The sequence below is a fragment of the Gelidimonas diazotrophica genome, from assembly GCF_055694025.1.
Map to the genome: position 1 here is coordinate 3,109,430 of NZ_CM146349.1, position 111,666 is coordinate 3,221,095.

The 111,666-nt window shown below is 56.9% G+C and carries 115 protein-coding genes (1 of these 115 running past the window's edge); 59 read left to right on the top strand and 56 right to left on the bottom strand.

Annotation, left to right across the window (positions count from 1 at the left end; translation table 11 throughout):
* Positions 1 to 45: 45 nt before the first annotated feature.
* Together KGFNPO_RS14400 and KGFNPO_RS14405 are read right to left on the bottom strand one after the other, a co-directional pair.
* Positions 46 to 531, bottom strand: coding sequence for a GNAT family N-acetyltransferase (locus tag KGFNPO_RS14400; protein ID WP_472634495.1), 486 nt, complete (start codon positions 529 to 531; stop codon positions 46 to 48).
* 70 nt (positions 532 to 601) lie between these two features.
* Entirely contained in the window at positions 602 to 913 is a 312-nt protein-coding gene (locus KGFNPO_RS14405; RefSeq protein WP_472631921.1) for a GNAT family N-acetyltransferase, read from the bottom strand.
* Here KGFNPO_RS14405 and KGFNPO_RS14410 point away from each other — a divergent pair.
* The 8 genes from KGFNPO_RS14410 (at position 843) to KGFNPO_RS14445 (ending at position 8,770) form a co-directional block, all read left to right on the top strand.
* Positions 843 to 1,373, top strand: coding sequence for a hypothetical protein (locus tag KGFNPO_RS14410; RefSeq protein ID WP_472634551.1), 531 nt, complete (start codon positions 843 to 845; stop codon positions 1,371 to 1,373). The genes KGFNPO_RS14405 and KGFNPO_RS14410 overlap by 71 nt on opposite strands.
* A gap of 42 nt (positions 1,374 to 1,415) precedes the next feature.
* A complete protein-coding gene (locus tag KGFNPO_RS14415; protein ID WP_472631922.1) occupies positions 1,416 to 1,910 on the top strand; it encodes a Csu type fimbrial protein in 495 nt (164 codons plus the stop codon).
* Positions 1,911 to 1,921: 11 nt separating this feature from the next.
* A complete protein-coding gene (locus KGFNPO_RS14420) occupies positions 1,922 to 2,647 on the top strand; it encodes a fimbrial biogenesis chaperone (protein WP_472631923.1) in 726 nt (241 codons plus the stop codon).
* Positions 2,622 to 5,099 (top strand): fimbria/pilus outer membrane usher protein, encoded by a 2,478-nt coding sequence (locus tag KGFNPO_RS14425; RefSeq protein WP_472631924.1) that lies wholly within the window; start codon positions 2,622 to 2,624, stop codon positions 5,097 to 5,099. The genes KGFNPO_RS14420 and KGFNPO_RS14425 overlap by 26 nt, the downstream gene beginning before the upstream one ends.
* Complete coding sequence (locus tag KGFNPO_RS14430; protein WP_472631925.1) at positions 5,096 to 5,599, top strand: Csu type fimbrial protein; 504 nt, start codon at positions 5,096 to 5,098, stop codon at positions 5,597 to 5,599. Before KGFNPO_RS14425 ends, KGFNPO_RS14430 begins: the two co-directional genes overlap by 4 nt.
* Positions 5,600 to 6,255: 656 nt before the next feature.
* The gene (locus KGFNPO_RS14435; protein WP_472631926.1) at positions 6,256 to 7,011 is read left to right on the top strand and encodes a phosphatase PAP2 family protein; all 756 of its coding nucleotides are present in this window, start codon (positions 6,256 to 6,258) and stop codon (positions 7,009 to 7,011) included.
* Positions 7,004 to 7,927: a diacylglycerol/lipid kinase family protein gene (locus KGFNPO_RS14440; protein ID WP_472631927.1), complete on the top strand. Its 924-nt coding sequence runs from the start codon at positions 7,004 to 7,006 to the stop codon at positions 7,925 to 7,927. The genes KGFNPO_RS14435 and KGFNPO_RS14440 overlap by 8 nt, the downstream gene beginning before the upstream one ends.
* A 6-nt stretch (positions 7,928 to 7,933) precedes the next feature.
* Entirely contained in the window at positions 7,934 to 8,770 is an 837-nt protein-coding gene (locus KGFNPO_RS14445) for a metallophosphoesterase family protein (protein WP_472631928.1), read from the top strand.
* 37 nt (positions 8,771 to 8,807) lie between these two features.
* On the opposite strand, the gene KGFNPO_RS14450 is transcribed toward KGFNPO_RS14445, so the two are convergent.
* The 5 genes from KGFNPO_RS14450 to KGFNPO_RS14470 all read right to left on the bottom strand — a co-directional run bounded on the left by KGFNPO_RS14450 (position 8,808) and on the right by KGFNPO_RS14470 (position 11,369).
* Positions 8,808 to 9,215 (bottom strand): VOC family protein, encoded by a 408-nt coding sequence (locus KGFNPO_RS14450; protein ID WP_472631929.1) that lies wholly within the window; start codon positions 9,213 to 9,215, stop codon positions 8,808 to 8,810.
* Between the two features lie 59 nt (positions 9,216 to 9,274).
* Positions 9,275 to 9,775, bottom strand: coding sequence for a VOC family protein (locus KGFNPO_RS14455; RefSeq protein ID WP_472631930.1), 501 nt, complete (start codon positions 9,773 to 9,775; stop codon positions 9,275 to 9,277).
* Between the two features lie 68 nt (positions 9,776 to 9,843).
* Complete coding sequence (locus KGFNPO_RS14460; protein ID WP_472631931.1) at positions 9,844 to 10,329, bottom strand: YybH family protein; 486 nt, start codon at positions 10,327 to 10,329, stop codon at positions 9,844 to 9,846.
* 10 nt (positions 10,330 to 10,339) lie between these two features.
* Positions 10,340 to 10,717, bottom strand: coding sequence for a VOC family protein (locus KGFNPO_RS14465; RefSeq protein ID WP_472631932.1), 378 nt, complete (start codon positions 10,715 to 10,717; stop codon positions 10,340 to 10,342).
* Between the two features lie 292 nt (positions 10,718 to 11,009).
* Positions 11,010 to 11,369 (bottom strand): DUF1428 domain-containing protein, encoded by a 360-nt coding sequence (locus KGFNPO_RS14470; RefSeq protein WP_472631933.1) that lies wholly within the window; start codon positions 11,367 to 11,369, stop codon positions 11,010 to 11,012.
* 63 nt (positions 11,370 to 11,432) lie between these two features.
* Between KGFNPO_RS14470 and KGFNPO_RS14475 the strand changes: the two genes are divergently transcribed.
* The 5 genes from KGFNPO_RS14475 to KGFNPO_RS14495 all read left to right on the top strand — a co-directional run bounded on the left by KGFNPO_RS14475 (position 11,433) and on the right by KGFNPO_RS14495 (position 15,232).
* A complete protein-coding gene (locus tag KGFNPO_RS14475) occupies positions 11,433 to 11,618 on the top strand; it encodes a hypothetical protein (protein ID WP_472631934.1) in 186 nt (61 codons plus the stop codon).
* 156 nt (positions 11,619 to 11,774) lie between these two features.
* Positions 11,775 to 12,362 (top strand): peptidoglycan L,D-endopeptidase MepK, encoded by a 588-nt coding sequence (gene mepK, locus KGFNPO_RS14480; protein ID WP_472631935.1) that lies wholly within the window; start codon positions 11,775 to 11,777, stop codon positions 12,360 to 12,362.
* A 201-nt stretch (positions 12,363 to 12,563) separates the two neighbouring features.
* Entirely contained in the window at positions 12,564 to 14,162 is a 1,599-nt protein-coding gene (locus KGFNPO_RS14485) for a L,D-transpeptidase family protein (RefSeq protein WP_472631936.1), read from the top strand.
* A 314-nt stretch (positions 14,163 to 14,476) separates the two neighbouring features.
* Positions 14,477 to 14,821: a hypothetical protein gene (locus KGFNPO_RS14490; protein WP_472631937.1), complete on the top strand. Its 345-nt coding sequence runs from the start codon at positions 14,477 to 14,479 to the stop codon at positions 14,819 to 14,821.
* 3 nt (positions 14,822 to 14,824) lie between these two features.
* The gene (locus KGFNPO_RS14495) at positions 14,825 to 15,232 is read left to right on the top strand and encodes a hypothetical protein (protein WP_472631938.1); all 408 of its coding nucleotides are present in this window, start codon (positions 14,825 to 14,827) and stop codon (positions 15,230 to 15,232) included.
* Between the two features lie 197 nt (positions 15,233 to 15,429).
* Here the strand turns inward: KGFNPO_RS14495 and KGFNPO_RS14500 are convergent, their stop codons facing one another.
* The 3 genes from KGFNPO_RS14500 to KGFNPO_RS14510 all read right to left on the bottom strand — a co-directional run bounded on the left by KGFNPO_RS14500 (position 15,430) and on the right by KGFNPO_RS14510 (position 17,016).
* On the bottom strand, positions 15,430 to 16,020 hold the full coding sequence (locus KGFNPO_RS14500) for a hypothetical protein (RefSeq protein ID WP_472631939.1): 591 nt from the start codon (positions 16,018 to 16,020) through the stop codon (positions 15,430 to 15,432).
* A 167-nt stretch (positions 16,021 to 16,187) separates the two neighbouring features.
* Positions 16,188 to 16,493, bottom strand: a complete 306-nt coding sequence (locus KGFNPO_RS14505; protein ID WP_472631940.1) for a panthothenate synthetase — start codon at positions 16,491 to 16,493, stop codon at positions 16,188 to 16,190.
* 115 nt (positions 16,494 to 16,608) lie between these two features.
* On the bottom strand, positions 16,609 to 17,016 hold the full coding sequence (locus tag KGFNPO_RS14510; protein ID WP_472631941.1) for a hypothetical protein: 408 nt from the start codon (positions 17,014 to 17,016) through the stop codon (positions 16,609 to 16,611).
* A gap of 783 nt (positions 17,017 to 17,799) precedes the next feature.
* Between KGFNPO_RS14510 and KGFNPO_RS14515 the strand changes: the two genes are divergently transcribed.
* Positions 17,800 to 18,510 (top strand): hypothetical protein, encoded by a 711-nt coding sequence (locus KGFNPO_RS14515; RefSeq protein WP_472631942.1) that lies wholly within the window; start codon positions 17,800 to 17,802, stop codon positions 18,508 to 18,510.
* 507 nt (positions 18,511 to 19,017) lie between these two features.
* On the opposite strand, the gene KGFNPO_RS14520 is transcribed toward KGFNPO_RS14515, so the two are convergent.
* From KGFNPO_RS14520 to KGFNPO_RS14530, 3 genes are all read right to left on the bottom strand, one after another.
* Positions 19,018 to 19,308, bottom strand: coding sequence for a hypothetical protein (locus KGFNPO_RS14520; protein WP_472631943.1), 291 nt, complete (start codon positions 19,306 to 19,308; stop codon positions 19,018 to 19,020).
* Between the two features lie 59 nt (positions 19,309 to 19,367).
* A complete protein-coding gene (locus tag KGFNPO_RS14525) occupies positions 19,368 to 19,682 on the bottom strand; it encodes a DUF3303 domain-containing protein (protein WP_472631944.1) in 315 nt (104 codons plus the stop codon).
* A 240-nt stretch (positions 19,683 to 19,922) separates the two neighbouring features.
* Positions 19,923 to 20,291: a glutaredoxin domain-containing protein gene (locus tag KGFNPO_RS14530; protein WP_472631945.1), complete on the bottom strand. Its 369-nt coding sequence runs from the start codon at positions 20,289 to 20,291 to the stop codon at positions 19,923 to 19,925.
* A 208-nt stretch (positions 20,292 to 20,499) separates the two neighbouring features.
* Between KGFNPO_RS14530 and KGFNPO_RS14535 the strand changes: the two genes are divergently transcribed.
* From KGFNPO_RS14535 to KGFNPO_RS14550, 4 genes are all read left to right on the top strand, one after another.
* Complete coding sequence (locus KGFNPO_RS14535) at positions 20,500 to 21,039, top strand: hypothetical protein (protein WP_472631946.1); 540 nt, start codon at positions 20,500 to 20,502, stop codon at positions 21,037 to 21,039.
* 119 nt (positions 21,040 to 21,158) lie between these two features.
* A complete protein-coding gene (locus tag KGFNPO_RS14540; RefSeq protein WP_472631947.1) occupies positions 21,159 to 21,968 on the top strand; it encodes a UDP-2,3-diacylglucosamine diphosphatase in 810 nt (269 codons plus the stop codon).
* A 3-nt stretch (positions 21,969 to 21,971) separates the two neighbouring features.
* Positions 21,972 to 22,340: a diacylglycerol kinase gene (locus tag KGFNPO_RS14545; RefSeq protein ID WP_472631948.1), complete on the top strand. Its 369-nt coding sequence runs from the start codon at positions 21,972 to 21,974 to the stop codon at positions 22,338 to 22,340.
* 72 nt (positions 22,341 to 22,412) lie between these two features.
* Positions 22,413 to 23,645 (top strand): glycosyltransferase, encoded by a 1,233-nt coding sequence (locus KGFNPO_RS14550; protein ID WP_472631949.1) that lies wholly within the window; start codon positions 22,413 to 22,415, stop codon positions 23,643 to 23,645.
* Between the two features lie 44 nt (positions 23,646 to 23,689).
* Here the strand turns inward: KGFNPO_RS14550 and astB are convergent, their stop codons facing one another.
* The 7 genes from astB to KGFNPO_RS14585 form a co-directional block, all read right to left on the bottom strand.
* Positions 23,690 to 25,030: an N-succinylarginine dihydrolase gene (astB, locus tag KGFNPO_RS14555; protein ID WP_472631950.1), complete on the bottom strand. Its 1,341-nt coding sequence runs from the start codon at positions 25,028 to 25,030 to the stop codon at positions 23,690 to 23,692.
* Positions 25,031 to 25,065: 35 nt separating this feature from the next.
* Entirely contained in the window at positions 25,066 to 26,532 is a 1,467-nt protein-coding gene (astD, locus tag KGFNPO_RS14560; protein ID WP_472631951.1) for a succinylglutamate-semialdehyde dehydrogenase, read from the bottom strand.
* On the bottom strand, positions 26,529 to 27,590 hold the full coding sequence (astA, locus tag KGFNPO_RS14565; protein WP_472631952.1) for an arginine N-succinyltransferase: 1,062 nt from the start codon (positions 27,588 to 27,590) through the stop codon (positions 26,529 to 26,531). Before astA ends, astD begins: the two co-directional genes overlap by 4 nt.
* Positions 27,591 to 27,598: 8 nt before the next feature.
* Positions 27,599 to 28,645: an arginine N-succinyltransferase gene (locus tag KGFNPO_RS14570; protein ID WP_472631953.1), complete on the bottom strand. Its 1,047-nt coding sequence runs from the start codon at positions 28,643 to 28,645 to the stop codon at positions 27,599 to 27,601.
* A 43-nt stretch (positions 28,646 to 28,688) separates the two neighbouring features.
* Positions 28,689 to 29,966: an acetylornithine/succinyldiaminopimelate transaminase gene (locus tag KGFNPO_RS14575; RefSeq protein ID WP_472634496.1), complete on the bottom strand. Its 1,278-nt coding sequence runs from the start codon at positions 29,964 to 29,966 to the stop codon at positions 28,689 to 28,691.
* A gap of 170 nt (positions 29,967 to 30,136) precedes the next feature.
* Positions 30,137 to 30,400, bottom strand: a complete 264-nt coding sequence (locus KGFNPO_RS14580; RefSeq protein ID WP_472631954.1) for a hypothetical protein — start codon at positions 30,398 to 30,400, stop codon at positions 30,137 to 30,139.
* Positions 30,401 to 30,421: 21 nt separating this feature from the next.
* A complete protein-coding gene (locus KGFNPO_RS14585) occupies positions 30,422 to 31,408 on the bottom strand; it encodes a GlxA family transcriptional regulator (RefSeq protein ID WP_472631955.1) in 987 nt (328 codons plus the stop codon).
* A gap of 90 nt (positions 31,409 to 31,498) precedes the next feature.
* On the opposite strand from KGFNPO_RS14585, the gene KGFNPO_RS14590 reads away from it, so the two are divergent.
* The 3 genes from KGFNPO_RS14590 to KGFNPO_RS14600 all read left to right on the top strand — a co-directional run bounded on the left by KGFNPO_RS14590 (position 31,499) and on the right by KGFNPO_RS14600 (position 34,148).
* Positions 31,499 to 32,314 carry an MlaE family ABC transporter permease gene (locus KGFNPO_RS14590; RefSeq protein ID WP_472631956.1) on the top strand — a complete coding sequence of 272 codons (816 nt, stop codon included), beginning with the start codon at positions 31,499 to 31,501 and terminating at the stop codon, positions 32,312 to 32,314.
* A 203-nt stretch (positions 32,315 to 32,517) separates the two neighbouring features.
* Positions 32,518 to 33,492: an MlaD family protein gene (locus KGFNPO_RS14595; protein ID WP_472631957.1), complete on the top strand. Its 975-nt coding sequence runs from the start codon at positions 32,518 to 32,520 to the stop codon at positions 33,490 to 33,492.
* Positions 33,489 to 34,148 carry a hypothetical protein gene (locus KGFNPO_RS14600; RefSeq protein WP_472631958.1) on the top strand — a complete coding sequence of 220 codons (660 nt, stop codon included), beginning with the start codon at positions 33,489 to 33,491 and terminating at the stop codon, positions 34,146 to 34,148. The genes KGFNPO_RS14595 and KGFNPO_RS14600 overlap by 4 nt, the downstream gene beginning before the upstream one ends.
* Before the next feature lie 27 nt (positions 34,149 to 34,175).
* Here KGFNPO_RS14600 and KGFNPO_RS14605 read toward each other — a convergent pair whose 3' ends face one another.
* Positions 34,176 to 35,084 (bottom strand): DMT family transporter, encoded by a 909-nt coding sequence (locus KGFNPO_RS14605; protein ID WP_472631959.1) that lies wholly within the window; start codon positions 35,082 to 35,084, stop codon positions 34,176 to 34,178.
* Between the two features lie 334 nt (positions 35,085 to 35,418).
* Between KGFNPO_RS14605 and KGFNPO_RS14610 the strand changes: the two genes are divergently transcribed.
* Both KGFNPO_RS14610 and KGFNPO_RS14615 read left to right on the top strand, forming a co-directional pair.
* Positions 35,419 to 35,874 carry a MarR family winged helix-turn-helix transcriptional regulator gene (locus KGFNPO_RS14610; RefSeq protein ID WP_472631960.1) on the top strand — a complete coding sequence of 152 codons (456 nt, stop codon included), beginning with the start codon at positions 35,419 to 35,421 and terminating at the stop codon, positions 35,872 to 35,874.
* 218 nt (positions 35,875 to 36,092) lie between these two features.
* Positions 36,093 to 37,514, top strand: coding sequence for a sensor domain-containing protein (locus tag KGFNPO_RS14615; RefSeq protein ID WP_472631961.1), 1,422 nt, complete (start codon positions 36,093 to 36,095; stop codon positions 37,512 to 37,514).
* 104 nt (positions 37,515 to 37,618) lie between these two features.
* On the opposite strand, the gene secF is transcribed toward KGFNPO_RS14615, so the two are convergent.
* The 3 genes from secF to yajC form a co-directional block, all read right to left on the bottom strand.
* Positions 37,619 to 38,557, bottom strand: coding sequence for a protein translocase subunit SecF (secF, locus tag KGFNPO_RS14620; RefSeq protein ID WP_472634497.1), 939 nt, complete (start codon positions 38,555 to 38,557; stop codon positions 37,619 to 37,621).
* A 93-nt stretch (positions 38,558 to 38,650) separates the two neighbouring features.
* Positions 38,651 to 40,510: a protein translocase subunit SecD gene (gene secD / locus KGFNPO_RS14625; RefSeq protein ID WP_472631962.1), complete on the bottom strand. Its 1,860-nt coding sequence runs from the start codon at positions 40,508 to 40,510 to the stop codon at positions 38,651 to 38,653.
* A gap of 99 nt (positions 40,511 to 40,609) precedes the next feature.
* Positions 40,610 to 40,987, bottom strand: a complete 378-nt coding sequence (gene yajC, locus KGFNPO_RS14630) for a preprotein translocase subunit YajC (protein WP_472631963.1) — start codon at positions 40,985 to 40,987, stop codon at positions 40,610 to 40,612.
* Positions 40,988 to 41,345: 358 nt separating this feature from the next.
* On the opposite strand from yajC, the gene KGFNPO_RS14635 reads away from it, so the two are divergent.
* Positions 41,346 to 41,606: a hypothetical protein gene (locus KGFNPO_RS14635; protein WP_472631964.1), complete on the top strand. Its 261-nt coding sequence runs from the start codon at positions 41,346 to 41,348 to the stop codon at positions 41,604 to 41,606.
* 101 nt (positions 41,607 to 41,707) lie between these two features.
* Here KGFNPO_RS14635 and tgt read toward each other — a convergent pair whose 3' ends face one another.
* Entirely contained in the window at positions 41,708 to 42,847 is a 1,140-nt protein-coding gene (tgt, locus tag KGFNPO_RS14640; RefSeq protein WP_472631965.1) for a tRNA guanosine(34) transglycosylase Tgt, read from the bottom strand.
* A complete protein-coding gene (queA, locus tag KGFNPO_RS14645) occupies positions 42,840 to 43,874 on the bottom strand; it encodes a tRNA preQ1(34) S-adenosylmethionine ribosyltransferase-isomerase QueA (protein WP_472631966.1) in 1,035 nt (344 codons plus the stop codon). Before queA ends, tgt begins: the two co-directional genes overlap by 8 nt.
* 167 nt (positions 43,875 to 44,041) lie before the next feature.
* On the opposite strand from queA, the gene recG reads away from it, so the two are divergent.
* The 3 genes from recG to KGFNPO_RS14660 all read left to right on the top strand — a co-directional run bounded on the left by recG (position 44,042) and on the right by KGFNPO_RS14660 (position 46,881).
* Complete coding sequence (gene recG, locus KGFNPO_RS14650; RefSeq protein ID WP_472631967.1) at positions 44,042 to 46,171, top strand: ATP-dependent DNA helicase RecG; 2,130 nt, start codon at positions 44,042 to 44,044, stop codon at positions 46,169 to 46,171.
* A 128-nt stretch (positions 46,172 to 46,299) separates the two neighbouring features.
* On the top strand, positions 46,300 to 46,671 hold the full coding sequence (locus tag KGFNPO_RS14655; protein ID WP_472631968.1) for a transposase: 372 nt from the start codon (positions 46,300 to 46,302) through the stop codon (positions 46,669 to 46,671).
* 15 nt (positions 46,672 to 46,686) lie between these two features.
* On the top strand, positions 46,687 to 46,881 hold the full coding sequence (locus tag KGFNPO_RS14660) for a transposase (protein ID WP_472634498.1): 195 nt from the start codon (positions 46,687 to 46,689) through the stop codon (positions 46,879 to 46,881).
* A 361-nt stretch (positions 46,882 to 47,242) separates the two neighbouring features.
* Here the strand turns inward: KGFNPO_RS14660 and KGFNPO_RS14665 are convergent, their stop codons facing one another.
* Positions 47,243 to 47,650 carry a hypothetical protein gene (locus KGFNPO_RS14665; RefSeq protein WP_472631969.1) on the bottom strand — a complete coding sequence of 136 codons (408 nt, stop codon included), beginning with the start codon at positions 47,648 to 47,650 and terminating at the stop codon, positions 47,243 to 47,245.
* A 235-nt stretch (positions 47,651 to 47,885) separates the two neighbouring features.
* On the opposite strand from KGFNPO_RS14665, the gene KGFNPO_RS14670 reads away from it, so the two are divergent.
* A complete protein-coding gene (locus KGFNPO_RS14670) occupies positions 47,886 to 48,101 on the top strand; it encodes a hypothetical protein (protein ID WP_472631970.1) in 216 nt (71 codons plus the stop codon).
* A gap of 46 nt (positions 48,102 to 48,147) precedes the next feature.
* On the opposite strand, the gene ehuA is transcribed toward KGFNPO_RS14670, so the two are convergent.
* The 10 genes from ehuA to KGFNPO_RS14720 form a co-directional block, all read right to left on the bottom strand.
* A complete protein-coding gene (gene ehuA / locus KGFNPO_RS14675) occupies positions 48,148 to 48,924 on the bottom strand; it encodes an ectoine/hydroxyectoine ABC transporter ATP-binding protein EhuA (RefSeq protein WP_472631971.1) in 777 nt (258 codons plus the stop codon).
* A 23-nt stretch (positions 48,925 to 48,947) separates the two neighbouring features.
* Complete coding sequence (gene ehuD / locus KGFNPO_RS14680; RefSeq protein WP_472631972.1) at positions 48,948 to 49,613, bottom strand: ectoine/hydroxyectoine ABC transporter permease subunit EhuD; 666 nt, start codon at positions 49,611 to 49,613, stop codon at positions 48,948 to 48,950.
* Positions 49,610 to 50,278, bottom strand: a complete 669-nt coding sequence (gene ehuC / locus KGFNPO_RS14685) for an ectoine/hydroxyectoine ABC transporter permease subunit EhuC (protein ID WP_472631973.1) — start codon at positions 50,276 to 50,278, stop codon at positions 49,610 to 49,612. Before ehuC ends, ehuD begins: the two co-directional genes overlap by 4 nt.
* Positions 50,279 to 50,280: 2 nt before the next feature.
* Positions 50,281 to 51,129: an ectoine/hydroxyectoine ABC transporter substrate-binding protein EhuB gene (gene ehuB / locus KGFNPO_RS14690; RefSeq protein WP_472631974.1), complete on the bottom strand. Its 849-nt coding sequence runs from the start codon at positions 51,127 to 51,129 to the stop codon at positions 50,281 to 50,283.
* A 160-nt stretch (positions 51,130 to 51,289) separates the two neighbouring features.
* Positions 51,290 to 52,219 (bottom strand): ectoine hydroxylase, encoded by a 930-nt coding sequence (gene thpD, locus KGFNPO_RS14695; protein ID WP_472631975.1) that lies wholly within the window; start codon positions 52,217 to 52,219, stop codon positions 51,290 to 51,292.
* Positions 52,220 to 52,234: 15 nt separating this feature from the next.
* A complete protein-coding gene (locus KGFNPO_RS14700) occupies positions 52,235 to 52,636 on the bottom strand; it encodes an ectoine synthase (protein WP_472631976.1) in 402 nt (133 codons plus the stop codon).
* Complete coding sequence (gene ectB / locus KGFNPO_RS14705; protein ID WP_472631977.1) at positions 52,633 to 53,925, bottom strand: diaminobutyrate--2-oxoglutarate transaminase; 1,293 nt, start codon at positions 53,923 to 53,925, stop codon at positions 52,633 to 52,635. The genes KGFNPO_RS14700 and ectB overlap by 4 nt, the downstream gene beginning before the upstream one ends.
* Before the next feature lie 53 nt (positions 53,926 to 53,978).
* Entirely contained in the window at positions 53,979 to 54,500 is a 522-nt protein-coding gene (gene ectA / locus KGFNPO_RS14710) for a diaminobutyrate acetyltransferase (RefSeq protein WP_472631978.1), read from the bottom strand.
* A 95-nt stretch (positions 54,501 to 54,595) separates the two neighbouring features.
* On the bottom strand, positions 54,596 to 55,126 hold the full coding sequence (locus tag KGFNPO_RS14715) for a MarR family winged helix-turn-helix transcriptional regulator (RefSeq protein WP_472631979.1): 531 nt from the start codon (positions 55,124 to 55,126) through the stop codon (positions 54,596 to 54,598).
* A 168-nt stretch (positions 55,127 to 55,294) separates the two neighbouring features.
* Entirely contained in the window at positions 55,295 to 55,912 is a 618-nt protein-coding gene (locus tag KGFNPO_RS14720; RefSeq protein ID WP_472631980.1) for a LysE/ArgO family amino acid transporter, read from the bottom strand.
* Positions 55,913 to 56,045: 133 nt separating this feature from the next.
* Here KGFNPO_RS14720 and KGFNPO_RS14725 point away from each other — a divergent pair, with 133 nt between their 5' ends.
* Positions 56,046 to 56,933: a LysR family transcriptional regulator ArgP gene (locus tag KGFNPO_RS14725; RefSeq protein WP_472631981.1), complete on the top strand. Its 888-nt coding sequence runs from the start codon at positions 56,046 to 56,048 to the stop codon at positions 56,931 to 56,933.
* A 47-nt stretch (positions 56,934 to 56,980) separates the two neighbouring features.
* Here the strand turns inward: KGFNPO_RS14725 and KGFNPO_RS14730 are convergent, their stop codons facing one another.
* The 3 genes from KGFNPO_RS14730 to KGFNPO_RS14740 form a co-directional block, all read right to left on the bottom strand.
* Positions 56,981 to 57,832: a PA4780 family RIO1-like protein kinase gene (locus KGFNPO_RS14730; RefSeq protein WP_472631982.1), complete on the bottom strand. Its 852-nt coding sequence runs from the start codon at positions 57,830 to 57,832 to the stop codon at positions 56,981 to 56,983.
* 535 nt (positions 57,833 to 58,367) lie between these two features.
* Complete coding sequence (locus KGFNPO_RS14735) at positions 58,368 to 60,731, bottom strand: penicillin-binding protein 1A (RefSeq protein WP_472634499.1); 2,364 nt, start codon at positions 60,729 to 60,731, stop codon at positions 58,368 to 58,370.
* A 215-nt stretch (positions 60,732 to 60,946) separates the two neighbouring features.
* Positions 60,947 to 61,420, bottom strand: a complete 474-nt coding sequence (locus KGFNPO_RS14740) for a C40 family peptidase (RefSeq protein WP_472631983.1) — start codon at positions 61,418 to 61,420, stop codon at positions 60,947 to 60,949.
* A 285-nt stretch (positions 61,421 to 61,705) separates the two neighbouring features.
* Here KGFNPO_RS14740 and KGFNPO_RS14745 point away from each other — a divergent pair, with 285 nt between their 5' ends.
* Together KGFNPO_RS14745 and KGFNPO_RS14750 are read left to right on the top strand one after the other, a co-directional pair.
* Positions 61,706 to 62,107, top strand: a complete 402-nt coding sequence (locus KGFNPO_RS14745) for a hypothetical protein (RefSeq protein ID WP_472631984.1) — start codon at positions 61,706 to 61,708, stop codon at positions 62,105 to 62,107.
* An 8-nt stretch (positions 62,108 to 62,115) separates the two neighbouring features.
* Complete coding sequence (locus tag KGFNPO_RS14750; RefSeq protein ID WP_472631985.1) at positions 62,116 to 62,352, top strand: DUF6139 family protein; 237 nt, start codon at positions 62,116 to 62,118, stop codon at positions 62,350 to 62,352.
* Positions 62,353 to 62,682: 330 nt separating this feature from the next.
* Here KGFNPO_RS14750 and KGFNPO_RS14755 read toward each other — a convergent pair whose 3' ends face one another.
* Together KGFNPO_RS14755 and KGFNPO_RS14760 are read right to left on the bottom strand one after the other, a co-directional pair.
* On the bottom strand, positions 62,683 to 63,912 hold the full coding sequence (locus tag KGFNPO_RS14755; protein WP_472631986.1) for a type II secretion system F family protein: 1,230 nt from the start codon (positions 63,910 to 63,912) through the stop codon (positions 62,683 to 62,685).
* A 2-nt stretch (positions 63,913 to 63,914) separates the two neighbouring features.
* Positions 63,915 to 65,618, bottom strand: coding sequence for a GspE/PulE family protein (locus KGFNPO_RS14760; protein WP_472631987.1), 1,704 nt, complete (start codon positions 65,616 to 65,618; stop codon positions 63,915 to 63,917).
* Between the two features lie 401 nt (positions 65,619 to 66,019).
* On the opposite strand from KGFNPO_RS14760, the gene KGFNPO_RS14765 reads away from it, so the two are divergent.
* The 18 genes from KGFNPO_RS14765 to KGFNPO_RS14850 all read left to right on the top strand — a co-directional run bounded on the left by KGFNPO_RS14765 (position 66,020) and on the right by KGFNPO_RS14850 (position 83,470).
* Entirely contained in the window at positions 66,020 to 66,487 is a 468-nt protein-coding gene (locus KGFNPO_RS14765) for a prepilin-type N-terminal cleavage/methylation domain-containing protein (RefSeq protein WP_472631989.1), read from the top strand.
* 128 nt (positions 66,488 to 66,615) lie between these two features.
* The gene (locus tag KGFNPO_RS14770; protein ID WP_472631990.1) at positions 66,616 to 67,077 is read left to right on the top strand and encodes a type II secretion system protein; all 462 of its coding nucleotides are present in this window, start codon (positions 66,616 to 66,618) and stop codon (positions 67,075 to 67,077) included.
* Between the two features lie 100 nt (positions 67,078 to 67,177).
* Positions 67,178 to 67,666, top strand: a complete 489-nt coding sequence (locus KGFNPO_RS14775; protein ID WP_472631991.1) for a pilus assembly FimT family protein — start codon at positions 67,178 to 67,180, stop codon at positions 67,664 to 67,666.
* Positions 67,656 to 68,291 (top strand): type IV pilus modification PilV family protein, encoded by a 636-nt coding sequence (locus KGFNPO_RS14780; protein ID WP_472631992.1) that lies wholly within the window; start codon positions 67,656 to 67,658, stop codon positions 68,289 to 68,291. Before KGFNPO_RS14775 ends, KGFNPO_RS14780 begins: the two co-directional genes overlap by 11 nt.
* Positions 68,292 to 68,295: 4 nt before the next feature.
* Positions 68,296 to 69,138, top strand: a complete 843-nt coding sequence (locus KGFNPO_RS14785; protein ID WP_472631993.1) for a prepilin-type N-terminal cleavage/methylation domain-containing protein — start codon at positions 68,296 to 68,298, stop codon at positions 69,136 to 69,138.
* A complete protein-coding gene (locus KGFNPO_RS14790; protein WP_472631994.1) occupies positions 69,128 to 69,601 on the top strand; it encodes a hypothetical protein in 474 nt (157 codons plus the stop codon). Before KGFNPO_RS14785 ends, KGFNPO_RS14790 begins: the two co-directional genes overlap by 11 nt.
* A 261-nt stretch (positions 69,602 to 69,862) precedes the next feature.
* Positions 69,863 to 72,535, top strand: coding sequence for a DUF6701 domain-containing protein (locus KGFNPO_RS14795; RefSeq protein WP_472631996.1), 2,673 nt, complete (start codon positions 69,863 to 69,865; stop codon positions 72,533 to 72,535).
* Between the two features lie 88 nt (positions 72,536 to 72,623).
* Positions 72,624 to 73,574 (top strand): type IV pilus biogenesis protein PilM, encoded by a 951-nt coding sequence (pilM, locus tag KGFNPO_RS14800; protein ID WP_472631997.1) that lies wholly within the window; start codon positions 72,624 to 72,626, stop codon positions 73,572 to 73,574.
* The gene (locus tag KGFNPO_RS14805) at positions 73,571 to 74,254 is read left to right on the top strand and encodes a PilN domain-containing protein (RefSeq protein ID WP_472631998.1); all 684 of its coding nucleotides are present in this window, start codon (positions 73,571 to 73,573) and stop codon (positions 74,252 to 74,254) included. Before pilM ends, KGFNPO_RS14805 begins: the two co-directional genes overlap by 4 nt.
* Positions 74,251 to 74,967 (top strand): MSHA biogenesis protein MshJ, encoded by a 717-nt coding sequence (locus tag KGFNPO_RS14810; RefSeq protein ID WP_472631999.1) that lies wholly within the window; start codon positions 74,251 to 74,253, stop codon positions 74,965 to 74,967. The genes KGFNPO_RS14805 and KGFNPO_RS14810 overlap by 4 nt, the downstream gene beginning before the upstream one ends.
* Positions 74,952 to 75,320, top strand: coding sequence for an MSHA biogenesis protein MshK (locus KGFNPO_RS14815; RefSeq protein WP_472632000.1), 369 nt, complete (start codon positions 74,952 to 74,954; stop codon positions 75,318 to 75,320). Before KGFNPO_RS14810 ends, KGFNPO_RS14815 begins: the two co-directional genes overlap by 16 nt.
* 29 nt (positions 75,321 to 75,349) lie before the next feature.
* A complete protein-coding gene (locus KGFNPO_RS14820; protein WP_472632001.1) occupies positions 75,350 to 77,080 on the top strand; it encodes a secretin N-terminal domain-containing protein in 1,731 nt (576 codons plus the stop codon).
* Between the two features lie 2 nt (positions 77,081 to 77,082).
* Positions 77,083 to 77,976: an ExeA family protein gene (locus tag KGFNPO_RS14825; protein ID WP_472632002.1), complete on the top strand. Its 894-nt coding sequence runs from the start codon at positions 77,083 to 77,085 to the stop codon at positions 77,974 to 77,976.
* Complete coding sequence (locus KGFNPO_RS14830; RefSeq protein ID WP_472632003.1) at positions 77,973 to 79,115, top strand: tetratricopeptide repeat protein; 1,143 nt, start codon at positions 77,973 to 77,975, stop codon at positions 79,113 to 79,115. The genes KGFNPO_RS14825 and KGFNPO_RS14830 overlap by 4 nt, the downstream gene beginning before the upstream one ends.
* 227 nt (positions 79,116 to 79,342) lie before the next feature.
* Positions 79,343 to 80,329, top strand: a complete 987-nt coding sequence (locus KGFNPO_RS14835; protein WP_472632004.1) for an HlyD family secretion protein — start codon at positions 79,343 to 79,345, stop codon at positions 80,327 to 80,329.
* Positions 80,326 to 81,312 (top strand): ABC transporter ATP-binding protein, encoded by a 987-nt coding sequence (locus KGFNPO_RS14840; RefSeq protein WP_472632005.1) that lies wholly within the window; start codon positions 80,326 to 80,328, stop codon positions 81,310 to 81,312. The genes KGFNPO_RS14835 and KGFNPO_RS14840 overlap by 4 nt, the downstream gene beginning before the upstream one ends.
* Positions 81,309 to 82,433, top strand: a complete 1,125-nt coding sequence (locus KGFNPO_RS14845) for an ABC transporter permease (RefSeq protein WP_472632006.1) — start codon at positions 81,309 to 81,311, stop codon at positions 82,431 to 82,433. The genes KGFNPO_RS14840 and KGFNPO_RS14845 overlap by 4 nt, the downstream gene beginning before the upstream one ends.
* Before the next feature lie 83 nt (positions 82,434 to 82,516).
* A complete protein-coding gene (locus KGFNPO_RS14850) occupies positions 82,517 to 83,470 on the top strand; it encodes a DUF5996 family protein (protein WP_472632007.1) in 954 nt (317 codons plus the stop codon).
* A gap of 47 nt (positions 83,471 to 83,517) precedes the next feature.
* Here the strand turns inward: KGFNPO_RS14850 and KGFNPO_RS14855 are convergent, their stop codons facing one another.
* Positions 83,518 to 86,085 (bottom strand): cation-translocating P-type ATPase, encoded by a 2,568-nt coding sequence (locus KGFNPO_RS14855; RefSeq protein WP_472632008.1) that lies wholly within the window; start codon positions 86,083 to 86,085, stop codon positions 83,518 to 83,520.
* Between the two features lie 424 nt (positions 86,086 to 86,509).
* Positions 86,510 to 87,046, bottom strand: a complete 537-nt coding sequence (locus tag KGFNPO_RS14860; RefSeq protein WP_472632009.1) for a DUF4337 domain-containing protein — start codon at positions 87,044 to 87,046, stop codon at positions 86,510 to 86,512.
* Positions 87,047 to 87,456: 410 nt separating this feature from the next.
* On the opposite strand from KGFNPO_RS14860, the gene KGFNPO_RS14865 reads away from it, so the two are divergent.
* The 5 genes from KGFNPO_RS14865 (at position 87,457) to KGFNPO_RS14885 (ending at position 90,508) form a co-directional block, all read left to right on the top strand.
* Positions 87,457 to 88,407 carry a hydrogen peroxide-inducible genes activator gene (locus KGFNPO_RS14865; protein ID WP_472632010.1) on the top strand — a complete coding sequence of 317 codons (951 nt, stop codon included), beginning with the start codon at positions 87,457 to 87,459 and terminating at the stop codon, positions 88,405 to 88,407.
* A gap of 58 nt (positions 88,408 to 88,465) precedes the next feature.
* The gene (gene ubiA / locus KGFNPO_RS14870) at positions 88,466 to 89,332 is read left to right on the top strand and encodes a 4-hydroxybenzoate octaprenyltransferase (RefSeq protein ID WP_472632011.1); all 867 of its coding nucleotides are present in this window, start codon (positions 88,466 to 88,468) and stop codon (positions 89,330 to 89,332) included.
* 151 nt (positions 89,333 to 89,483) lie between these two features.
* Positions 89,484 to 89,801, top strand: coding sequence for an ElaB/YgaM/YqjD family protein (locus tag KGFNPO_RS14875; RefSeq protein ID WP_472632012.1), 318 nt, complete (start codon positions 89,484 to 89,486; stop codon positions 89,799 to 89,801).
* The gene (locus KGFNPO_RS14880; RefSeq protein WP_472632013.1) at positions 89,802 to 90,185 is read left to right on the top strand and encodes a phage holin family protein; all 384 of its coding nucleotides are present in this window, start codon (positions 89,802 to 89,804) and stop codon (positions 90,183 to 90,185) included. It abuts the gene before it with no gap.
* The gene (locus tag KGFNPO_RS14885; protein WP_472632014.1) at positions 90,185 to 90,508 is read left to right on the top strand and encodes a YqjK family protein; all 324 of its coding nucleotides are present in this window, start codon (positions 90,185 to 90,187) and stop codon (positions 90,506 to 90,508) included. Before KGFNPO_RS14880 ends, KGFNPO_RS14885 begins: the two co-directional genes overlap by 1 nt.
* Positions 90,509 to 90,656: 148 nt before the next feature.
* On the opposite strand, the gene proC is transcribed toward KGFNPO_RS14885, so the two are convergent.
* A complete protein-coding gene (proC, locus tag KGFNPO_RS14890) occupies positions 90,657 to 91,469 on the bottom strand; it encodes a pyrroline-5-carboxylate reductase (protein WP_472632015.1) in 813 nt (270 codons plus the stop codon).
* 1 nt (position 91,470) lies between these two features.
* A complete protein-coding gene (locus KGFNPO_RS14895; RefSeq protein WP_472632016.1) occupies positions 91,471 to 92,196 on the bottom strand; it encodes a YggS family pyridoxal phosphate-dependent enzyme in 726 nt (241 codons plus the stop codon).
* 122 nt (positions 92,197 to 92,318) lie between these two features.
* Here KGFNPO_RS14895 and KGFNPO_RS14900 point away from each other — a divergent pair, with 122 nt between their 5' ends.
* Together KGFNPO_RS14900 and KGFNPO_RS14905 are read left to right on the top strand one after the other, a co-directional pair.
* Entirely contained in the window at positions 92,319 to 93,362 is a 1,044-nt protein-coding gene (locus KGFNPO_RS14900; RefSeq protein ID WP_472632017.1) for a type IV pilus twitching motility protein PilT, read from the top strand.
* 217 nt (positions 93,363 to 93,579) lie between these two features.
* The gene (locus tag KGFNPO_RS14905; protein WP_472632018.1) at positions 93,580 to 94,716 is read left to right on the top strand and encodes a PilT/PilU family type 4a pilus ATPase; all 1,137 of its coding nucleotides are present in this window, start codon (positions 93,580 to 93,582) and stop codon (positions 94,714 to 94,716) included.
* 93 nt (positions 94,717 to 94,809) lie between these two features.
* On the opposite strand, the gene KGFNPO_RS14910 is transcribed toward KGFNPO_RS14905, so the two are convergent.
* From KGFNPO_RS14910 to KGFNPO_RS14940, 7 genes are all read right to left on the bottom strand, one after another.
* On the bottom strand, positions 94,810 to 95,535 hold the full coding sequence (locus tag KGFNPO_RS14910) for an LrgB family protein (RefSeq protein WP_472632019.1): 726 nt from the start codon (positions 95,533 to 95,535) through the stop codon (positions 94,810 to 94,812).
* Entirely contained in the window at positions 95,532 to 95,864 is a 333-nt protein-coding gene (locus KGFNPO_RS14915; protein WP_472632020.1) for a CidA/LrgA family protein, read from the bottom strand. Before KGFNPO_RS14915 ends, KGFNPO_RS14910 begins: the two co-directional genes overlap by 4 nt.
* A 135-nt stretch (positions 95,865 to 95,999) precedes the next feature.
* A complete protein-coding gene (glcF, locus tag KGFNPO_RS14920; protein ID WP_472632021.1) occupies positions 96,000 to 97,226 on the bottom strand; it encodes a glycolate oxidase subunit GlcF in 1,227 nt (408 codons plus the stop codon).
* A 17-nt stretch (positions 97,227 to 97,243) separates the two neighbouring features.
* On the bottom strand, positions 97,244 to 98,341 hold the full coding sequence (gene glcE, locus KGFNPO_RS14925; protein WP_472632022.1) for a glycolate oxidase subunit GlcE: 1,098 nt from the start codon (positions 98,339 to 98,341) through the stop codon (positions 97,244 to 97,246).
* Positions 98,342 to 98,486: 145 nt separating this feature from the next.
* Positions 98,487 to 99,974, bottom strand: a complete 1,488-nt coding sequence (locus KGFNPO_RS14930; RefSeq protein WP_472632023.1) for an FAD-linked oxidase C-terminal domain-containing protein — start codon at positions 99,972 to 99,974, stop codon at positions 98,487 to 98,489.
* A gap of 356 nt (positions 99,975 to 100,330) precedes the next feature.
* Positions 100,331 to 101,233 carry a LysR substrate-binding domain-containing protein gene (locus KGFNPO_RS14935; RefSeq protein ID WP_472632024.1) on the bottom strand — a complete coding sequence of 301 codons (903 nt, stop codon included), beginning with the start codon at positions 101,231 to 101,233 and terminating at the stop codon, positions 100,331 to 100,333.
* On the bottom strand, positions 101,215 to 102,648 hold the full coding sequence (locus KGFNPO_RS14940) for an FAD-binding oxidoreductase (protein WP_472632025.1): 1,434 nt from the start codon (positions 102,646 to 102,648) through the stop codon (positions 101,215 to 101,217). The genes KGFNPO_RS14935 and KGFNPO_RS14940 overlap by 19 nt, the downstream gene beginning before the upstream one ends.
* Before the next feature lie 133 nt (positions 102,649 to 102,781).
* On the opposite strand from KGFNPO_RS14940, the gene KGFNPO_RS14945 reads away from it, so the two are divergent.
* A complete protein-coding gene (locus KGFNPO_RS14945; protein WP_472632026.1) occupies positions 102,782 to 103,339 on the top strand; it encodes a cob(I)yrinic acid a,c-diamide adenosyltransferase in 558 nt (185 codons plus the stop codon).
* 242 nt (positions 103,340 to 103,581) lie between these two features.
* Here KGFNPO_RS14945 and bla read toward each other — a convergent pair whose 3' ends face one another.
* On the bottom strand, positions 103,582 to 104,475 hold the full coding sequence (gene bla / locus KGFNPO_RS14950) for a class A beta-lactamase (protein WP_472634500.1): 894 nt from the start codon (positions 104,473 to 104,475) through the stop codon (positions 103,582 to 103,584).
* 552 nt (positions 104,476 to 105,027) lie between these two features.
* Positions 105,028 to 106,677: a sensor domain-containing diguanylate cyclase gene (locus tag KGFNPO_RS14955; RefSeq protein WP_472632027.1), complete on the bottom strand. Its 1,650-nt coding sequence runs from the start codon at positions 106,675 to 106,677 to the stop codon at positions 105,028 to 105,030.
* A gap of 509 nt (positions 106,678 to 107,186) precedes the next feature.
* Here KGFNPO_RS14955 and KGFNPO_RS14960 point away from each other — a divergent pair.
* Entirely contained in the window at positions 107,187 to 108,110 is a 924-nt protein-coding gene (locus tag KGFNPO_RS14960) for a hypothetical protein (RefSeq protein ID WP_472632028.1), read from the top strand.
* Between the two features lie 224 nt (positions 108,111 to 108,334).
* Complete coding sequence (locus KGFNPO_RS14965) at positions 108,335 to 110,749, top strand: catalase (protein WP_472632029.1); 2,415 nt, start codon at positions 108,335 to 108,337, stop codon at positions 110,747 to 110,749.
* A 296-nt stretch (positions 110,750 to 111,045) separates the two neighbouring features.
* Here KGFNPO_RS14965 and folE2 read toward each other — a convergent pair whose 3' ends face one another.
* A protein-coding gene (gene folE2 / locus KGFNPO_RS14970; RefSeq protein WP_472632030.1) for a GTP cyclohydrolase FolE2 crosses the window boundary here: on the bottom strand, positions 111,046 to 111,666 show its 3' portion. 195 nt of this gene lie beyond the right edge of the window; the window shows 621 of its 816 coding nt (coding positions 196-816); its start codon lies off the right edge, out of view — the gene reads right to left on this strand; it ends in the stop codon at positions 111,046 to 111,048.

The following is a 111,666-nucleotide window of genomic DNA, read 5'->3' on the forward strand; positions in this document are numbered from 1 at the left end:
AGCTGGACTTCGACACAGAATACACAATTGGTTTTTAAGTAATGTCTAGCAATCCAGCTTCTTTTGCCAGAACATGGCTTTCCCCATCTTGGGATCTAATTCATAGTTAGCGAAGCCGGAAGCTCTGTAGGCTGCTTGTGCGGGATGGTTTCCTTCGAGCACTTCCATTGTCAGTTTGCAACAACCGAGTTTGAGAGCGATGGCTTCGACTTGTTGAAGCATGCGCTTACATACGCCATGTTCTCGATGTTTCTGCGTGACAATAACGTCGTGAATATTCAGCAAGGGTTTGCAAGAAAATGTCGAAAACCCTTCAAAACACACAACCAGTCCGGCCGGTGCTCCATCCACAAAAGCAAGAATCACATGTGCTGTTTCTCTTCTGTGAAGCTCCGCCGCCAGGCTGGTTTTTACATGATTTGAAAGCGCATGGCCACCACCCATCGGGTCAAGAGAGTAATCGCTCATTAACGCAATGAGTGCGTCCGCGTGTTGCGGTAACGCGAGATTTGCTTCAACAACTTCAACCATGCTGGCATACCTTTTCTTTGTAAGCATAACGTTTAAGGTGAGGGACGAAGCGTCCCTCTCAAGCGCAATATTAGATTGCATTATGCGGCAACCGCATGTGAAGAAGCGCAACCAGATTTCCGTTCTTATCTTGCCGTTCCTCGACGACGTAAGACTGAAATCCCAGTTTCGGATAAAGCAGCAGGCCGGCAACGTTTTGATTGAAACATGACACTGTTATTTCTGCGGCCAGATGTCTTGACATGGCAAGGCCAATCATCTGTTCGATAAGATAGCGCCCCACACCACGCCCACGAACTACCGATGAAACGATGACGTTTCCGATAGAACAACAATTCAGCTTTGCTCTGCGGAAAACCGCAGATGACTGGAATATCGGCATTTTCAACGGGGCGATGCGTCAGTGGCATGTTCTCAAGCAATCCAACATAGGGGTAAGCGGCTGGCCGCCTGAAACAAGAACTCGCGGCGCTTACCGGCCCGTCTACTCGACCGCCATGTTAGCTCTCATAGCCAGTGTGAAATCTGCGGTCATTTTAATTTCTGAGGCTACATCCGAATTAGCGGGTGTCAGGTTTAGGGAACAGCGACAGACCGGTATCGGCCCTAATGCCCTTCGCATTTCTCACCAACGGTCTTTCAACGCTGCGCTAAACCGTCGCTGCATGGGAAACCGATATTCCCGCCAACCGCTTGAGCACGCGCGCAATAAACCAAGGCGGTTCCGCCTTCGGTACCAGGAAGGCAATTCCCGCTATTGCGTCCAACAATACTTTGGCCTGCATCAAGGTTTGACGCCGGGTCCATATTGGAGCCTTTATTTTTTCTGGGTGATGCAATAGCCTCTGCTCGCTTGCATATTTACAACATCCATAGGAGCAATAATGATGAATCGCAAATCAATCCTTGTCCTGAGCCTGCTGACAGCATCGATCGGAGCTGGAAACGTGCAGGCGGCGACGGCCACCACAACTTTCACGGTGGCAGCCACGGTGCTCGCCAGTTGCCTGGTTGCCGCCACGCCGCTGGTTTTCGGCAACTACGATCCGGCGGCCGGAACCGCGTTGGATGCCACTAACACGGTTACCGTGACCTGCACCACCGGCACCAGCTACAACGTCGGACTCGACAAGGGCGCTGGCACCGGCGCCGCGGTTGCCATCCGCAAGATGACCAGCGGCGCCAACCTCCTCAACTACACGCTTTACCAGGAACCAGGGCACACAACCATCTGGGGCAGCACAGTGCCAACAGACACGGTATCCGCTACGGCCGTAACGTTGCCGACGGTCCATACTGTGTACGGGCGAGTATTCGGTGGGCAGAACGTTCCGACCGGCGCCTACGCTGACACCATCAGCGTGATGCTGAGCTACTGAACGTCAGCGCGATGGGCACTTTTCTGCACACCGGCCTCGTTCTTCTGATCGGCCTGATCGCTACAACCGGAGCACGGGCCGGCGCGTTCCAGATCAATCCGGTGCGCATCACCCTGTCGGCGCAGACGCCGATCGCTGCGCTCGCGGTCCGCAACGAGAGTGCAGAGGCAAGCGTGATGCAGCTGAAGGTGATGTCCTGGTCGCAGGCGGCGGGCGAAGACAGTTACATTCCTACCCAGGAAGTGCTAGTCACGCCGCCGATTTTTACCGTTCCGCCCGGTGGCACCCAGATCGTCAGGGTGGGGATACTGCGGCAGCCGGATGAACGGCGCGAACTCGCCTATCGGCTGTTCCTGCAGGAAGTCCCGGTAGCAGCCGCGCAAGAAAATAAGGTCAGAGTGACATTACGCTTTGGCATTCCGGTTTTTGTCGCCCCCGACGGCAAGGCGGCCAAACCGTTGCTGGACTGGCGGGTAGTGGCAGCCCCGCACAGGACCTTGCGCATCGAAGCGATCAACCGTGGAGACGCCCATGTGCAGGTCTCTGGCTTTGCTCTCACCCCCGCCGCTGGCGGCGCGATCCTGGCCGAGCATCAAGAAATGGGATACCTGTTGCCGGAACAGGGTCGCCACTGGTTGATAACGGTCGATCAGGCGCAGCCGCCTGGAACCAGACTGAAGATTGTTGCACAAACGGATGTAGGCGAGATCCATGCCGAAGTGGCACTGGAGCCTTGATGGAAACCGCATCTGCGCGCTGTCCTGCATCCTTCTGGCGGGCACCGGCGCCGGCCTGGCTATGGCGGAAGGCGTGAAGCTGGAATTGACATCGACACTGAGTATCGGCAGTCCCGATAGTGCTGGAATCGGGAATACCGGCCTCTCGCCATCCTTCGAAAAGTCTCTGCTGGAAGTCCATCTGAATGGCCAGAATCTGCATCAGACGGCGCTGGTACTGGTGCGGCCCGACGGGCTGGTGTTGGCGCGCGTGGAGGATCTGGTGCGCTGGCGTCTGCGCACGCCCGACGCACCTGTGGAAGCCTACCAGAACGAGCCTTACATCCTTCTCAATACCCTCGGCTCGTTGATCTACCGGGTGGATGCCGCTACCCAGTCGCTACGGATCGACGCACAAGCGGAGAATTTGCTGTCGTCCGTGCTCGATGCGCGCACCGCGACCGTTGCGACCCCGCACATGCCATCGGCAGGCGGATTCCTCAACTATGACCTATCCGCCCAACGCTCTGAGAGAATCGGAACGGTCGGCGCGCTGCTCGATCTGGGAGTTTTCGCTGGCGGCGGAGTGGCCACAACACAGATGCTTAATCGAGATTTAAACGCGCGAGATTTAAACGCGCAAAATTTAAACGCACGAAATTTAAACACACGGGATTTAAACACACGGAATTTAAGCGCGAACGGTGGTTTCATCCGGCTGGAGAGCACCTTGACCATGGATCGGCCCGAGCAGCTGGCGAGCCTGCGTCTGGGCGACGCCATCAGCCGTGGTGGGGCGTGGGGCAGGCCGGTGCGCTTCGGTGGCATCCAGTGGGGCACCAATTTCGCCACTCAACCGGATTTCATCACCTTTCCGTTGCCTTCACTTTCCGGCTCGGCCGCCCTGCCCTCCACCGCGGAGGTATTCGTCAACAGCGTACGCACCTACCAACACGACATACAAGCGGGTCCTTTTTCCGTACGCGAGTTGCCAGTGATCACCGGGCAGGGTGAAGTACGGATGGTCGTGCGTGATCTGCTGGGGCGTGAGCAAGTCATCGTCCAGCCTTACTATGCCGCGCGCAGCCTGCTGCGCAGAGGCCTCGACGATTCCTCTTATGAGTTCGGCGCGGTGCGTGAAAACTTTGCTTCAGCCAGCAACGACTACGGGCAATGGCTGTTTGCCGGAACTCGGCGCCACGGGTTCACCGACCATTTCACGGCGGAGGTGCGTGGCGAACTGAGGCCCGGCCGCCAAGCCATCGGGCTGGCCGGAACCGTGCTGTTGCCCGGAGCGGGCGTGGTCGATGCGGCAATCGCGAGCAGCCACAATGACTTGGGCGGCGGCGGGTTGCTGGCGCTGGAGTTCGTTCGCCAAACACCGCGCTTAAGCTTCGGGCTGCGGACACAGATCGCAAGCAGGCATTTCGATCAGATCGGGCTCGCAGCAGGTACGCAAGCGCCATTACGGCAAACCACCGCACACGTCGGCTGGAACGATGCGCAGTTCGGGTCCTTCGGGTTCGGCTATATCCGGATGGACAACCGCGGCCAGCCCGACAACGAGCTGGTGAGCGCGAGCTACAGCCGGAATCTGGGGCGGGACTGGTCTTTGGGACTGTCCGCATTCAAAAGTCTGAAGGGCTCGCAGGATTACGCGGTCGGCCTGATGCTGACGCATGCGCTGGGCAAACGTACTACCGCGAGCATGAGTGCCAGTCGGCGCAACGGCTCCGAGTCGGCGCTGTTTCAAGTGCAGCAGAACTTGCCGGCGGGGACCGGCGTTGGCTACCGTGTGCTGGCGGGAGCCGAAGGCAGCGGACGCTTCGAAGGCGCCTTGAACCTGCAAAACGATTACGGCACCTACGCACTGGAGAGCGCCCGATTCCACCAAGTAGATGCCTACCGCGCCTCCGCCAGCGGCGGGCTGGCGGTGCTCGGCGGCCGAACCTTTCTGGCGCGCCACCTGGGCGACAGTTTCGCCGTGGTGCGCGTGCCCGGCTACCCCGGCGTCCAGGTGTATGCCGAGAACCAGCCGGTTGCGCGCACTGATAGTTCCGGTGCCGCGCTCGTCCCCGGACTGAGCCCCTACCAGAAGAACCGGCTTGGCATCGAGCAGGGGAGCCTGCCGCTCGATGCACGGATCGGCGCTTTGGAGGTCAATGCCGTGCCCTATTACCGCAGCGGGTACGATGTCGAGTTCCCGGTTGGAAAAGCAAACGGCGCTCTGCTGCGCATCGTCACTGCGGATGGCAGACCCGTGCCCGCGGGCGCTCAGATGCGCATCGCCGGACGCGAAGAAGCCTTTCCAGTTGCACTCGACGGGCAAGTCTACATTTCGGGGTTGACGCGGCACAACCGCGTCGGGGTAACTTGGGGTGACGCACGCTGCGAGTTCCAGATCCCTTATCCGGAGACGGATGCACCGCTGCCCGATCTGGGCAACTTCCTGTGCCGGGGAATCGCGCCGTGACGATAGTTTGGCTTCAGACACGCCCAAAGCGCCCCGCCACTTGGCTGCTGCACCTGTGCGCGCTGGCACTCGCGTTGCTACCGATCACCACGCATTCCCTTACATGTGTCGTCACAACAAGCGGCGTGGCGTTTGGCGGCTACAACTTCAACCATCCGGCTCCCACCGATACTACGGGGAACATCCAGGTAAGTTGCTCGTCGCTGACCAGCCTGTCTGTCAGCTACAATATTCTGTTTAGCTCCGGTGGCAGCGGCAGCTATGCACCACGAAGAATGACCAGCGGCGCGAACCAGTTGCAATACAACCTGTATACCAATGCCGGGCATAGTGCCGTTTGGGGCGACGGCACTGCGGGCACGTCAATCGTCAGCGACGGCTATGCGCTGGGTTTACTGTCCATGGTGCGCAACTACCCGGTCTATGGCATGCTGCCGGCCGGCCAGAACATGCTGGTGGGTGCCTACGAGGACACCATCATGGTGACGCTGAACTACTGATTAACCCTCAACTGTGTGGTGACTCCAGCAGTCATTGAAATGTTCATTCGAACGTCTGCGGTTGCGCCGTTATGGAAAGCGTTCCATAACGGCGCAACCGCACCAGCGCAGATCAAAAACGCCGGAAACAAGAACGAACCCATTAGTTGCCCTGTCGCCTTGTTCCCAGTAGGTACTCCTTAAGTCCCTACGGGGCGGGCTGGGCGGAGGCTACTCTAGCGATGATTATGCGAGCCGCATGATTCGGCGATCTCGCTTTATGGCGCAGGCATTGGGAGAAAGCGGGCGTCTGGTTTTGGCCGACTTCAGCATTGCCGCATAGCATTATTGATCCACACCAATTCTTAAATTACGGGCGAAACCGGGGCTGATTCAGTAGTACGCGCAGAGCCGTCAAGCGTATTATCAACTGGCATCATCCATTGCCCCCGAAAGATACGAAAGACTTCGCAAGCAATGTATTTATTAAAAATAGTAGGGTATGTATAACTATTTTCATGGCATTATCCGCATATATTTATTGGCCATATAAAATATACTCCAAATAATACTGGCAGACATCAGCAATTGTATGGCTTGGCGTCAGACGAGAGATGCAGGGCTTTTTCGCACTGTCAAAATATGCGCAACCGAACACTTTCCAATCTTCACCTATTATGCTGCCGCAACAATTCACATTATTCAAAAAATTTCTGCACCGTCGTTTCTCCACTGAGGGATATCTCGGGCTGCATTTGACGATTGGCGTCTTTTGGTTGATCGCCGCAAGCTGTGTGTTCGCCAGCATCGCGCAAAATGTGGTCACAGCCAATACATCCAATACGATCACGCTGATGGATGCGCAACTCGCCCATTGGCTGCATTCTCATGCAACACCGTGGTTGACGCGCTGCATGCTGGTTGTCACCAATTTGCATGGCACGATAGCGATTACTTTTTATGTTGTATTGATGGGACTATTTCTGGCCCGAAAAAAGGATTGGTACTGGCTGGTGACGCTGCTTGTTACCGTGCCGGGCGGCATGCTTTTGAATGTTTTCATGAAGCAGGTGTTTCAGCGGGCGCGGCCGGTCTTCGATCAACCGCTGCTCACGCTGTCCACTTACAGCTTTCCAAGCGGGCATACCGCGTCCACCACCCTGCTTTACGGCGTGCTGGCGGCGTATCTGATCGGCCATTCGAAGCCGTGGCGCTGGCGCATTGCCGCCGCCATGGTGGCGGTGGCGGCAATGATGGTGGCCTTGGTCGGCTTGAGCCGCATGTATCTGGGCGTGCATTATCTGAGCGATGTGCTGGCCGCCACCGTCGAAGGCGTTGCCTGGCTTGCACTCTGCCTGACCGTGGCCACCAGCTGGCGCAAGCGTCGCGTAGAGTCTTCCCGCGCCGGCAACGCTGGCAACTCTGATGAATAACATCACGGTCATCATCAACGCCGCAGCCGGCAACGGCCATACAAGCGAATGGGCGGATACGCTCGCGGCAAAATTTCGCGCCTGCGGACTCGAAGCGCACATCACGCTCGCCAAAAGTGGGGACGAAATTGCAGCGACGGTGCAACGTGCGGTAGCCGCCGGCGCACCGATTGTCGTTGCCGGCGGCGGCGACGGCACCATCAATGCGGTGGCCTCCATGTTGGTCGGCACCGGCAGTGCGCTGGGCGTACTGGCGCTTGGCACCTTGAACCACTTCGCCAAGGATCTCGGCATTCCGCTGGAACTGGACGAAGCAATACGGCACATCGCCGCCGGCCACACAATCCTGGTCGATACCGGGGAAGTCAACGGCAAGGTTTTTCTAAATAATTCAAGCCTGGGTCTCTATCCCGACATCGTCAGGGAACGGGAAAAACAGCAACAGCGCCTTGGCAGGGGCAAATGGCTGGCTTTTTGCTGGGCATGCGTGATGGCGCTGCGCCGCTTTCCGTTTTTACATGTGCGCCTGAGCATGGATGGAGAACAGCATCTGCGCCGCACCGCATTCGTTTTTATCGGCAACAATGAATATCTAATGGAAGGATTCAACATCGGCGCGCGTGCATGTCTGAATGCCGGGCAATTAAGCCTGTATGTCAGCCACCGTACCGGGCGATTTGGCATACTGCGGCTGGCGGTTAGCGCGCTACTCGGACGCATACGACAGGAGAAAGATTTTGACGTGGTGTGTACCAAGGAAATCCTGATTGAAACGCATCACAGGCATCTGCGGGTGGCGACCGATGGCGAAGTCAATGTCATGGAGACGCCGTTGCAGTATCGTATCCGGCCGGCAGCCTTGCGCGTATTGGTGCCGCGCAGCGCCGATAACGCTGTCGATGCTGCTGTCAAGTAACTCTCCATGCGCACACTTGTCCACTTGTCGGATCTGCATTTTGGCCGTATCGATGCCAGGCTGATTCTTCCGCTCACCGATTTAATCAAAGGCATCGATCCTGACCTGCTGGTGGTTTCCGGTGACCTGACCCAGCGCGCCCGCAGCACGCAATTCAAACAAGCGCGGCAGTTTCTCGACACCCTTCCGACGCCGCAAATCATCGTGCCGGGAAACCACGACATACCGCTGCATAACCTGTTCAACCGCTTCCTGCGCCCGCTCGACAAATACCGACGCTATATCTGCGCTGATGTCGAACCGGTTTATATCGACGATGAAATCGCCGTCATCGGCATCAATACTGCACGCTCCCTGACATTCAAGAATGGCCATATCAATCAGCAACAGATTGCACGCCTTCGCGCCCATCTTTTACCGCTGGATCAGCATCGCATCAAGATTATCGTGACGCATCATCCGTTTGATTTACCTGCGCAAATCGGTGCAAAAAATCTGGTGGGCGGGGCAGAAATAGCCATGCAAAGTTTTGCCGAATGCGGTGCCGACTTGTTGCTGGCCGGTCACCTGCATGCCAGTCATGCAGGCAGCACCGCAGAGCGCTATCCGATCAACGACTATGCCGCACTGGTGGTGCAGGCAGGCACCGCAACCTCAACCCGCGGCCGCGGCGAAACCAATTCATTCAACGTGGTGCGCATCGATGCGCCACAGGTGGCAATCGAGCGCTTCGGGTGGGATCAGCAGCGGGGCAATTTCGTGCGGATTGCAAGCGCCACATTCCGGCGTCATGGCGCTGGCTGGTTGCAAGTCGAAAGCGCCGAAAGCCGCGCGCCGCGATGATCTGTTAGCAAAAATTCCGCTTTCTTTCATTACATGATTAAGCCTGTTTTATCGCGCCTGGCTCCATGTAAATCAGTTCCCAAATATGACTGTCCAAATCCTGAAAGCCGTGTCCATACATGAACCCGTGATCTTGCGGTTCATTGTAAGTTGTGCCGCCGGCGGCGACTGCCTTGCGCACCATTGCATCGACATTTTCCCGACTTTCAGAAGACAAACACACCAGCACTTCTGTATATTTTTTTGCGTCGCAAATTTCTTTTGGCGTGAAAGTCTTGAACTTTTCTTCGGTTAGCAACATGACGAAGATATCTTCGCTCACGATCATGCAAGTGGCGGTCTCATCCGTAAATTGCGGATTAAAACTGAAGCCAAGTTGTGTGAAGAACGCCACAGATTCGTTGAGATTTCTTACTGGCAGATTCACAAATATCTTGGTGCTCATACATCCTCCATTCAAGGCACATTGAACGATGCCGGAGTGTAGGGCGGGTTGCACCCGCCCTACACTCCGGCATACGCCCGCTGCAGTGCTTCAATGTCGATCTTCTTCATTTGCAGCATTGCCGCCATGGCTTTTTGGGATTTTTCAGAATCGGGGTCACTGATCATCTCAGGTAAAACGCTGGGAATAACTTGCCATGAAGCGCCGTATTTGTCCTTCAGCCAGCCGCACTGCTGTGCTTTTTCGTCCCCACCCTCAGCTAGCTTCTCCCAGTAATAGTCCACTTCTTCCTGCGTTTCGCAATTGACCTGGAACGAGATGGCCTCGTTGAATTTGAATATCGGGCCGCCGTTGAGCGCGGTGAACGCCTGTCCATCAAGTTCAAATGCCACGACCATTACCGTCCCCGCCCGTTTTCCGTGGATCTCATATCCAGCCTCTCCGTACCGTCCAATGTTTGTGATCTTTGAATTTCTAAAGATAGCGGTATAAAACGCAACTGCTTCTTCGGCTTGATCATCAAACCACAAACACGGGGTGATTTTTTGAGTGACTTGCATAGTGTTTCTCCTAATATTTCTCCTGATCGGGTTTAATTTCGGCTGCGGCCCAGCACATCCGAGAAGCACTACGGCTTGAGATCAAGCGATGCCATCCCGCTCTTCCCATCGAATGGTACCGAGGCATGCTCGTGCGTGATCATCCATTTGTTGTCAATCTTGCGCAAGCAAACGGTGGCGCGCCACCACATCTCGATTTTCTCTCCATCTGTTGTTGTTCCGTTGACCCGGTTGAGGCTGTGGCAGAAAGCCACGTCATCGCCCGCCGCGATGCTGAGGTCGCGATTTTCAAAGCCGATCATGCCTTGGAACGAGGAGAACCAATCCTCCGTGCGTTTTCGACACACATCCAATCCGATTTTTTGCAGTGGGTTTACAACATCAAACAACAGGATGTCCGGCGCGTAGTTGGACATAGCCCCATTGATATCTTTAGCCCGGACTGCCTTTGCCTGATCATCCATAAGCATGCGGATCAGGGCTTCATCAATAGATGTGCTATTTGCCGTCGTCATATCTTTCTCCCCTGCTCGAAAAACGCGGCGCAGCAGCATTCCCAACTGCTTAAAGCGTCTGACTAACAGCCAAAATATTGCCTTCGCTATCTTTGAACCAGGCAGTTTTCGCGCCGCCTCCGGTGACGATGCTGTTCTCCATCTTCAGCCCTGGCATGTCGTACTCTTCGAACACCACGCCTCTATTCTTGAGCTCGGCCACCTCGGCCTCAACGTCATCAACTTGCCAGAAAGCAGTGCTTGCCTTCGAAGTACCTGCGCCCTCTGACTTGTACATAAAAAACGGTGTGCCGTTGCCACATTTGTATATGACACCCTCGGCAAACTCTTCTCCGGACTCGATCCCTAGTTCCTCCTCGTAAAATTTCCGAGCGCGTTCAAGGTTGGTAACCGGTATGTACGGTGTTATTGGTGCATTTTTCAACATAGTTATCTCTCCTTGGTGAGTAACATTTGCCAACTAGCTGGGAGAACTTTCGAGCGGCAAGAACTCCTGCCAATAGAATAATGGCGAATTGCAATAGTTTTGATCACATGGGATGCGTCTTGGCGAGAAGTGCGGTGCAGCGATGCTCCTAACCTCACTGACGCCAAAAAAACTCCGCGAACAGGTTTTACGATAATGGCGCCTGAATTTTGCAAAAACGCACAACCCCAGTTCGTATCACCCGCCACCGAAGGTATCAGCACGCCATTTCCGGCCAGCTTCATGCCATGACTTAAAGATCAACCAATACTTCAAACCCGCCATAAATCATGCGCTTTCCATCAAACGGCATGTTTTCCGGTTTCATCATGTCGGCCATACGCGGGTCCTTCATCACCTTGTCGTTTACCTCGTCGCGGTGGGCGCGCGATTCATACACGATCCAGGAGAAAATGACGGTTTCATCGGCTTCGAGGTTCACGCTTTGCGGGAACGAAGTAAGCTTGCCAGGCTTCACGTCATCGGCAATGCACTCGCGAAATTGCAGCGCGCCATGCTCACGCCAGATCGCGCCGCATTTGCTCGCAACCTCGCGGTAAGCCTCTACATTTTTTTTGGGAAGTGGCACAACGAAACCGTCGACGTAAGGCATGAAATTCTCCTTGAAGAAATACATCCGTTGAACATGCGGCGCAACTATTACGTGGCAATCACAATGTCCAGATTAGTCAAGGATAGTCAGGAAAACAAGGCGTTTATCCACCAAGCGGATGAAAGCGTTATCACCCGTTTTTGGGCAATCAGAATGAAACGTTTATGCAAATCAATAGAATTTTTCTGGAATGCAACAGCGGCTTCCGGCCAATACTGGCTGGCCAAAGGATTTACAAATTGCGCGTGAATGCGCATAAAATACTGCGGGACCTTACCGGGGCCGCAAGAGTGCCAAAATGAGATTCTCTGCGGGAAATCTACGTCAGTTATTGTCAGTTATTGTCAGTTATCAACAGGCAGAAGAGTTGGCTTGAGAAGCCGCTCCAGCCGCCAAAGGAATGCCATGAAACCATTTAGCCGGGATGCCGCCATTCCGATGGGCAAGACCGTACTCAGCCGGCGCGGATTCCTCCACGTGAGCGCGGTGGCGCTTGCCGCAGCCAGCCTGCCTGGAAGGAGCTTCGCGTCGATTCCGGCAGCTTCCGCGCCAGAGCGCAAACTGGGGTTTTACAATACGCATACGGGTGAGCAATTAAACACCGTGTATTGGGCGGATGGCGGGTACCAGCCTGCAGGGCTCAGTGAAATTTATCACTTGCTGCGAGACCACCGTTCAGGCGCTGTCAACCCCATTGATGCCCGACTACTGGATTTGCTGTGCCTGCTGTCGGCTTCGCTGGACACGAACGAGCGCTTTCATGTTATTTCCGGCTACCGGTCACCCGATACCAACGCCATGCTGTCGAAAAAAAGCAGCGGCGTGGCGAAACATAGCCTGCATATGGACGGGCTTGCCATAGATATTCGTGTGCCGGGCCGCAATCTGGCAGATATACACCGGGCCGCCATTGCCCTGAATGGCGGCGGCGTGGGCTATTACCCTGCCTCCGATTTTGTGCATATGGATGTTGGCCGCGTACGCACCTGGTGAAGCTTCAGAGCGGTGGGTTTTATTTGAAGGATGACGGCCATCCGGAATTTTGGGCTCAAGGAAACTAGCAAAACCAATAGTAATCATAGTAATACTCCAGGCGCATTTCCATTTTTCATCATCAATTGCGCCCCAGAATATGGCACTCGCCAAAAAGCTGGTATCGAATTAAAGCCCTCAACTATAAAGTTTGACCTATTCATGAAACCAATCAACACGGCAGTTCGTCCCAACCGGTGTTGCCAGTGCTTGCTGTTTGTGTTGCTTGGCTTCGTGCTGGGAAATACTGGTACAGCGTTCGCGAACAATCTTCCCGCCTGGTTCGTCGATGGACGTCCCACTTCCGATGCCATTGAGGCAGTGCAAATCCTGAAGATGGCTGATGCGGATGGCCTGAATCCAAATGACTATTCAGCGGATTCTCTGGCGCAAGCGGTGGACAAGGCTGCTCGTGCACCCATCTCGGCTGCTGAGCAAGCAACACTCTCAGGCGGACTAACGCAGGCCCTGGAACATTTCATATCGGATATTCATTATGGCCGGGTAGTTCCGCGAGATGTTCACGCATCGTTTGCAATGCCATCGAAGCAACTAAATCCTCAAGTCTATGCAAGAGAAGCTGTTGCCAGCCATACGCTCATAACTGCCACCCGTGCTGCAGCACCACAGTTGCCACTCTACGTTGGCTTGCGCCAAGCGCTGACGAAGTACCGCACGCTTGAAAACGACCCCGCTTTCCAACATCGGCTTCCCGCTATGCCAGGAAATAAAATTGCACCCGGACAGGCCTACGTTGGCACTTCCGAGTTGGCGCAGAAACTGATGGCGCTCGGGGATATGGCGGCAGATGCACAAATTCCAACACGGTACGAGGCCGCCCTGGTCGATGGCGTCAAGGCATTTCAGAGTCGTCACGGGCTAACAGCGGATGGTGTCATTGGCAGGGCCACCTTTGAGCAGATCAATACCTCCATGGCTGCGCGCGTACGCCAGATCGAGCTCACGCTCGAACGCCTGCGCTGGACGCCATTGCTGTTGGGCCCCCGGATGATCGTGGTTAATGTGCCTGAGTTCGTCCTGCGCGCGTATGAAATTAACGATGGACAGATCAGTGTGAAGGTGGCGATGAATGTCATCGTCGGCAAGGCACTTGATACCCGCACCCCACTTTTTTTTGAGGATATGCGCTACATAGAATTTAGCCCTTACTGGAACATCCCACCCTCGATTGCCAAAGCCGAAACCGTGCCGAAGCTGCGCAGTGACCCCACTTATTTCGATAAACAGGAACTGGAATTTGTGGATGGCGATGGCCGGCTTATCTCTACATTGTCCGGGACGAATCTGGATGCGGTGTTGCAGGGGAAATTGCGTATTCGTCAGCGGCCTGGGCCAAAAAATGCATTGGGCGACATCAAGTTCATTTTCCCAAATAACGACAATATTTACCTTCACCACACACCCACCCCACAACTTTTTAGACGTGATCGGCGCGATCTCAGTCATGGCTGCATCAGGGTGGAAGATCCGGTTTCCCTGGCAAGGTTTGTCTTGCAGGATCAGCCAGACTGGACCGAGGAGCGGATTCGCGATGCCATGGAAAATGGCAACTCAAAGACGATTCGTCTGAAGCAACCATTGCCGGTGGTGATTGCTTATGGCACGGCAATTGTCAAAAGCGATGGGAAGGTCTATTTCTTTCAGGACATTTACGGCCACGATAAATTGCTTGATGCTGCTTTGAGCAAGAAAAACAGTCTTACGCGCAAAGAGTCCGAAAGAGTTCAGCATCAAATGTGAGTGACCGTGTCGGGTCATGTGCCGCCCGTCACACACAGCTGCCATTCAGGAATTTCCGCTGACGGTCGGCATCGTGCCCTGAACTGCCTTTCGCAGCAGTGGAAAGCGTTCAGTCCAGCTTTCGAACGACGGCTCCATTCTTCGCAGGTCCACCATTAACCAACGGTCAACGGTCCTCCATGGGCCTTTTTTCTTGTCATTTAATGATGTTGTGCTATACATAAAATTTAACCGGGCAGTCCGAAGATGACGTACTCGCTGCGGTATTCGGATTAAATTTGGATTAAATTCGGATTAACTAAGAGGAGATCGCCATGCGTATTTCGTCTATTTTTCCAATCCTCGGTGCTGCGCTGCTTGCCTATGCACAGATAAGCCTTGCCGAGAATGCATCTGTCAAGATAACTGCCCCTGCGGACGGGACCAAGCTTGATGCCTTGACCAAGAACAAGGTTGTCTATGAAGTCATGCCCGGCGCCAAGGGCGACCATGTCCACCTTTACGTGGATACGAAGGAAGTGGCCATCCTGCGTCAACTCAAGGGCAGCTACGCACTGGCAAAGCTTACTCCCGGCCAGCACGACATCTGCGTCAAGGTCGTGGATAAGGGTCATACGCCCATCGGCGTAGAACAGTGCGTCAAGGTGACAGTCAACTAGCACATGGATCTGCAAAACCTGGCCTATGCGTCGATCCAGGTCGTTCACAATTTCGGCGCCGTCGCCGTTGTCGGGAGCGCGGCCTATGGATTATGGTCGGGGCCAGGACGGATGCGCAAACCACTGGCATGGGTAATGCTGGCGGGATGGGCCGCGCAAGCTGTCAGCGGTGGCGCTTTCGGCGTAGTCAGTTGGCTTTATTACGGACGTTTCCCGGATATTCATGGCATCGCGGTTGCCGCGCTGCTGATCAAGATGGTATGCGTCGCCGCGGGATTCATGCTCGCCGCCGCGTATCTCTATCGTGGCGTCGGGTGGAGCGAACGGGCACAGCAGGCAGCTTGGCGCGCGCTCACTACGCTGGCCGCGGCAGCGCTAACCGCCGCCGCGTTTCTGAGGTGGTTTTCCTGAACAGCGTTTCATCCTTGTAGCGAAGCGGTGTCTTTCTTCGCGTGCATATTGCAGGGCAGTCCGGGGCCGATCATGGTCGCCACTGGCTATGCCCACGCCGTCCGCGAGAACGTGCGCACCTTTGTGCCAGACAGCATTGGCCGGCCGGCGGCCGAATTGCGCCGATCAGCCGCCCGGCATGCCGGGCGGCTGATCATTCACTTGACCGGTATCATCAGGTGCTGGTACGGGGTCCCCGGCCACATCACATAGGGGGCTGACGTGTCAGGGTCAGCGCTCTTCGGATACATGTCATAAAAGCTGGCTTCGGCACCCACGATCATGACGTGCGGTCCGGTCTTGACCCAGTGATTTCCGGTGTCGGGTTGCGTCGCATAGGGATCAGTATTACTGGCGTCGGTTCCTCCCGCGAGCATGTACATGAAACCGACCATGCCGCTAGCAGGCGTCTTGTGACCCATCCACGCACCCGCCCACTCCCAGGCTGCCTTGTCCATGCACATGGGATCGGGACCCGGCGTCGCAGGATTGTCCGGCATGCAGGTGAATCCGTTCTTGCCTTCGCGCAAGGTGCGCATCTGGCCATCCGCGCCTGCGGCGACAATCGTGGCCGCAGCACTCACTTTTTTCGGCGCGGCCCGCATCGCGTTCTTGATCATTTTCTGGTCGGTGGCCGACGGTGCGGCCCCTTTTGCGCCCATTGGCGCATCGGCGGCAAATGCCGTCTGCGTGAACATGATGGCCAAGGCGGCGGCCATCGAACCTATTGCAGGGATTGGTATTGACATGGCCTTTTACTCCTTTGATATTCGTTTAAAAAATACCTGGAATGCGGATTACCATCGGCAATCTGAGGTCCGTTTTTGCTATCAAGCCAAGAAAAACATTAAAGAAAGGGACACGCCGTTTGCGGCGCATCCCGCTTGAGCGCAGGATTAGGGGGGTGTCTCACATCTCACGCCCACTTCTTCCCGAGTTCCCCAAGGCCGGCTTTTTGCAAATCATCCGGGCTCATCAGAATCCGAAATTTGCAATTGGCCTGGAAGTTGAGAAAGAAGGGTTCTGCAAAGCGGGGAACATCCGACGGATTCTGCACGTCTATCACGAAGATTGCGCCGCGTGTGCCGTCTTGCTCTGTGAAGTAGGCCATCTCCGGCTTTATTGCTTCGAGGATACGCTCAATCGTCTCACCTACTTTTCCACTTCTGACGAGGGAGTTGAAAGGCTCATGTGGGATTTCAACCGTAAGTAGCATTTTCATATCATCACTTTCTTATATTGTGGTATTCCAAGGCGCATCCGCTTAATGGACAGACGAAGGGCGCGGACAGCGATTGGAATAAAAGACAAATGGATCTTTCAGAACTTCACTGCGCCTATTTCCACTCCCACAATTTCTCGACGGTGTTGCCGTTTTCATCCACCTCGTATTCAAAGATGGCTGCAATCTGATTTAGTCCGGACAAGTGTTTCGAAGATGTCTGGTAGCAAAGCGATCCGCGCCAGCTTGCCGCCATGCCGTGTCCGGTCGGTCTGCCAACGCCGGTGCCGGTCCAGGTTGCGATCTCACCATTTTTGGTCGTGATCAGACCCTGCCCGGCACCATGGAACACACCATGTGGCGTGAGCGTGGAAATATAGGTTCCCACTTCGGTCACTTCCTGCTCAAGCAACTTGCCGGCGCCCTGAAACGACACTTCCAGCCTTGGCCCCGTACCTTCGAATGGCAATACTCTGACGCTGGTAATCTTGCCTTTTCCTTCGCCAATCATTTCACCTAACATGATGTGTCTCCTGAAGAATAAATTTGGCTTGCCCTTGGATAACAACCAGCCACGCCCGGCAATCTGGTTTGACGTGGAGTGGTGCCACGCTCCGACCACGCTGCTGGCCATAGCCGATAAGCACTAGTCAAAACCAGCACAACGGCAGACGGGTCACATCAACCAACTGAATTTCGCCGACAGTCCTGCCTGCGAAACAATGCTCCGTCAGTTGCAGACGATGTTGTTGATATTTGATAAATTCACGGCAAATAAAAGTGGTACTGGGAATTTGTGAGTGCCAATGGCATGGGAACGCCCACTACGATGAAGAGAACAGCCACCAGTCTGGCAAAGCCAGCATGTGGGCGGGGTTCTGAGTTTTTTTTTGGCCGCTCCGAGCGGCTCCTTGCAGTCCCGAACTGCCAATCAGGGTCGCTGGATCACTGTCAGAAATTGACCAAATGCGGCCATTGACACGGTCACAGGTGAGTTCGATTCGGACTGACAGCTGGGCCCGTGTCAGAATGGGAGCTGACCCCGGAGTGCGCCAGCTGCAGCGATAGCGGTCCTTCAGGTTTCGCATATGATGGACAACATCCCGCAAGAAGCGTCCAGCAGGCCCAGCCAAACCGATGGCATTGGTTGAAGCATCAGGCGCGAATGGTGGCACTGAAGGAATGGCAAAGCGAAAAGCCGGATCTGTTCGTTGGGAATGCATAGTGCCAGGTGGGTCGTGGCACTTATCCTTAAATGCGCAAAGTAGTGCCAGCAATTTAATTTTGGTATGTAAAAGAAAGAAAAATGACGATCATCGAACTACCTTTTCGGGCAACAACTGCGCAGGCATGCGACTGGCTTGCGCAGCAAACCGGTACGCCATGGGCATTGGCGCGCATGATAGAGAACGGCTTGACCCCCTACGTCTGGCTGGACTATGACGCCGACTATCCTGCGCTGTTCGGTGACGCCAACGGTGGTTACCCGGCGCCGATTTTTTTCGAAGGCGACACCCAACGACTTGCGTCCGGAAGCGAGGATGTGCTCATCACGATCACGAAAGACGCCTATAAGATAGCGACGCAACTCAAGCCCCCGGGCTTTCGAAGGGCTTTGCATGAGTTACGTTTTCTGAAGAAGGATCTGGAGCGCCTGGCAGGCAAACTCAAACGCGAGGTCGAGCCCGAACCAGTCAAAATTGCGGCGGCAAAGGAATCACAGATTGGCATTAACAAAGAGCAGGTGTTGATGGCATTTGCCAGTCTGGTAAAAATTGATTTGGAACAGGCCCTGGACGGTGGCGGCGGCATATTTGGCGATGATGGCGCAAGGGTTAAAGGCAGTGCCAAAAGGGCGAAAAACAAAACGGTGTGGAATCCGGTCACGTTGGCGCTGGGATTAAATGATCTGTACCGGGTACCGATGTCACATCTAAAAAGAGCTTTTAATGCGCATGATTTTTTGCACGCATGGGCTACGGAATGGAACCATACTCTGGCGCTACTGGGTAAATAAGCCGCCAGCGTTGTAGTCGTTCACTTCCCTTCGTGCCACAGTCGGGCGTGGCACCATCGGAGTCGGCCCCACGCCGGGGTCAGTTCCCGCCGCGCCGGGGGCACACCGAGTTCCGACATTCGGACACGAGCCCAGCTGTCAGTCCGAATTGAACTCACCTACGACCATGTCGAAGGTCAACTAACGACCCTGAGCCGTCGTTCGCTTCATCCGTAAGCTGACGGAGACTGATCCGAGTAAGCCGTGTCCCAAAAAAACGCCGTGCTGCTCGCTATAGTGGCGAATAGCACGACTTGGAAGAATCGTTCAAAGGCAAACAAGATCGTACAGGCCATGCTCCGAGCGTGACCTTACAAACCCAATCTGACGGTTTGCGGACGATCACATCTCTGCGCAGCAAGCGTACAAAACTGCAGATCGGTGGCAGCCTGACTGCAGAGTGTCTATGATCGGCAAAAGCGTTGGCTGCGACAGCGATATTGTAGTGAGATCGATTGGAAAGGCGCGCTAATTGATCTGCACAATGACCGAATTTTCCGCGACGACTGGCGGGTTCGCGTGGATATTCGAGGCATTTTTCTGAATCCAGTCGCGCGCGACTTTCAAGCTTGCATCGGTGCCGGCCTTGTCCTTGCAAACAGTCACAGACATACCGCCATCACCATTACGTAGCAGTGTGTAGCTTACGAGGCCAGACACTTTCCGGAGGGTAGCTTCGACGTCGGCCTTGTGCTCTTCTAAAACATCGAAAAGCTGCTTTGCGCCAGCACCCGAGTAGGTTCTTACAACCGCATGCATATTAATCTCCTTTGTGAGTTACCGTCCTAATGCCAATCCAGATCCGCTGATGGCCGCTATCACTTGGGTTTCAGTCCGTCCCGCCAGGAAATAGCCTCAAGTTCGACCCGGACAGCGTCCTCGACGGCAATCACAGGTCGTGCCTGGAATTCAAAAGCAGGCCAGGTCGAGCATGCCTTGTGAACGGCCAACGGATCGTCGCAATCCACCAACATGTGCCCACCCCACTCGCCCACTCGCACAACGAACAACTCGATCTTGAAATTGTCGGGCGCCTTCCATTGTGTGAAAACCTCCAGTATCCGCTTCTGGGCATTCTCGTACTCCATAGGCGATCCTTGCGCACGCTCGAACCAGCTGATCATGTACTTCATCGGAATCCTCCATTATTGAGTTGATGTCATCGGAACGGTAGTCGTTTAAACGGGCTAACGTTCGAAATCACCGAACCTGCGCGGCTTTTCGCGCAGGTTTCCCGTTGGACGTGGCTCTTGCCAGTTCATTGGTTTAGCATAGCTGGTCGCCGACAGCATTCAAGTGAAATGTAACGACCACCGACAGCTTCTGGTCGGAGGCCGCCTGTTGTCAGCAGCGGACGGAAATTTTTCCCCAGCTTAGTCAGCAATCATGCGGGAGAATTCCCCGCTATCGATCAACCGCTGTAGTTCGACTGCTCCACCCACCAACATGCCTTTGACAAACACCATCGGGAAGGTTGGCCAGCCGCTCCACATCTTGAGGCTATTACGACGCCTCCACTGGCTAAGGTAGCTGCCATACTCAAGGTACTTGTACGGCGTACCGATCGCATCCAGCAACTTGCGCGCCTTGCGGGGGAACGGATTTTGCGCCATGCCGACTACTACTACAGTGTTGCTTGCAATGGCCGCCTGCACTTCGCGAATGATTTCGGAATTATTGTTAGTGATGGCTTGGCGAATGGCAGGATGAATATGGGCTTCATCTAGAATGCTGCGAGTCATGATGGCTTTCTATGTTGTTATGGCGCTATTGCAGTGATTGGATACGGAGAACGAAAGTGTGTATTTCCAGGGCCAGATGAGCCTTGATGGGTGAAAATGAACGATCGGTTCTAGTTGCAAGCCGCCTGTTACTTTCCAGGAAACTGTGATTTGAAAGTCAGTCTACCGCCCGAAATATCGTGAGTGACCGTTAAAGAATTCCGGCAGCTTGGGTCAAAATCGCATCAGCGTCAACCGGGGTATGCGATCAGAATGTTGTTCCACCACCGTTCACACACCTACAGAAATGGGCCTTTATATGCGTCGAATACGTTTATTGCTTTTCTTGCCCCTGCTGCTGTCATTGCATAGCCAAGCGCAGGCGTCTCCAACCTGTGCCGCAACGATCAGTGAATTGAAAATTATGCTTGGCAATCAGGCGTTTCCCCTGAAATGGGAAGAGACCACCATGGAAGATGGGAAACCCCTGTTGGTGTCGATTCTTGAAAAAAAAGGAGCTCTGTTTCTGGAATTCATCAAAACCGGAGAAGGTCTTTGGGCAGAGAGCGTTGGCGTCATTTGCAAAACCGGCGCGGATCTGGAAATCCGGTTTACCGGCGAGCAGATTCGCTTGGGGCCGGCGGCCAACTGGATGTTGCGCTATGCCCTGAAAAACGGTGGAAAATTCACACTGACGAGGCTCGGGTCAGAACAGTTGCGAATAGCCACCAGCGGATGGAATGGGATTTTTTCTCCTAAAGAAAAATAAAGCTGTAACAACGCTGAAATATTTCCATGCAATGATTCCTCCATGGAAAACACAGCCCAATACGCGCATTGCCTTGCACTCAAAATCTATGTCATAGCTGCAGCGGAAATGGCAGCGGCATGACGATGCAACAAGTCCGCTCGATCTTCCTGTCTGACATACACCTGGGCACCAAGGCTTGCCAAGCCCACCACCTGCTTGAGTTCCTGAAAGAATATTCCTCAGAATATGTGTTCCTGCTCGGCGACATCGTTGACTTGTGGTCGATGAGTCGTGGCGGAGTGCATTGGTCGCTGGCACAGAATACGTTCGTACAAAAGATGCTGCGACGCGCCAGACATGGAGACAAAGTCATTTTCATTCCCGGCAATCATGACGAGGCAATCCGCGAATATGTCGGCACTGCATTCGGCAATATCATGGTGGAGCATGAATACATCCACACCGCAGCAGATGGCCGCAGGTATTTGCTGTTACATGGAGATGAATTCGATCAAGTCACGCGCCATCACAGGTGGATCGCCATTTTGGGAGACAAGTCTTACAACATATTGGTAAATCTGAATATCTATTTATCCTGGCTGCGCCGAACCCTCAGACGTCCCGGTTACTGGTCGTTGGCCGGGTATGCCAAACGCAAAGTAAAGACTGCGGTCAACTTCATTTTTAACTTTGAAGATTCCGTCATCCGCCACGCGCGTGAACAAGGTGTGGATGGTGCAATTTGCGGCCATATCCATTGGCCAATAATCAAGGAAGTGGATGGCCTGAAATACATCAATTGCGGCGACTGGGTGGACAGTTGCACCGCCATCGTTGAGCATCTGGATGGCCGCATGGAGCTCATTTTATGGAATGCAGTGCCTAGCGCAAGGTCGGCCAGTCCTGCCAGTCCCGCTCAAACTGTAATGCCAACACTTGAGAAATAAATTATGGAAAGTCCGCACAAAGGAAAAACAGGGATCAGGCGTTTATTGAATGCCTTCACATATTCGTGTGCCGGCCTGCAAGAAGCCTATCGCAATGAAGATGCTTTCCGTCAAGAGATATTGCTCGCAATCGTTTTAGTGCCACTGGCATTTTTTCTGGAGCATGACATGTTCGGTCGCGCGTTAATGATCGCTTGCGTGCTATTGCTCCTCATCGTCGAGTTGATCAATTCAGCAATCGAAGCAACGGTGGACCGCATCTCTCTCGACGACCACAGGCTCGCCAAGCGTGCAAAAGATATCGGTAGCGCGGCAGTTCTGATTAGCCTTTTCAATCTGGTTACCGTTTGGATATTGGTTTTACTGCACTAACTGAACCAGGCGTACGTGCCATCCGATTTAAATGGAACAAAGATTCATCCATCCAGCCTCGCTGAAAAAATTATGAAAATCCTGTTTATCTCCGATGTCTATTTTCCGCGCATCAACGGTGTCTCCACTTCTATAGAAACCTTTCGGCGTAACCTGCAATCGCTTGGACACACCGTCCACTTAATCGCCCCAGACTATGGGACGCCCAGTGCTGACGAAACGAATATCATGCGCGTACCTGCACGCCGTGTGCCGTTCGATCCCGAAGACAGGCTTATGCGTTACCAGTGGGTAATGCAGCATCTTGACCAATTGGCTAGCGCGCAATACGACATCATCCATATACAAACACCCTTCGTTGCGCATTACCTGGGCACCAAGTTGTCGCGTTTGCTGGGCATCCCTTGCGTAGAGACTTATCACACTTTTTTTGAAGAATATCTGCACCATTACATCCCTTTTGTACCCAAGAAGCTGATGCGCTTTGTCGCACAGCGTTTCTCTCGTCATCAGGGAAATAGTCTGGATGGCATGGTGGTGCCGTCCAATCCGATGCTGCATATATTAAAAAGCTACGGCATCTCGACGCCGACAGAAGTCATTCCGACGGGCATCGAGCCGGATAGTTTTGTGCCAGGAGACCGCGTCGCGTTCCGAAACAGCTACGATATTCCACAGGACCGGCCTGTACTGCTTTTTGTAGGGCGCGTTGCGCACGAAAAAAACATTGGGTTTTTGATCAAGACGGTTGATCAAGTCAGAAAAGAAATTTCCGACGTGCTCTTTGTGATTGCGGGCGAAGGCCCGGCGCAAGAAAGCCTGAAACTTGAAGTAAAGAAACTAGGGCTTAGCGAGAACGTCATGTTCATCGGCTACCTAGATCGCCATACCGAATTGAACAGTTGCTATCGCGCCGCAGACATTTTTGTATTTGCATCGCGAACTGAAACGCAGGGACTGGTTTTACTGGAAGCGATGGCACAAGGCATTCCAGTCGTCTCCACCGCAGAACTGGGAACCCGCGATGTACTGCAGGAAGGCTTGGGCGTATGGATTGCACGGGAAGAGTTGACTGACTTTTCTGGCAAAGTCGTCAAGATGTTAAGCGATGCTGCGCTGCGCAAAGACCTGGGAGATGCAGGCCGTGACTATGCGCAAGAATGGTCGGCCAGCAAACAAGCGCAACGGATGCTGCTGTTCTACCGCTCGGTTCTTAACCCTTCAGAATTGCGTGAAAGCAACTATATCGGTTCTGTCGCAGAACGCAAAAGCCAAAAAAATGATGATGCCTTTGACGCTAATTAGTGGAAAGTATTGGGCTCTGATTGACACTTTAGGCATTGCGCCGATTAAAACGCATACAGCTCCGGCAAGTCCATGATTGTGCGCAATGCATCTAGCGCGCTTTGCATCTCCAGCGCCAGCATCGGATCGGCCAGATCGTCTGGGGACAGCCGGTCGCGATAATGCTTTTCGACCCAAGCCACCAGACTTGCATACAGGCTCTCGGTCATGATCACGCCCTGATGCATCGCTGCCGCCTCGACAGCGGTCAGCGCCACCCGCAAGCGCAGGCAGGCTGGGCCGCCGCCGTTGCGCATACTTTGACGCAAATCGAAACTGATCAATTCATCAATCGGACCGCCGCCGGCAACCAAGCCTTGCAGATAACGCGCAACTGTCGGGTTTTCCTGGCATTCCTGCGGCACGACCAGCGCCATCCGGCCATCTTCTTTTGACAGCAACTGGCTATTGAACAAATAACTCGATACCGCGTCAGTGACCGAGACTTGCGCGCTATCTACCCGTATCGGCTGCAATTGCGCGCCGGCATCGGCCAGCGCAATGTGTAGTGCGGAAAGTGTGGCAGATTCGTCGAGGAAAGCTTGCTGGTGATAAAACAACACAGTGCCATTGCCGACCGCAATTACGTCGTTGTGGAATACGCCTTGATCGATCACTGCAGGGTTCTGCTGAACATATACGGTGCGCTGCGGTTGCAGGCCGTGCAACCGCGCCACCGCCTGGCTGGCCTCCAGCGTTTGTCGCGCCGGAAAACGTTGCGGAGCCAGCGCCGCGGGATCGAACTCGGCCCTGCCATACACGAACAGTTCTACTGCGCCAGCGCCATGCGCGGCGCACAGCCGGGTGTGGTTGGCCGCACCTTCATCGCCAAATGCCGGCGTGCCAGGCAATGCGTCATGCACAGCGAAGCGCGCACCCTCCTTGAAAATCGCGCGCAGAGTACGGGCGGTTTGGGTTTGCTCATAAGAGCGGTGCAGCTTGCTGTTCAGGTTGGCGACGGTGAAATGCACGCGGCCGTCCAGGGTGTCGGCCGATGGGCTGACCGTAGCCGCATTCGCGCTCCACATCGGCGCAGCCGAATAGGCGCAGGCCAGAATCACCGGAGCTTCTTTGGCGGCCCGCGCCAGCACATCGGCATCGCTGCCGCCGAAACCAATACTGCGCAACAGTCTGAAATCAGGCCGCAGCTGCGGCGGCAGCACAGCTTGGGCAAAGCCACGCGCCGCTAACGTACGCATCTTAGCTAAACCCTGCAACGCCGCCTGCTTCGGATTGGACGCGCTTTTGACATTATTGAACGAGGCAACATTGCCAAACGACAGACCGGCATAATTATGCGAAGGGCCGACCAAGCCGTCAAAATTGAATTCGCGTGTGGTGTGCATGATTTTTTCGGTCTGTCTGCCTGCGTAATTAGAAATTAGAAATGCAAGCCCGGCGACAGCTTTTGCGGCATTTCCAGCGTGGCATTCTCGATTGACGCTACCGGATACGCGCAATAATCTGCGGCGTAATACGCACTCGGACGATGGTTGCCGGATTTGCCGTTGCCGCCGAACGGCGCAGTACTGGCGGCACCCGTGGTCGGCCGGTTCCAGTTGACGATGCCGGCCCGGACGCTGCTTAAAAACTGTTCCCACAACGCCGCGTCGTCCGACAGCAAGCCGGCGGCCAGGCCGTATTCGGTCGCGTTTGCCGCTTCCAGCGCGGCATCAAAACTAGCCACGCGCACCACTTGCAGCAAGGGGCCGAACCATTCTTCATCCGGCACTTCTTTGGCATCGGTAACATCGACGATGCCGGGTGAAAGGAAGCCAGTGTCTTTGGCAAGCTGGCGCATTTCGAGCAGTATGCTGCCGCCACGCGCTACCAAGCCGGCTTGGGCGGCCAGTAGTTTTTCTGCGATTTTTGCCGACACGACCGGGCCCATGAACGGGGCCGGCGACGCGTCCGAGGCACCGACCGTAATCTTGCCGGCGACTTCAATCAAGCGCGCAATGAAGGCGTGGCCGCGGGCGGAATCCTCGACGATCAAACGCCGCGCACAAGTGCAACGCTGGCCGGCGCTGACGAATGCCGAAAAAATCGCGTGATGCACCGCTGCATCGAGATCCTGCACATCCCACACCACCAGCGCATTGTTGCCGCCCATTTCCAGCGCCAGCATCTTGCCCGGCTGACCAGCGAACTGGCGATGCAAAATAGCGCCAACCTGATAGCTGCCGGTAAACAGCACGCCGTCGAGTTGCGGATGTTGCGACAAAGCCTCGCCGGTGGCGCGACCGCCATTGACCAGGTTCAGCACGCTATCCGGCAAGCCGGCCTGCGTCCACAAGGCGACCGTCTTGATCGCGGTTTGCGGCGCATATTCGCTCGGTTTGAAGACGATGGCGTTGCCGGCGATCAGGGCCGGAACGATGTGGCCGTTGGGCAGATGGCCGGGGAAATTGTAAGGACCAAGAACGCCGAACACGCCGTGCGGCCGATGTCGCAATACCGCGCTGCCATCGGCCACCGCGGCTTGCGTCTGGCCGGTGCGCGACTGATAAGACTGCAGCGAAATATCGATCTTGCCGGCCATGCTGGCAACTTCGGTGCGCGCTTCCCACAGCGGCTTGCCGACTTCCAGCGCTATCAGGCCAGCTAATTCTTCCGTATTTTCTTTCAGCAGATCGCGAAAGCGCTGGCAGACTGCAATCCGCGTCGGCAGCGGGGTGCGCGACCACAGCTGGAAACCGGCGCGGGCCGACTGGCAGGCGCTATCGACATCGGCAGCACTCGCCGCCGCACCGCTCCAGAGCGTATCGCCATTGGCGGGATTGATGACAGTAAATACCGGACCTTGGCCGGCGAGCCACTGGCCGTTGATGAAATGCGCAGACATCATGAATTTTTCCTGGCGTTAAGTGTCATGGTGCGAACCGGATCGCCGACACAGCAGGCCAGCAGTTCCCGCTCGGATGTGGAGAGGGCAATACGGGCCGATGGTGATTGTGATTCCGCTGGCGAGACGATGATGCGGAAGTCGGGCAGCACGGTATTGGAAACCAGCACCGGATTAGCAACCACCTCAGTGGACTCAGCGACCTCGGTGCCGTTCTCCGCTGCCGGTTCGATGATGGCCAGCACGCTTTCGCGCAGCGCGCGCAACTCGCGCACCCTGGCCTGCAGCACCGGCCCGGCGTCGAAAATATCGACATAACCTTCGTAATACATGCCTTCTTGCTCCAGCAACCGGCGCGCCGGCGCAGTGGCGACATGCACGCGGCCGATCACTTCCTGCGCTTCTTGCGGCAGATAAGCGACATACAGCGGATAGCGTGGCATCAGTTCGGCGATGAACGATTTTTTGCCCAGGCTGGTCAAGTCATCGACATGATTGAAATCCATCTTGAAAAAATGCCGCCCCAGGCTTTCATAAAACGGCGAAGTGCCGTCCGGATGCTGAAACCCGCGCATTTCGGCGATCACCTTGGCATTGAACAAATGCGGGAATTGGGCGATGAACAGCAGCCGGCTTTTCGACAGCAGCTTGCCGTTGGTGCCGCCGCGATAATCCGGATGCAGGAACAGCGAGCACAGTTCGGTGGCGCCGGTCAGGTCATTCGACAGGTACAGCGTTTCCATCTTCGAAAAGACGCCCAGTTCCCGGCTCGAATGCACCAGCGTGCCAATCCGGTAATTGTAGAACGGCTCTTCCAGCCCGACCGCGCTCTTGATCGCGCAAATGCCGGCCAGCCGGCCAGTGCGCGTATCCTCCATCACGAACACGTAATCGCGCTGGGTCGGTGCGATCTGCTCGGCAAACGAGGCGCAGGCGATTTCCAACCGCTGCCCCAGCATCTTGCGGTCCGGCTTCAACGTCGTCATGCCGCTCCCGACCTGGCCGGCCAGCTCCAGCATCCCTTCCAGATCGGATTCATTAACAGCGCGTACAACTAACATTTCCGACCTCACAATCTGACACATAAAACGGATTCGCCAACAGTCAGCTTCAGGCTTTGCAGCACCTGCGGCGGCAGCCGAAGGTTGGCGGCATGTTCCAGCGGCGCGCAATCGAACAGGGTGGCGCGAAAATCATTTTCTCTGGCGGTAGCCAGCAGATACGTGACGCTCGCCGCGCCGGCCAAAGCGTCGTCCGCGTCATCCGGCGCATACGCTGCCACCGGACGCACAAACGATGCCGAAAACGAGCGCAACGCGTGCTTGTGCGCCTGCATGATCGGCCCACCGTCGAAGATGTCGATGTATTCGTCCGGCTCGAAACCTTCTTCGGTCAGGAGCCGGAATGGCAGCTCGCCCTCCGGATGGATTTGCCCCATCACCGCTTGCGCATCGCCCGGCAGTAGCGGCACATACACCGGGTAATGCGGCATCAGTTCGACGATCAGGGTGCGATTGCGGGCGCCTTCAATCAAGCGTTCTGCTTCCAGAAAATCCATTTGAAAAAACTTGCGTCCCAGCGCTTCCCAGAACGGCGACTGCGCATGGCTGTCGGTAATCCCGGCCAGCGACACGAAGAAGCTGTCGCCGAAACGCTGCGGCAAAATCGCAGCGAACAGCAGCCGCGCCCGCGACAACAGCGCCGCCTCCTGGCTACAGTTGCCCCAGCCGCGCACGAAAAAACCCGACAGCTGCGAATGGCTGGTCAACTCGGAACACAGCGTCAGTGCATGCACGCTATGGCTGATGTTGAGGTCGCGCGAGACTTGCTGCATGACGTCGTTGCGGAACGCGAAATAGGTGCCGTTGGAGCCGGCGGTGGCGGAAATCGCAGCGGTGCCGGCGATCGACTGGTCCAGCGTCGATTCCAGTACGAACATGTACGATTCTTCGCTCGGTATCACCACCGGCGTCGCAAAGGATGCAATGGAGCGCTCGACCGCACGCGTGATCGCTGCCCGCGTTCTGGGCAACGTGTGCACGCCGGGCGAAGCGACTGTCGCCAACGACTCAAGCGCTGCAATATCGGAAATTTCTACCGGCCGCACAATGTACATAGGCTGCTCCAATCTGATCAAAGACGACGTGTTGTTATAGATGTCATAGTGCCGCCACGGAAACCGCCAGAAACTCTTCGAGCGCACGACGCAGCAGCAGGTCTGCTTCATCGATTTGTGCATCCGACACGATCAGCGCCGGCAGCAGCCGCACCACATCGGGACCGGCAATCAGCAGCATCAATCCTTCCGCTTCGGTCGCTCTGGTGATGTCCTTGGCGCGTCCGCGGTATTGCTCGGTCAGCACCATGCCGAGCATCAGGCCGCTGCCGCGCACTAGTGAAAATACTTGAGGATAATCGCCGACGATTGCTTGCAGCATCGCGTTCAGCTTGACTGCTGCTTGCCGGACCCGCGCCAGAAATTCCGGCGCCTGGATAATTTCCAGCACCTTCAGCGCTACCGCCGCTGCTATTGGATTGCCGCCATACGTGGTGCCGTGCGTGCCGACGGAAAACGACGCTGCGATCGCTTCGGTGGTCAGCATCGCGCCGATCGGGTAACCGTTACCGAGCGCCTTGGCCGAGGTCAGGATATCGGGCGTGACGCCATAGCCCATGTAGGCAAACAGCGTGCCGGTGCGGCCCATGCCGGTTTGCACTTCATCGAAAATCAGCAGCGCGTTGTGCTGGTCGCACAAGGTACGCAGCGCTTGCAGATATTCCTTGCTGGCCGGCACCACGCCGCCCTCGCCCTGCACCGGTTCGACCACCAGCGCGCAGACATCGTTGCCCATCGCAGCGCGCGCCGCTTCGATGTCATTGAATGGAATGTGCGTCAGTTGCTGCGGCAGCGGCCCGAAGCCTTCGGTATATTTGGGCTGGCCGCCGACCGACACCGTAAACAAGGTGCGACCGTGGAAAGAATTGGCACAAGAGATGATGCGCGACTTGGCCGCTCCGAACTTGTTGCTCGCATACTTGCGCGCCAGCTTGAATGCGGCTTCATTCGCTTCCGCACCGGAGTTGCAGAAAAATACGCGCTCGGCGAAAGTCGCCTGTGTCAGCGCGGTAGCCAGGCGCAGTACTGGTTCATTGGTAAAACCGTTGCTGAGATGCCATAGCGTTTTGGCTTGCGTGCACAAGGCTTCCACCACGGCGGGATGCGCATGGCCCAGGCTGGTGACTGCGATCCCGGCGGTGAAATCGAGATAGCGCTTGCCATCCTGATCCCACACTTCCAGGCCGGCGCCGCGCACCGGCACCACCGCGCTGGGCGCATAGGTCGGCACAATTACGGCATCGAAAGTTTTCCTGGTAACGGTTATGGGCGTGGGCATTGTGGTTGCCGCGCCGGACTGCATGCTGGTCGATTCATTCATATTCACTTTGACTCCCAAATCATCCTGAAGAGGTTGTCATTGTAAAAAAACCGGCGCTAAAACTCTTTTGAAACTGCGACAGGAAATATCATAATCCTGTGTTGGGCGGCGCAATATTCGCGCCCGGGTGCGCTGCTACAGCGAAGCGCAGAGATTTGTAGATGCTCTGTTCAAAATCGGGCCTTTTCACGTTGAAACAACAGCAGCGTAGGTGCGAATTTATTCGCACTTTTAATGATTCCATGCGAGCTGATGCGAATAAATTCGCACCTACAAGCAAATGGCATCCGAATGCAGGCACGGAGACCGGCATTACTGCTGCGATCAAAAATCATGCTTTTTTCAGGAAGCAGGTTTTCAGCACCAGCTCTTTGACCAATACATAACGTTGTATTTTTATATACCGCAACATATATATGCGGAAACAGCGGCATTTATCTGCATACTCCAAGTTTTTATGATTTCAATGGGCGCGGCAGAACGCTGCGGCCAGGCACCAGCTTGCGTTGCCGTTCTTCACGCGGAGTGATGCCGAACAGCGCACCGTAGGCGGTAGAAAAATGCGAACCGGAGGAAAAGCCGCACATCAGGCCGATCTGGACGATTGAATGGTGCGACTCCCGCAACAGCTGGCGCGAGCGTTGCAGCCGCAACTCCAGGTAATAGCGAGAAGGCATCGCGTCCAGATATTGCTTGAACAGGCGCTCCAACTGGCGGCGCGAAATGCCGACCAGGTTGGCGATGTCGTCGGTGGCCAGCGGCTCCTCGATATTGCTTTCCATCAGCGCCACCGCTTCCGACAATTTCGGCTGCAATACGCCGAAACGCGCCTGCAGCGCTTGGCGCTGGCGCTCGGCTGCACCGCGGATGCGGTCCACGCACAGCGCTTCCTGAATCTGCGCTTGCAATTGGGCATCGAACAGCGCGCCGATCAGGCACAGTGCGAAATCCATGCTGGCGGCACCGCCGCAACAACTCAGCCGATTGCCGTCGATCTCGAATAAATTCGGCGTCAGAATGGCGCGCTCGGCGACCTCGCCGGCGTCTGCATACAGCGCCCACGGCAACGCGGTGCGCGCCGCTTCCATTGCGCCGCTGCGCGCCAGCCACAACACCGCCGCTCCAACCGCGCCCCAGAACGGCGCGCGCTGACAGCGCTCCAGCAAGATGCGGCCCTGATCCTTATTCAACTTGCCCAGCGCATCGTCGGATACCAGCAGGCAGAGTTGCGCCGCAGGCCAAGCGGGCGTTTGCAGCGGAGGTTTTAGTACGGATTCCAGCGCCAGCAATTCAAGCTGCAAACGCGCCGGTCCCAGCGCTTTGGCCGCCATCTGCAGCGGCTGCAACAGCCCTGCCAGCGTGAGCGAGACTTCGCCGTCGGGGCAAATCAGCAAGATGCGCAACGGGACTTGGTTTAGTGCGGAGAGAGAAACAAATGACATCGAAACAGAATACCCTTTTTCAGCGCGCACCTACAAGCAGGCAACGCAGACCGGGATTGCAAATACCGCATTCGCTGCTACCATGCCGGGATGATGACTCAAGCTACTTATTTGTCGGCGCTCAGGCGCCTGGGCCGCAAAGTGCTGGCGTGGCTCGGCAGCTGGTGGCAGATCGTGCTGTTTGGCGTGCTGGTATTGACGCTGGCGCTGTCGCCATCGACCTACAGCCGTGCCGGCCGCAACGCCATCGCGCGCGAGATCGTGCGTGCGACGATGCCGAATCTGATGTGGTTTACCGTGCTGGCGGCCCTGATCAGCGTGGTGCTGATCCGGATTGTGGTTGTCACTGCTCTCAGCTACGGCTTGTCGCGTTTTGCCATCGAGATGGTGGTCAGGGTGCTGGTGCTCGAACTGATTCCGCTCACGGCCGCCATGTTCGTGGCGCTGCGTTGCACCCTGCCAGACAGCGCAGAAATCACCTTGATGCGTGCGCAGGGCGTCTTGGACGCCTTGCGGCGCAAGGGGATAGACCCGATCCGGCAGGAATTTTTGCCGCGTGTGCTGGCTGGCGTATTTTCGGTGTGGATGCTGGGCGCGGTCAGTTGCCTGCTTACGCTGGTGCTGGCATATCTGGCAATCTATGGCTTCACGCCGTGGGCGCTGGAAGGCTACACGCGGGTGGTCGGCCAGGTATTCAACCCGGCCGTGACCTTGATCCTGGTGCTGAAGATTTTCTTTTTCAGCCTGGCCGTGTCGTTTATCCCGATGGCTTCGGCGTATTACGATGACGTCGCCACAGTTCGCCGCCACCGCACCGACCTTGCCAGCGGATTAGCCGGCATGGTGCGCCTGTTTGCCGTTGTGCTAGTGATTGAAGTGGCCTCGTTGATGGGCAATTATTATTAATTGATGGTGTGGACAGTGCATGCAAGACATGAAAAGCATCGTCCACGAAAGACACGAAAAGCACGAAAGAATGCATAAACCCTCCTTTCAACTGCAATAGAGAAGTTTTTTCGTGTCTTTCGTGCTTTTCGTGCTTTTCGTGCTTTTCGTGGACAGTAGTATCAGTTTTTTTAAAACGATTACCCCAGCAAACATACATATCCATGACAGATAAAACCAACGACACATCACCCCTGCCCGCCACGCCGCCGATTCCCCATGTCGAGTTCAAGGCGGCCTTGCTGCTGATCTTGATGGTGGTATTGGTGTCGGCCACGGTGGTCTACCTGATGTATGCACGCGGCGCATTCGAATCAACCCAGAAACTGGTGCTGGTAGCGGACGACGCCGAGGGCGTTATGGTCGGGATGGACATCACGTTCGCCGGCTTTGCGATCGGGCGCGTCAGCCGCATCGAACTCAACAACCAAGGCAAGGCCCGGATGATTGTCGAAGTGGGGCGCAAGGATGCGCACTGGTTGCGCAGTTCCAGCATCTTCACGATGGAACGCGGCATGGTGGGCGCTACGCGTTTGCGCGCCTTCAGCGGCGTCCTGAGCGACCCGCCGCTACCGGACGGCGCTATACGCAGCGTGCTGGCAGGCGACGCCACCGCCGAAATTCCCCGCCTTCTCGTTGCCGCCAAGGAATTGATTCAAAACCTGAATACCCTGACCGCGACCGACTCGGCGCTGGACTTGAGCTTGCGCAACGTGAAGTCCGTCACTGAAAAACTCAACGGCAAGAGCGGAGCGCTGGGCGTCATCACCGGCACCGATGAAAATGCGAAAAAGTTGCTGGTCACGCTAGACCGCGCCAATCAGTTGCTGGCCACCGTCGATGGCATGGCGACCAAGGCCGACCGCCAGGTGTTTGGCAAGAACGGCGTGATGCCTGAAGCACAGGCAACTATCGTTCAGCTCAACGGTTTGCTGACCGACGTCAGGACCAGCATGAAAAAAGTCGATGCGGTGTTGGTCGAAGCGCAGGCGGTCGGCGCCAATGTCAAAGACGCGACCGTCGATCTGGCCCCGCTGCGCGCCGACGTCGAGAGCAACTTGCGCAAGGTCGAGCAACTGGTCAATGAAATCAATCGCAAGTGGCCGTTCAAACGCGAAGCGGAGATCAAACTGCCATGAAATCAACCCTACTCTTGCCGCTTGGCATTGCCATCCTGCTCAACGGCTGCGCCAGTGGCCCTGCCGTGCCTGACTGGCAAATGAACGCCCAAAGCGGCATCGAGCGCGCCAGCGCTGCTTATATGTCCGGCAACGACAGAGTCGAAGTTCAGGAATTTGCCAAGGCTCGCAGCGAAATGGCCAGCACCGGTCAGATCGCGTTGGTGGCGCGCGCGGAATTGATCCGCTGCGCCAGCCGTGTGGCCAGCCTGGTGCTGGAAGACTGCACCGGGTTTGAAAAGCTGCGTCAGGACGCCGCAGCGCCGGAACGCGCCTACGCCGATTATTTGGCCGGCCGTGCGCAACCGCAAGATGTCGCGCTGCTGCCCGCGCAGCACCGAGGCGTGATGCGCGCCGGCACAGATCCTGCGGCTGCGGTGGCCGGCATCAGCGATCCGCTGTCCCGCTTAGTGGCTGCCGGCGTCTTGTTGCGCAGCGACCGCGCCAACCCGGCAGTGCTGACGCTGGCGGTCGATACCGCCTCCGCCCAGGGCTGGCGACGTCCCTTGCTGGCATGGCTGGACGTGCAAGCGATGCGCGCCGAGCAAGCCGGCGCTACCGCAGAAGCGCTGCGCCTGCGCCGACGCATGGATCTGGTTCAACAGGCCAAGCCCTGACGTTATTCCAGGCACACTGGAAAAATATCAGGACGCAGCCGGCACCGCGCCGGGTATTTTCGCCGGCGCGCCGCGGTTCTTCCACTGACTGACTATGATGCCGGCGATCAGCAACACGCCGCCTGTCACGCCGCGCCAACCCATGGTTTCGCCAATCCAGAAATAGGCGGCAATCGCCGCGCAGGCCGGCTCGAACGCATACGTGACGGCGGCCTCGTTGGCGCTGGTATGACGCTGGCCCCAGACTTGCAGCGAAAGTATCGCTGCGGTGGCGACGATGCTGAGATACAGCAGATTCGGGGTGTGCTGGCGCACCGCCTGCTGCAGTTGCAGCCAGTCCACCGATTTGTGCGGCAGCTCCCACAGCAGCAGCCAGAGCGCAGCGCAAATGCCGACCGTGATGATTTGGACCGCAGTCAATGCCATCAGATGACTGGCCTTGCGGGTCGCCATTTCCATTTGCTTGACGTAAATGCCATAGCAGACTGCGCCACCCAGCGCCAGCGTGTCGCCATACGACCAGGCTCCGCCATCCCAGCACAACGCCGAAATGCCAGCCATCGCCAACGTAATGGCGAGCACCATGTGGCGCGGCGGCAGCTTGCCGGCCAGCACGCCCAACAGCGGCACCACCAGCACGTTCAGGCCGGTGATGAAGGCATTGCGGTTGGAACTGGTCAGTGCCAAACCTTCGGTTTGCAGCATGAAGGAGACAAACAGGGTCGCGCCCAACAGCGCACCCGCCAGCACATCGGCCCGCCGGGCCCGCCACAGAAAGGGCGACAGCAACAGACCCGCCAGCGAGAAACGCAACAGCGCGATCCAGACCGCGGACAGATCGGCCGATAAATCCTTCATGGCCGGAAAAGTCGTGCCCCAGACGCAGGTCACAAGCAGCAGCGCCAGGATGCCGCGCAGGTGGTGAGGTATCAACATAGTCAAGTTCAGGTTAAAAACAGTGGGCAGGAAATCCGGCGGCAGCGAATCGAACAACAGATATGCACACTATTAACGCGCTTTTTGATTCTTTTAATGCTGTTTGGAAACATATAGTACTACATTCTGTATTTTTTAAATCGGCCTATTAACATGCGCAAAAAGCATGAATAAACGATATACCCCCTCTAATTTCATCAACGAAGGGCGGCAAACCGGGACCTCGATCAGCCTGAACAAGCGCATCCGGAGCAGCCTGATCTGAGCCGAAATAATCTGGGCCACAATGATGGCCGATAAGTTCGGCAACGCCGGCTGCCGATATAATCGCGGTATGAAAGAACGCTACTTACGCAGCCTGCGCCTGTTGTCCGAGTGCTATCACGGCTTCGAGAAAATGTCTGCGCCCGATATCCGCAAAACCGGTCTCACTCAGGCGCAATTCGACATCATCGCCACCCTCGGCAATACGCCGGGCATGACCTTCAAGGAACTGGGCCAGAAAACCCTGATAACCAAGGGCACCCTGACCGGCGTCGTCGATCGGCTGGAATGCAAGCAACTGGTGCGGCGCATCACCAGCCTGGAAGACCGCCGCAACACCATTGTGCAACTGACCGCAGCCGGCGAGCGCACTTTCGAACAAGTGTTCGATCCCCACGTACAGTTCTGTAAACAGCCGTTTTCCGGCTACGCCGAAGCGGATTTCGTCGCGCTCGAAGCAGCCTTGGGCGCACTCAAAAACCGTCTGGATGCATTGAGCGCCGTCAATAAAAGTGCAAAAAAGTAAAACAAAGCAACTTATGCTGCTGCCAACCTAAAAATGCGTCAGAATGTGCAACCAAATTAATTGTCCATATGGAATTTTTCGGGAGTTGCAGCGTCCGACCGAACAATGCAATTCTGGCAAACATTGAAGTGGCGCCTCGCGACCTAGGAATAGAAGGAGAGCCGCATCAAATTGACGACAAACGCCGCCTAACATTCGTTTCTATTTTGCGCATCAGCATGATAAAAAACCCACTTCCGATTGATCCAACGCAAAATCGCCAGATGCTGCTGGAATACCAGGCGCTGCTGGACCATGTTTCGCTCGGCATCGCATTTATCCGCGATGGCAATTTTTTGCACTGCAACCGGCGCCTGAGCGACATATTCGGCTGGCCCGACGACCAGTTGGCAGGGCAGCCGGCCGGTCTGCTCTTTCCATCGGCGCAGGCCGGTGCCGAACACGCCAGCCTGGCCACAATGGCACTGGGCGGCGGGCCACAGCGTGATGCCGAACTGCTGCTGCAAAGACGCGACGGCAGCACGTTTTGGTGCCACCTGGTGGTAAATGCGATCGATTCGACTGATCCTGGCAAGGGCCAGATATACCTCATTGAAGACATCACCGAACGCCACGCCGCGGATGCAGCGGCGCAACTGCTGCTGCTGGAGCATCAGGCGATTCTGGACAACGTCTCGCTGGCTATTACCTTCACCCGCAAACGCCGCTTTTTGCATTGCAATCAGCGTTTCAGCGAAATGTTCGGCTGGCCCAGCGACGAACTGATCCAGCAAACTACCGAGATCCTGTATCCGTCGCCGCAAGCGTTCGCCGCATTATCCAACCTTGCCAGGGCGATGCTGGGCAGCGGGCAACGGCTCGATACCGAACTGCTGATGCAAAAGCGCGACGGCACCACGTTCTGGTGCCGCATGCTGGCCAAGGCGATCGATCCGGACGATCTCGGCAAGGGCTCGATCTACATCACCGAAGACATCACCGAACGCAAGAACGCACAAGAAGCGCTGCTGCGCGCACGCGACAATCTGGAATTGCGGGTGCAGCAGCGTACCGCAGAACTGGCTACCGCCAACCAGCGCTTGCAAGCCGAGATCATGGAACGCCTGCAAGCTGAAAAACAGATTCGCCACCTGGCCGATCACGACGCCCTGACCGATTTGCCCAATCGTCGTCTGCTGGAAGACCGGCTCAGGCAAGCGATGGCCGTAGCCAAGCGCAGCGGCAACCAGATGGCTGTCATGTTTATCGATCTGGACAGCTTCAAGCCGATCAACGACATGCTCGGGCACCGGGTCGGCGACTTGCTGTTACAGGCCGTAGCGAAACGGCTGCGCGAGCTGCTGCGCGGGATCGATACCGTGGCGCGCATCGGCGGCGACGAGTTCGTTCTGGTGCTGCCCGATATGCACTCGCAGGCGACCGCGTGCGAAGCCGCCAAAAGAATCATGAGCGCACTGGTGCAGCCGTATCAGGTCGAAGGCAATGTTTTGACCGTCACGCCCAGCATCGGGATTAGCCGCTATCCCGAACACGGCGCCGATGTCGAGACCCTGATAGGCCGCGCCGACGACGCCATGTACCAGGCCAAGCAAATGGGGCGGAGCAATTACCAGTTCTATATTGACCCCGACAAAGAATAGTTTCCCATTTCCAGTTGGTCCATTTCCGCCGCAGCCGGATTGCACCGATAAAAAAAGCCAGTCGACAGGTTTCTGGCGACTGGCTTGGCAATAGCGCTGGATGTTTACACTACTGCGCCATCGTTTTCCACTTTATCCTTGACCTGTTTGACCAGATCTTCGCGCTTGATGCCGAGCCACATTGCGATGGCAGCGGCGACGAACACCGAAGAATAAATCCCGAACAGAATGCCGATGGTCAGCGCCACCGCGAAGTAATGCAGCGCCGGGCCGCCGAACAGCAGCATCGACAGCACCATGATCTGGGTCGAGCCGTGCGTGATGACGGTACGCGAAATAGTGCTGGTGATCGCGTGATCGATGACCTGCGGTACCGCCATCTTGCGGTGCTTGCGGAACATTTCGCGGATACGATCGAAGATAACCACCGATTCATTGACCGAATAGCCCAGCACCGCCAGCACGCCGGCCAGCACCGAGAGTGAAAATTCCCACTGAAAGAATGCGAAAAATCCCAAAATAATGATCACGTCGTGCAGGTTGGCGACAATCGCTGCCACCGCAAACTTCCATTCGAAGCGCAGCGCCAGATAAATCATGATGCCGATGATCACCATCGCCAGCGCCATCAGGCCGTCATGCGCGAGTTCCTGGCCCACCTGCGGCCCGACGAATTCGGCGCGCCTGAGCGCCACATCGGCATCTTTTGCCTTCAGCGCCGCCATCACCTTGTCGTTTTGCTCGGCTGCCGTCACGCCGCTCTTGAGCGGCAGGCGGATCATCACGTCCTGCGCAGTGCCGAAGCTCTGCACCTGGTTATCGGTGTAGCCCAGCGCCACCACCGATTTGCGAATGCCATCGATATCGGCCGCTTTGGAATAGGCCACCTCCATCACGGTGCCACCGGTAAATTCAATCGATAGATGCAAGCCCTTGTTCACCAGGAAAAACACCGCCAGCGCAAACGTGATTGCCGAGATCACATTGAGTAACAATGCGTTGCGCATAAATGGAATATCTTTTTTGATGCGGAATAATTCCATCATCGATCCTTTCAATGCGGTGCTCTGGCCCGGCCAGACCACCGCGAGATGCTTGATTAAAACTGACTAAAACTGACGTAAGCACAGAACCGTTTAATGTTCCGGCTTCCAGACCGTCCCAATCGACAGGCTGGTCAGTTTTTTCTTGCGGCCGTACCACAGATTGGCCAGGCCGCGCGAGACGAACACCGAAGAGAAAATCGAGGTCACGATGCCGATGCAATGCACCACAGCAAAGCCGCGAATCGCGCCGGAACCGAAGATCAACAACGCCAGACCGGCAATCAGAGTGGTCACATTGGAGTCCAGAATGGTGGCCCAGGCCCGGTCGAAGCCCATCGCTATCGCTGCTTGCGGCGAGTGTCCGGCCCGCAGTTCTTCCCGAATCCGTTCGTTGATCAGCACGTTGGCGTCGATTGCCATACCGAGCGTGAGCGCAATCGCGGCAATTCCCGGCAAGGTCAGGGTCGCCTGCAGCATCGACAGAATCGCCACCAGCAACAGCAGATTGGTCGACAGCGCGAACACGCTGAACAAACCAAACAGCATGTAATACACCGTCATGAAAGCGGCCACTACCAGAAAACCGTACATGGTCGAATCGAAACCCTTCTTGATGTTTTCAGCGCCGAGTTGCGGGCCGATAGTGCGCTCCTCGATGATTTCCATCGGCGCAGCCAGCGAACCGGCGCGCAGCAGCAGTGCCAGGTCGCTGGAGGCCTGGGACGAACCTTCGCCGGTGATCTGAAAGCGCGACCCGAGTTCATCCTGGATGGTAGCTACCGTCAGCACTTCGCCGCGGTTTTTCTCAAACAGCACGATCGCCATCAACTTGCCGATCTTGCCGCGGGTGGCGTCGCGCATGCGGCGCCCGCCGTCACCGTTGAGATCGATGCTGACCGATGGCCGGTTGTTTTGATCGAAGCTGGCAGTGGCGCTGGAAATATAGTCGCCGGTAATGATCGGCTCCTTGTACAACACCACCGGCGCGCCCTTGCCGACCTTGAACAGCTCGGAGCCAAACGGAATCGCGGCGCTTTCTTCAGTGCCGCGGGTAACTGTTTCATCGACCAGGCGCACTTCCAGGGTCGCGGTGCGGCCGATGATGTCCTTGGCGCGCGAGACATCCTGCACGCCCGGCAATTGCACCACGATCCGGCTGGCACCCTGGCGCTGGATGATCGGCTCGGCCACGCCGAGTTCGTTGACGCGCTTGGACAGGGTCGTGATGTTCTGCTGCACCCCGTCATCCACGGTTTTTGTCAGGGCTTCCGGCTTCATGCGCAGCACCAGCTTGAGTTCGCTGCCGCTGCCGCTCACATTGAACGTCAGTTCACTGAGTTGCGACGCCAGCTCTGCCTGCGCTTTAGCCAGGGTGGGCTGATCGCGGAACAGCAGTTCGAGCGTATCGGCGCTGCGGGAAAGACCGGCATGACGGATATTCTTATCGCGCAAAATGCTGCGCACGCTGGCTTGCAGTCCTTGCAAACGTTTGTTAAGCACCGCCTTGGTATCGACTTCCATCAGGAAATGCACGCCGCCGCGCAAATCGAGGCCGAGGTACATCGGCAGCGCATGCAAGCTTTGCAACCAGCCGGGCGTATTCGGCAACAGGTTGAAGGCGACGGTATATACCGGGTCCGCCGGGTCGATGTTGAGCTCCTTTTCCAGCAATGCCTTGGCCTTGAACTGGGCATCGGGATTGGCAAAGCGGGCCCGCACCGAACCCTGATTGCCAACCGCATCAAAGAACACGCCGCCAGTGGCCATGTCATTGGTTTTCAAAATCTGTTCTACCTGCGTCACCAGACCGGTATCGACCTTGATGGTGGCTTTGGCGCTACTGATTTGCACTGCGGGCGATTCGCCAAAGAAGTTCGGCAGCGTATACAACACGCCCAGCAGCAGCGCAAAGGCGATAACGAGATACTTCCAGAGGGGATAACGATTCATATCGATTCAATGTTCAGGGTTGGCCGCCGGGCAGAAATGGCCTGGGTGACTTGGATGGCCGGAACTGCGCACAGCGCGCGCGAACCGGCACACACAGCATCAAATCGATTTGATCGTGCCCTTTGGCAGCAGAGTGGCGATGGCCGCTTTTTGGATCACGATTTCGGTAGCATTGGCGATTTCCAGTGTCACATAGACATCAGTCACTTTGGTAACGCGACCCAGCATGCCGCCGCTGGTGATCACCTCGTCGCCCTTGGCGATGGCTGCCATCATGGCCTTCTGCTCTTTCTGGCGTTTCATCTGCGGACGAATCATCAGAAAATACATCACCGCGAACATCAGGATGATCGGCAGAAAACTAGTCAGGTTGCTACCCAAACCGAGGGATTCCAGTGGGCCTGATTGTGCAAATGCATTAGAAATAAACAAGGCGTACTCCAGTTGGTTGTTATAAACAGGCAGGCATTTTAGCATTCAGGCATGGGTTTCCTGATACGCGGCCCTATGACGGCATGGTATTCCAGCGCCAGCATTCGACATGGTTCTGGGCTGAAATTCATACAGGCAACAGTATTTTTAAAGTCGCAATGAAACTATGCGGAAAATGCTATTTATTTGCACATACCCTGCCAATATTTGTTATCTGAGGTTGGACATTGCCGATGCCTGCCCCAATTATGGCGTGCGTAACAGCAGTTATTAATTGGGGGGTGTCGCGACACAACAGTTCCGCTTGAAAATTATTTGCATTCGTTGTCAACCGGACTCAGAAGCGCTGCGTTATCTGCACTACGTAGCGATTGTCTACGGACCCAACCAAAAGGACTTTAGCATGAACAAACTTATCGCAACCTTAGTAGCCGCTACTTTCGCAATGGGTACAGCCTTTGCAGCAACTCCTGCTGCTGCTCCTGTTACTCCTGCAACTCCTGCTGCTGCAAGTGCACCGGCCGCTACTCCAGCCATGCCAGCTAAAGCCGCTGCGAAAAAATCCAGCCACATGAAAAAAGCCAGCCATGCCAAGAAAATGAAGCATGCAGCAGCGAAAAAAGCAACTCCTGCTCCAGCTGTGACACCAGCACCTGCTCAGTAATAAGCAATAACGCACGACCGCTAAATCAAAAGCCCGGAGTTGCCAGTTTTCATAAACTGGCAACTCCGGGCTTTTGATTTTTGTAGCTGCAATTGCAATGATCAGATTCCGCGCGAGCGCTCCGTGCGGAAGCGCAGCACAAAAGCCGAAAATTGTTGCGCGTCGATGGCCGAGCGCATTTCACGCATCAGCTGCAGGTAATAGTGCAGGTTATGGATGGTATTCAAACGCGCACCCAGAATTTCGCCGGTGCGGTGCAAATGATGCAAATAGGCGCGTGAAAAATTGCGGCAGGTGTAGCAATCGCAGGTTTCGTCGAGCGGCTGCTCGTCGTCCTTGTAGCGCGCATTCTTGATCTTGATATCGCCGAAACGGGTGAACAGCCAGCCGTTGCGCGCATTCCGGGTTGGCATCACGCAATCGAACATGTCGATGCCGTTGGCTACGCCAGCAACTAAATCTTCCGGCGTGCCGACGCCCATTAAATAATGCGGTTTATTAGCCGGCAGCCTTGGCCCGATGTGCGCCAGCATGCGCATCATTTCTTCTTTCGGCTCGCCCACCGACAGCCCGCCGATGGCAATGCCGGGAAAGCCGATGTCTTCCAGCCCAGCCAGCGATTCGTCGCGCAAATGTTCGAACATGCCGCCTTGCACGATGCCGAACAGCGCATTCGGGTTTTCACCGCCGACAAATTCATCCTTGGAGCGTTTGGCCCAGCGCAACGACATGCGCATCGATTGGGCCGCCTCGTCGAGTGTGGCCGGACGGCCGTCGATTTCATACGGCGTGCATTCGTCGAACTGCATCACGATGTCGGAATTCAGCGCGCGCTGGATCTGCATCGAGACTTCCGGCGACAGGAACAATTTATCGCCATTGATTGGTGATGAAAAATGCACCCCTTCTTCGGTGATCTTGCGCATCGCGCCCAGCGAAAACACTTGGAATCCGCCGGAATCGGTCAGAATCGGCTGGTCCCAGCCCATGAAGCGATGCAGGCCGCCGAATTTTTTCAGCACCTCCACGCCGGGGCGCAGCCACAAGTGAAAGGTATTGCCGAGGATGATCTGGGCGTCGATTTCCTTGAGCTCCAGCGGCGACATCGCCTTGACCGAACCGTAAGTGCCGACCGGCATGAAAATCGGCGTTTCGATCACGCCGTGGTTTAGCGTCAGGCGGCCGCGACGGGCCGAAGTTTGACCGCTCTCGTCGGTTTTGAGAAGTTTGAAATCAAGCATGGTTTTTTGTACTTAAGAGCATCGCATCGCCGTAGCTGAAAAAACGGTAGCGCTGGGTGATCGCGTGGGAATAAGCGCTGCGGATAGTGGCATAGCCGGCAAAGGCCGACACCAGCATCAGCAAGGTCGATTTCGGCAGGTGGAAATTGGTGATCAGGCGCGTCACCGTTTTAAACCGATAGCCGGGCGTGATGAATAGTGCAGTATCGGCACTGCCGGCGACAAGCGTGCCGGATTGCGAAGCCGACTCCAGCGCGCGCAGGCTGGTGGTGCCGACCGCCACCACGTCGCGCCCGGCGGCTTGGGCGGCCTGCACCGCATCCACCGTGGCTTGCGACAGCGTGTACCACTCGCTGTGCATTTGATGTTCGGCCAGATTTTCAGTGCGCACCGGCTGGAAAGTGCCGGCGCCGACGTGCAGCGTCACGAACGCGAACTGCACGCCCCTGGCGCGCAACTTATCGAGCAAGTCCTGATCGAAATGCAGGCCCGCAGTCGGTGCCGCGACCGCGCCGAGTTCTTTCGCATACACAGTCTGGTAGCGGGTTTCGTCAAAGGCGTCGGCGGTGTGTTCGATATACGGCGGCAACGGCAGCCGGCCGTGCGCCTCGATCAGTTCGAACACGTCGGACGGGAAGTTCAGCTTATAAAACTCGCCGACCCGCACCCCGACCGTGACGTCGAAGGCATCGGCCAGGCGGATGGTGCTGCCGATTGCCGGCGATTTGGAGGCGCGGATTTGCGCATGGACGGTGCGGTTATCCACCACGCGCTCGATCAATACTTCGACTTTTCCAGCGGTGGCTTTGACCCCGAAGAAACGCGCTTTCAGCACCCGGGTATCGTTGAACACCAGCAGATCGCCAGCGGTAAATTGGTCGGTAATATCGGCAAAGCTGCGGTCGATCAGCGTATCGCCATCGACGTGCAGCAGGCGCGAAGCACTGCGCTGCGGCAGCGGGGTTTGCGCAATCAGTTCCGGCGGCAGGTCGAAATCAAAGTCGGATAAAGAGTATTTGGGATGCATCGTGTGTCTTGAATTGATAATTCCGGAGGATTAGGCGCCCCCTCGGAAAATTAACTGTATTTAATCACAGCATTAGTTTAGATCAGTACAATAGATACAGATAATCTACCTGTATCTATTGTAAAAGCCGGCTATTTTACGCCCTAGGCAGTCCATTGATGAGCCACATGCCAGAACCAAAGCAAATACCCGCTACCGTGCCGGCGCCATCAGCCCGCAAAAAACCTGCGCCCACGACGCTGGGAAAAATGGCGGACAAGCTGGCCAAACTGGGCCTGCGATCCAGCATGGATCTGGCGCTGCACCTGCCGCTGCGCTATGAGGATGAAACCCAGGTGCTGTCGATCCATGAAGCCGGCTTGCACTTTGGCCAGCCGTCGCAGGTCGAAGGCGTAATCAGCGGCTGCGAAGTGCAATACAAGCCGCGGCGGCAACTGCTGGTGACGCTTGCCGACGATTCCGGCCAGTTGGTGATGCGCTTTCTGAATTTTTACGGCAGTCAGCAAAAGCAATTGGCCGAGGGCACCCGGTTGCGGGTGCGCGGCGAACTGCGGCACGGCTTTTTCGGCCCCGAGATGGTGCACCCGACTTACAAGGTCGTGATTCCGGGAGCGCCGCTGGCAACGGCATTAACGCCGGTCTATCCGGCCGGCGTCGGCCTGTCGCAAAGCTTTCTGCGCCGCGCGATTGCACAAGCGCTGGATAAGCTCGATTGGCGCGACACTTTGCCGCCGGCGCTGCTGGAAAATCTCGGTTTATCGGCCTTCGAGCCCGCGATTCGCCTGCTGCACAACCCACCGCCGGACGTCGATCAGCATAGTCTGATGGAGCGCACCCATCCAGCTTGGAAACGGATGAAATTCGATGAATTGCTGGCCCAGCAGTTATCGCTGAAACGCTCGCAAGCGGCCCGCCGCAAGGTCAGCGCACCGGAGCTGAACAGCATCGGTCAACTGTCGAATGCATTCCTGATGACGCTGCCGTTTGCGTTGACTGGCGCGCAGGAAAAGGTGCTGGGCGAAATCCGGTGCGACTTGTGCGCCGCCTTCCCGATGCAGCGGCTGCTGCAGGGCGATGTCGGCAGCGGCAAAACCGTGGTGGCGGCACTGGCCGCCGCGCAGGCAATCGACAATGGCTACCAGGCGGCGCTGATGGCGCCGACCGAAATCCTGGCCGAGCAGCATTTCCGCAAGTTGGCCGGCTGGATGGAGCCGCTCGGCGTCCAGGTCGCCTGGCTGACCGGCAGCCTGAAAAAGAAAGAGAAGCTGGAGGCGCTGGCTAGAATCGAGTCCGGCGCCGCGCAACTGGTGATCGGCACCCACGCGCTGATCCAGGAAGCGGTGCAATTCGCCCGGCTGGGGCTGGTGATCGTCGATGAACAGCACCGCTTCGGCGTTGGCCAGCGCCTGAGCCTGCGGAATAAAGGAACTGCGAAGGCCGCCAACGCGCAGACCCCTGACCTGACACCGCATCAGTTGATGATGAGCGCCACGCCGATTCCGCGCACGCTGGCGATGACGTATTACGCCGATCTCGAAATCTCGGTGATCGACGAACTGCCGCCCGGCCGCAGCCCGATCGTGACCCGCGCCGTCGACCAGAACCGGCGCGAGGAAGTGATCGCCCGGGTCCATGCCGCGGCCCTCGAAGGGCGGCAAATCTACTGGGTTTGCCCGCTGATCGAAGAGTCCGAAGCGCTGCAACTGCAAACCGCAACCGACACCCACGCCACGCTGACAATAGCATTGCCCAGCCTGCAGGTCGGCTTGGTGCACGGCCGCATGAAAGCGGCCGAAAAGCAGGCGGTGATGGATGCCTTCACCCAAAACCGGATGCAGGTGCTGGTCGCCACCACCGTGATTGAAGTCGGAGTCGATGTGCCGAACGCGTCGCTGATGGTAATCGAACACGCGGAACGCTTCGGCCTGTCGCAATTGCACCAACTACGCGGCCGGGTCGGGCGCGGCACGGCAGCCTCAGTTTGCCTGCTGCTATACCAAAGCCCGCTGGGCTGGGTCGCCAAGCAGCGCCTGATGACGATGCGCGCCACCACCGACGGCTTCGAAATCGCCCGCAAGGACCTGGAAATCCGCGGCCCCGGCGAATTTTTAGGTGCGCGCCAATCGGGCCAGGCAATGCTGCGTTTCGCCAACCTGGAAACCGACCAATGGCTGGTAGAAAAGGCGCGCAATCTGGCGCAGTTCTTATTGCAAGATACATCAGAGGAAAGCGCGCGCATTGTAAGAGCGCATCTGGCGCGCTGGCTGGGCGAACGAGAGGATTTTTTGCGGGTTTGAATTTTTTGGTGGACTTTTTGTAGGGGCAGGTTCCAAACCCGCCCGGGCGCGAACGTAAAACCAAGGGCAAGTTTGGAACATGAGCCAAGGGCAGGTTTAGAACCTGCCCCTACGGGATTTAAACAATAATGGCTTATGACTCTGATATTCATCACCGGAAATCAATTCGCCTGAAAGGGTACGATTATTCGCAGGCGGGTTTGTATTTCATTACGATTTGCACTGAACATCGTCAATGTTTATTGGGTGAAATCGTCTGGACGGATTCCAAACCTAACCAAATGGTAATGAATGAATGTGGGGAAATCGTCAAAAATACATGGATTGATTTACGCAATCATGTCAGCAACATCAGACTTCATGAGTTCATCGTTATGCCGAACCACATCCACGGCATCATTGAAATTGATAACCCCGTAGGGGCGGGTTCCAAACCCGCCCTTGGTTTTACGTTCGCGCCAAGGGCAGGTTTGGAACCTGCCCCTACGGGAAAACCATAACCGGTATCTGAAATTATTCGACAGTTAAAAACATTCTCTGCCAGGCGCATCAATCAGTTATGCAACACGCCTGCCAATACAATCTGGCAGCGCAATTATTATGAACACATCATTCGTGACGAGCAGGCATATTTAAATATTGCCGAATATATTCAGACCAACCCGTTGCAATGGCTGGAAGACACCTATTATTCTGAAAACAGCAATTGACCGCTTATCGGCTTTGATAAACGCATGAATTGATTGAAAATTTTCATGATTAAACAGTTTGCCGTCCGCATCAAAAAATAGCCTGGCAGATTTAAAGCCCCCAGTATTTTCTGGGTTTTTTTTAGAGTATGCTAAAAAACAATGGTATTGCCGCTTTATTTAAAACATTAAATAAAAATACCCTGTCTCAGTAAATATAAAATGCAACGGCTTTGCAGGCAAAGTGACGCTATGGGCAGAGCGTTTCAAGCTTTTAAACTGCGAATACGACAAGCGTATTGGTGATGCTCTCGGAACCGCAAAAGTCTGCGCCCATGCTGCCAAAGCAGCAGTTGGAACCTGATTGGTGCGACCAACCGCACTATCTGGCAGCAGATATTAATGAGATAACATCACAACCTGACATCTTCTCCTGATTTCGCTCAATCTCTGCCAGCAGATTTATCAAGGTCTCCAACCATGGGTAGCGCTGATAGCGTAGGGCTTTGTTCTTTACCTCTAGTTCAGAGATGATCCTCGGAGTCAAGATGCGTGGCTGGGTTCTGCTACATCCCCCGCCGTTAAGTTGCGCACGTTTGCCCAGATAAGCTATCGCACACTGCCGTTTATATGCGCTGACGTCGCCGCAACAACTGACAAAATCTTTGTTGTCTTGGGGCCTTGCGATGTGTTGTAAATAACCTTTCCAGTCGCCCTCACGAATTTCAATCGTCACCTCTTGTGGATAAACGTCAGACACCTGGTCATTTGCGTAAAGTACTGCTGACATATCGCCTCCGATGCTATGTTATTGAATTGCTACGCTAACTTGTTATTCATCCCATCCAGAGTTCGCTTCAATAGTGTGTCCGTCTCCGTCTTTTTTTCAGACCGTGCTGCCATTTCTTCGCACTATCATCGTCATATTAGTTAATAATTTTGTAACTGATACTGAGAAATAACAAGACAAGGGTCAATAATTCGGCGCGCCTAATAATCAACCGCCACGCCTTGAAAAGATTAAGGTGCAAGTCGCCATCATCATGATCGAAGTTGGGATTGAAGTGCCGGACGCGTCGCTGATGGTGATTGAACACACGCAACGCTTGAGGCAGGCGATGCGGAAACGTCAGGAAACCGGCCTGATGCAAGTCCAGATTTTCTCGCCGGACTGCGAAGCCAGCAGCGTTGCGCGCACTGGCCGATGCGATTTTTTAGATTTGGAACTTACGCAATATTAAGTAATGCCAGTAGCGCCGGCACGGACACCGGCACTACTGCCAACGCTTACACCGCTTCCATCACCGCGCGCAGGAACGCTTGGGTGCGTTCGTTTTGCGGCGCGCCGAAGATCTGTTCCGGCGTGCCCTGTTCGGCGATTTTACCTTCGGAAAAAAAACAGACGCGATCGGCAAATTCGCGTGCGAATCCCATCTGGTGCGTCACCATCAGCATGGTGAGATTGTGCTCGTCGCCGAGGCGGCGAATCACATTCAACACTTCGCCGCAGAGTTCCGGGTCGAGCGCCGACGTTACCTCATCGAACAGCATCACTTGCGGGCGCATCGCGAGGGCGCGTGCAATCGCCACCCGCTGTTGCTGGCCGCCGGATAATTGCGACGGATAGTGTTTGAACTTGTCCGAGAGCCCGACCATATCCAGCAGTTCGCTGGCGCGTTCGGTGGCTTCTTCCTTGCTCAGACCCAGCGCCTTGACCGGAGCTTCAACCACATTTTGCAATGCACTCATGTGCGGGAACAGATTGAAGTTCTGGAACACCATGCCGATCTTGCGGCGGCCCTGGCGCTTGTAGCTTTCGCTGGCCGGCACCAGGTCGCCGTTGCGCGGCATGTGGGTGAGCGGCGCGCCGTCGACTTCGATCATGCCATCGTTGATACCTTCGAGCATCATCAGTACCCGCAGCAAGGTTGATTTTCCGGAGCCGCTGGGGCCGATAATCGCCACTTTTTCATTGGCCGCCACGTCCAGGTCCAGATGGTCGAGGACGGTGAGCGGGCCGTAACGTTTTGTCACGCCGCTAAAGCGGATCATCGGAGGTGTCATGTTTTATCCTGTGAAAAGCATTTTTATGGCATGCGCAAATGCGCTTCAAGCTTGCGCACCAGCAGCGCGACGACGATGCTGATGACCAGAAAGAACAGGCCAGCCATCGTGATTGGCTCGATATAGCGGAACGATTGCGAGCCGATATTTTTGGCCTGCAGCATGAGTTCGACCACGGTGATAGCCGACAGCACCGGGGTATCCTTGAACATCGCAATCAGGTAATTGCCGAGCGCCGGAACAATCGGACGGATCGCCTGCGGCAGCACGATGCTGCGATACGCATTCAGGGGCGAAAGGCTCAACGCCTTGGCCGCTTCCCACTGGCCGCGCGGCACGCCGTTCAAACCGGCCCGGTACACTTCCGCCACATAGCAAGAGTAATGCAGTGCGATGCCTATCGTACCGGCGGCCAGCGCCGACAAGATCAGGCCGTATTCCGGCATCACGTAGAACAGGAAATACAACTGGATCAACAGCGGCGTACTGCGGATGAATTCGATCACGGCAGCGGCCGGCCACGATAGCCAGCGCAATTGCGCGCGACGCATGACAGCCAGCAGCAAGCCGAACACCAGCGCGATTGCAAACGCAACAAAGGTGATGCCGATGGTGTACAGCGAAGCGCGCAGCAGGTCGGGCAGAATCTCGGCAGCGAACTGCCAGTCGAACAAGGTGCGGCCGCTCACATGCGCCCCCGGTTTAAGCCACCACTTAAACCACGATTAAGTCGCCGCTCCAGCATGCGCATGCCCAAGTTGATCGCCTGTGCCAGCACGAAGTAAATCAACAACGCAATTGTGAAAATTTCCCCGGTACGGAAAGTCGCCTGCACCAGTTGATTGGCGCGGAACGTCAGATCGGCCAGCGTGATCAGAGATACCAGCGAGGTGCCCTTGAGTAATTCGATCAGCAGATTGGTAGCCGGCGGAATCGCTTTGGCCAGCGCCTGCGGCAGTACGATGCCGAGAAAGCGATGCAGCGGCGGAAGGTTCAATGCAATCGCCGCCTCGATCTGGCCGCGTGGCACCGCCGCAAACGCGCCGCGCATCACTTCTGCACCATAGGCGCCGATGTTGAGGCCCAGGCCAAGCACCGCAACCGCGAACGGCGTCAGAGTCAGGTTGAACGGCGGCAGCGGCAGCACAAAGAATAGCCAGAACAATTGCACCAGCAGCGAGGTGCCGCGGAATGCTTCGATGTAAATATTGGCCAGCCAGCGCAAGCCGCGCCACGGCGACAGCTTGGCCAGCGCGGCCACCAGCGCCAGCGCGACTGCCAACAGCGCAGCCAGGCAGGTGATGCGGATGGTGACTAAGGTCCCTTCCAGCAGGAGCGGCAGGAGCTCAGTCATTGTTATGGCTGGGCGAGTTCTTCGACGGTCTTGGTGGTGAGGTTGGAACTATCGAAGCCGAACGGTGTGACTGTTTTCAGATGCTCTGCGCTGCCCAGCCACGCCTTCAGCGCCACATTGACCGCGTCGCGCAAGTCCTGGTCACCCTTGCGGAAGGCCAGTGCGCCGTAACCGATATGCGCCGGATCGTCTTTAAAGTCGGCTATCGCTTCCACCCTTTTGCCGCCCTTGAGCGCCAGATCCTTCATCGTCAACTGGGTGCCAACCGCGGCCTGCGCCCGTCGTGTGCCTACTGCCTGCAACTGCGCGGTGGTATTCGGCACCTGCATGATCTGGCTATCCGAAATCCCGGCTTCGCGTGCATACGTGTACTCCGCGGTGCCCGACATTACGGCCAGCTTTACCTTGGGATTTTTTACGATGTCGGCATAGCTGTGCAATTTGCTCGGGTTGCCTTTGGCGACCAGCAGCGTATCGCCGATCTGATAGTGCGGATCGGTAAACAACACTTGCTGCAGACGTTCCGGCGTCACGTACATGCCGGCGGCGATTACATCGAAACGTCCAGCCATCAGGCCGGGAATCAGGCCGCCCCATTCGGTCAGCACCGCATCGATTTTTTTGACGCCAATCTTGTCGAACACCACCTTGGCAATCTCCGGCGATTCGCCGGTCACCTTGCCATCGGATTGCGTGTAGGCGAATGGCGCTTCGTTGGCATAACCGATACGAATCTCGCCGGTGCGCTGTACGCGCTCCAGCGTGGTTTCGGCGCTTGCCGCAGTGCTGAGCCCGATTGCGGCGGTGGCGATCAGTGCTGCGACAGCGGAAGTTTTGAAGATGGTTTTCATGATTGGTCTCATTTAAATTAGTTTTATCAAACGGGAAATTATGCAAACGTCGGTAGTCGGGTTAGCGCTAGCGTAACCCGACATTCTCAGCCGCAAATGTCGGAGCAGTTTTCCAAGTTACGCGATGAAGCCGCTAACCCGACCTACCGAATCAGGTTCGTTATGCCTGGGAGGTGCGCAACGTCAGCGGCTCAGGCTCCAGCTGCGCCAGGTTGTGACGCGCGGCGATGAACTCGGGCCGCGGCTGCAGTCCGCCCTGCGGCGCCTGCAACTGGTTTTCGATGCTGTTGTAGACAAAAAACACGTTGCTGCGCGGATAGGGCGTGATGTTGCTGTTGGACCCATGCATGGTGTTGCAGTCGAAAAATACAACCGAACCTGCTTTTCCCTTGCAAGACGTGATGCCGCCCATGTCCGCCAGGTAGCGCAGCAGGAGTTCGTCCGGCACGCCGTATTCCTGCTTCTTCAGTGATTGCTTGTAGTGATCAATCGGCGTTTCACCGGCACAGGAAATGAAGTGCTGGTGCGAACCGGGGATCAGCATCAGCGGGCCGTTGAATTCATCGTTGTCGGTGAGCAGAATCGAGCAGCTCAATGCGCGCATGGCCGGCATGCCGTCTTCGGTGTGCCAGGTTTCAAAATCGGAATGCCAGTAAAACTCCTTACCGCTAAATCCGGGTTTGTAGTTGATGCGCGACTGGTGAATATAAACTTCGCTGCCGAGTATTTCGCGCGCCACGTTCAGCACGCGCGGGTCGCGCATCAGGCTGGCGAATACATCGTTCAGATGGTGCACATCGAAGATCGAGCGCACCTCGCCGCTGCCCGACTCCGCAATGACTTCATCGCGGCCGGCCGCTGCAAAATCGGTGCGCATCGTTTGCATTTCATCGTGCAAGGCTGCGGCCTCGGCCGGCGTGAACAGCTCGGGCAGAAACAGGAATCCGTTCTCCCGGTAGGCATCGCGTTGCGCCGGGTTCAGCGTGGCGCAGGCAGCGCTTGGTTCCTGGTCATAGACAACCGGTTCGCAGCGCGCCAGAATCGCCGGTGAAATCAGCGCGCGGCTTTTGTAAGGGTCTTGGGATAGCATTTGATGCTCCTCTCTTTATGCGACAGATTCCGGCGCGGCGGCGTAGACGCCATCGGCGTCATGTACTTCGTTGCCGACCAGCGGCGGGTTGAAGCTGCATACCAGCCGCATGTCGCCGCCGGCATCGGCGCGCAGCCAATGGCGGTCGTTCTTGTTGAGCGCATAAATGGTGCCCGGCTCGATGCGGAAAATTTCACCCGAAGGAATCAGCTCAACCTCGCCGCTGCCCTCGACGCAATACACCGCTTCCAGATGGTTCTTGTACCAGATGTGGGTTTGGGTGCCGGCGAAGATGGTGGTTTCGTGCATCGAAAACCCCATGCGGTCATCGCGCAGCAGCAGGCGGCGGCTGGCCCAGGTTTCGGTCTTTACGTCGCGTTCGGTATTCAGGATGTCTTGCAGGCGTCGTACGATCATGCTGTCACCTCTGTATTCTTGGCTGCAGTGGTGCTCAGATCACCCACCGTATCGGCCAGCGCCTGCTCCAGGATATCCAGACCAGCCAGCAGCTGTTCCGGTTCGATGGTCAGCGGCATCAGCAGCTTGATGACTTCGTCGCTGCCGCCCGAGGTTTCGATGATCAATCCGTTCTGGAATGCCAGCGTGGTAACGCGGTCGGCCAACTCCGGGTCCTTGAATGCCAAACCCTGCATCAGGCCGCGTCCGCGTCGCATCATTTCGGCAGCCGGGTACGTTTTCACCAGCTTGTCGAGATAGGTGGTGACGGTCTGTGCCTTTTTGTCGATCGATGCCTGGAATTTGTTGTCGCTCCAGTAATGATCGAGCGCTGTGGCGGCGGTTACAAACGCCATGTTGTTGCCGCGGAAGGTGCCGTTGTGCTGGCCTGGCTTCCACACGTCGTGCTCGGGTTTGATCAGGACCACCGACATTGGCAAGCCGTAACCGGATAGCGATTTCGACAAGGTGATCATGTCGGGTTGGATGCCGGCTGGCTCGAAACTGAAGAAAGTTCCGGTGCGCCCGCAACCGGCCTGGATGTCATCGACGATCAGCAAAATTTCATGACGGTGGCACAATTGTTCGATTTTTTTCAGCCAATCCAGGCTGGCGAAATTCAGGCCGCCTTCACCTTGGACGGTTTCAAGAATAATCGCCGCCGGAAAGTCGACGCCGCTGCTGGGGTCGGTAAGAAGCTTGTCGAGCATCGCGACGGTATCCACATCCGGGCCGAAATAGTTGGAATACGCTGCATGATGCACGTCCGTCAGTGTCGCGCCGGAGGCATCGCGGAACTTGCGATTGCCGGTCAGCGACAGCGCGCCCAGCGTTACGCCATGAAAGCCGTTGGTGAACGAAATTATATTTTGGCGCCCGGTTACGTTGCGCGCCAGCTTGATCGCGGCTTCCACCGCATTGGTGCCGGTAGGGCCGGTGAATTGCATTTTGTAATGCATTTTGCGCGGCTTCAGGATGCGTTCTTCAAACGTGCGCAGGAAATTTTTCTTTGCTGCAGTGGCCATGTCGAGCCCTTGCACCACGCCGTCGCTGGCCAAATAATTGAGCAGCGCTTGTTTCAAAACGGGATTGTTGTGGCCGTAGTTCAGGCTACCGGCACCGGCCAGGAAGTCGATGAACTCGCGGCCATTTTCGTCGGTTTGCACTGCGTTTTGGGCTGTAGTAAAAATAGTTGGGAAGGAACGGATATACCCACGAACCTCTGATTCCAGTTTATTGAATGTACGCATCATGCTTCTCCTTAAGGGATGGAATGGATGTTGACTATCGTCTTGCCGTCAAGCTACGCGGTCCAGGGACCGATTTTGTAGAGACGTTCTTCTTCGTGCCCACTCTCGCCAAAATCATCGGCGCTAAACAGAGTGGTGATGGGACAGCCTGCAGCATGCTGCAAGGCAAAATTGGTAAACAATCGGTTGGATGCTGTGTTGCTGGGGCTGACGGTGGTTTCCATCCAGCGCAGACCGCGCGGCGCGATGCAGTCGGTAAGCAAATGCTGCAGCATGCGCCGGCCCAGTCCCTGCCCGCGCTGTTGCGGTGCGACCGCGACTTGCCATACGAATAGCGTGTCGGGTTGCTCGGGGGGGATATACGCGGTGATAGCACCGACAAGAATGCCGTCGAGTTCTGCTACCACGCTGGTGCGCGCATGGTGCAGGCACAGCAACAAATAGGCATAGATTGAATTCAGGTCGAGCGGCGGGCAAGCCGCGATCAGACCGTGCAGCGCCGCGCCATCGCGTGGCTGCGGTTTGCGTAACGTCAGCTGACTCTCTGACGCCGGATTGGGTATGGGTGCATTCATGTGCTCTCCTTTTGCAGGCAAGAACGTTCTCGCGGCCGGTCTCGGCCGCCGAACGTACTTACCGGTTAGAGGGAATCAGAATGCAGATCGGAGAATTAGATAGCGCCGGCAGGCGCCTTAACCTCAAGCAGAGTAGCGAATTGTTCCAACACCACCACCAAAGTATGCTGATCATCTTCCGGCAACGCGCCAAGCGCACTGGAAAAACCTTGCGGCAGCGCCGACGGCGCATTCTCGACCAAGTGCTGGCCGACCGCCGTTACGCTCACGTAGACATTGCGCCGGTCGCGGGTATCGCGTTCGCGGCAGACCAGCTTTTTTTCTTCCAGCCGGTCAACGATGCCCACTACCGTGCTTGAACTCAGGTGTATCGCCCGCCCGATCGACTTCAGCGTACTCGGCCCCAATTGGGCAATTGCCATGAGTGCCACCAGTTGCGGCGATGTGATGTTGTGAGTGGTCTTGAGTCGCTTCGAATGATGTTCCACGCACTGCGCGATACGGCGCACGCTTTGTAAAATGCGGATTGAATCATTTACGGCTACAAGTTTGGTGGCATCGTTCATAAGTGTCACTTTAACGACATCCTGAGTTTCTGTCTCGCCCCACGGCAACAATTCAACCATTCTCGCGTTTCTGTTTTCTGTTCCACTGGATTCCAAATAAAGAGCCATCATTGTACATTAATAACATTCCATGTCAAATCATCTCACTTCCAATCATTTCAATACGAATGATTTGAGTATGGAAATATTGGATTGTTGCGGCCGCTTGCGGCGCGCGTACCGTCCGCATCAAGCCACGCTGCCCAGCGCCAGCGTCCCGGCCAGAACCAGCATCACCACGCCGATCACGCCGTCCAGCACACGCCATGCCAGCGGCCGTGCGAATAACGGCGACAGCAGGCGCGAGCCGAAACCCAGCAGCACAAACCACAAGATGGAAGAGGTCATCGCACCCAGCGCGAACCACAGCTTGCCGGCACCGGCCTGTTGCGCGCCGACCGCGCCCAGCAACACCACGGTATCCAGATATACGTGCGGGTTCAGCAGCGACAGGACGACGACGGCCGTGACTGCCTGCGCGGCGCTCATGACGACAGCCTGCTGATTCACCTGCAACGCATGATTTGCCCATGCCGCACGCCAGGCGCGCAGCCCATACCAACTCAGAAAAGCCACGCCGCCCCACTGCGCCAGTCCCAACAACACAGGATTGCCGCCTATGGCCGCACCCATGCCGGCGATCCCGACGCCGATCAACAGCACATCGAGCACGATGCACACCAGCACCGTCAGGCCGACATGCTGTTGCCGCAGGCCCATGCGCAGCACATGCGCGTTTTGCGAGCCGATCGCGATGATCAGACCGGCGCCGAGACCGAGGCCTTTCAGGTAGAACGGAAGCAGCATGATGGAATCCTGGATGCGATTGAATGATGGACACCATTTTGCTTTTGGCCGCACAATTAATGAAGCAGGATTAATTTAATTAGTGAATCATTAAAAATTCTTAATACAGAGCCACTTTCTACCCCAAAATCCCATGAAATTCGATCCCAGACAATGCGAAGCGGTACTGGCGGTAATAGAAACCGGCAGTTTCGAGCAAGCCGCCAGCCGCTTGCATCTGACCTCGTCGGCAGTCTCGCAGCGCGTGCGGGCGCTGGAAATACAGCTCGGCAGCCCGCTACTGGTGCGCAGCCGGCCGTGCCGCGCGACGCAGGCCGGTCAGCGCCTGCTGCAATATCTGCGCCGTGCGCAATTGCTGGAACAGGATTTACAAGCGGAATTTGCCGGCAATCAGTCGGCACCGCTGATGCTGGCGGTGGCGGTCAACGCCGACAGCCTGGCCAGCTGGTTTCTGCCGGCGCTGGCGGAATTTTTAATCCGCGAGCAAGTGTTGCTGGATCTGACGGTGGACGACCAGAACCACACCTACGCATTGCTGGAAGCCGGTCTGGCGCTGGGTTGCATTTCGACTGAGCGGCTGCCGATGCGCGGCTGCGTCACGGAAACGCTGGGTGTGATGCGGTATCGCTGCATGGCTTCACCCGACTTCCGCCAACGCTGGTTTGCGCAGGGAATGAACCGCAGCTCGGCACGACTGGCACCGGTGCTGACGTTCGACCGCAAGGACCGCTTGCAGGCGGATTTCCTGCTGCAGCATTTCGGCCTGACGGCAGACGCCTACCCTTGCCATTACATCCCGGCCTCGGAAGCGTATATGCAGGCGGTGCGTCTGGGGCTGGGCTGGGGCATGGTTCCGGAGGTGCAGATGGAGCATCTGCAGGATAGCCATACGCTGGTCGATCTGGCGCCGGAGCAGCCGACCGATGTCGAACTGTTCTGGCACCGCTGGAAGGTGCAATCGCCGCGCCTGGAGTTGATGTCGGCAACCCTGGTGCAGGCGGCGCGGCAGGTGTTGCTGTAATGATGCTGGTTCGGCGCTAGTTCGGTGCTAGTTCAACGCTTATTCAACTAACCCGCCAATTCCTGCCGGTAACGAATGCGCGCTTCTTCCTCCAGCCGGGCATCCTCGATTTCGCGCAGCACTCCGTCGACATCTACCTTGCGGTTATCTTGCTTGACGCGGCCCGTCAGCGGGGTCTCGGGCGTGAGCAAACCGGCCTGATACAGGGCCCAGATTTCCTTGCCGAACTGCGAAACCAGCAGCGCGGGGGCAAATTGGCCGAAGTAGTCTTTGAGATTATCCACATCGCGTTCCAGCATCGGTCCGGCGTTGGTATTGCCGGCCGCATCCACCGCTTGCGGCAAATCGATAATCACCGGTCCTTCTTCATCGACCAGAATGTTGTATTCGGATAAATCGCCGTGGATGATGCCGGCGCACAGCATCAGCACTACCTGATGCAGCAGCAGCGCGTGGTATTCCAGCGCCGTGGCCTCGTTCATTTCGACGTCATTCAAGCGCGGTGCCGCATTGCCATTGGCGTCGGTGAGCAGATCCATCAACAGCACACCCTCGAAACAGATATACGGCGTTGGCACCTTCACGCCGGCAGCGGCCAGACGGTACAGCGCATCGACTTCGGCGTTTTGCCAGACTTCTTCCTGCATCTTGCGGCCGTAGCGGCTGCCCTTTTCCATCGCGCGCGCTTGCCGGCTATTCTTGACCTTGCGGCCTTCCTGGTAAACGGCGGCCTGTTTGAAACTGCGCTGGCTGGCGTCTTTATAAACTTTTGCGCAGCGGATATCGTCGCCGCAACGCACCACATATACGGTGGCTTCCTTGCCGCTCATCAACTGACGCACGACTTCGTCCACCAAGCCTTCCTGCACTAGCGGTTCGAGTCTTTTGGGAGTTTTCATGAATTACGGGGTCCTTATTTGATTACATACAGGGTTATGTATTTTAAATTTACTCAATGAACATATGCGCTAATGTTGCAGTTTTTATGCATACTCAACACTATTTAAAATTTTTAGTTTCTATTCAGCCTACCATGAGGTTGATATCCAAGTGACATCTTTATGCCATTGGCGGTTGTATTGACGCTGTTTTTGATGTTAGGCCGCTGGGGACGCAGCCGTTTGTGTGCTGCAGAAAATGGATCAGAAATGAAGGCTGTTTGAGCGTAGCGAGTTCCTTCATTTCCCATTTTTTGCAGCACACAAACGGGAACCCCGAAGGGGCAAGTCTGCGGTCGCCTTTCTTTTGCTTACTTTTCTTTGGCGAAGCAAAGAAAAGTGAGTAGCTGTCGGGCTACCCCCGACAAAGCATCTACGCAGAGTACAGCAATTAATTAAGTCGTCAACTTTGCAGTCGCCCTCTCCCCAGCCCTCTCCCGCAAGCGGGCGAGGGGGTATTCATAGCGTGCTGAATAATTACAACTTTCACAGTGACTCACTGCGGCGCTGGCGCATCGACTATTGACTCGTCGATACTCAAGCCGGAGTCGGAGTTCGCGTCCGGTCCGGACTCTGCCGGCACCGCTTGCCGCTGCGGCAGCGTGCGTAATTGTTCCATCCAGTCCTCGGGAACAGGTTCTGCTGCTGGTGCTGGTGCTGGTTCTGCTGGTTCTGCTATTACCGGAGCCCGCTCTGGCGGCAGTTTACCGCCCGGAAATACCGCTCTGGCATCAATCAGCCGCGCGTTCAAAGCGCTGCGGTAGAAATCGCCCACCAGCAAGACCGCGTTGTGGCCGCCCTGGCCCCAGTAATTGCTGCGCATGGTAACGCGTGCATCGTTGAAGCCGACCCAGGCGCCGGCCACCAGATTCGGGTGCATCAGAATAAACCAGCCGTCGGTATTGTTTTGCGTGGTGCCGGTTTTGCCGGCGATATCGGCGCTGATGCCGAAGCGCGCCTTGACCGCCTGGCCGGTGCCCTGATTGACCGCGCCACGCATCATGTCGATCAGCTCCACCGCCGATTCGGACGACATCGCACGCTGGCCTTTGGTATCGAAGCTGGCCAGCACATTGCCTTTGCGGTCGCTGATGCTTTTGACGAAAACCGGTCTGCGGTATTCGCCCTGGGCCGCAATGGTCGCATACGCCGACACCATTTCCAGCAAGGTCACCGGACTGGTGCCCAGCGCCAGCGACGGCACTTGCGCCAGCTTGCTCTGGTTGATGCCGACCGCTTTCGCCAATTTGACGATGCTTGGCAGGCCGACATCCTGCATGACTTGCGCGGTGATGGTGTTTTTCGAATACACCAAACCCTGGCGCAGCGTCATGGTTTTGCCGCTTGCGCCCGACATATCGGTGGGCCGCCAGATACTGCCGTCGCCGGCGCGAATGTCGATCACGCTATCCTGGTACGGCCGATCCGGGCGAAAACCTTTCTCCAGCGCGGCGCCATACACGATCGGCTTGAAGGTCGAGCCGGGCTGGCGCTCGGCTTGCGCCACATGGTCGAACTGGTCGCGCTGAAAGTCGCGGCTGCCGACCCAGGCCCGCACTTCGCCGTTGTTCGGATCAATCGCCACAAAGCCGGCTTCCAGGCGCGTCTTGGCGGCCCGCAGCTTGGCGATGAAATTGCGGTCTGCCTGTAGTTTTTTGAAAGCATCGGCGGCGCTGACGCCGGCGTCCAGCGCTTTTCTATATTCGGCCGATTCACGGATGAAACTGTCCTGCAGCTCGCCATGGCTATCCCAAAAATAACGGAACGGCGCGACCTGCCGGCGCACGCTCGCATACACGGCAGTCGAGGTCGAGATCAGGCCGCCCTGGCTCTGCCCCCATTCCACATCGGCGATGTTTTGCAGCGCATCGGCCTGCCGCTCAACCGCGCGCAACGCTGCCTTCTGCAACCCGGCATCGAGCGTGGTATGGATAATCAAGCCGTCGAGCTGCAAGTCATACTCATTCTGATCGGCCCATTCGATCAGCCACTTGCGCACATGAGCGGTGAAATGGGTTTCCGTGCTGTCGGCCTGGTCGTATTGGCGATGAAAGCGCACTCTCAGCGGTTTTTTCAGCAGCGACTTGTATTGCGCATCGCGCAGATGTCCGTGCTTGCGCATTTGCCCCAGCACCACGTTGCGCCGCTCCAGCGAGCGCTCCGGATTCAGCACCGGATTGTAGTAATGGGTGCCTTTGAGCATGCCGACCAGAGTCGCACTTTCCAGCACATTTAGTTTCGCCGCCGATTTATCGAAATAGGTGCGCGCCGCCATTTCGATGCCGAACGCGTTGTACAGGAACGGCACCGTATTCAGATACGTTTCGAGAATTTGATCCTTGCTGTAGGCGCGCTCGATCTTGAAGGCGGTGACGATTTCCTTGAGCTTGCGGCTGATGCTGCGCGACCGGCCGATCTCTTCCGGGAACAGATTGCGCGCCAGTTGCTGGGTAATGGTCGAGCCGCCCTGGGCGTCGCCGCCCAAAGTATGCAAAACCGCGCCGGCGGTGCGCCGGAAATCCACCCCGTGATGCTGGTAGAAACGGTGATCTTCGGTCGCGATCAAAGCCTGGATAACGAAGGGTGAGACCTGCCTCAGCTTGATGCGTTCCTGCTGGCCCTGGTTGAAGGCGGCCAGTTGCTGGCCGTCGGCCGACAGAATCGTGCTCGCCTGCGCGGTGCGCGCCTGTTGCAAATCCTTGATGCTGGGCGTGGTGGGAATCAGTATCAGAATGTACAAAAACAGCAATCCGCCCAGCGCCGCGCCGGCCAGGCCGAGCATCAGCGCGCCGCGCCGCAGCGGCGGCTGGCGCATCAGATAAGCATACAAATCAGCAAACCAGCGCGCCAACCGGGGCATCCAGGTGGCGCGCAACTGACCAGCGCGCTGGCGTAGCAGATCCAGCATGCGCGGCAGGAATTTTTTTTCGTTCAAGTCGAACCTATCGGGGTTTTTCGGGGAAATCGGGGGTGCCGGGGCGCAGGCACAACATGATACAGGCGGATACCGGTGGGCGCAGACAAGTCGCGCCCGGGCAAATGGAGCGAAGCATACACCAGAGCCCTGCACTATTTTTAATCAAAGTAACTGCGCGTCATTTCATAGCGTTGCGCGTAGTAGCGGTTATCGAGCCGGTCGATGCGCACCCGGCCGTTGGTCGATGGCGCATGGACGAAGCGCGCGTCGCCGATATAAATGCCGACGTGTGAAAACGAGCGGTTCATGGTGTTAAAGAAAATCAAGTCGCCCGGACGCACGCCGGAACGCGGGATTTCCCTGCCGCGTCGCGCAATATCGGCCGCGCTGCCGCTCACGTTCAAGCCGGCTGCATGCTGATAGATATACGACACCATGCCGCTGCAATCGAGCCCGGCTTCTGGATTCTTGCCGCCAAAGCGGTAGCCGGTACCGATCAAGCCCAGCGCATAGAGGGCGACCTCGTTGCCTTGTGCGCTGGCCGCCGGCCGCGCTTGTTGCTGCGTCGTACCGCAAGCCGCCAGCAGCAAGGCCAGGCAGAGAAGGAGAAATTTCAATCGCGTGATTTTCATGCGCCAAGTATAGCGGGCAAGCACCACGCGGTACTGCTGCCGGAACACTTGCAAAGAGTGGAATGCGCGTTTGACATGCGCGCGATTCGGCGTTTGATGCCGCTTATTTTGATGCCGCTTAATTTGTTGCGATTCTTACCCAATTCCTAAAGCAGATTAGGGATATTCCGATACAAGCGCCACCGCTATTTCCCTACACTACCGATCTGCGTCTGGCGACAACCGTGCTTGCGCCACGCCACATACCCATACCACTCCTTAAAAAGGTTACTCAAACAAAAAATGATGCCAGCTGAACACCAAGAAACCGCACTTACCCAATACGATCCGAGCCGCATGCTGGATGCAGTGCTTAAAAAAATGCAATGGAAAAACGATGCCACCCTGGCCCAAAAACTCAACGTCCACGTCGATGTGATTCGTCGGATTCGGGCCAAGACATTGCCGCTCGGAGCGTCGATGTTGCTGTGGATGCAAGAAGCCACTGGCATCAGCATCGATGAATTGCGCCAGTTGATGGGCGACCGGCGCGCAAAATTACGGATAAGTTGCACTCGGACATTGAAACCGCCCCGGCTTAACCGCTTCATGTCCCCAAGTCATTCGAGCGCATTGCGCGCCCTGCCGATGCCGGTAAAACTGACGGAGCAGCGCGGCTTGCATGTTTCCTGCCAACCAGGTCGATAGGATTAGACATGAGAGTGGACATTTACCAAAGAATGGAAAGCCAGAACCGCACTTCGTATCTGGCAGTGCCGCAGGGCAAACCGTTGCCGCAAGAAGTCACCAGCACCGATTGGCAGGCGGCCGAGCGCGATATCGACCTGGAACAAGATACCGCCGCGCTGGTTAATTTAACGCTTGACGATGCCCTGGCGCAGATCGGCGCGAAAGGTTACGCGATCACGCACCTGCAAGACCCGCAACCGTAGCGGATTCTTCTCATTCGACATACATGGATTGGTATTTTTTAATGCCGCAATGTTTATATGCGGAATTGCCGGTGTTTTTGCATATACCCCCGCAATAATAGATGGCGTTGTATCTATTCAGTGCGCAGAGTGAGGACTGTTTGAATTCCCTCTCCCCGGCCCTCTCCCGCACGCGGGAGAGGGAATTTTCGCCCCTCTCTCCCACTTGCTGAACGGGGTTTTTGCTCCTCTCTCCCGCTTGCGGGAGAGAGGCCGGGAGAGAGGGAGGTCGGTCAACCATGAAAACCCGCGACACGATTGCCGCAGCATCGTCACCCTCTTTCCGACCGCCTATTTTTTCAGCGCAACCTTGCCCAGATCCCAGATCGGCAAGAAAATACCCAGCGCCAGAATCAGCACCAGAATGCCCAGCGCGACAATCAATATCGGTTCGATCTGCGAAGACAGCGTCTTGAGTTCGTAATCGACTTCGCGCTCGTACATTTCGGCGATTTCATCCATCAAGTCATCCAGCTCGCCGGTTTCCTCGCCGACCGCAATCATCTGCAGCACCACCGGCGTAAACACGTTGGCCACCAAGGCAGTGCGCAAAATGCTTTCGCCGCGCTCGACACCGTCGCGCATTTGCTCGATGCGGCTGGCGATATACGTGTTGTCCACCGTTTGCGCAACCACATTCAAACCCTGCACGATCGGCACCCCGCTCTTGCTGGACAAGGCAAAGCTGCGGGCAAAACGCGCCAGCGTGCCTTTCAAGATGATTTTCCCGACGATAGGAAAGCGCAGCTTGAGCTTGTCCCATTGGTATAAGCCCTTGGTGGTCGAGATATACGTCTTGAATGCAAACACCGCAGCGCCTATCGCCGCCAGCATCAGCGGCCAATAGTGCACGGTAAATTCCGAGCTCGCCATCAGGATGCGCGTCATCAACGGCAATTCCGCATTGAAGCCGGCATACACCTTGGCAAAAGCCGGGATCACGAAGATATTGATCACCCCGATCGCCGCCAGCATCGCAATCATCACAAAGGACGGATAGCGCATTGCGGTGCGCACCCGTTCGCCCATCTCGCGCTCGAATTCAAGATGCGCAAACAGGCGCAAGAAAACCTCTTCCAGACGACCGGTCATCTCGCCCACGCGCACCATGTTCAGGTAAAAACTGGAGAACACGCTGGGATGACGGCGCATCGCCGCAGACAGTTCACGCCCGGCATCGAGCGACTCCCGAATATCCTTGAGCACTCGTCCAAATGATTTATTGATGGCCGATTCCTGCAAGCCAGCCAGGCCGCGCATGATCGGCACGCCTGCTTTCAACAGCGTATACAACTGCCGGCTGAATAGCTGCACGTCGATGGAGCGTACTTTTTCTTCGGTCAGGCGCGTCCACCAACCCACTTCGTCACCGGTTCGCGGCTGGCTGGTTGCCGTGATATCAATCGGCGTGATGCCGGTATTGAACAACTGGCTGGCGACGGCGCTGCTGTCGACGCCTTCCAGCACGCCCTTGACCAGTTCGCCGCGGGAATTGCGCGCTTTATAGGCAAAAAAACCCATTTTTAATCCTCAAGCTGGTTGCTGATGCGCATCGCTTCGCCGACCGTGGTTTTTCCTGCGATCACCAGCGACACCGCGTGGCGACGCAGGGTTTCGCCTGCCATTTGCGCTTGCGCCACCTTGATGAAGGCGGCCGGATCATTGCCATTGGCGGCGTCCGCCACTTCCTGGGTCATTTCGAGCATTTCGTAGACTCCCATGCGGCCACGGAAACCGGTGCCATTGCAATGCGAGCAGCCGCGTCCATGCCGGTAGTGGTGCGCACTGACCGCGTCCTTCAACTCCGCCTTCAACCATTCATGCTCGTGGGCTTGCAATGGATGGTCTTCCGTGCAGCTTTCGCAAATCACGCGCACCAGGCGCTGCGCCACTACCGCCTGCAGCGAACTGCCGACCATATAACCGGGCACGCCCATATCCAGCAAACGCATCGGCGTGCTGATGGCGTCGTTGGTGTGCAAGGTGGACAACACCAGATGGCCGGTCATCGCGGCGCGCATGCCGATCTGGGCCGTTTCCTGGTCGCGCATCTCGCCCACCAGCACCACATCGGGGTCTTGCCGCAACGCCGAGCGCAGCACCCGGGCAAAATTGAGTTCGATTTTGTCGTTGACCTGCACCTGATTGATGCCGGCCAGCCGGTATTCGACCGGGTCCTCGACCGTGATCAGCTTTCTTTCCATGGTATTGAGCTCGGACAGCGCGCCATACAGAGTGGTGGTCTTGCCGCTGCCGGTAGGCCCAGTCACCAGCACCAGCCCGTTCGGGCGCTGCACGATGGCGCGGAAGCGCTTCAGCATTTCTGCCGGCATGCCGATGGCGTCCAGATTGAGCGTGCCGCCGCTTTGATTGAGCAGACGCATCACCACCGATTCGCCGTACTGGGTCGGCATGGTGGAAATCCGCACGTCGATCTGTTGCTGCTTGACCTTCATCGCAAAGCGGCCATCCTGCGGCATGCGTTTTTCTGAAATGTCGAGTTCCGACATCAGCTTCAGGCGCAATGCCAGCGATGCGGCAATCTTGATATCGGCTTCGGTTTGCAGGTGCAGCACGCCGTCGATGCGGAAGCGGATCTGCAAGCGTTTTTCCTGCGGCTCGATATGGATGTCGGAAGCGCGCACCTGAGTGGCGTCATCGAATACCGATTGCAGCAGCTTGACCACCGGCGCATCTTCCAGGCCCGCGCCCATCCCCAGCGTGCCGAAATCGATGTTGCCGTCGCCCAGATCCCGCTCCAGTTCGCGCGCCAGGCCGGAGATCTCATCGGTGCGGCGATACAGACGATCAATGGTCTGCAGCAGTTCGCTTTCATTGACCACCGCCAGCGCGATGTCGCGCTTCACCAGACGCGTAATTTCATCATAAGCAAACAGATCGGTGGGGTCGGCCATGCCGATCAGCAGCGCATCGTTGCGCTCGTCGAGTGCGATGGCGCGGAAGCGGCGCGCCTGCATTTCGGGCAGCAGGCGCACCGTTTGCGGCTTGATGTTGTAGTGCTTGAGGTTGATGTAAGGGATGTTGAGCTGCCGCGCCAGCGCGCCGGAAATGATCTCTTCCGTCACAAAACCATTTTCGACAAAAACCCGTCCCAATTTACGCCCGGTACGTTTTTGCTCGCTGAGCGCCAATTGCAGCTGCTCTTCGGACAGCAGTTTTTGCTGCAGCAGAATTTCACCCAAACGAATTTTTTCCGGCCTGGCCATACATGCTCCTTGTAGTTTTTGCCTGGGAAAGTTGATGCACTGCATTTTATGCCATGCAGACGCGGCGGACCGGGTGGTTTTTGCGCTCATTTGCCATCCCGCCCCGCAGGAACCGCATTGTGCCAACACCGCCAGCCGCTTGCCGCAACGAGATTTGATGAACTGATGCTGTGCACTTGCCTGCGAAAGACACGAAGCACAAATTATTTACGCACGGCAATTTTTTCTATCAAAAATGCGACATTCGAACCAAAAAACGGCATTTTTCATTGCTTTCCCGCAAAAACCCTCTTTCCGCATGTAGTATTGCCTCAGTAAAAATTGCTGACCAGAATTTGTTGTTTCGGCGTATTATTTTTGTACCAGTTTGGCAAAAGAATTCACTTTAAAGGAGATTGAAAATGCAAAAAATACGAAAAATGCAATCTGGTTTTACTCTCATCGAGTTAGTCGTGGTCATCACCATCCTGGGCATCTTGGCTGCGCTGGCGCTGCCAAGGTTCGCCGCGCTGCAAACCGAAGCGCGCATCGCGAAAATGAACGGTGCATTCGGTTCGATCAGGGCAGCGGCAGCCCTGGCCCATTCTGCGCAATTGACGCAGCAATTGGCGCCAAATACAGATATTACGATGGAAGGTGTCACCATCGCGATGACCAATGGCTACCCGACCAGCGCGCTGGCTTCGATAGGCAGTGCGGCCGGGATGGCGAATACCACAACCGGTTTTTTGCCGGTCGCCACTGCAACCGTTTTTACGGTTACTCCCGACGCTGCGCATGCTAACTGCGCAGTCACTTATACGGAGCCTGCCGCCGGATTTGCGCCGACCTACAGCAATGCCGGCGTAACTGTAGTGAATTGCCGATAACACCAGTGGCGCGGCATTCAATTGAAATTGATTGAATGGCGCAAAAATTGTACAAGTCGTATAGCTGAATGTAACAAACCCGCATCTGTGGTACCGGCACTTGGAATTATTTAATAACGGAGTTGGATATGAAGATGAAAATGCGCATGAATAAGCAACAATCTGGTTTTACCCTGATCGAATTGGTGATGGTGATCGTGGTTCTGGGGATTCTGGCGGCGACCGCGTTGCCGAAGTTTGTCAACCTGGGAACCGACGCACGCGTCGCTGCGATGAAAGCGGTGGAAGGCTCGATGCGTTCCGCCAATGCGATCATTTATGCCAAGGCGGCTGTGGGTAACCAGTTGGGTGCCGCATCTGCTACAACTTTGGTAAAGATCAATGGTAGCGATATATTGCTAGATTTTGGTTTTGCTAAAAACGCGACGCAACTGGCCCTTGCAATGGACTTGACTGCCTCCGACTTTACAACCGTCGATGCATCTATTTCCCATAAGGGTGCAATCGATACGACCAAGTGCCTCGTGACTTATAAAGCGGCCACTTCAGCGTTGCTCCCAACTTACGTTCTCGATTCAAGCGGCTGCTAATCCGCATGGCAGCACGGGCACGATGTTATGCCCGTGCTGCATTTGCAAAATTGCAAATCCTGCCTAGCTCTTTGTATCGTCTTTCTTGCCAGAGTAAGCAATGTTTCCACGCGCTTCGCATGGCTTTACCCTCGTCGAACTCATCATGGTGCTGATTATCACCGGCATCATGACAGCAGTCGTGGCGCCAAAGTTAATGGATAACAGCGACATCCAGGCGCGCGGGTTTGCCGATCAGGTGCAAGCTTCGCTGCGTTACGCGCAAAAAACTGCGATTTCACAACGCCGCTTTGTTTGCGCTGCGTTTACGTCCAGCAGAATTACCCTGACCATCAATGTGACAGCGGCATGTCTGCCGGGAACCGCTCTGGCTCTGGCTTCGGCGGACGGCAAGCCAACGTCTATCATTACCGCCCCTACCGGCATCACGTTTGTCACCGCTCCTCCCGGCATCGCGGTTCCCACCACGCCGTCCAATTTCAGCTTTGATGCGCTGGGCAGGCCTAGCCCGAATGCGCAAAAAACCATCCATATAGCCGGTGCCGCCAGCGCCATCACCGTGGAACGCGAGACCGGCTATGTCCATTAAGTACCGGCAAAAAGGCATCTCCCTGATCGAACTGATCATGTTCATCGTGATCGTCAGCGTCGGCATTGCCGGCATCCTGTCGGTGATGAATATCACCACGAAAAACAGCGCCGCCCCGCTGCTGCGCAAGCAGGCGCTGGCGATTGCAGAATCGCTGCTGGAAGAAATCGAGTTGCAACCATTCACTTATTGCGATCCGGATGATCCGGCCGCCGCAACCGCGACATCGGCGACGGTAGGTGCAGGGGCGTGTACCGTTAAGGTTGAGAACATCGGGCCGGAGGCGGCATTCTCTCCCGACCAACTCTCAGCCGAAACCCGTTACAGCGCATCTACTCCATTCGATAACGTCAACGACTATCATGGGTTCAAGATGAATGCGGGCAACGGTGGCATTAAAAATATTAACAATATTAATATTCCTTCCCCCGCCGATCCGGCTATTGATGCGTTAAGCGGTTACTCGGTCGCGGTTGTTGTGACGCCGCAGGACATCCCCGCCGTTGGAGCATCCCTCGCCATCCCTGCTGCTGCTGCCTTGCTCATCGCCGTGACAGTGACCGGGCCAGACAATGTGCCAATAACGCTGGAAGGCTACCGTTTCCGTTATGCGCCAAAGTCCTAATCCGATGCAAACTGCCATGACCCAGCGCCAGCGCGGTTTTACCCTGATCGAAGCGATCATGGTCATTACCATTACCGGGATTCTTGCGGGAATGGTGGCGCTCTTCATCCGCACCCCGATTCAAAGCTATTTCGATGTCGAACGGCGCGCAGAAATGACCGACACCGCCGATACCGCATTACGCCGCATCGGGCGCGATGTGCGGCTGGCATTGCCGAATAGCGTGCGCACCGTTGGCGCATCGCCACTGTGTCTGGAATACTTGCCAACTGTGAGCGGAGGACGTTACCGTGCGGAGGCTCCCGGTACTGCGCTGGATTTTTCGGCCCCGACCAAAACTTTCGACGTGCTGTCACCCTTGAATCCAGTTCCGGCTGTCGGCGACCAGCTGGTGGTCTACAACCTCGGCATACCTGGCGCGGATGCGTATTCCGGCGTGAACCGGGCCACCATTGCAGCTCCCCTTGCTGCGAACAGCATCACGCTAACTGCGGCCACGCAGTTCCCGTTCGCTTCCCCCGGCAACCGCTTTCAGGTGATACCGGATGCAGAGCAGGCAGTTTTTTACGTGTGCACCAATAGCGGGACCGGGATCGATGCCGCCGGCAATGGCAATGGCGCCTTGTTTCGTTTATCGCACTACGGGATTAATGCAACCACTCCGGCGGCCTGCCCTGCAATACCGGCCAACGCGCCGATGCTGGCACAAAATGTCAGTGCCTGTAATTTCACCTATACAGTAGGGGCGACGCAACGCAACAGCCTGGTCTCGATGCGGATTGCCATTACCAAAAACAATGAAACGGTCAGTCTTTACCATGCGGTGCATGTCAGCAATGCGCCCTAAACCACCCCCCGTAAGCGGAATATGCGATTCCGGCCGTAGCGTCCAGCGCGGCTTTGCCCTGGTGTCGGCTATTTTTCTGTTGGTGGTCTTGGGCGCTTTGGGCGCTTTCATGGTGACACTCTCCACCGTCCAGAATGTCACTTCAGCCCAGGATTTGCAGGGCAGCCGCGCCTATCAGGCGGCGCGGGCCGGGATCGACTGGGGCGCGTATCAGGTTTTACAGAACACAAGCTGCGTGGCAAGCACGCCCCTGCCGCTATCAGCGGCAACCTTGACAGGTTTCATTGTGACTGTCGGATGTATTGAGGCTGTCGGCTCACCGTTTACAGAAGGCGGCAATCAGATCGGCGTCTATCAGCTAACCTCGACCGCAACTCTCGGGGCAGCCGGCAGCGCCCATTACGTCGAACGGCAGATATCCGCATCGATCAGCACTTGCCAAATAGGTGGCGTGCCTTGCTAGGACTGAGCAGCGCATGAAATACGGGAAGTGGAAGCATAAACGAAACCGCGCAAGGCTGATTGTTTCGATGTTTTTTATGGGTATAGTTAAAAATAGTGTGTTTTACGCATATATTTATTGGCATTGAAAAAATACATAATAGTGTATGTTTTTCCTTCCTGAGCCCTCCTTGTCAGGGCAGATGCAATTACGTTTGTTGGAAGTAGTGCGGAAAAACCGGTGTATCAATTTATACAGAGAAGAAACTGATTGAGCAGACAAATGATTGAAGCCGTCTTGAAAAATGCTAAATGGGCGATAACCGCTGTGCTTGTGCTGCTGCTGGCGATGCATAGCGCACAGGCGGCGGTGGCTTTTCGCGCCGCGGCCTCTGCCAGCCAGACTTTCCCCATTCTCGGCGGCACCATTAGCGTGAACAAACCGACCGGCACTGCCAGCGGGGATGTGCTGCTGGCTTCGATCGCCGTGGTGCCGAACACCTGGACGGGGGTAACCGCGCCGACCGGCTGGACGCTGATACAAAGCAGCAACCAGACCAGCGACAGTACGAGCCAGCTGTATACCTATTACCGGGTGGCCAGCGGCAACGAGCCGGCAGGTTATGACTGGTTCGTTCTCGGTCTCAGTTTCAATATCGGTGCCGTGGCGACTATCGCCAGGTTCAGCGGAGCGGACAGCGCATCGCCGATCGATGCCTCGGCAGCGCAAACCACCCCCTGGGGCAACAGCCATACCGCGCCATCGTTGTACGCGAATGTGGCGGGCGATATGCTGGTGACCGTGCATGAATATGCCAGTTCCCGAAACTGGACCCCGCCGCCCGGCATGACCGAGGCGGCCGATCGCTATTCAGATGCAAAAGGCGGTAATGCCGGAGTGTCGATGGAGTTGAACACTGAGTCAAGGCCCGCTGTCGGTGCTACCGGAACGCGCACCGCGACAGTGCAATCGAACAAGGATAGTGGGGCGGCCCATGCGATTTTACTGAAAGCGACAGCGGTGGTGGTGGCGCCCACGCCGGGCGATTTCAACATTTACGATAGCGCGACCACGCCGGCGACTGCGACGGATGGGCTGATCAAGACCAAGGTCGCAGGGCCATTTACGCTGGATATCGTCGCACTGAATAGTGGCAAGACGGCGATACTCACCAGCTTCATCGGTGCCGTCAAGGTCGAGCTGCTCAACGCCGCCGACAATAGCGCTGTGCCGGATGCCAACGGTTGCCGTTCTGGCTGGACCACGATCCAGACTATATCGGCCGCGTTTGCCCCTACAAACAACGGGCGGATGAAGGTGTCGTTTACCGAAAACAAGGTCTACCGCGATGTGCGGGTGCGCGTCTCCTACCCGGCCATCGGCACGCCGACCAAGATCGGCTGTTCCAGTGACAATTTCGCGCTGCGCCCGGCCAGTTTTACCGGCCTGACGGTGCGCGATGCCGACTGGCAGAGCGCCGGCACTGCGCGTGTGCTGAACAATGTCGGGGCCAACGGCGGTGTGGTACACAAAGCCGGGCGTCCGTTCCGGATCGACGCGGTGGCGCAGGATGGGGCCGGTACCGGCATCGCGTATGGCACCGTTGCAGGCAACTATAACGGTCAGCCGCAGGCGCTGATCAGCTGCGAAATATCTGACCTCTGCACGCCGGACACGTTGGGCACACTGGACGAGCTCGGTGCAGCCAGCGCATGGACTGCCGGTGCCGTCAGCGGCAGTTTTTACAGCGCGACTGCAAGCTATGACGATGCCGGTAGCTTTACCATGCAACTGGTCGATACGAATTTTGCCGCAGTTGATAAGAGCGACGGTACGCCGGCCGACTGCAGCGGCCAGCATATTTGCTCTTCTCCCCCGTTGAAAGTGGGGCGCTTCGTGCCGGATCACTTCGAGCTGGCCGATGCCTCGGTGGTCGATCCCCGGGTCGATCCCGCCGTCGACACCTGGCTACCGCTGCCAGCGCCGCAATTTCAAACCTTTGGCCTAGCCGATGATTCCACATGCAATGCCGCTGCGCCTGCACCCAGGCGCGCCTTCACCTACATCGACCAGCCCTTCGGCTATGTCCGCGTGCCGCAGGTAATGTTCAAGGCGATGGATGCCGGCGGCAACCCGATGAGCAACTATCGGGATGATCTGATGAAACTGAGCGCTAGCATGTTCACGCAAACCTATAGCGCGGGGAGCCGCACGCTCGATACCACGCAGGCGCAGGGACCCCCGACTCTGAAGCTGAATGCCAATTACACCAACGGCAATAGCCCGGTGGTCGGGACGTTTGCCGTGAATAAGGACGACAAGCTGGCATTCAAGCGCGTGGCGCCGGTGGCGCCGGCGTCGCCACCGGCGCCGTTCAATGCGGAGATCAAGCTGAGCATCACGGTGCAGGACAGTGACGGCATCACTAGCGACCCGTCGGCCGTATTCGATCCGATCGCTTTTGATTCGGGCATACAGATGCGCTATGGCCGCTTGAAGCTGTCCAATGCGCATGGTTCGGAATTGCTGAATCTGCCGATCCCGCTGGAAGCCCAGTTCTGGAACGGCACGGCTTTCGTCCTCAACACAGCAGACAGTTGTACTGTGATCCCCATGTCCAGCATCACGATGGGTAATTACCAAAAGAAACTTAACCCGTGTGAGACCCAACTTTTTCCAGCGGGCGATGTGGCAATGGCCAAAGGGAAATTGCCTGGCACAGGGTTACGCCTGACCAAACCGGGCGTGGATAGCAATAGCGTGCCTAACGCCGGCAGCGTTGACCTTGCCATCAATCTCAGCGCCACACCGACTGGCAACACATGTGTCGGCACAACGCAGTCTGCAGCAACCGCTGCCAACATGCCCTGGTTTGGCTCCAACCCGAGTGCCCGCGCGACCTTTGGTACATACAAAAATGCCAAGGAATTCATCTACATACGGGAAATGTATTAAGCGCCAAATCGCGCTGGCAATTGACAAGTGCGGCGTAGTAACTTAACTTCAGGAACTATTTTTATTCAGCGCGAGCAAGGGTTTATTTGTGGGCTTATTCGGTAAAACCAAGAAAAATTCCGGCTGGATGGCTATCAGTTGCCAATCCGATGGGATTTTCGTTGCCTATGTAAACAGGCCAGCATCAGGCAAGCCGGTGGTGGAATTATTTTCTTTTTATCCTGCGGATAAGACAGCGTACCCGGCTGCGCTCGATAAACTCGCAAAAGAACTGCATGCGGATCGTTATCAATGCGCGCACTTGCTGACTTCCGGCGAATACCAGTTGTTATCACTGGATGCGCCGAATGTGCCACCCGACGAGCTCAAGAATGCAATCCGCTGGAGCATCAAGGACATGCTGGATTATCACGTTGATGACGCCACCATCGACGTGCTGGCGGTGCCGCTCGACAAGGACGGGCCGGCGCGCAGCAATACCCTGTTTGCCGTGGCGGCCCGCAATCAATTGATCGGACAACGCCAGGCCCTGTTCGAGGGAGCAAAAATCGCGTTGCGCGTGATTGACATTCCGGAGATGGCGCAACGTAATATTTCCGCGTTGCTGGAGCCGGAAGGTCGCGCCGTCGCGCTGTTGTCGTTTAATGCGGAAGGTGGATTGATTACCATCACTTTCGGCGGTGAACTGTATCTTTCACGGCGCATCGACATGACCGTGATGCAACTGCAGCAGGCTGACGGATCGCACATGACGGCTCTGCACGAACGCATCACGCTGGAGCTGCAGCGCTCGCTGGATCACTTCGATCGGCAATATCATGCGATGCCGTTATCCAAATTATTACTCTCTCCAATGGGTTCGGAGGGAGCCGGCCTGCAAGAGTACCTGGCAGCCAATTTGTATACGCCGGTGGAGACCTTGGCTCTGGAATCGGTTCTGGATTTTTCCAAGGTGCCTGAATTGAATAATGTTGAATCCCAGCAACGCTATTTCATGGTGCTTGGGGCCGCCTTGCGCCATGAGCAGAGGGCGTTATGAGTCAGCAGATCAATCTCTTCAATCCGATTTTCCTGAAGCAGAAAAAATATTTTTCTGCGGTGGCCATGGCGCAAGCTCTGGGTTTGATATTGCTTGGCGCGTTGCTTCTGTCTGCATATTCGCGCTATCAATTTTCCGGCATACGCACGGAGGCGACCAATACGGCAGCGCAATTAGGCCGGGTACAGCTGCAGTTAAACATGGTCAAAGCGGAATACGCACCACGCCAAAAAAGTCAGGCGCTGGAAGACGGCGTCCAGAAAACAGACGCGGAAGTGAAGTCCCTGCAACAGGTATTCGATACGCTGCAAAAAGGCGATATTGGCAATACCAAAGGATATTCAGCTTATTTACGCGCATTTGCGCATCAAATCGTGGATGGATTGTGGCTCACCGGCTTCACCATTGTGGGTGCCGGTACCGAGTTGGGCTTGCAAGGGCGTGCGTTGCGGCCGGAGTTGGTGCCTGCTTACATCAATCGGCTAAAACAGGAGCCTGCCATCCAGGGCAAAACTTTTTCTACTTTAGAAATACAGTTGCCGCAGCAGCCAAGCAATACAGCGCTTCCGGCAAGCGCCCCCCACGCTGCAGCGCCTTATGTTGAATTCGATCTGCACTCATCCGGCATATCCAAGGAAGCGGTGACATCTGCTGTGCCGCCTGGAGCAAAAAGCAAATGAAGCAAACGCTACAACGATTGATCCTGAAAATTGATGCGATGAGCCTGCGCGAACGCATCATGATTTTTGCCGGAACGGCACTGACATTGATGTTGTTGCTCAACACACTATTGTTTGACCCGCAATTCGCGCAGCAGAAGCTTTTGTCGCAACAAATACAATCGGATCAGTCAAAAATTGCCCAGATGCAGACCGAGATTCAACAAAAAGTGGCATCACAGGCGTCCGACCCAGATGCTGCCAATAAGGTGCTCCTGCAAAAATTGCAACAGCAGTCACAGCAAATGCATGCCGACTTGCTGGGCTTGAACGATGTATTGGTCAAGCCGGAGTACATGGCTTCGTTGCTGGAAGCTATTTTGAAGCGCAACGGCAGCTTGCGCCTGATTTCACTCAATACTCTGCCTGTGACTAGTTTGATGCCAGTTGCGGCCAACACAGCGGCAATTCCGGCAGAAAAAGCCGTGCCAGCGCCGGCAGTATCAGCGGCAGCGCCAAGCACCTTGGGCAGCGGCGAGATTTACAAGCACGGCGTAGAAATTGTGCTGCAGGGAAAATATCTGGACATGATGGCTTATATGTCGGCACTGGAAGCGATGCCGTGGCAGTTGTTCTGGGGCAAGGCAAAGATGCAAGTAGAAACCTATCCGGAGGCAACCTTGAGCCTGACTCTGTTCACCCTGAGCCTGGATAAAAAATGGCTAAACCTGTGAGCCTGTCCGGCAAGAGCATCGTGCTGCAGGCGTGCTTGTGGCTGTTGACGTCACTGGCCGTCGCACAGACCATCCCGGACCCGACGCGGCCACCGGACTCGATCGGCGCGGGACGCGGGGAAGCGGCAGCATCGGCGGTCGCTGGTCCGGTGCTGCAATCGGTACTGATTTCTCCGGGCAGAAAAATGGCCATCATCAGCGGCCAGACGGTGAAACTACATGAGAAATTCGGCGACTCTCGCCTGATTCATATTGGTGAAACGGAAGTCATTTTGCGCAATGGCAAGACAGAACAAACATTGAAACTTTTTCCCAATATCAAGATGCGACCAGCGATGCACTCCGCTCGCTAAAATGTGAATCAACAGGCTTTAGATAAAGAATGCAAAAGACACTATTAAGCTTCCTGATTATAGGATTGACAGGATGCGTTTCACCTGCCCAGCAACGTGAAACGTATGACCTGATCAATGCGGAAATGAATAAGGCAGTGGAAACCAAGGCCAAGCCGGCGCAGCAGGATGCGGTTTTCGCAGCGCTGTTGCCGCCACTGAAAATTGAAATGCCAAAAACCCGGCAACCGCTGGAAGAACGATTCAATTTGTCGTTCAACAATGCACCGGCAAATCAGTTTTTCATGGGGATAGTGTCGGGCACGCGTTACAACATGCTGGTACACCCTGACGTCACCGGCACCATCTCGGCCAATCTCAAGGATGTCACCTTGTTCGAGGCGCTGGATGCAGTGCGCGAGCTTTACGGCTATGAATACAAGGTGGAAGGGGCGCGCATTTACGTTAAGCCGCTGAGCATACAAACCAGCATCTTCCAGGTCAATTACCTCAATAGCAATCGCAAAGGCTCATCCGATATCCGCGTGATTTCGGGCTCGGTAAGCGATGTGACATCCAATAGTTCAGGTACGGGTGGCGCATCGGCTTCCGCCCCTGGAACGACTACCCATGCGGTTGAAAGCAGCAAGATCAGCACCTCTTCCAATAACGATTTTTGGGCGGAGCTGAAAGCATCGCTGGAAGCCATCGTCGGAAATAAAGACGGGCGCAGTGTGGTCATCAGCCCGCAGTCGGGGGTAGTGGTGATTCGCGCGATGTCGGACGAATTGCGTAATGTGTCCACTTTTTTGAAGGCGACGCAATTGTCAGTGGACCGCCAGGTGATTCTGGAAGCCAAGATCATGGAAGTGGAGTTAAATGACAACTTTCAATCGGGTATTAACTGGGCCTCGTTTGCATCGCTCAATGCGATTAAAAATAGCCGTTCATCGCTGGGGTTTGTCTCGCCCGGGTCAACCCTGGCGCCGTTGCCGCTGGATGGGAGCAATCCGGCTGCCTTAACTAGCGGGGGCGCCAATGCCCTCAATGCAGTCAGCGGTATCGCATTGGGTGCGGCTGGCACAGCGGCGGGTTCTCTGTTCGGCCTGGCTTTTCAGACCAGTAATTTCGCTGCGCTGATTTCATTCCTGGAGTCGCAAGGCACAGTGCATGTGCTGTCCAGCCCGCGTATTGCGACCATGAACAATCAAAAAGCGGTATTGAAAGTCGGTACCGACGAATTTTTTGTGACGAAGCTCACCACAACCCCCGGCACCAGTTCAGGCAGCACTACGACATTGCCGACAACGTCAGTGGATGTGCAGCCGTTCTTTTCAGGCGTGTCGCTCGATGTCACGCCGCAAATCGACGCAAACGGCAATATCACCCTGCATGTCCATCCTTCTGTCAGTAAGGTCACTACGGTCGACAAAACCATCAATTTGGGGGCCAATAATGGCGTCTTGAGCTTGCCCTTGGCTTCCAGCGCCATTTCCGAGACCGATAGTGTGGTGCGTGGCCAGGATGGACGCATCATTGCGATCGGTGGCCTGATGCGGCAATCCTCGTCGTCGGATCGCTCGCAAGTGCCGGGTGCCGGCGACGTCCCGGTGCTGGGCAACCTGTTCCGCAACACCGGCCGGGTTTCGCAAAAACGTGAACTGGTCATCTTGCTCAAGCCGACCGTGATTCAGGGCGAAGATAGCTGGGCGCAAGACATGCTCGATAGCCAGCGCCGGATTCAAAGTTTGGCGCCGCGTGATGCGCCGGGGACGTACTAGGGATGTACCAGGCACATTTCTGTTTGCGCGAATTGCCTTTTGGAATTACTCCGGACACCAGCTTTTTTTTTGGGTGCGCCAGTTACCAGGCAGCGTTGAATACGCTGCTGATTGCAACAAATAGTGGTGAAGGTTTCATCAAGATTACCGGTGAGGTCGGCACCGGAAAAACCCTGTTATGCCGCAAGTTCATGGCTTCGCTGGATGCGAGTTTTGTTACCGCATATATGCCGAACCCCTATCTTGAACCGCGCACCTTTATGCTGGCGTTGGCCGACAAGCTGGAAATTCGTCTGGAAAAAGATATCGACCAATATCAGTTGATGAAATCGATCAATCATCGTCTGCTGGAGTTGGCTCGCCACGGAAAAAAAGTGGTGCTGTGCCTGGATGAAGCACAGGCTATGCCTTTGGAAAGCCTTGAGGCATTGCGCTTGCTGACCAATCTGGAAACCGAGAAAAGAAAATTACTGCAAATCGTGTTGTTCGGCCAGCCGGAATTAAACCTCAAATTGCAAAAAAATGCGATCCGGCAGCTGACCCAGCGCATCACGTTTCACTATGAAATTGCGCCGTTGAGCAAGAGCGATATGGCGTTTTATATTGATCATCGCCTGCATATTGCCGGCTTTGCCGGCAGCCACTTGTTTAGCCCTGGTGCTCTGCGCAGACTGTACGCGGCCAGCGGCGGCATCCCGCGGCTGGTGAATATTCTGGCGCATAAATCCCTGATGGCGGCCTATGGCGAAGGTCGGCAACAAGTTCGGGCAGGTCACGTCAAAATGGCGGCGCAGGATACTGTTTCAGTAAAAAAAGCTTCCAAGATTTGGTGGCTGCTGGGTGGTTGTATGTTGCTGATTGCGGTTATCGATATCGCTTGGGGTTATTTCAGATGAGTCTTATCAATCAAATGCTGCAGGATCTGGATAAGCGTGGATCTGGTGCCGTCGGTAACAGCGTAGCGCAAGCCGATATCAGGCCAGTGCCCGGGCCAGGCAACAGATTGCGACTGGCATGGGGGACGGCGCTGCTGTTGACCGCATTATTGGCTGCCGGTATTGCGTGGTTGCTTTGGCGTCAGGCCGCGCCTGTGCCTGTTATTGCGGCAGCCAAACCTGTAGTGTCGGCGCCGCCATCGCAGCAGAATGTACTGCCGCGCGCCAGCATCGTTCCCGATCAGCTGGCGCCACACGAAAAAAATACGGTTGTCGCAGTGTCGGCCGCGCCAGACGCACCCGTAATCGGTTCATTAGCGGAAAAGCCGCCCGAAACAAAACCTGCGCCAGTCAAATTCCCCATTGGAACGATCCCTGCCAAGCCGCTAGCCGCTGCAGTGCCGGCACCGGTTGCAGCTGCAGCAGTGCCTGCGGTGCCGGCGAACGTCAATAAGAACGTCAAAGAGCCCCGCGACGTTAAAGTAGACCAGGACAGCAAGGTATTCCAGCAGGCCAAAGAAGTCACGCCGCAACAAACCATTGAAAATGCTTATCGCAAAGCCATAACGCTGATCGATGCCGGACAGTCGGCAGAAGCCATCGATATCCTGGAGCAAGTCTTGCAGCGCAATCCGAAACATGCGGCAGCGCGCCAGATCCTGGTGGGCTTGCTGCTGGAGGGCAAACGTCAGGATGATGCGGTGCGCACATTGCGGGAAGGCTTGAACATCGATCCCGCCCAGCCGGGATTGGCCATGATACTGGCGCGTCTTCAGGTGGAGCGCGGCAACCTGCGGCCGGCGCTGGAAACCTTGCAGCGCACCCTGCCGCATGCAACCGAGCAGGCGGATTACCAGGCTTTTCTGGCCGCCTTACTGCAGCGTGAAAAACGCCACAAGGAAGCGGCTGCGCATTATGCGGTTGCCTTACGCAAAGTCCCGCAAAACGGCCTTTGGTGGATGGGCTACGGCATCTCGCTGCAAGCAGATAATCGCCTGGCGGAAGCGCAGGATGCTTTTACACGCGCCAAGGCATCCGATATGTTGTCTGCTGAATTACAAGTATTTGTCGATCAGAAGTTGAGGCAGATGCAACCCTGATATGGTTATTCAGGAATAGCTGTCCAGGCTGAAGCGCCGGCATTGCGGATTTCACGTATTTATTGGAGTATTTTTTATAGTGCCAATAAAAATATGCGGAAGATGCCATGAAAATAGCCATACTCCATGTTTTTTACGAAGCGCATCGCGTCATGAATCCTGTTCGTACTTTTCATGTCTTTCGTGGACAATCGATAACATCAGCCAAACAGGCGAAAGAAGTTCCGATGAAAACACTGCGTACTCTGTTCATGCTGGGTTTTGTCGGTATTGCCGCTGCGCTGGCGGCTTGCACCGAGCCGCCATCCGGCAGCTTTCCCGGCTATGCGGAAGCCGATTATGTGCGGGTTTCCACGCCTATCGCCGGCACTCTGCTGACCCTGCATTTTAAAAAAGGCGACCAAGCCAAGCGCGGCGCGCCCGCCTTTGTGCTGGAACAGGAAAGCGAAACCGCAGCCCGCGAAGAAGCCGCATTTCGGGTCCAGAGCGCAGCAGCTTCGCTGGCGAACCTGAAAAAAGGCAAGCGCCCGGATGAAATCGCCACCGCGCAAGCGCAACTGGCGCAAGCGCAAGCAGCGCAGCGCCTGAGCGCGGCCGATCTGAAGCGACAAACCCAGCTGATCGATGCCCACTTCATTTCGGCGGCACGGCTGGATGAAGCACGCGCTGCCGTCCTGCGCGATCAGGCCCGCGTGCGGGAGCTGCAGGCGCAGCTACGGGTGCAGCAACTCGGCGCCAGAAGCGACGAGATTACGGTGGCCGAGCAAGCGCTCAATGCAGCGCAAGCGCAATTGGCGCAAGTCGCCTGGCGGGTCGCGCAAAAAAGCCCGACCATTCCGGTCGATAGCGCAGTGGCGGATGTGCTGTATCAGGAGGGCGAGTGGGTGCCGGCCGGCGGCCCGGTGCTGAGTTTGCTACCGCCGCAGAACATCAAGGCGCGCTTTTTTGTGCCGGAAACGCTGCTGGGAAAACTGCATCTGGGCCAAACCGTGGAGTTGCGCTGCGACGGTTGCAGCGCAGCGGTTGCGGCCTCCGTCAGCTTTATTGCGCACGACGCCGAATATACCGCGCCGCTGATTTACAGCAAGGAAAACCGTGCGTCGCTGGTGTTCATGGTGGAAGCGCGCCCCGACCTCAAGCACGCCACTCTGCTGCATCCGGGCCAACCGCTGGAAGTCAGGCTTGCCGGCGCTGTCACCCAGGGCAAGCAATGACGCAAATAAGGACACAAGACACGCCGATCATCGACGTGCGCGGTCTGACCAAGCGTTTTGGTGATCATATCGTGGTCGATCACTTCGACATGCGGGTGCCGAAAGGCCGCATTTACGGCTTCCTCGGGCCGAACGGCAGTGGCAAAACCACTACCCTGCGCATGCTGTGCGGCTTGCTCAATGCCGATGAAGGCGAAGGACAATGCCTGGGCTACGACATCCGGCGCGAATCGCATCTGATCAAGCGTCAGGTCGGCTACATGACGCAAAAATTCGGCCTGTACGAGGATTTGAGCATCGCCGAGAATCTCGACTTCATCGCCCGCATCTTCGAAGTCGCCGACCGCAAGAAGAGCGTCGAAGCGACTCTACTGCGCCTGGGTTTGACCAGCCGCCGCAGCCAACTGGCGGGTACTTTGTCCGGCGGCTGGAAGCAGCGCCTGGCATTGGCCGCTTGCCTGCTGCATGCGCCGCAACTACTGTTGCTCGATGAACCGACCGCCGGCGTCGATCCGAAGGCACGGCGCGAATTTTGGGATCAAATCCACGATCTGGCAGCGGCTGGACTGACCGTGCTGGTCACCACCCATTACATGGATGAAGCCGAGCGCTGCCACGAACTGGCTTACATTTCCGAAGGCCGCTTGCTGGCACGCGGCACGGTGGCCGAACTGATTGCCGGCGCGGGGCTGGTGACGTGCGCGATTGCCGCCGATGATCCTGCTGCGTTAAGTGCATTGGCGCGCACGCTGCGCACATTGCCGGCGCTGCGCAGCGTCGCTTCTTTCGGCGCCACGCTGCATGTCAGCACATCGTCGCAAGCGGCGCTGGATACGGCGCTGGCGCCTGTTGCGGGCCAGGGCTTCCAGGTCACCGCGATTGAATCCAGCCTGGAAGACGTCTTCATCGTCTTGATGCAAGACAGCCAGAATGGTCAGAATGGTAAAAATGAGCAAGATGCTCAGGCCAGGAGCGGCGCATGAGCTGGTCGCGCTTTGTCGCCATCCTGCTGAAAGAATTCCGGCAAATTCGGCGCGACCGGCTGACCTTTGCCATGATGGTCGGCGTGCCGATCCTGCAACTGATTTTGTTCGGATTCGCGATCAATACCGATCCCAAGCATTTGCCGCTGGCGCTGGTTTCCGCCGACGAAAGCACGTTTTCGCGCAGCTTCGTTGCGGCGCTGGAGAATTCTGGATATTTCCGCATCACGCAGCGCCCGAACAGCGAGGCGCAGGCCAACCAGTTGCTGGCTGAAGGCCGGGTCCAGTTCGTGCTGGTGATCCCGGTGAATTTTTCGCGTCAGTTGATACGCGGCGAAAAACCGGCCGTGCTGCTGGCTGCGGACGCCACCGATCCGGCAGCGTCCGGCAATGCGCTGGCCGCCATCAACGCCATCAGCCGGCAATCATTGCAGCGCGATTTGACCGGTCCGCTGGCTGGCCTGCAGCCAACCGATGCGCCATTTGAAGTGCGGGTGCAGCGCCGTTACAACCCGGAAGGACTGTCGCGTTACAACATCGTGCCGGGTCTGATCGGCGTGATCCTGACTATGACGATGGTGATGATGACTGCGCTGGCGATGACCCGCGAACGCGAGCGCGGCACCATGGAAAACCTGCTGGCTACGCCGGTGCGGCCATTCGAAGTGATGGCCGGCAAAATCGTGCCCTACATTCTGATCGGCTACGTTCAGGTCACGGTGATTCTGGTTGCCGCGCATTTGCTATTCGATGTACCGATGGTCGGCAGTTTGGGCTTGCTGTTGTTTGCGCTGGTGCTGTTCATGGCCGCGAACCTGGCGGTCGGCTTCACTTTTTCGACCATCGCCAGAAACCAGTTGCAGGCGATGCAACTGACCTTCTTTTTTTTCCTGCCGTCGCTGCTGTTGTCCGGCTTCATGTTCCCGTTTCGCGGCATGCCGATATGGGCGCAATGGATCGGCCAAATACTGCCGCTGACGCATTTCTTGCGCATCGTGCGCGGGATTCTGCTCAAGGGCAATACGCTGGCGGAAATCACTCCCAGCCTGTGGCCGATTACCGCATTCATGCTGGTTGCAGGCGCAATTGCGTTGCAACGATATCAAAAGACGCTCGACTAAGCATTAAAGCCAAATAGTAAATAAAATCGCAATATGGCAGTTGAAAACACCTGACACGGTTAAATTTTTGCAGGGAGGAAATAATGGAAAATGCGAATTTATTGACAGATGCGTGCGAGTCGAATCAATGGCCCAGCTTGCGTTATGCGGACTGGCAGGATACTTGCACGACACTGCACATGTGGACCCAAATAGTGGGCAAGATCCGGATGGCGCAATCGCCGTGGACCAATCACTCCTGGCACGTCACTCTTGCGGTCACGGCGCGTGGCCTGACGACCTCGCCGATTCCATATGGTCCGCGCACGTTTCAGATCGATTTCGATTTTATCGAGCACCGGCTGTTGATCGCCACCAGCGATGGCGCAGTCAGAAAAATGCCATTGAAGCCGCGCTCGGTGGCGGATTTTTATCATGATCTGTTCGCGCATCTGGCCGCACTTGGCCTGGACGTAAAAATCCATACGATGCCCAATGAAGTCGTCGATGCAATTCCATTCGATCAGGATCATCAGCATGCGTCGTACAACCCGGAATACGCCAACCGGTTTTGGCGCATTTTGGTGAGTGCCGACCAGGTGTTCAAGCAGTTCCGCGCCGGCTTCATCGGCAAGTGCAGTCCGGTACAATTTTTCTGGGGCAGCTTTGACCTCGCCGTGACGCGCTTTTCCGGACGCACGGCCCCCGAGCATCCTGGCGGCATCCCAAATTGCCCGGATTGGGTCACGCGTGAAGCCTATTCGCACGAGGTAAGCAGTTGCGGATTCTGGCCGGGTAGCGCGCAGTTTCCCAGCCCGGTGTTTTATTCCTATGCTTACCCGGAACCGCACGGTTTCAGTGCGGCGGCAATGCGTGCAGAGGGCGCTCGCTACGACGACAGTATTCACGAGTTCATCTTGCCCTATGACGCGTTGCGATGCGCCCCTTCACCCGATGCGATGCTGCTTGAATTTCTGCAGGACAGCTATGCGGTAGCCGCGAACCTGGGCGGCTGGGATCGTGCCGCACTTGAGCGCAGCGAAGGCACGACGCCATAAGTGATAGGCGATAAGCGGCCGCCGAATACGGTGACAGTTCTGCGCCTTCAACCCTGCTCGCTGCGTACTCGCATTCTGACTGAAGCAATCAACAGCAGGATGCTGCTGATCACCACTATCGTCAGCACCAGATGGCCGATGGGCGGCGTCCCAAAGTGAAACAAAGTGCTCATGACAGGCACAAACAGCGCCAGTCCCAACATCAGCAGCGCGCAAGCGACGATCAGCCACAGAACCGGATTGGGAAGTTTGACAGAGGCGTGTAAGGGCAATGACCAGGAACGATTGATGAAAATCAGCCAGATGTCGCCGATAATCATCGCGCTGAAGGTGAGCGCACGCGCCTGTTCCACCGCGAGGCCGGCCCATTGCGCCAGCAGATACACGGCCAGCAGCAAGGCGAACAGAATCGTGCCTTGCTGCAGCCCGAGCATCAAGAGTGTGCGGTCGAATATTTTCGCATCGGTATGACGTGGTGGCCGCCGCATCACATTGGATTCTTCCGGCTCCGCCTCGAAAACTACCGAACAGGTGGGATCGATCATCAGTTCGAAAAACACGATATGCACCGGCAGCAACAACAGCGGCCATCCCATCATCACCGGCAGCATCGACATGCCGGCAATCGGGATATGCGCGGCGACGATGAACACTACCGCCTTGCGGATATTGTCGAAGATGCGCCGGCCCAGCCTGACTGCGGCCACAATCGAACTGAAATCATCATCCAGCAGCACCAGCGCCGCCGATTCACGCGCCACATCGGTGCCGCGACCGCCCATCGCGATGCCGATATGCGCAGCCTTCAGCGCCGGCGCGTCGTTGACGCCATCGCCGGTCATTGCGACGATTTCACCGGCGCTCTTCAATGCCATCACCAGCCGCAGTTTTTGCTCCGGTTGCACGCGGCAAAAAACATTCACCTGGCGCAAGCGCTGCTGCAACTGTGCGTCATCCAGCGTATCCAGTTCGGTACCCGTTATCATGCCGTCTTCGGAATCCAGCCCGCTTTGGCGCGCAATGCTGAGTGCGGTGGCCGGATAATCGCCGGTAATCATGATGACGCGGATGCCGGCCGCATGACATTCTGCGATGGCCGGCTGGACAGTCGGCCGCAACGGATCGGCCAGACCGATCAGGCCGATGAAACGGAAATTGAAATCATGCTGGATGGCGGGCAGATCATGTTGCTGGAATGACGCATTGGCAACTGCCAGCACCCGCAATCCTTGCTCGGCCAACTGGTTGATCTGCGCGGTAATGCGCTGCACTTGGTCACTTTCCAGATGACACAAATCGATGATTGCTTCCGGCGCGCCTTTGGCTGCAATCACGTAATTCGCCCGGTCAGGCGACTGCCAGACACGCGACATCGCCAGCAATGCGTGCGATAGCGGGTACTCTTCCACCAGCGTCCAACTGTCGTGAATGTGTTCGGTGCCTGCCAACGCAGTATGTCCGGCCGCCTGAATCGCTTGCTCCATCGGATCGAACGGATCGCGGTGGCTGGACAGCATCGCGAATTCCAGCGTTTCGTGGAAAATTTCCGGATAATTTTCCGGCATTGACGATGCGGCATCCTTGAATGCATGCACATCGCCCTCCACCATAATCTGCGCCACGGCCATGCGGTTTTGCGTCAGGGTGCCGGTCTTGTCGACGCACAATACGGTCGCCGCACCCAGCATTTCGATGGCCGAAATACGCCGCGTCAGCACCTTTTGCTTGGCGATTCGCCACGCGCCCAACCCGAGAAAAATCGTCAGTATCAGCGGCAATTCTGCCGGCAACAGCGCCATCGCCAGCGTCAGGCCGGCCAGAATGCCGCGCAGCCAGTCGCCACGCGCAATGCCGTACCAAGTCGCCAGCAAAATGACCAGGGCGATGCTGGACAGCGCAACCACCTTGACTGCGTGCGCAGTCTCGTCTTGCACCCGGCTGGATTCTTCCTTCAGCGTGAACAGCGCGCTGCCGATGCGCCCGAGAGTAGTTTTTTCTGCGGTAGCCACCACCCGCGCCGTGCCCTTGCCCTGCACCACCAATGCGCCGGAATACAGGAAAGGCTGGTCGTCGCCGCCGGGCGGCGCCACTTGATCCGTCACGATGGCGCTGGCTTGCTTGCGGACCGGCACCGATTCACCGCTCAATAAGGATTCATCGACCGTCATGCTCAGGCTGGCGAACAGGATCGCATCCGCCGGCACCCGGTCGCCTTCTGCCAGAAAAATGATGTCGCCGCGCACCACATCGCGGCCGGCGATGCGCTGCTGCTGGCCGTCGCGTAGCACCAGCGCACGCGGGCTGGATAAGTCGCGCAAGGCTTCCAGCGCACGTTCGCTCTTGCGTTCCTGCGTGAAACTCATGCCTATGATGATGACCACCGAGCCGAGCAAGATGTAAGCATCTTCCTTGCTGCCCAGTAGCAGATAAATACTGCCGCAGGAGATCAGCAGGATGAACATCGGCTCGCGCACTACCGCCCATGCAATGGCGAACAGCGAGCGTGGTTTTGACGAAGGCAGCTCGTTCCAGCCCTCGGCGTGCAGGCGTTGCTGCGCTTCGGCGCTGCTCAGACCGGTCAAAGTGTCGGTGACGGCGTCGGTGGCGTCGGACATGCGTTGCGTTGCCTTTCCTGTCAATGATTGAGACGCTATCAGGCTAATCCGGCGGCACGTTTTTTCCATTACGTCATATCAAACAACAAGGGCCGCACGCGGGCGGCCTTTCTATTTTTACTCTTCCTTATGGCCGCTTGCGCCCGGCGATCATCGCCGGTGCCAGATTTTCCCTGTGCCGCAGGCTGGAGAAGTTTCGTAGGTCGGGTTAGCGGCTTCATCGCGTAACCCGACCTACTGACGGATGTTACGCACCAAAGATTCAGTCCACGAAAAACACGAAAGACACGAAAAAACCTTTTCTACCGCTGTCGAAAGAACGGTGTTATGCATTCTTTGGTGCTTTTCGTGTCTTTCGTGGACAAAGTTTTTCATGTTTTGCATGCGCCGTGCGTAACATCAGTTACGTCATATCAAACTTCGGCTACAGGAAAAGCAGAAATCCATCGGCAAAGAAGACCACTCCCAGCAAACCAACCGGGAGCGCGAGATACCAGAGCACCTTGCGCTTGATTAAGGCTGAAATGGAAGAAATCAGTATCGCAATCTGCAACAAAATGACCGCCAAGCCAAATGGTTGCCCGTGCCTCTGCGCCTCATCGCGCTGTTTCTCCAGCTGGTTCGCCTTCTGCTCAATGCTGGTCTTTTCCTTCGCGTATTTATCCACCTTCCTCTCGTAGCCGGCCAGCGCATCCCGATAGGCCGCGGCCTTGGCGGGAGGCGAATTCGCCCCCAGCGTCGCCACTTCCAGCTGGACTTTCTCGACCTGCAACTGGTACAGGTTTTCTTTGATGCTCTTGGCTTGGTAATAAGCCCACTGGTCCGAGGCTTGCGCCTGGCTGATTACGCTACGCGTGGAATAACCGCCACCTTTGAAGGTGGACAAGGTGGCGCATACCGCCAATATGACGGTGGAAAGTGCAAGATAGTTGAGCCAGGGTTCTTTCTTATCTTCAGCCATGATTTTTCTTTTACAGGTTGTATTACGCGGACAGCCATTTTGCTTCTCAACAAGATGGCTGCTATTTAGAATAGTTGTTGATGATTGCGTTGGTGTATTGCTCTGCTACGCGCTGGAGTATGGCTGACAAATTGCATGCCAAACCAAAACTAAAACCATCGATCAGGTGTTTGAGGCAAGCAATTGCAATTTAAGACTTACTAACTGATATTACGCACTTGTCCACGGAAGACACGAAAATCACAAACAGGACACGCGATACAAAGAATTTCAAAAAATAAGGAGTATCGTAATTTTCACGATGTTTTCCGCATATTATTAATGCGCATATATAAAATACAGAATCCCAGTATGTTGACAGCGCCAGAAACCGGCCTACGCCCGCCTATGGACTGTGCGAAGATACCGGCATGACACTGACAGAACTCAAATACATCGTCGCCGTTGCACGCGAAAAACATTTTGGCCATGCGGCGGAAGCCTGCTTCGTGGCGCAGCCAACCCTTTCGGTCGCCATCAAGAAGCTCGAAGATGAGTTGGGCGTGGTGATTTTCGAGCGCGGCGGCGCTGAAATTTCGGTCACGCCGCTGGGCGCGAAAATCGTCGCGCAGGCCGGGCTGGTGCTGGAACAGACTGCCGCCATCAGGGAAATCGCCAAACAGAACAAGGACCCGCTGGCAGGTCCCTTGCGTCTGGGCGTGATCTACACCATTGCACCGTATCTGCTGCCGCCGCTGGTGAGCACCATGATCGACACGGTGCCGCAAATGCCGCTGGTGCTGCAGGAAAATTTCACGGTGCGACTGCTTGAACTGCTGCGCCAGGGCGAACTGGACGCCGCCATCATGGCGTTGCCGATTCCGGATCATGGCTTGATGGTGCAGCCGCTGTATGACGAACCGTTCGTGGTGGCGCTGCCGAAACACCATCGCTGGGCCAACCGCAGCAGCATCGCGGCCGAAGATCTGAAGTCGGAAACCATGCTGCTGCTGGGCAACGGCCATTGCTTCCGCGATCAGGTGCTGGAAGTTTGTCCGGAGATGTCGCGCTACTCCGGCTCCAGCTCCGGCGACGGCATCGCCCGCACCTTCGAAGGCTCGTCGCTGGAAACCATCCGCCACATGGTGGCTTCCGGCATCGGCATTACCGTACTGCCAAAGGCCTCGGTGCCGGACATGGACGCCAAAAACGGCATGCTGCGTTACATCCCGTTCGAACAGCCGGCGCCAGCGCGCCGTGTGGTGATCGCCTGGCGCAAAAGTTTCACGCGCAGCCTCGCCATCGAAACGGTGCGGCAAGCAGTTCTGCGCTGCACCCTGCCCGGGGTGACGATGATCGATGCAGCCGCATTGGAACAATAAAGTAACGCAATTGTTCTAAATTTCCATTTTGCTTTTTACGACGCTTTTAACAATAAACATGCGCACCCTCACTGCACGCCTGCCCCTGTATTTCCGCCTGATCCGGCTCGACAAGCCGATCGGCATTCTGCTCTTGCTGTGGCCAACCCTGATTGCGCTCTGGCTTGCCAGCGATGGCATTCCGGACTGGAAGCTGCTGCTCATTTTTACGCTGGGAACCGCGCTGATGCGCTCGGCCGGCTGTGCGGTCAACGATTACGCCGACCGCGACATCGACCGCCACGTCAAGCGCACGGTCGACCGGCCGCTGACTTCCGGCAAGATCAACGCATGGGAAGCGCTGCTGGTGGCGCTGGCGCTGGCGCTGGCGGCATTCTTGCTAATCCTGCCGCTGAATGCGCTGACCAGGCAGTTGTCGGTGGCGGCGCTGCTGATCGCCGGCAGCTACCCGTACTTCAAGCGTTTTTTCGCCATCCCGCAAGCTTATCTGGGCATCGCCTTCGGCTTTGGCATTCCGATGGGATTTGCCGCGGTGCAAGCGACGGTGCCGGCGCAAGCATGGTGGCTGCTGCTGGCAAATATCTTCTGGGCGGTCGCCTACGATACCGAATATGCGATGGTGGACCGCGACGACGACCTGAAGCTCGGCCTCAAAACCTCGGCCATCACCTTCGGCCGCTTTGATGTGGTCGCTGTGATGCTGTGCTACGCGGCGACGCTAACCATTATTCTGGCAGTCGGCTGGCAATTCGGCCTGCGCGGCTGGTTCATCGCCGGCCTGCTCGGCGCTGCCGGCTGTGCGGCCTATCATTACACGCTGATCCGCGAGCGCGACCGGATGCGCTGCTTCGCCGCCTTCCGCCACAACAACTGGCTGGGCGCATTCATCTTTGCCGGCGTGGCGCTCGATTATGCCGCTGGTTAAAATTCGCCTATACTGGCTGCAGTGTAGATGCAGATGTAGGCGCAGATGCAGCGAAGGTCATTTCCACTTACCCATTTGATATGGGACAAAGTAAATCGAGTGACCTTCAGTAAAATCATTTCAGATCAATCCAACTTTGCCAAGGTGCCTTATGAATCCCAATGAAATCAATACCGATGGTCGCGACAAGATGATGGGCGAACTGAAAAGTGTCATCACGGATGCGGAAGAACTGATGAAAAACACCGAACAGCAGGCTGGCGAAGGATTCAGAATTGCCAAGGCAAAATTTGAATCGACGCTGCGCAGCGCAAAGTCCGAGATGCTTCATCTGGAAGAAACCATCGTCGAAAGAACCAAGGACGTCATGCATAACACCGATGAGTATGTCAAGGATCATCCGTGGAAGTCGGTCGGTCTGGGTGCTTGCGTCGGACTGATTATCGGTTTGCTCATCGGCCGCAAATAAGTGGCGATTGCTGCATCCATTGCCCGGCTGGCCGGGACGCTGATCGACCTGCTGCAAACGCGGCTGGAACTGGCCACGGTCGAACTGGAAGAAGAAACCCTGCGTTTCTTCACCTATCTGCTGTTTGCGCTGGTTGCGATGTTCTGTCTCGCCATGACGATATTGCTGGGCACAGTGCTGATCGTCGCGATTTTTTGGGATACGCACCGGATTCCGGTTCTGGCCTCATTGATTGCCACTTTCGGTTTCTGCAGCATCGTGATCGGGATGGGAATTCGCAGCAATTACCGCAGCAAGCCGAAAATGCTGTCGCACACGCTAGCGGAACTGCGCAAGGATTTCGTGCGTCTCAATCCCGACCAGAGCGGCGATAGGAGAGCGTAATGAATTCCTCTACGTTCGTGCCACTCGCCAGACGTCGGGCTGAATTGATCGCCCGCTGCACAGCACAGCGCGATGCGCTATCGATGCAAAGCCAATCCCTGGCGCAGATGACATCAACCCTGGACCATGGGTTAGCGCTCTTGCAGCGCATCAAGAACAGCCCGGCTGCGATAATCGGCTTACTGGTTGGCTTGGCCATTATCAAGCCGCGCCGCCTGCCGCCGCTGCTACGCACCGGCCTGCTGGCCTGGCAGGCGCTGCGCACCGTCACGCCATTGCTGCATGACATGCTGGCGCGCAACAAGAAAAAACCAGGCGTTTAGTTTTTCGTTTAGTTAAGCGCAGGTACTGCCCCGGTTCTTCCAAATGGCAGAAGTGCCCGTAGGGGCGGGTTCCAAACCCACCCCTTCGTAACCAAAGTACAAGGGCGGGTTTGGAACCCGCCCCTACTAGTTACGTCGATTACGTCAATTAATCGCGCCCCATCTCTTCACCCAATTCCCGGCTCCTGAGCGCTGCCGCCTTCACCGCACCGATGATGCGGTCCTTGACGCCGCTGGCGTCCATGCTGGTGAGCGCCGCATACGTGGTGCCGCCTTTTGAGGTGACGCGTTCACGCAATACCGCGACCGGTTCCGTGGATTGCGCAGCCAGTTGCGCAGCCCCGACAAAGGTGGCGATCGCTAGCTGACTGCCCTGTTCCGCGCTCAATCCCAGTTCCTGCGCGGCCTGTTGCATCGCCTCGATAAAATAGAACACATAGGCCGGGCCGCTGCCGGAGACTGCGGTAACGGCGTCGATTTGCGTCTCGTCATCCAGCCAGACCGTGCTGCCTACCGCCTGCAGGATGCTGTTTGCAGCATCGTGCTGCGCCGCCGATACGCCCGGCAGCGCGACCATTCCGGTAATGCCCTGACCGATCAGGGCTGGCGTATTCGGCATGCAGCGCACGATTGCAGCATGGCCCGCCAGCCAGCGAGACAAATCCTGCGCCCGGATGCCGGCGGCAATCGACAACACCAGTTGCGTCGATACCTGCGGTTGCAAATGCGCCGCCACGTCCCGCATCTGCTGCGGCTTGACTGCCAGCACGATCACATCCGAACGCGCCACCGTGGCATCGATCTGGGCCGAGGTGGTGACGCCGAATTGCTGCACCAGCTTTTCCAGCGTGGCGGGATTCGGATCGATTACATGGATATTGGCACCGGCCGTGAATTTGCCTGCCAGACCGCTGATTAACGCTGTAGCCATGTTGCCGCCACCGATAAAGCTGATTTTCATATTAACTTTCATAATTTCGTTGACCAAAAATTGCCGACCCCACGCGAACAATGGTGGCACCTTCGGCGATGGCTGCCGCCATGTCGGCCGACATCCCCATTGATAATGTATCGAGCGCGCAACCCTGTGCGTTCAAATTTTCAAACAATTGCCGCAAGCGAGCAAATGACTGGCGCTGCAAATTGAAGTCGGCAACCGGCTCGGGAATCGCCATCAGGCCGCGCAGACGCAGACGCGGCATGGCGGCCACTGCTTGCGCCAGGGCAGCAATTTCCTCAGGCGCGGCGCCGCTTTTGCTCATTTCACCGCTGATGTTGACCTGCAGGCAGATATTCAGCGGAGCCAGATGGTGCGGGCGCTGCTCGGACAAACGGCTGGCGATCTTTTCACGCTCGACCGTATGGACCCAGTCGAAATTTTCGGCGATTGGCCGGGTCTTGTTGCTCTGGATCGGGCCGATGAAATGCCATTCCAGCAGCGGCACCCGTTTTTGCTCCAACTCCTGTTGCAAGGCAGCGCCTACTGCAGCCATCTTGTCCAGCGCTTCCTGCAAGTAGTTTTCGCCGAACGCCGCCTGTCCTGCACGCACCGCTTCCAGCACGGCTTCCGGGCCAAAAGTCTTCGATACCGCCAGCAACTGAACGCTATCGGGATGGCGCGACGCGGCCTGCGCCGCTTGAGCAATGGCCAGGTGAACGGCTTGCAAGTTTTGGAGGATTCTGGTCATAATCAATTTTTCTGTAAGCGATGCTTGATAGAAACTCTGCCTGAGTTATATTAAAATTTTGCAGAAAATATTGCAGAAAACATACCAACACTCACGCATTATTGCAGGCCAAAGGATTATAAATGGACATCTCCGAACTACTCGCGTTCTCGGTAAAGAATAATGCATCCGACTTGCATCTATCAGCCGGCATGCCGCCGATGATTCGCGTACACGGCGATGTGCGCCGGATCAACTTGCCGGCAATGGATCACGCGGAAGTGCATGGCATGCTGTACGACATCATGAACGATAGCCAGCGCAAAAATTACGAAGATCACCTCGAATGCGATTTTTCGTTCGAGATACCGGGCCTGGCCCGATTCCGCGTCAATGTCTTCAATCAGGGCCGCGGCGCGGCTGCGGTGCTGCGCACCATTCCATCCAAAGTGCTGTCGCTGGAACAGCTCAATGCACCGAAAATTTTTACCGACCTGGCCATGAAGCCGCGCGGGCTGGTGCTGGTGACAGGGCCGACCGGGTCCGGTAAATCGACCACGCTGGCGGCCATGGTCAACCATGTCAACGAGAATGAATACGCGCACATCCTGACGGTCGAAGATCCGATCGAATTCGTGCATGAATCGAAGAAATGCCTGATCAACCAGCGCGAAGTCAACACCCATACGCACTCCTTCAGCAATGCGCTGCGCTCGGCCCTGCGCGAAGATCCGGACGTGATCCTGGTGGGCGAGTTGCGCGACCTGGAAACCATCCGGCTGGCCTTGACCGCAGCCGAAACCGGCCACATGGTGTTCGGCACGCTGCATACTTCGTCGGCGGCCAAAACCATCGACCGTATCGTCGACGTTTTCCCGGCCGAAGAAAAGGAAATGGTGCGTTCGATGCTGTCGGAATCGCTGCAGGCGGTCATTTCACAAACGCTGCTCAAGACCAAAGACGGCGCTGGCCGCGTCGCTGCGCATGAAATCATGCTCGGCACGCCGGCGATCCGTAACCTGATTCGCGAAGGCAAGGTAGCGCAAATGTACTCTGCGATCCAGACCGGCAGCAGCATTGGCATGCAGACACTGGATCACAACCTGACCGAACTGGTGCGGCGCAACGCGATCTCCGTCGGCACCGCGCGCGCGGCGGCAAAAACGCCGGAAAATTTCCCTGGCTGAACCTGAAATAATTCACTAACGACCATGACGAAAATATCATCAACAGGCATGGCCGTCCCTCCCTTGCAGGGCGCCCATTCGCCTGCAGGCGAATATCGTTCAGCAGGCAGGCAGCATGCTGCCAGAAATCCCTGCTTCACCTCCCGGCCTCTCTCCCACAAGTGGGAGAGAGGAGCAAAGCGAGTCGCCATGCGACTTTCACGTTAAAGGCAACCCCATGGAACGCGAACAAGCCACCAAATTCATGCATGAATTGCTGCGACTGATGGTCAGCAAAAATGGCTCCGACCTGTTCATCACCGCCGATTTCCCGCCGGCATTCAAAATCGACGGCAAGATTCTGCCAGCCTCCAACCAGGCCCTGAGCGCCGCCCACACGATCGAACTGGCGCACGCCATCATGAGCGACAAGCAGGCCGCATCGTTCGAAGCGACAAAAGAATGCAATTTCGCCATCAGCCCGGGCAATCTCGGCCGCTTTCGGGTCTCGGCCTTCGTGCAGCAGGGCCGTGTCGGCATGGTGTTGCGCGCCATTACGGCCAAGATTCCCACCTTTGAAGAACTGGGCTTGCCGGAAAGTCTGAAAGAAGTAGCGATGGCGCAGCGCGGACTGGTGATCCTGGTCGGCGCCACAGGATCGGGGAAATCCAGCAGCCTGGCGGCCATGATCGGCCACCGCAATCAGAATAGCTACGGGCATATCATCACGATCGAAGATCCGGTCGAATATGTGCATCCGCACAAGAATTGCATCGTGACCCAGCGTGATGTCGGCGTGGACACCGAAAGTTGGGGCGTGGCACTGAAAAACGCGCTGCGCCAGGCGCCGAACGTGATCCAGATCGGGGAAATTCGCGACCGCGAAACGATGGATTTTGCCATCGCATTTGCCGAGACCGGCCATCTGTGCCTGGCGACCCTGCATTCCAATAACGCCAACCAGGCACTCGACCGGATCATCAACTTCTTCCCGGAAGAACGCCGCCACCAGCTATTGATGGACCTTTCGCTGAACCTGAAAGCCATCATCTCGCAACGCCTGATTCCGCTGCGCGATACCAAAGGGCGCTGCGTAGCGGTTGAAATTTTGCTCAATTCGCCGCTGGTCGCCGATCATATCTTCAAGGGCAATGTGCAGGAAATCAAGGAAGTGATGAAGCGCTCGAATGAAATCGGCATGAAGACTTTCGACCAGGCGCTGTTCGATCTCTATGAATCGGACGCGATTTCCTATGAAAACGCGTTGCGTTTTGCCGATTCAGTCAACGATCTGCGGTTGGCGATCAAGCTCGACAGCAAGAATGCCAAGAACCGCGACCTCAATGCCGGCACCACGCACATGGGAATTATCTAGCATCGTAGGTCGGGTTAGCGTAGCGTAACCCGACATTCCCAGCCGCAAATGTCGGGTTACGCGATGAAGCCGCTAACCCGACCTACAAATCCACTATATTATCCCCAGCAATTTCAACGCCAGCGGCAAGAACAGGGCCGTCAATAGTCCCGACAACCCCATCGCCAACCCGGCAAAAGCGCCCATTTGCTCGCTGACCTGAAACGCTCTTGCGGTACCGATGCCGTGTGCGGTGACGCCGAGCGCAAAGCCGCAGGTGCTGGCGTCGGTAATCTTCATCAGGCTCAGGATGCCGCGCGCCATGACCGCACCGAGCACACCAGTCACCATCACCAGCACCGCCGTGAGCGACGGCAGACCGCCGATTTTTTCCGCAACCCCCATTGCAATCGACATCGTCACCGATTTCGGCGCAATCGAAAGAATGGTCGCCGTCGATGCGCCCAGCCACTTGGCGACCGCCATTGCAGTGGCAATTGCCGCAGCCGAGCCGACAATAGACCCCACCAGTAATGCGAGCCAGTCGCGCTTGAGCTTTGCAATCTGCTGGTACAGCGGAATCGCCAGCGCCACCGTGACCGGCCCCAGCAGAAAATGCACGAACTGCGCGCCATCAAAATAGGTTTTGTAGGAAGTCCCGGTCGAGCTCAGGACCAGCACGATCAAGGCCACTGCTATTGCCACCGGATTGGCCAGCGGATTGAACTTGGCCCGGGTATAAATCGCAAACGCGATCTGGTAAGCCAGCAAGGTCGCCGTCAGCCACAGCAATGGCGAGGCCGCCAGATACACCCAGATCGCATCCAGCTTCGGCGTCATTTCTGCAAACCCTTGACCACCGCCGCGGTGACCACGATCGATACCACGGTGCTGGCCAGCAGGGCCGCAACAATCGGCAGCCACTCGGTGGCAACCCGTTGGAAATGCACCATGATCCCGACGCCAGCCGGCACGAACAGCAAGGACAGATGGCGCAGCAGAGCAAGCGAAGTCGGCGCCAAATCGTGAATTGCATCGCGTTTAAACACCAGATACACAAACAGCAGCACCATGCCGATGACAGGCCCGGGCACCGGCAGCGATAACGCATAGGCCAGCCCCTCCCCGAGAGTTTGAAAAACCAGCAAGGTGGCAAAGGTATTGATCATGGCGGATGCTCCCGGAAGCTTGCACTACTTAATGTTGCGTAATCATCGTAGGTTAGCGATAGCGTAACCCGACATTCTCAGCCACAAATGTCGGGTTACGCGATGAAGCCGCTAACCCGACCTACTGATGTCGTGTCAGTTACCCAATGCGCTATCGATCAACTCGATCCAGTGCCGCACCGGAGTCGCGGTGCCCGACTGCAGGTGCGTGATGCAACCGATATTGCCCGACACGATCAACTCCGGCGCGCTAGCCTGCAGATTGGCCAGCTTGTTATCGCGCAATTGATACGACAGCGCCGGCTGCAATACCGAATAAGTGCCGGCGGAGCCGCAACACAAATGGCTGTCGGCGCACAGCGTGACATCGACGCCGGCCGCACGCAGCACGCGTTCGACCTTGCCGCGGATTTGTTGGCCGTGTTGCAATGTGCAGGGCGGATGATAGGCGACCCGTTTGCTGATCTTGCCAGCGAGCTTTTGCAGCAATGCTGCTTCGAAATCGGGCAGGATTTCACTGACGTCGCGGGTCATGGCCGAAATCCGCTGCGCCTTCTGCGCATAGGCCGGATCGGCTGCCAGCAAATGGCCGTAATCCTTGACCGTCACGCCGCAGCCGGAGGCGGTCATCACGATTGCTTCCGCTCCCGCTTCCACCAGCGGCCACCAGGCGTCGATATTGCGCCGCATGTCGTCCAGGCCGCCGGCCTGATCGTTCAGATGGGTGCGAATCGCGCCGCAGCAGCCGGCTTTGGGCGCCACCACCAGTTGCACCCCGAGCGCATCGAACACGCGGGCGGTGGCGGCGTTGATATTGGGCGACATCGCCGGTTGCACGCAGCCGTCGAGCAGCAGCATCTTGCGCGCATGGACGGCAGTCGGCCAGAGACCCGCAGGATGCGCAACAGGTACTTTATTTTGCAGCGCCCTCGGCAGCAATGGCCGCAGCAACTGGCCGGCCTTCAGCGCCGGCGTGAACAGCCAGCGGCGCGGCAACAGTTCTTTCAGCGCGGTGCGCAGCAAGCGTTGCGACAACGGACGCGGCACCTGGTCATCGACAATCTTGCGCCCGATATCAATCAGGCGGCCGTATTGCACGCCGGACGGACAAGTGGTTTCGCAACTGCGGCAGGTCAGGCAGCGGTCCAGATGCGTCTGCGTTTTGGCGCTGGCTTGCTTGCCTTCCAGTACCTGTTTGATCAGATAGATGCGCCCGCGCGGCCCATCCAGTTCGTCGCCCAGCAACTGATAAGTCGGACAGGTCGCGGTGCAGAAACCGCAGTGAACGCAGCTGCGCAAAATCGCATCGGCCTCCCGGCCTTCGCGGGTATTTTTGATGAAGTCAGCGAGATTGGTTTGCATGATGGTCCGTCAAGTCACTACAGATGCGCGAACATCCGGCCCGGATTAAAAACTGCGTCCGGGTCGAACGCGTTTTTCAGGTTGCGATGGATGCGGTCGATGGCCGGTGCCAGCGGCTGGAACACGCCAACCGACTTGTCGCCGCCGCGAAACAGCGTCGCGTGGCCGCCGGCCTGAAACGCCGCGGCGCGCACAATGGCTGCCGTGGCTGCGCTGGAATCGGTTTTGAGCCAGCGCTGTGCGCCGCCCCATTCGATCAATTGCGCATATTTTTCCAGTAGCGGCGCGCAGACGCCAGGCACCGACAAGCGCCACAAAGCCGCTTGCTCAGCATCGGCATCAGAATCAGTACTGTCAAAGAAACCGTTGCTCTGTTCGCGCAACGGAATCCAGAATTGTTCGGCATCACTATCCTGTACTGGTTCGCCACCCAACTTGTTCTGCGCGGCAGACACCGCCGCCTGCGCGCCCGACAGGCGCAGAATCAGCACGCCGTCATGCCAGGCGCTGGCCGAAATCGGCAACGGCTGGCCGGCCCATGCATTGAGTTGCGTGATCGCCTGCGCCTGATCCAGTTCAAAGCGCAAGGTGGCTTCGGCGAACGGTTTCGGCAATACCTTGAGCGACACTTGCAGGATCAGGCCCAGCGTTCCCATCGATCCGGCCAGCAGCCGCGAGACATCGTAGCCGGCCACATTCTTCATTACCTGGCCGCCGAAACGCAAGACTTCGCCGCGGCCATCCAGCAGCACCGCACCCAGCGCAAAATCGCGCAGCGCGCCGGCGGCAGGACGGCGCGGGCCGGACAGGCCGCTGGCGAACACGCCGCCGATGGTGGCGTGTGCGCCGAAATGCGGCGGCTCGAATGCCAGCATCTGGTTCTCTGCTGCCAGCGCCGCCTCGATTTCCGCCAACGGGGTGCCGCAGCGGGCGGTGATCACCAGTTCGGTCGGATCGTAGGCGACGATGCCGCGATAAGCGCGGGTGTCGAGCGCCGCGCCGGCTAATGTTTGGCCGTACCAGTCTTTGCTGCTGCCGCCGTGAATGCGCAGCGCGGTCTTGCCGGCAGCGGCGCTTTTCACCTGCTGTTTGAAATGCTGTAACGCTTGCTCCATCATTCGCCCGATCAATTATTTAAACTTAAAAGTAACTATGCAGCCGGCTGTGGATCGCACTCCCTCTCTCCCGGCCTCTCTCCCACAAGTGGGAGAGAGGAGCAAACCCCCTCTCCCGCGTGCGGGAGAGGGTCGGGGAGGGAGCTTAAAAACGCGGCAAATCCGCAAACTTCAACTGACCGCCAGTGACCCGCATTTTGCCGAACTCGGCGCAGCGCTGCAGGGTCGGAATCGCCTTGTCGGGATTGAGCAGAAATGCCGGATCGAAAGCGCGCTTGACGGCGATGAAGGCGGCGATTTCAAGCGCAGTGAACTGCACGCACATCGAACCGATTTTCTCGATGCCGACCCCATGTTCGCCGGTAATGGTGCCGCCGACTTCGACGCACAGCGCCAGGATTTCTGCACCGAACCGTTCGGCGCGGTCGAATTCGCCTTCCAGATTGGCATCGAACAAAATCAGCGGGTGCAGGTTGCCGTCGCCGGCATGAAATACGTTGGCGCAGCGCAGGCCGTACTTGATTTCCATCTGCGAAATGCCGAGCAATACCTGGGCCAGATTCTTGCGCGGAATGGTGCCGTCCATGCAATAGTAATCGGGCGAAATCCGGCCGGCGGCGGGAAACGCGTTCTTGCGCCCGGACCAGAACCGCATCCGTTCGGCCTCGTTTTGCGACACCGTGATGGCAGTCGCGCCGCACTCCTTGAGCACCGCGCTCATGCGCGCTATATCTTCCTCCACCTCTTCGATGGTGCCGTCCGACTCGCACAGCAAAATCGCTTCGGCGTCGATGTCGTAACCGGCCTTGACGAACGGCTCCACCATCCGGGTCGAAGTCTTGTCCATCATCTCCAGCCCGGCCGGGATCACGCCGGCGGCAATCACATTGGCGACTGCGTTGCCGCAACGCACCACATCGTCGAACGACGCCATGATGACGCGTGCAGTGTGCGGTTTCGGGATCAGTTTCACCGTCACCTCGGTGACGATTCCCAGCATTCCTTCCGAGCCGATGAAGACTGCCAGCAAGTCCAGCCCGGACGCATCCAGCGCGCCGTTGCCGAGTTCGATGATGTCGCCGTCGATGGTGACAGCCCGCACCCGCATCACGTTGTGGACGGTCAGGCCGTATTTCAGGCAATGCACGCCGCCGGAATTCTCCGCCACGTTGCCGCCGATGGTGCAGGCGATTTGCGATGACGGATCGGGCGCGTAATACAGGCCGTGCTGGGCGGCGGCGTCAGAAATCGCCAGATTGCGCACGCCCGGCTGCACCACTGCGGTACGAGAAACAGGATCGAGCGCGACGATGCGATTCAGCTTGACCAGCGACAGCACCACGCCGTCGGCAATCGGCATCGCGCCGCCGGACAAGCCGGTGCCGGCGCCGCGCGGCACGATCGGCACCGCCAGCGCGCGGCAGGTTTGCATGATCGCCACCACTTGCGCCTCGTTTTGCGGCAGCAGCACCACCATCGGCAGGCGGCGATACGCAGCCAGCCCGTCGCATTCGTAGGGCCGGGTATCTTCTTCGTTAAAAAGGATGCAATCGGCCGGCAGCAGCGCACGCAAGGCAGCCACCACCTCGCGTTGCCGCTCCGGCGTAAAAGTCGGTTCTGTTGGCGCATTCATGGGCGAGTCCTAATACGGGTGAGGCGGATAAACATGGGATGACACCTTATCACCGCTGTTTCAGTCACAAATAGCAGTAATACACAAACCATTTTTTACTTTTGATGATGCTATGGATAAAAGCATTGCAAGCGGGATTGTGCCAAAAAATCATTTTTATGTGGCGTGAAATATTTTCACTTCGAATCCCCCTGCCCCCCTTTGAATAAAAGGGGGGAGGAGCGTAGCGGAGGGGGATTAGGCTATGGGTTTCGCCCATCCTACGGCTTTAATCATTAAAACAGGAGTATTAATAACATCCGCAATAAATATATGCGTAAAACACATGGTTTATTGGCATACCAAGCCCAGTACAATTATTTTATATGCTTGAAAGTCGCAGTCAGCCAGGCGATGAAGGTAGCCACTTCGGGGCGCTCCAGCACTTGTTGCTCGTAGACCAGGTAATACGCGTGCGGCGGGGTGTTCAGATGCACGTCGAAAATCGGCACCACTTCACCGGCGGCGATTGCCTCCTGGGCGAAATGCTTGCGCGTGAGCGCCACGCCGTTGCCGTGCCGGGCCGCCTCCAGCAGCAAGCCCAGATCATCGACCCGAAAGCCGGTAGTCGGCTCGGGCCAGTCGAGACCGGCCGCTTCGAACCACGGTTGCCACGGCTCCAGCGGCGAGCGCAACAGGGTCGCGCGCTTCAGGTCGGCCGGATCGGCGAGGCCGCCGATCTGCTCCAGATAGCGCGGGCTGGCAATCGCGAACACCGGCTCCTCGAACAGCTTTTCAGCTATTTGGCTCTGATACTCGCCGGTGCCGAAACGCACTTCAAGATCGGTTTCCGACAGGCTCAGGTCATACAGCGGCACCGACAGAAAAGCTTCCAGAATGATTTCCGGATGCGCGTGCACGAACTCTTCCAGCCGCGGAATTAAAAAGCAGCGCGCAAAAGTGGGCGGCACCGTAATTTTGACTTTGGGCTGGGAAATGGCCTTTTTGTGCGGCAGCGGAAAATCGGTCAGGGTGCGTAGCGCCACCCGCACCACATCCAGATAACGCCGGCCGAATTCGGACAGGCTGATGGCACGGCCGTCGCGATTGAACAGCCGCTCGCCGGTGTAATCCTCCAGCAACCGAATCCGGTGCGACAGCGCCGAGGGCGTGATGCAGAGTTCTGCGGCGGCCAGCGCAAACGAGTTATAGCGTGCCGCGGCTTCAAATGCCGACAACGCATGCACCGGAGGAAGTCGAGTTAGTGCGCGGGTTGCCATCTGATGATTTTTCCAGGGTTCATGATGTTGTGCGGGTCTAGTGCATGCTTGATGAGGCGCATGGTATCGATCGCTGCCGCGCCATGCTCCTGCACCAGAAAGTCCATCTTGTGCAGTCCGACTCCATGCTCGCCGGTGCAAGTGCCGTCCATCTCGATGGCGCGCGTGACCATGCGGGCATTGACGCTTTCGGCTTGTGCCACAGCGACAGCATCGGCCGGATCGACCAGCAACAGTACATGGAAATTACCGTCGCCGACATGGCCGATGATGGAATACGGTATGGCGCTGGCTTCGCAGTCGTCCTGGGTGGCAAGAATGCACTCGGCCAGGCGCGAAATCGGCACGCAGCAATCGGTGGTGATGGCGCGCCAGCCGGGCCGCATTTGCAATAAGGCGAAATACGCATTGTGGCGCGCAGTCCAGAGTCGGGTGCGATCTTCCGGACGGGTCGCCCATTCGAATCCGCTGGCGCCATGCTCAGTGGCGATTTCCTGCACCCGCTGCGCCTGCTCTTGCACGCCCTGTTCACTGCCGTGAAATTCGAACAACAGCAGCGGCTTGACCGGCAACTCCAATTTGTCATGGGCGTTGATCGCCTTGACGCTGTTTTCATCCAGGAATTCGACCCGCGCCACCGGCACGCCCATCTGGATGGTTTCGATCACGGTATTGACCGCATCGGCCACGCTGGGGAAGGAACAGACCGCGGCCGAAATCGATTCGGGCAGCGGATACAGGCGCACCGTCACTTCGGTGATGATGCCCAGCGTGCCTTCGCTGCCGACAAACAGGCGCGTCAAGTCATAGCCGGCCGAAGATTTTTTAGCGCGGGTACCGGTTTGGATGACGCTGCCATCTGCGGTGACGACCGTCAGCTTCAGCGTGTTCTCGCGCATGGTGCCGTAACGCACTGCATTGGTGCCGGAAGCGCGGGTTGCCGCCATCCCGCCCAACGAGGCATCGGCACCGGGATCAATCGGGAAAAACAGGCCGAAATCCTTGAGCGCCAGATTCAATTGCTTGCGGGTCACGCCGGCCTGCACGGTGGCGGTCAAATCCTCCGCATGCACCGCAATCACCGCGTCCATCTGCGACAGGTCAATCGTCAGCCCGCCCTGCACTGCCAAAATGTGTCCTTCCAGCGAGGTGCCGGTGCCGTAGGCAATCACCGGCACTTGATGCTGGCCGCACAGGCGCACGGCGGCGGCGACTTCCTCGGTGCTGCGGGCAAAAACCACCGCGTCCGGCAGCATCGGGTCAAACGAAGATTCGTCGCGGCCGTGATGCGCGCGCACCGCCTGCGCCACCGAAAAACGTGCGCCGAAAAGTGCCGCAAGCGCTGATGAAAAGGCTGCCGGCAAGTCGGACAATAAGGCTTTTTCAGTTGCCTGTAACTGGTCCATGTGGTTCATTTTGGTCTCCAAATAAGTGCCCGATTTTACTCCGCAGCGCCACCCGGCGCATATTTACAACGTCGGGCTTGGCACCGAAAGGCGCGAATTGACGTATTCTTGAACTCCTTTTCCACTAACCAGAATCGACATCATGGGCAATCGACTTTCCAAGATAGCAACACGCACCGGCGACGGCGGCACCACAGGGCTGGGCGACGGCAGCCGCACCGGCAAGGACAGCCTGCGGATTGCCGCAATGGGCGATGTGGACGAACTCAACTCGCAGCTCGGCATGTTGCTGTGCGAACCGCTGCCCGACGCATTGCGCGAGGAATTGCTATCGATCCAGCACGACCTGTTCGACCTGGGCGGCGAACTCTGCATCCCCGGCTACACGATGATCACCCCGGTGCAAGTCACCCGGCTCGATCATCTGCTGGAGAAATACAACGCCGATCTGACGCCGCTGCGCGACTTCATCCTGCCCGGCGGCTCACGCGCCGCAGCGCAGGCGCACGTCTGCCGCACCATCTGCCGCCGCGCCGAACGCACCATCGTCAGCCTGGGCAAAACCGAGAAGATCAACGATGCGCCGCGCCAATATACGAATCGCTTGTCCGATCTGCTGTTCGTGCTGTCACGCGTGCTGAACCGCTTTGCCGGCGGCACCGATGTGATCTGGGAAAAAGAACGGGATCGCACTATCTGAGTGTAAGTAGCGCAGGCCTGCCGGGCCTGCACTACTGCCGCATACATGGCAATGTATATTTCATGCAACATTGTTTATATGCGGCAACCTATGCGTTTTTAGGCATACTCCGCATACTCCGCATGCCACGCACAATGCAACAAAAAATCGGCCATCAGCTAGCCATGTAAAAACATACTAGGGTGGGTGGGTGAAACCCAACTAACGCGATGAAAACCAGTGCAGCGCGGGTTTCACCCGCCCTACCTGGCTACCTGGCTGAATGTCTCGACGACAATCCGTGTTGCCGACACAAGCACATCGTTGCGTGGCTTTGCATCTTTCTCGCGCTGCGTAAAGTAGAGCGCCAGGATGATCGGTGGTTTGGCTGGCGGCCACAGCACGGCGATATCGTTGCTCGTGCCGTAGTCGCCGCTTCCGGTTTTGTCGCCGACCTGCCAATCCGCCGGTACACCGGCACGAATCCTTGCAGCACCCGTAGTGTTGCCGCGCAACCAACTTTGCAACTGGTCCCGCTGAGCTGGAGCAAGCACATCGCCGAGGGCCAGCCGTTGCAAGCTGCGGGCCATCGCAACTGGCGTCGAGGTATCCCGTGGATCGCCGGGAATTGCGGTGTTGAGTTCTGTCTCCCATCGCTCCAGACGGAACGCGCTGTCGCCGACGGAGCGCGCAAACGCCGTGACAGAAGATGGGCCTCCCACTAACTTCATCAACAAATTCGCGGCCGTATTGTCGCTGTACTGGAGCGCTGCGGCGCACAGTTCGGCCACCGTCATGCCGTCTGCGACGTGCTTCGCCGTAACAGGTGAGTACGCAACGAGTTCGCCCGGTGTGTACTTGATGCGTTGTTGCAGCAGCGCGTCGTCACGCATGCTTCGTTCAAGAATGGCGGACACTGCGAGCACTTTGAAGGTGCTACAGAGCGGAAACCGTTCATCGGGACGGTAATTCAACTGTGTACCGTCGGCGGTATTTAACGCGGCGACACCAAGCCGGCCGCCCGATTCGGTTTCGATTGCCGCGAGGCGCGTCTGTGCGGCGGAGGCATCGCGCGCGGTCCCCCATGACGTACAGGCGCTTGCCAATGGGATAGCGGTTAAGGCGAGTAGCAAGGTACGGCGAGCGTGAGAGTGCATTTTTGACGAGTCCATTTGTTTAATTGTGAAAGTTGGAGCGCGCAGACGTTTCGATTTTTGGCAGAACAGGCCTCACGAGGTCAGTGCGTCAACTATAAAGTTGACATTATAAGAGTAGGCCCGGGCCCCAGTTTTCTTCTGCGGCATGCCTCTAAGCAGCAAAGTGCCCGACTTAATGGGTTAATGATCACGAATGACCGTTCATGGCCGCATGCGCTCACTCAAACTTTCACATCACGAAAGCGGATCGCACCATCACATACATCACAATGTATATTTAATATTGCGCTGCTTACATGCGCTAGCCTATGTTTTTTAGGCATACTCCATATAAAATCAAGAATGCAGTAATTATTCAGCCCGCTATAAGAGAAGTCCAAACCGAAGCAATTTTTTGTAGGAGCGCACCAGGGCGCGAAAGCAGTCGCCAGACTGCAGCCGTTAATCGCGCCCGGGTGCGCTCCTACAAAATCGCACCATTTCGCTCTTAATTGCCTTGCCGGCTGAATAGTTACAAGAATGCATTACAACAAAAAAACACCTATCGGCACCTTACGCGGCCTCAACGTTTAAGGATTCGAAGCCCTCGTCGAAAATACAAAACCCATGCTTCCCCGCCCGTTTGGCTTGGTACATCGCGATATCGGCCTGCGACATCAATTGCGAAGGTGAGACGCTGGCGCCGGAATACAGCGCGATGCCAATCGAGGCGCCGAGCGCCAATGTCTGGCCTTCGATCTCAAAAGGCATGCCGATCGCCGCCAGCAATTGCTGCGCGACGTTAATCGCCGTGTCGCGCGCCTCGTCGAGATCAGTCAGCAGGACGACAAATTCGTCGCCGCCAAGACGCGCCACAGTATCGATTTTCCGGCGTCCGTCCAATAAGCACGCGGCGACCCGACGCAGAACAGCATCGCCGGCCGCATGTCCAAATTGATCGTTGATCGGCTTGAAATTATCGAGATCGCAAAACAACAGCGCAAAATACGAACCGTCGCGCTCGGCACGCGCCAATGCTTGCTGCAGGTGATCGTCCAGCATCGCGCGGTTGTATAAACCGGTCAGCGCATCGTGATGCGCCATAAATTCCAGCCGCAGCTCGCTCGCCTTGAGCGAAATTTCCTTTTCGCGCAACCGCAGCACCAGATAATTAAATCCGGCCACCAGATCGCCTACCTCGTCCTGACGCTTGACTGGCAGCGGCGCCAGTTCGCGTTTGCCATCCGCCATTTCGCGCATCGAACCTGCCGCATCCGTGAGCGGGCGCAATATGCGGGGAATCAGCAACATCAATATCGCAATCATCCCGGCCAGAAGCACCAAGGTGCCAGTCCAGATGAAACTACGCATCGCCGCAATCGGCTGAAACACTTCCGCGGTAGGCATGCGTGCGACGACAAACCATCCGGTGCTGTGCACCGTCACCATGGACGCCAGCTCCTGGACACCCTTGAAGTTGATGGTAATGCCGGTGCCGCGGTAACCGGCCATGGCCCGATCGTGCAACAGATTCACGCCGGCGGCTGGGGTCGGCGTTAACACCATGGCCGGGTCGCTGGCGCCGACGAACAGTTTATCGGCCGGTGAAACCAAAAGGAATCCGCCAGTTGCGCCGAGCCGGATGGCTTGCAGGCGATCGAGAAAGCCGGGCATATTGAGCCCAGCCACTCCCGTCAGCACCGCCACCACATGCTTATCGGCGTCGCGCACCGGCGCCGCCATGATCAAGATCGGTTCACCGCTGGCGCGTCCGCGCCGCGGTTTGCTGATCACCGACGCGTCGGCGCTCAGTGCGGCCTGGAACCAGTCGGAATCTGAAAAGAGCAGCTTATCGCGCCCGGCCACCACCGGATATTGCGCCAGCAGGCCGCTGCCATCCGGCCGCAGCACCATCAACCCGCTAAATAAGGGGTTGATTCGCTGCCGTTCCTGAACCCAAAGCGCCAGATTCTCGGGCTGCTGCAGCAGCGCGGGCGGCAGCGCGGCACCCAGTTCGCCGATCAGCGCGCGGCGCGTCCGGATACTATGATCGATGTCGCGCGCGACATAAGACGCAATCGACAATTGCTGCGTCGCCATCAGGTCGCGCAAGAGTCCCTGCGCAAAAGGCAGCGCAACCAACAAGCGCACCAGGACGCCGGCCACGACAAGTAATACGCCGAGCGCGATCATGCGGAACTTCATGCTTTGGAAAATTGACATGGGGCAATGATACCGAAATTGGTTCACGAATATTTTAAGAATTACTGGGGCAGAGTCAAATCAATGCAATAACACCAGTCAGTAGCCAGTCAAGCCAAACCTGAGAGGATGCAGCGCGGCCATGGGCTTGATTTAGCCATATACATGGCAATGTATATTTTATTACGCACTGTTTTAATGCGGATACATCTATATTTTTATGCATACTCCATCTAAAATTTATAATGTGCTGTAACAAGGAAACGACCAAGAGGCCTAACAGAGCCATCGTCGTTTCGCAAAATCGAATCGTGCCATGTTTGTTCAGCCTCAATATAGCGTAATAAATACACAATATATTTGAAGAGCAAGCAGTTGAAGACGCCCGGTTTAATGCGGTCCTAGATATTAGTCCCACAGCAATTAATTAGCGCCGGTCTTCAGGTCGGTGAAGCTAGCCTTTATATCCCATTCGAGGGCGCGGTTTTAAACCGGAGCGTGTTTTACGATAAAAATAAACAGGAGAAATCATGCAAGATCAATCCACGGCTGCTGGCATTTATACACTGGGTAGCGAGAGTCGAAACGCTGGTTTTGACGGCAACAGTTCCGGAGTGTCGTGGGGCGCTGTGCTGGCCGGAGCGGCCGCCGCTGCCGCCTTGTCACTCGTGCTATTCATCCTGGGAGTCGGGCTTGGCTTGTCGGCGGTTTCGCCCTGGTCGTATAACACGGCAACGATGGGCAAATCGACCATCCTCTGGCTCGCGTTCAGCCAGCTTGCCGCTGCCGGCATCGGCGGTTATCTGGCGGGGCGCTTGCGCGTCAAATGGGCCAGCATTCACACCGATGAAGTGTATTTCCGCGACACCGCGCACGGCCTGCTGGCGTGGGCGATAGCCACTTTGGTGATGGCAATTTTCCTGGCAGGCACGGTGCGCGTCATGGTTAGCGGTGCCATCGATGCCGCTGCCGCTGCGGGCACAACCGTTGCTGCCAACGCCGGCAGCGATACGCAGGACGCTGGTGCTGGTGCAGTTGGCTACTTTTCCGACATGCTGTTGCGCACCGAGCAGCCCACGCCTACGCCCGATAATGCCGCCACGCGTGCCGAGATTGTGAAGATTTTCGCCCATGATCTACACGCCGGCACCGGCACCCTCGCCGCTGACGACAAGCAATATCTCTCGCGCCAGGTCGTCCGCCGCACCGGGCTGGCGCAATCGGACGCCGACAAGCGGGTCGACGAGGTCTACACGCGCCTGAGCAAGGTGACAGCCGACGCCAAGGCCGCTGCAAAAACAGCCGCCGACAAGGCGCGCAAGGCCGCCGCGTACTCGGCGCTATGGATGTTTGTTGCATTACTGCTGGGCGCTTTTTTCGCCAGCGTGATGGCGACCTTTGGCGGCAAGCAGCGCGACAGCGTGCAAGGGGCAGCGCGGGCCGCTAAAAGCTGACGCGCAAACCCATCGTTCCCAACTCAGGAGATCTCTATGCGCTCTATCCTGTTATTGCTTCTCGGCGTCCCAATTCCCATCATTATTCTGATTGCGTTATTGCATTAAGCCGACCCGCAAACGTGTAGGGCAGGTGCAACCCGCGGCGAACCGTATTGAGTGCACCCGCCCTACTTGCCTAATATTGCGTAAGTCCTATATCCCATTCCTGCGAGGTATATCTCATGGTTAAACGTAAAAAGTCAACGCCGTCGATCGCCGGTGCCGGTTCAATTTTAAGTACAGTTTCCGGTCCTTCGGCTGCCGAACCGCCTGACAGCCTGGGCAGCACAGAAGCGGCGCCCAATCATCTGCTGGAAAAGGTCGTGGCCGGGCAGGCGCTGTCGGCGCAAATGCCATACAACCCCACCAAGTCCGGCGAATATGGCGATGCTGCGCGTACACCGCAACCGGGCGCAAACGCCCAACCGGCCAGGGATTCGGCCACAGCTTCCACCGCCACTGAAATCAACCCGTCGCCGAAAGTGGGCGCGGGGCAGCCTTTGACCGGCAGCAATCCCGCCGCCGCGCCGCTGGACCGGATGCGGGTCGATGCCGGCGGCCAAATGCTGACGACCAATCAGGGCGTGACAGTGGCCGACAACCAGAATTCGCTGAAGATCGGACTGCGCGGGCCGACCGCGCTGGAAGATTTCATCCTGCGCGAGAAGATCACCCATTTCGACCATGAGCGGATTCCCGAGCGCGTGGTGCATGCGCGTGGTTCGGCGGCCCACGGCTATTTCGAATCCTATAAAGACCTCGGCGACCTGACCCGCGCCGCGCCATTTTCCAAGGCAGGCAAGCGCACCCCGGTGTTCGTGCGTTTTTCCACCGTGGCCGGCGAGCGCGGCTCGGCCGATACCGTGCGCGACGTGCGCGGTTTCGCGGTCAAGTTTTACACCGACGAAGGCAACTGGGATCTGGTCGGCAATAACATGCCGATCTTTTTCATCCAGGACGCGATGAAATTTCCCGATCTGGTGCACGCGGTCAAACCCGAAGCGCATAACGCGATACCGCAGGCGTCCAGCGCCCACGATACGTTTTGGGATTTCATGTCGCTGATGCCGGAGACGGCCCACATGATGATGTGGATTATGTCGGACCGTGCGATCCCGCGCAGTTTGCGCATGATGCAAGGCTTTGGCGTGCATACGTTCCGGCTGGTGAACGCGCAGGGCGCATCGGTATTTTGCAAATTCCACTGGAACCCGATCGCCGGCACCCATTCGCTGGCATGGGATGAAGCGGTGAAAATCGCCGGGGCCGATGGCGATTTTCACCGGCGCGATTTGTGGGAGGCAATCGAGGCCGGCGCTTATCCGGAATGGGAATTAGGACTGCAGATTTTTTCCGAGGCAGAGGCTGAAAAATTCAGTTTCGACGTGCTCGATCCGACCAAAATCGTGCCCGAAGAATTGGTGAAAGTGGTGCCGGTGGGGAAAATGACACTCAACCGTAACCCCGATAATTTCTTCGCCGAGACCGAGCAAGTGGCGTTCTGCACCGCGCATGTGGTGCCGGGCATCGACTTCACCAACGATCCGCTGCTGCAGGGCCGCATCCATTCGTATATCGACACCCAGATCAGCCGTCTTGGCGGTGCGAATTTCCACGAAATTCCGATCAACGCGCCGCTCGCGCCGGTGTTCAACAATCAGCGCGACGGCATGCATCGGCAAGCCATCCATCGCGGCCGCGCCAATTACGAGCCGAACTCGCTCGGCGGCGGTTGTCCGTTCCAGGCCGGCATGCAGGGTTTCACCAGCTTTCCGCAACCGATTGCGGCGGACAAGGTACGCGGCAAAGCCGAATTGTTCGCCGACCACTATTCGCAAGCGCGGCTGTTCTGGAATAGCCAGAGCCCGATCGAGCAGGCGCACATTACTTCAGCCTTCCGCTTCGAACTGACGCGGGTGCAAACGCCGGCGGTGCGCCAGCGCGTGGTGTCGATGCTGGTAAACGTGAATCCGGCACTGGCCGCCGGCGTGGCGCAAGGGCTGGGGATCGAGGTGCCCAGCGCGATGCCGCTGGCGTCCGAGTTGCCGATTCCCGAATACGCGCTATCGCCGGCACTATCGCTGCTGTTCCGCCCGGGCCAGATGGGCATCCGCACCCGGCGCGTTGCGGTGCTGGTGGCGGCAGGCGTGGATGGCGCAACGGTGCAAGCCGTCTACGCGTCCCTGCTGGCCGACGGCGCGGTGCCGCGCTTGGTCGGCAGCCAGCTCGGCAAGGTTGCAACCAGCGACGGCAATAGCCTCGACGTCGAAATCTCGCTCGAAACCGGGCCGTCGGCGCTATACGACGCGGTGGTGGTGCCGGATGGCGCGGCGGCAGCCAAAGCCTGGACGCTGGACGCCCACGCGCTGGATTTCGTGCGGGATCAATACCGGCACGGCAAGCCGATGCTGGTGATCGGCAGCGGCACGGCGCTGCTGGAAAAAGCGGGGATTCCGGCCACCTTGCCGGACGGCAGCGCCGATCCTGCGCTGATCGGCACCAAGAGCGAGACGCTGGCGCAGGCGCTGGTTGCGTTCAAATCCGCGCTGGCCAGGCATCGCGCGTTCGAGCGCGAGACTAATCCGCCGCGGGTCTGATGGAGAATGAATGTTGGACTGCGCTGCACGCAGCGCCAACCTGCCAATTTCGTATTTAAAGGTAACTGTTCGGTCGTATATCAATAAAAAGTGCAGTAGCGTGGTTTTTGTAGGAGCGCACCCGGGCGCGACCGGATTGCAAATAGCTACCGGTGGTCGCGCCCGGGTGCGCTCCTACAGAAGCTGCTTCGATTAGATGTCTCCCCTAGCGGGCTGAATAATTACAAAAGTACTGCAACAAAAAAGCGACCATGAGGTCGCTTTTTTGTTGCGGTGTAATCCGTTCAAACCCGTTTTTAAACTCGCTTATCGCACTCGATCAGCGCATATGCCTGATGGTTGTGGATCGATTCGAAATTCTCGGCTTCCAGCGTGTAGGCCAGCACCGATGGTTCCCGATTGAGCATGCCAGCCACGTCGCGCACCAAATCTTCGACGAATTTCGGATTGTCGTAAGCGCGTTCGGTGACGTATTTTTCATCTGGGCGCTTGAGCAAGCCGTACAGTTCGCAGGAAGCCTGCGCCTCTACTTTGGCGATCAGCTCGTCAATTTGCAACTCGCCTTCCAGCACGGCGGAAATGGTGATGTGCGAGCGCTGGTTGTGGGCGCCGTAGGCCGAGATTTTCTTCGAGCACGGGCACAGGCTGGTGACCGGCACCATTACTTTTAGCGATACTTCGGCGACGCCGTTCTTGATCTCGCCGCTGAAACCGACTTCGTAATCCATCAGGCTTTGCACCCCGGAAATCGGCGCAGTCTTGTTGACGAAATACGGGAAAGTAAGTTCGATATGGCCAGCGTCGGCTTCCAGCAAGGTCATCATGCGCTGCATCAGATCGCGGAACATCGCCACATCGAGGCCGCCGCGCTGCGCTGCATCCAGCCCTTCAATCAAGGCGATGAAGCGCGACATGTG

What these genes read in the sequence shown, in the direction of transcription:
- KGFNPO_RS14410 (WP_472634551.1), top strand. Translation starts at nt 843, where the DNA reads ATGACGTTTCCGATAGAACAACAATTCAGCTTTGCTCTGCGGAAAACC.
- KGFNPO_RS14945 (WP_472632026.1), top strand. Translation starts at nt 102,782, where the DNA reads ATGGGCAATCGACTTTCCAAGATAGCAACACGCACCGGCGACGGCGGC.
- astB (WP_472631950.1), bottom strand. Translation starts at nt 25,030, where the DNA reads ATGCACACCACACGCGAATTCAATTTTGACGGCTTGGTCGGCCCTTCG.
- KGFNPO_RS14860 (WP_472632009.1), bottom strand. Translation starts at nt 87,046, where the DNA reads ATGGCTGAAGATAAGAAAGAACCCTGGCTCAACTATCTTGCACTTTCC.
- KGFNPO_RS14500 (WP_472631939.1), bottom strand. Translation starts at nt 16,020, where the DNA reads ATGTCAATACCAATCCCTGCAATAGGTTCGATGGCCGCCGCCTTGGCC.
- KGFNPO_RS14735 (WP_472634499.1), bottom strand. Translation starts at nt 60,731, where the DNA reads ATGCCCCGGTTGGCGCGCTGGTTTGCTGATTTGTATGCTTATCTGATG.
- KGFNPO_RS14905 (WP_472632018.1), top strand. Translation starts at nt 93,580, where the DNA reads ATGGAACGCGAACAAGCCACCAAATTCATGCATGAATTGCTGCGACTG.
- KGFNPO_RS14470 (WP_472631933.1), bottom strand. Translation starts at nt 11,369, where the DNA reads ATGCCTTACGTCGACGGTTTCGTTGTGCCACTTCCCAAAAAAAATGTA.
- KGFNPO_RS14405 (WP_472631921.1), bottom strand. Translation starts at nt 913, where the DNA reads ATGCCGATATTCCAGTCATCTGCGGTTTTCCGCAGAGCAAAGCTGAAT.
- KGFNPO_RS14515 (WP_472631942.1), top strand. Translation starts at nt 17,800, where the DNA reads ATGACGATCATCGAACTACCTTTTCGGGCAACAACTGCGCAGGCATGC.
- KGFNPO_RS14830 (WP_472632003.1), top strand. Translation starts at nt 77,973, where the DNA reads ATGAGTCTTATCAATCAAATGCTGCAGGATCTGGATAAGCGTGGATCT.
- KGFNPO_RS14865 (WP_472632010.1), top strand. Translation starts at nt 87,457, where the DNA reads ATGACACTGACAGAACTCAAATACATCGTCGCCGTTGCACGCGAAAAA.
- KGFNPO_RS14540 (WP_472631947.1), top strand. Translation starts at nt 21,159, where the DNA reads ATGACGATGCAACAAGTCCGCTCGATCTTCCTGTCTGACATACACCTG.
- KGFNPO_RS14935 (WP_472632024.1), bottom strand. Translation starts at nt 101,233, where the DNA reads ATGGCAACCCGCGCACTAACTCGACTTCCTCCGGTGCATGCGTTGTCG.
- KGFNPO_RS14400 (WP_472634495.1), bottom strand. Translation starts at nt 531, where the DNA reads ATGGTTGAAGTTGTTGAAGCAAATCTCGCGTTACCGCAACACGCGGAC.
- KGFNPO_RS14900 (WP_472632017.1), top strand. Translation starts at nt 92,319, where the DNA reads ATGGACATCTCCGAACTACTCGCGTTCTCGGTAAAGAATAATGCATCC.
- KGFNPO_RS14725 (WP_472631981.1), top strand. Translation starts at nt 56,046, where the DNA reads ATGAAATTCGATCCCAGACAATGCGAAGCGGTACTGGCGGTAATAGAA.
- glcF (WP_472632021.1), bottom strand. Translation starts at nt 97,226, where the DNA reads ATGCAAACCAATCTCGCTGACTTCATCAAAAATACCCGCGAAGGCCGG.
- ehuB (WP_472631974.1), bottom strand. Translation starts at nt 51,129, where the DNA reads ATGAAAACCATCTTCAAAACTTCCGCTGTCGCAGCACTGATCGCCACC.
- KGFNPO_RS14635 (WP_472631964.1), top strand. Translation starts at nt 41,346, where the DNA reads ATGAACAAACTTATCGCAACCTTAGTAGCCGCTACTTTCGCAATGGGT.
- KGFNPO_RS14775 (WP_472631991.1), top strand. Translation starts at nt 67,178, where the DNA reads ATGTTTCCACGCGCTTCGCATGGCTTTACCCTCGTCGAACTCATCATG.
- ectB (WP_472631977.1), bottom strand. Translation starts at nt 53,925, where the DNA reads ATGCGTACATTCAATAAACTGGAATCAGAGGTTCGTGGGTATATCCGT.
- KGFNPO_RS14810 (WP_472631999.1), top strand. Translation starts at nt 74,251, where the DNA reads ATGAAGCAAACGCTACAACGATTGATCCTGAAAATTGATGCGATGAGC.
- KGFNPO_RS14655 (WP_472631968.1), top strand. Translation starts at nt 46,300, where the DNA reads ATGGCTTATGACTCTGATATTCATCACCGGAAATCAATTCGCCTGAAA.
- KGFNPO_RS14850 (WP_472632007.1), top strand. Translation starts at nt 82,517, where the DNA reads ATGGAAAATGCGAATTTATTGACAGATGCGTGCGAGTCGAATCAATGG.
- KGFNPO_RS14490 (WP_472631937.1), top strand. Translation starts at nt 14,477, where the DNA reads ATGCGTATTTCGTCTATTTTTCCAATCCTCGGTGCTGCGCTGCTTGCC.
- KGFNPO_RS14450 (WP_472631929.1), bottom strand. Translation starts at nt 9,215, where the DNA reads ATGAGCACCAAGATATTTGTGAATCTGCCAGTAAGAAATCTCAACGAA.
- recG (WP_472631967.1), top strand. Translation starts at nt 44,042, where the DNA reads ATGCCAGAACCAAAGCAAATACCCGCTACCGTGCCGGCGCCATCAGCC.
- secF (WP_472634497.1), bottom strand. Translation starts at nt 38,557, where the DNA reads ATGGAATTATTCCGCATCAAAAAAGATATTCCATTTATGCGCAACGCA.
- KGFNPO_RS14720 (WP_472631980.1), bottom strand. Translation starts at nt 55,912, where the DNA reads ATGCTGCTTCCGTTCTACCTGAAAGGCCTCGGTCTCGGCGCCGGTCTG.
- KGFNPO_RS14755 (WP_472631986.1), bottom strand. Translation starts at nt 63,912, where the DNA reads ATGGGTTTTTTTGCCTATAAAGCGCGCAATTCCCGCGGCGAACTGGTC.
- KGFNPO_RS14425 (WP_472631924.1), top strand. Translation starts at nt 2,622, where the DNA reads ATGCCGAAGTGGCACTGGAGCCTTGATGGAAACCGCATCTGCGCGCTG.
- KGFNPO_RS14700 (WP_472631976.1), bottom strand. Translation starts at nt 52,636, where the DNA reads ATGATCGTACGACGCCTGCAAGACATCCTGAATACCGAACGCGACGTA.
- astD (WP_472631951.1), bottom strand. Translation starts at nt 26,532, where the DNA reads ATGATGTCTGCGCATTTCATCAACGGCCAGTGGCTCGCCGGCCAAGGT.
- KGFNPO_RS14590 (WP_472631956.1), top strand. Translation starts at nt 31,499, where the DNA reads ATGATGACTCAAGCTACTTATTTGTCGGCGCTCAGGCGCCTGGGCCGC.
- tgt (WP_472631965.1), bottom strand. Translation starts at nt 42,847, where the DNA reads ATGCTTGATTTCAAACTTCTCAAAACCGACGAGAGCGGTCAAACTTCG.
- KGFNPO_RS14440 (WP_472631927.1), top strand. Translation starts at nt 7,004, where the DNA reads ATGAATAACATCACGGTCATCATCAACGCCGCAGCCGGCAACGGCCAT.
- KGFNPO_RS14525 (WP_472631944.1), bottom strand. Translation starts at nt 19,682, where the DNA reads ATGAAGTACATGATCAGCTGGTTCGAGCGTGCGCAAGGATCGCCTATG.
- KGFNPO_RS14545 (WP_472631948.1), top strand. Translation starts at nt 21,972, where the DNA reads ATGGAAAGTCCGCACAAAGGAAAAACAGGGATCAGGCGTTTATTGAAT.
- KGFNPO_RS14550 (WP_472631949.1), top strand. Translation starts at nt 22,413, where the DNA reads ATGAAAATCCTGTTTATCTCCGATGTCTATTTTCCGCGCATCAACGGT.
- thpD (WP_472631975.1), bottom strand. Translation starts at nt 52,219, where the DNA reads ATGCTATCCCAAGACCCTTACAAAAGCCGCGCGCTGATTTCACCGGCG.
- KGFNPO_RS14845 (WP_472632006.1), top strand. Translation starts at nt 81,309, where the DNA reads ATGAGCTGGTCGCGCTTTGTCGCCATCCTGCTGAAAGAATTCCGGCAA.
- KGFNPO_RS14740 (WP_472631983.1), bottom strand. Translation starts at nt 61,420, where the DNA reads ATGAAAATCACGCGATTGAAATTTCTCCTTCTCTGCCTGGCCTTGCTG.
- KGFNPO_RS14585 (WP_472631955.1), bottom strand. Translation starts at nt 31,408, where the DNA reads ATGTCATTTGTTTCTCTCTCCGCACTAAACCAAGTCCCGTTGCGCATC.
- KGFNPO_RS14895 (WP_472632016.1), bottom strand. Translation starts at nt 92,196, where the DNA reads ATGACCAGAATCCTCCAAAACTTGCAAGCCGTTCACCTGGCCATTGCT.
- KGFNPO_RS14730 (WP_472631982.1), bottom strand. Translation starts at nt 57,832, where the DNA reads ATGAAAACTCCCAAAAGACTCGAACCGCTAGTGCAGGAAGGCTTGGTG.
- KGFNPO_RS14530 (WP_472631945.1), bottom strand. Translation starts at nt 20,291, where the DNA reads ATGACTCGCAGCATTCTAGATGAAGCCCATATTCATCCTGCCATTCGC.
- KGFNPO_RS14420 (WP_472631923.1), top strand. Translation starts at nt 1,922, where the DNA reads ATGGGCACTTTTCTGCACACCGGCCTCGTTCTTCTGATCGGCCTGATC.
- KGFNPO_RS14605 (WP_472631959.1), bottom strand. Translation starts at nt 35,084, where the DNA reads ATGTTGATACCTCACCACCTGCGCGGCATCCTGGCGCTGCTGCTTGTG.
- KGFNPO_RS14475 (WP_472631934.1), top strand. Translation starts at nt 11,433, where the DNA reads ATGTCCAGATTAGTCAAGGATAGTCAGGAAAACAAGGCGTTTATCCAC.
- KGFNPO_RS14815 (WP_472632000.1), top strand. Translation starts at nt 74,952, where the DNA reads ATGGCTAAACCTGTGAGCCTGTCCGGCAAGAGCATCGTGCTGCAGGCG.
- KGFNPO_RS14790 (WP_472631994.1), top strand. Translation starts at nt 69,128, where the DNA reads ATGCGCCCTAAACCACCCCCCGTAAGCGGAATATGCGATTCCGGCCGT.
- KGFNPO_RS14715 (WP_472631979.1), bottom strand. Translation starts at nt 55,126, where the DNA reads ATGGTTGAATTGTTGCCGTGGGGCGAGACAGAAACTCAGGATGTCGTT.
- KGFNPO_RS14610 (WP_472631960.1), top strand. Translation starts at nt 35,419, where the DNA reads ATGAAAGAACGCTACTTACGCAGCCTGCGCCTGTTGTCCGAGTGCTAT.
- KGFNPO_RS14965 (WP_472632029.1), top strand. Translation starts at nt 108,335, where the DNA reads ATGGTTAAACGTAAAAAGTCAACGCCGTCGATCGCCGGTGCCGGTTCA.
- KGFNPO_RS14940 (WP_472632025.1), bottom strand. Translation starts at nt 102,648, where the DNA reads ATGAACCACATGGACCAGTTACAGGCAACTGAAAAAGCCTTATTGTCC.
- KGFNPO_RS14855 (WP_472632008.1), bottom strand. Translation starts at nt 86,085, where the DNA reads ATGTCCGACGCCACCGACGCCGTCACCGACACTTTGACCGGTCTGAGC.
- KGFNPO_RS14595 (WP_472631957.1), top strand. Translation starts at nt 32,518, where the DNA reads ATGACAGATAAAACCAACGACACATCACCCCTGCCCGCCACGCCGCCG.
- KGFNPO_RS14495 (WP_472631938.1), top strand. Translation starts at nt 14,825, where the DNA reads ATGGATCTGCAAAACCTGGCCTATGCGTCGATCCAGGTCGTTCACAAT.
- KGFNPO_RS14765 (WP_472631989.1), top strand. Translation starts at nt 66,020, where the DNA reads ATGCAAAAAATACGAAAAATGCAATCTGGTTTTACTCTCATCGAGTTA.
- secD (WP_472631962.1), bottom strand. Translation starts at nt 40,510, where the DNA reads ATGAATCGTTATCCCCTCTGGAAGTATCTCGTTATCGCCTTTGCGCTG.
- KGFNPO_RS14875 (WP_472632012.1), top strand. Translation starts at nt 89,484, where the DNA reads ATGAATCCCAATGAAATCAATACCGATGGTCGCGACAAGATGATGGGC.
- KGFNPO_RS14885 (WP_472632014.1), top strand. Translation starts at nt 90,185, where the DNA reads ATGAATTCCTCTACGTTCGTGCCACTCGCCAGACGTCGGGCTGAATTG.
- KGFNPO_RS14520 (WP_472631943.1), bottom strand. Translation starts at nt 19,308, where the DNA reads ATGCATGCGGTTGTAAGAACCTACTCGGGTGCTGGCGCAAAGCAGCTT.
- KGFNPO_RS14960 (WP_472632028.1), top strand. Translation starts at nt 107,187, where the DNA reads ATGCAAGATCAATCCACGGCTGCTGGCATTTATACACTGGGTAGCGAG.
- KGFNPO_RS14445 (WP_472631928.1), top strand. Translation starts at nt 7,934, where the DNA reads ATGCGCACACTTGTCCACTTGTCGGATCTGCATTTTGGCCGTATCGAT.
- KGFNPO_RS14840 (WP_472632005.1), top strand. Translation starts at nt 80,326, where the DNA reads ATGACGCAAATAAGGACACAAGACACGCCGATCATCGACGTGCGCGGT.
- KGFNPO_RS14460 (WP_472631931.1), bottom strand. Translation starts at nt 10,329, where the DNA reads ATGCTGCTGCGCCGCGTTTTTCGAGCAGGGGAGAAAGATATGACGACG.
- KGFNPO_RS14600 (WP_472631958.1), top strand. Translation starts at nt 33,489, where the DNA reads ATGAAATCAACCCTACTCTTGCCGCTTGGCATTGCCATCCTGCTCAAC.
- KGFNPO_RS14785 (WP_472631993.1), top strand. Translation starts at nt 68,296, where the DNA reads ATGCAAACTGCCATGACCCAGCGCCAGCGCGGTTTTACCCTGATCGAA.
- KGFNPO_RS14415 (WP_472631922.1), top strand. Translation starts at nt 1,416, where the DNA reads ATGATGAATCGCAAATCAATCCTTGTCCTGAGCCTGCTGACAGCATCG.
- KGFNPO_RS14825 (WP_472632002.1), top strand. Translation starts at nt 77,083, where the DNA reads ATGTACCAGGCACATTTCTGTTTGCGCGAATTGCCTTTTGGAATTACT.
- KGFNPO_RS14485 (WP_472631936.1), top strand. Translation starts at nt 12,564, where the DNA reads ATGAAACCAATCAACACGGCAGTTCGTCCCAACCGGTGTTGCCAGTGC.
- bla (WP_472634500.1), bottom strand. Translation starts at nt 104,475, where the DNA reads ATGCACTCTCACGCTCGCCGTACCTTGCTACTCGCCTTAACCGCTATC.
- yajC (WP_472631963.1), bottom strand. Translation starts at nt 40,987, where the DNA reads ATGCTAAAATGCCTGCCTGTTTATAACAACCAACTGGAGTACGCCTTG.
- KGFNPO_RS14745 (WP_472631984.1), top strand. Translation starts at nt 61,706, where the DNA reads ATGCCAGCTGAACACCAAGAAACCGCACTTACCCAATACGATCCGAGC.
- ubiA (WP_472632011.1), top strand. Translation starts at nt 88,466, where the DNA reads ATGCGCACCCTCACTGCACGCCTGCCCCTGTATTTCCGCCTGATCCGG.
- KGFNPO_RS14805 (WP_472631998.1), top strand. Translation starts at nt 73,571, where the DNA reads ATGAGTCAGCAGATCAATCTCTTCAATCCGATTTTCCTGAAGCAGAAA.
- proC (WP_472632015.1), bottom strand. Translation starts at nt 91,469, where the DNA reads ATGAAAATCAGCTTTATCGGTGGCGGCAACATGGCTACAGCGTTAATC.
- KGFNPO_RS14465 (WP_472631932.1), bottom strand. Translation starts at nt 10,717, where the DNA reads ATGTTGAAAAATGCACCAATAACACCGTACATACCGGTTACCAACCTT.
- KGFNPO_RS14770 (WP_472631990.1), top strand. Translation starts at nt 66,616, where the DNA reads ATGAAGATGAAAATGCGCATGAATAAGCAACAATCTGGTTTTACCCTG.
- KGFNPO_RS14760 (WP_472631987.1), bottom strand. Translation starts at nt 65,618, where the DNA reads ATGGCCAGGCCGGAAAAAATTCGTTTGGGTGAAATTCTGCTGCAGCAA.
- KGFNPO_RS14570 (WP_472631953.1), bottom strand. Translation starts at nt 28,645, where the DNA reads ATGTACATTGTGCGGCCGGTAGAAATTTCCGATATTGCAGCGCTTGAG.
- KGFNPO_RS14665 (WP_472631969.1), bottom strand. Translation starts at nt 47,650, where the DNA reads ATGTCAGCAGTACTTTACGCAAATGACCAGGTGTCTGACGTTTATCCA.
- KGFNPO_RS14575 (WP_472634496.1), bottom strand. Translation starts at nt 29,966, where the DNA reads ATGAATGAATCGACCAGCATGCAGTCCGGCGCGGCAACCACAATGCCC.
- KGFNPO_RS14780 (WP_472631992.1), top strand. Translation starts at nt 67,656, where the DNA reads ATGTCCATTAAGTACCGGCAAAAAGGCATCTCCCTGATCGAACTGATC.
- KGFNPO_RS14915 (WP_472632020.1), bottom strand. Translation starts at nt 95,864, where the DNA reads ATGATCAATACCTTTGCCACCTTGCTGGTTTTTCAAACTCTCGGGGAG.
- ectA (WP_472631978.1), bottom strand. Translation starts at nt 54,500, where the DNA reads ATGAATGCACCCATACCCAATCCGGCGTCAGAGAGTCAGCTGACGTTA.
- KGFNPO_RS14910 (WP_472632019.1), bottom strand. Translation starts at nt 95,535, where the DNA reads ATGACGCCGAAGCTGGATGCGATCTGGGTGTATCTGGCGGCCTCGCCA.
- KGFNPO_RS14955 (WP_472632027.1), bottom strand. Translation starts at nt 106,677, where the DNA reads ATGTCAATTTTCCAAAGCATGAAGTTCCGCATGATCGCGCTCGGCGTA.
- KGFNPO_RS14820 (WP_472632001.1), top strand. Translation starts at nt 75,350, where the DNA reads ATGCAAAAGACACTATTAAGCTTCCTGATTATAGGATTGACAGGATGC.
- glcE (WP_472632022.1), bottom strand. Translation starts at nt 98,341, where the DNA reads ATGGAGCAAGCGTTACAGCATTTCAAACAGCAGGTGAAAAGCGCCGCT.
- mepK (WP_472631935.1), top strand. Translation starts at nt 11,775, where the DNA reads ATGAAACCATTTAGCCGGGATGCCGCCATTCCGATGGGCAAGACCGTA.
- KGFNPO_RS14750 (WP_472631985.1), top strand. Translation starts at nt 62,116, where the DNA reads ATGAGAGTGGACATTTACCAAAGAATGGAAAGCCAGAACCGCACTTCG.
- KGFNPO_RS14930 (WP_472632023.1), bottom strand. Translation starts at nt 99,974, where the DNA reads ATGAATGCGCCAACAGAACCGACTTTTACGCCGGAGCGGCAACGCGAG.
- KGFNPO_RS14455 (WP_472631930.1), bottom strand. Translation starts at nt 9,775, where the DNA reads ATGCAAGTCACTCAAAAAATCACCCCGTGTTTGTGGTTTGATGATCAA.
- queA (WP_472631966.1), bottom strand. Translation starts at nt 43,874, where the DNA reads ATGCATCCCAAATACTCTTTATCCGACTTTGATTTCGACCTGCCGCCG.
- KGFNPO_RS14435 (WP_472631926.1), top strand. Translation starts at nt 6,256, where the DNA reads ATGCTGCCGCAACAATTCACATTATTCAAAAAATTTCTGCACCGTCGT.
- KGFNPO_RS14510 (WP_472631941.1), bottom strand. Translation starts at nt 17,016, where the DNA reads ATGTTAGGTGAAATGATTGGCGAAGGAAAAGGCAAGATTACCAGCGTC.
- KGFNPO_RS14580 (WP_472631954.1), bottom strand. Translation starts at nt 30,400, where the DNA reads ATGCCGCTGTTTCCGCATATATATGTTGCGGTATATAAAAATACAACG.
- KGFNPO_RS14835 (WP_472632004.1), top strand. Translation starts at nt 79,343, where the DNA reads ATGAAAACACTGCGTACTCTGTTCATGCTGGGTTTTGTCGGTATTGCC.
- KGFNPO_RS14615 (WP_472631961.1), top strand. Translation starts at nt 36,093, where the DNA reads ATGATAAAAAACCCACTTCCGATTGATCCAACGCAAAATCGCCAGATG.
- ehuA (WP_472631971.1), bottom strand. Translation starts at nt 48,924, where the DNA reads ATGACACCTCCGATGATCCGCTTTAGCGGCGTGACAAAACGTTACGGC.
- KGFNPO_RS14505 (WP_472631940.1), bottom strand. Translation starts at nt 16,493, where the DNA reads ATGAAAATGCTACTTACGGTTGAAATCCCACATGAGCCTTTCAACTCC.
- KGFNPO_RS14795 (WP_472631996.1), top strand. Translation starts at nt 69,863, where the DNA reads ATGATTGAAGCCGTCTTGAAAAATGCTAAATGGGCGATAACCGCTGTG.
- ehuC (WP_472631973.1), bottom strand. Translation starts at nt 50,278, where the DNA reads ATGACTGAGCTCCTGCCGCTCCTGCTGGAAGGGACCTTAGTCACCATC.
- astA (WP_472631952.1), bottom strand. Translation starts at nt 27,590, where the DNA reads ATGTTAGTTGTACGCGCTGTTAATGAATCCGATCTGGAAGGGATGCTG.